The organism is Pseudomonas helvetica, from assembly GCF_039908645.1.
Taxonomy (GTDB): domain Bacteria; phylum Pseudomonadota; class Gammaproteobacteria; order Pseudomonadales; family Pseudomonadaceae; genus Aquipseudomonas; species Aquipseudomonas helvetica.
Map to the genome: position 1 here is coordinate 6,231,528 of NZ_CP150917.1, position 115,343 is coordinate 6,346,870.

Here is a 115,343-nt window from a genome sequence, read left to right on the forward strand (position 1 = left end):
AATTCTGGAGCAACTCCGGAATTACCTTCTCGCATCCACAGATACCACTCTGACGTTTTCAATAGCTCACCATCCGTTGAATAGACACGGTAAAAATACGGGCTGCTGAATATTTCGATGATACTCCCCACCCCACCTAACACTCTGTAATCAGCTGCATATCTGGCGATGTAGCACGTGCCTGAATCATTCCAGTATTTTTTTAATGGCTGCGCAACCCAAGAGTTCTGCACCTTCAGTCCAAGCAAAGCCAGCAGCAGTAAAACTACAACCAGCGATGAAATAAACACTGGCAGAGACAGACTTCGGTTCGACATCAGTTGGCCTCAATTTCGTAAGGCGTGTTGCTGATAAAAAAGTCCAGCCAATGCTCTCTCGGGTTGGACAACCCGAGCGTGAACTTCTTGCCCTGCTTATCAAAATCAATGAATACAACACCCACTGTTTGCGCGTCCTCAAATGCACCCATGTCCAAAGACACGTCAGAGAACAAGGGAGTGCGGTACACCTGATCGGGATGGTCACGATCGGTAAAGCGCAAGTACACGGCATCCCGAGGAGTCAGAAGGGAGCTGGCAGGAACCGACGCAATAAGATAACGGCCAGATGGACTCAGCTTCGAAACGTCGGGGACGCGAGTCAAAATCCCAATCACGATAATGGCAATTGCAATAACCAAACTGATCATTAGCGCAGCGGCATACACCAAACATTTGCTGGCACTGTTCATTTTCCAGGTATCTCAAGAGCACTCGGGACAGCCGCAACTTTCGGAAACAGCGCCAACGCCGGACTATGCTCAGCGAAACAGCGGCCCAACTGGCGAAGTGAGGTAAGTTCGCTCTGGTCGTAGTGATTAAAGGACATGGGTTGGCTGCCTGATCATGAATTAGAGTAAATTTTCCGCTGGGGCATTTGTCGATCCACTATTAAACGAGTGACCAGCGCCAAAATACTCATACTGAACGTAAGCCCGCTATAGGCCATTGCACGAACCGGATTTTCTGGAAGAAAATAGAAAAGTACGATAGCGACCATCAGCACTATCGGCACAATTTTCGCCACCAACGTCGGCATAACAAATACAACAATGTTTACGAAAATAAAAAAATAAAATGTCAGTTCCGCCGTACCACCTATTGCGACCCCTCTCGCTGTAAATCCGCCCATATGAGTCTTATAAAAAACAACCCCATAATCATGGACAACGAAATACAGAGCAATCACCAACAGATAAATAATCAAACCTAAAGTAACTCTTAAAATCATGGCGTCCACGTTGGATGTTTGCCAGTGGTCATCGCAGCGACTGCAATCGCCCACTCTGAAAAAAGCCTACATCGACAAATTCGGTATCTCCTATGGAAGTTGGTAAGGAGAGCAAATACGATGGCGGCGCATAGCGCCAAGGCGTAGCCCGTACAGATCGTTCCCACGCAAAGCGCAGGAACGATCAAAGACCTACAACAACTCAATCAAACATTCGGGCAAGGCACTGGTGCCCAGTCGCCCAGGTCCGGGCTTTTGCACATGCTGTTGACCTGAGTGGTGCCGGCACTGGCGACCTGCTTGCTTTCAGCCTGTTTGGCTTGGGCGGTCTGCAGGGTTTTCTCGGTGCTGACCGCTTCTTTCGGCACGGTTGGCAGCACTGGTTTTTTCGCCACTTTCACTACTTTTTTGCTCTTGGTCGGAGTCACGACCGGTGTGGTGTCGGCGGTCGCCACGGTGACCACGTCGGTGCGCTTCACGCCGACTTGTTGCAGGTCTTTTTCGTAAGCCTGGGTGTAGTTGTTCAGGTCTTCGCTGGCTTTGCCGTTAACCGCAACGATCAGGTCGTTGGACTCTTTGAGGCCTGCGACGATTTCTGCCAGGCGCTTGTGGCCTTCGGTGTCGCTGACGGTCTTGGCCTTGCGGTCGGCGACCAGTTTGGTGAACGCGCTCTGGTAGCACTGCTGCGAAGCCTTGGCGTAAGCGGTGCTGCGGTCGATGTCGGCGGCGCTTTTGTTGACGTCGGTGGCATAGGACGCGATGCGCTGGTTGTCATCGGCGATCTGCTTCTGACGCTCGGTGTAGTAACCGGCCGCGCCGCCCGCCAGGGCACCGCCCGCTGCACCGATGGCGGCGTTGCGGCCACGGTTCTCGGAATCGGTCAGGGCGCCCAGCAGTGCACCGCCGACAGCGCCGACGGCCGCGCCGGTGACGACCGACTTGGTCATGTTCGAATCGGTGGCACGCAGGTGCTGCACCGGCTCGTAGCAGTTGGGGTAGTACTCGACCTTGGTGCTCGAGGCGACCTTGGCGGTCGGCGACGTGGCGCAACCGGTCAGTACGGTGCTGAAGCCGACGGCAATCAGCACCAAATGACGCTTGGAAAGCGAAGCAAAAGGTTTACGGGAGGAAAGCATAGTTGTGTTCTCTTTTAGGTTTGACCAGCTCAGCACGGCCCATCGCCGCCTGAGTCCCTTCCAAGCTTGCTGTACAACGAACGATCAAGACCGCTGAGCGTTCGATGCGAGCAATTCCTTTAATATCGTCGCCGGGTCGGCTCGTCGTTGCTGACGATAATCACCGACATGGCGCACGAATAACGTCGCGCGCGTGACCAGGCTCTTACCCAGTACTGGCTTGCGATCCAACTCTTCCTTGATACGTTGAAGCTGCGCCTGGATCACGGCATCGGTGTAGCGCGTGCCGGTTGCCAGGTTGTCGATGTAGATCGCCACCGCGCCGTCCAGCGCGCTGCGGCCGTTGTCGATGGCCGTGGCGAACAGCTTGGCGCTGGCCTCGTCCTTGGCGTCCACGGCCTGCTGGCGACTCTTCTGCAAATTGGTCAGGCGAATGTTGTAGTTGTTGACGGTCTCGGCCACCAGGGCCGCCGACTGGATCAGGTTGCCGGCCGCTTCCTCGCGCTGCTGGGCGATCAGCGAGACGTTGCGCTTGAGCTCTTCGTTGACCAGCCCCAACTCGGCTTGCAGGCGCGGGTCGATACTGGCGGAGATGATGCTGTCCAGGCGTTTGGTCGGATCCTGGGCGTCGTCGATGGCATCGGTCAGCGAAGCCAGCCGACCTTCTTTCTGCCATTGGGTAAACAGTTCCTTGTAGCGCGAACGTGGCGCCGACAACGCGCCAATCGCAACCCGGAACCCGGTGGTTTCGTTGCTTTGCTCAGTGCCGTCGGCGGCGAACAGCGGGTACTCACGACGCATCCCGGTGAACAAGGTGCCCTCGCCTTCCAGGTAGTTACCACCCTTGACCACGAAGCCGCCGTAGGCGCCTTGGCGACGTCCGGCGTGCACGAGCTGGAAGGACTCCTGGACCATCTCGGCGGCGTTGCCGATCACGTCGAACAGGCCGATAGGGTTAGGCAGTTTGGTACCGATCGGCATCAGCCGCGCTGCCTGGCCAGTGCCACCGGCCACCTGGTTGAAGACCGCCCAGTCCGCCAGCGGCCCGTCGCCTTCGCTGCCTTCCAGACGACGGGGAAACAGGCGCCCTTCCAGTTCCTGGCGGCTAACGGCCTGCCCGCCACGGGCAGCAAATTCCCATTCGACCTCGGTCGGCAAGCGCACAAAACCCAGCCCGCCCTCTTCAGCCGAGGTGCCGCGACCACTCACCGGTAGCAGGTCCTTGTGGTATTTCGTCAGCCAGGCGCTGTACACCGCAGAGAAGCGTTCGGCCTCGAATCGCGACAATTTCACCTTGGGCAAACGCCCGGCCATGCCTTGCGGGACCTCGGCTTGCAAGGCCTCGCAGGCCGGTGCCGGCTCGCCGCTGGCCAACGATTGCGCCTGGGCCATGACTTCGGCGTATTGGCGGGCGGTGACCTCGTATTTGCCGATGAAATAGAGCATCGGTTTGAGCGGGGTCTTGCTGTCGGTCTTGGGCATCAACGGTGTGATGGTCTTGCCCCAATCCTTGGGCAGATCCTTGAGGGTGAACTGGCCGTTGATAAAGTCCCGGCGGTAACCGGAGATGAACGACTGTTGATAACCGGCCTCGTCCTCACTGAATGGATAGCCGAGGCTGATCTCGCGGTCGTCCAGAGTGCCCTGGGCCAGGATGTAGACGTAACGAAACACCATCTGCCCTTCGCACGGCAGCGGCAGGCTGACGTCATCGGCTAACGGCTTGGGGTTGTCCAGTTTGTCCGTGCTTTCATCGGCACTCACCAGACCAGCCATGCCCATGCTGGCCAGGCTCAGCGCCACGGCGGCGCCCAGTAACTTATACATCTCGGATTCCTTCAAACGCCTGGATACGCGCCACTCGCCAGCCACCACACGCCGCTGCCACAGCGCTGACGCCGAGCACGGCGACGATGGCAAACGCGTAGTGACGCGCCAGCAGATGGCTGGCGTACTCGCCTGGCATCTGCACAAATAAATGGTTCAGGCCCGATTGCGCCAGGCCATACAGCCCGACACTCAATAGGGCGGCAAGGCCGGCGCTGTACAGCGCCTGCAACACCACAAACAAAAGCAACGCCGCCGTGGAAAACCCCAGTAGGCGCAACACCGACAAGTCTCGGCGTTTGCGCTCGACCGCCGCCAACGCGCCGGCAAAAATCGCCGCGAACGCTCCCGCCAAGGCCAATCCGGCGATGATCCAGAACACGATCGACAGGTTGCGGCTCAGCGATTGCACTTGGGCGATGGTCTGGGCCTGGGTCGAGACCAGCAGGTTCTGCGCAGCAAAGTACTGGCGCAGCGGCTCGACATCCTTGAGGCTGCGGGCGTACAGGCGAAACGCCGGATATACCCGCTGCTCCGACACGCCCACCGCGTCGCCTGGCCAACCGAACGCCGGCACGGCGCGGCCGTCCCGGTAATCTTCAGCCGCTTCCAGTAACGTCAAGGGCGCGAACAATCCGTCCCGGGCGAAGGCTTCCAGCGGCAGAACCTGCAGCACCTGGACGCGAGTGCGTTGCGCTTCGCCACGACCGGCCACCTGCCGGCCGACACTGGCCACCAGCCAATCACCGGCCTTGGCCCCGAGCTTTTCGGCGGCGGTCTGGCTGAGCAGGATCTGATCCAGCCCTTGGGGCACCGGAAGACTGCCGAGCAAGGGGTCGTTGGCCGCGGTGGGGATCATTTCGACGGTCACCGTCGCGGCGCCAGCGGTCAGATCCGCCGTCGCGGCAATCTGTCGGGTGCGCGGCAAGGCGAAAGCCACGTCACTGCGCTGGCTCAACTGTGCGATAAACGTGGCACTGAACCGGCCGCCACCCAGGGGGATGATTTCCCGGGTGGCCGGGTCGTTTTCCAAGCGTTCGGTCAAACTGCTGACCAGGCCGAATTTCAAGCCGAACAGCACCAGCAGCGGTGCGACCACCGCCACCAACGCCAGTACCGAACAGGCCGACAGCCACACATCGTTGCGGTAATCCTGCCAGGCCAGGGAAGCCACTAGCGTATTGCGCATCAGCTGGCCTCCCCGAGGGTGGCGGTGACACCGCCATCGACGTCGCGACGACAACTGATGCGCCGCACCTGCAAGCCGCTGGCGCGTGCCAGCGACTCGTCGTGGGTGGCGACAACGCAGCACACGCCGTGTTCGCGGGCCTGGGTCACCAGCAATTGCATCACTCGCGCAGCATTCAGCGGATCAAGGGCGGCGGTCGGTTCATCGGCCAGCAGCAGACGCGGCCCATGGGCCAGGGCGCGGGCGCAACTCACCCGTTGCCGTTGGCCGACGGACAAATCACCCGGCTTTTTGCCCAGTTGATCGGCGATATCCAGCGCCCCGGCCAGACGATCCACGCTGCCGTCGTCTTTCAAGCCGAGCAGTTTGCGCGACAGGTCGATGTTGCCGCGCACGTCCAGAAAATCCAGCAGGCCACCGGTTTGCAGCACGTAGCCCAAGTGCCGGCTACGCAGGTCCGCCAAGGCGCTTTGCGCATCTGCGCGCCACAGCCCGCTAATGTCTGTCTTGGTGTGGCCGGGCGCAAAATCAAACTGCCCGGCCTGATCCGGAGCCAGCACCAGCGCCAGCAAATCCAGCAATGTGCTTTTGCCGCAACCGCTGGGACCAACCACCGCCAGTTGTTCACCGGCACGCAGTTGCAGCCGTGGAATTACCAGGCTGTAGCGCTGGCTGCCGGCGCCCCGGCTCTTGTGCACCGCGCTCATGTTCAGCATCACGGCAGCGTCGACAACGGAACGCGGTACAAGGCATCACCCGGCTCGGCATCGCCGAAACGCACCCAGTTGGCCAAGTCGTTATGGAAGGTTTCATAGAGGCGGATTTTCGAATCCAGCTCGTCGATAAAGTCTTCCTGCTCGGCCACGCTCAGGGAAAGCCACAAGTCCTGGGTCATGCTCAACGACTTGCTGCGGTAGGGCAGCCCTTCCAGGTACTCACCCAGAACCCCGCCATCGGCCAGGTTGCCGCCCTTGCGCAAGGCCGAAGGATCGCGGCTCATGTAGGCACTGGCACTGGCGATTTCCTGGAAGAAATTCTTCGGCGAGGTCTGGGTCTTGCGGGCGGCATCGACGATCAGTTTCAGCGATTGCTGCAAGTCGTTGAGCTGCAATTTGGTCAGCATCACGCACACCTGGAACGCCGGCAGTGCCGAGTTGGTCAGGTCGCGGTCGGCGGTCCAGGCGCTGACCAGTTGTGGCGCCTGACTGGCGGTTTTACGCCCCAGGAAGTCCATGTGCATCGCGTAGCCGACGGCTGCCGATTTGTCGGTCAGGCTCGGCGCCGCGCTCAGCAACGGCACGGTTTGCGGCTTGTTGCTGCGCACCTGATGCACCAGGTCGGCAAACACCGAACCGATCTCGTCCACCCGCTCACCCAACTTGCGCACATCGGCGCCCGGTACCGGAATGTACAGGTCGCCGATCTGCGGGTTGGCGTCGGCGGTCAGGGTGCGATATTGGCTTTGCGCACCGGCGTGGGTTTTCTTGCCAGCGTCGCTGAGCAAGTGCAAGGCGTAGATTTTGATTTGCTTGCCTAGCGCAGCCTGACGCACTTCGGCCTCGTTCATTTGTGTGGAGGCATACGGGTCGTTCTTGCGCAGGGCACCTGCATCGGTGACCAACAGAATCAAGCGCCCACCATAACCGGACCAATCCATGCCCTCGACCGCTTCCATCACACCGGCAAACGCATCTTCGTTGAACGAATGGCTCGAGACCGTAGTCGCCTTGACCTGCCGCGCCAAGTCCATGAAGCGCTGTGGGTCGCGCCCCTGTTCCAGGGTGATCAAGGTTTTAGCGACGTATTCCAGACCCGGTGTTTTCTTGATGCTGTTGCGAAACCCCACCAGGCCGAAGCTGACGCTGTCCTGCTCGCCGCGCTCGGCGATGCGGGTTTGCAGCTGGTGCACGACCTCGCGCACCTGATCGATGTAGGGCTGCATGGACACGGTGGTATCGACCACCAATACCACGGCGGTGCGGAATGCATCGGCGTTGGCGGTAGTGATTGGCGTGTTGCTGGCGGCGGCCTTCGGAGCGCTACCGGGGTCGATGGACGCCACATTCAGCAACTGCACCGGCTGGCCGTTCTCATCGAAGCTCTCGCGCGAATCGAAGATCGGCAACAGGTAAAACTGGTTCTGCGGCACCGCGCTCGCGGCCGGTTCCAGGGCCAACACCTGTTGATTGTCTTCGTGGTTCTGCTGGGTCTTGAGCAGCAGGTTTTTTGCCGCTGACGGGTCGGCCAGCAGCTTCTCCACGTCGCCGGCCTGACGTAGAAACATCACTGGCGCACGGCCGGAGCGTTCGGTGAACTTGAGCACCAGGCTTTGCTTCCAGTCGCTGACCTGCGCGGCCGGTAACCAGCCGTCACTGCGCCCGTCAGTCGCCGTGCCGACACGCAGCCAAGGGCTGCCATCAACCTCTTTGCGCTGATAGACGTAAAGCACGGAAAACGCCGGCAAGGCCTTGCCAGGCGCGCCCCCCGCTTCGCTGGCGAGCGTCGCACCCGGCTTGCTGAGCACCCGCTGGAACAAGGTTTTTTTGCCGGCCATCAGCAGCGGACGCTGACCGCCATCAACCTCCATCGTCGCCACGGCGGGCGGCGTATTGACCTGGGGTGTAGAGGTCGGCGGCGCGGAAACCAGCGGCGGCTTCACGTCGGCATCGACTTTAGCGTCACGGCCCAGCCACCAATAACCCACGCCGCCCAAGGCCAGCGCCACGGCCACCGCGACGGCAGCGAGTGCGAACATCGAGCCCTTTCGCGGCTCCGAGATCGAGGACTGCGGCGTCGGCTTCACGGTTGGCGGAGTTGGCGTGGGTCGGGGTTGCGGCTGCACAGGGCCGCTGGGTATGTCGATAGACACCGGCGTCAATCCCGCCAGGTCATCGCCGGTCGACTTCAGCGACGCCGGAATCGGCAACGGCCGGATCGTGGTTGCTTCAACCGATTCCCCGGGCAGATTATCCAGCGCCCGCAATAGCGCCGCCGCATCCGGGAAACGGTCGGCCGGGTCCTTGGCCAACAGCTGGCGCAGCACCTCTTGATAACGACCGTGGTGCACCGGCAGCTCCGGCAAGGGTTCGGTCAAATGTGCCAAGGCCGTGGAGAGCGCATCGTTGCCGGTGTAAGGCAGTTTGCCGACGAGGATTTCGTAGAGCACCACGCCCAGGGCATAAAGGTCGGCCCGGCCGTCAATGTCCTGGCCGCGCGCCTGTTCCGGGCTCATGTAGCTGGGCGTGCCGACGGCGAAACCGGCCTGGGTGAACTGAGTGCGGTCATCCAGGGACTTGGCGATGCCGAAGTCCGAGAGCACCGCCGTGCCATCGGCACGGAACAGAATGTTCGCCGGTTTGACGTCACGATGAACCAGCCCCAGCCCATGGGCATAGCCCAGGGCCGAGGCGATCTGGCGGATGTAGATCAGGCCCTGCTCCGGCGTCAGGCCGGCGGCGATACGCTCCTTGAGCGTGCCGTTGGGCAGGTATTCCATGGCCATGTAATACAGCTCACCGACATTGCCGATGTCATGGATGGTGACCGTATGCGGGTGAGACAGGCGCGCCAGGGTTTTGCCTTCTCGCAGGAAGCGCTCGCAGAAGCTCGGGTCGGCCGCCAGCGCGGCGGCCATGATTTTCAATGCCACCTTGCGCTCCAGCGAGCGCTGGGTCGCCAGGTAAACGCTGGCCATGGCGCCTTCGCCGATCTCACCGTCGATGTCGTAGCCCGGGATCAGAATGTTCACCGTGGGGTTCATGAAGGCACCTTCACGACGATGACGGTGATGTTGTCCGGAGCGCCGCGCATCAGGCCCAGGGACACCAGGCTGCTGGCGATTTCCCCGGGCTCGTCGTGGTTCAGTACCTCGGCGATCTCATGGTCCTCGACGGTCTTGTTCAGCCCGTCGCTGCACAACAGGTAACTGTCGCCGGGCATCAACAGCAGCTCAACCATCGCCAAGTCCAGTTGCGCATCGACCCCGATGGCGCGGGTGACGATATTGGCCCGTGGATGCACGCGGGCCTCGGCTTCGCTGAGCAAGCCGCTGTCCTGCAAATCCTGAACGTAACTGTGGTCCCGCGAGATGCCTTCGAGCAGGCCGTCACGCAGGCGATACAAGCGGCTATCGCCCGCCCACAGACACACCCCGCGCAAGTCACGCGTCGCCAGCAACACCACAGTGCTGCCCATCATGGTCACGCCACGGTTGGCGGTTTCTTCGCGCACAGCAGCGTTGACCCGCAGCAGGTCGTTTTTCAGCGCTGCGGAGTATTCGTCCAGCGATCGGCCCACGGCAATGCTGCGCACGCTGTCGACGATCAGACTGCTGACGTAGTCGCCCGCCGCGTGCCCGCCCATGCCATCGGCGACCACCCACAGGCCGTTTTCCGGCAGGTCCAGGCAAGCGTCTTCATTCACCTGGCGGACCATACCGACATGGCTCTTGCTTGCAGACTTGAACGTCTTTCCAGCGCTTGGACGCATCTACACAACACCTTCTTGGCCGAGCAAAAATTGCGCAAAATCGGCGGCGACAGGCAGTCCCTGACACCGCAATAAAGCGGGGGCGATACGCTCCGAACCCTGGCCCCACCACAGACTGGCGCCTTCGCAGGCTTGTTCGGCAAGCGCAGTCATTCGCGCCTTTGGGTCGGTGGCATCAAAGCGATGCAGGCCGGCAAAACGACTGCTTGGCGTGCGTGGCAGGCACGCCGGACTGCCCAGCGTCGTAAGGCCTGCACCGAAGGCTTCGAAGCTTGCCTCCACGCTCAACGTGCTCAACAGCAATTGCTCAACCTGTTCAAACCAGACATCCGAACTGCCCACCACCGACGCTGGGTCAGCGTCGTGATCCAGCAGCACCGCGACGGTCAGCGGAAAATACCGGCCCACTCGATCGATGCTCGGCATCACCACGCCAACGGCGGCCTGCGGCCCACAGACACCGGCCCCGACCATAAAGCGCCACAGCGGACTGACCAGATAGGCGTCCAGCCAACGGTCCCCGAGGCTGGTCTGGCTGGCGAGCAGACCCGCCGCCAGCCACGAATCCCAGGGGCCGATAAAACTCTGCGGCAAGCCACGGCTGACAAAGTCCCCGCGACTGGCCAACTTTCCATAGAAACCCGGAGTGCTCATAACCGCTCCGGCAGGCTGAAACCACTAAGCACACGGCTCTTGAACGGGTTGAAGGCGCTGTTGGCCCGCAGCTCGTAAGAGGCGCTGGCGCCGTCGACCCGCAGCCGCAGGTTGAAGCGATCCGGCGAGTTGCCGGCGGTCAAGTCTGATTGCTCCAACAGACGGAACCAGGCCCAGGGGCCATCCAGGGTGATGCCGGACCGACCACTGGCCGAGGGCGGCATGATCGAGATCCGCACCACGCCGATGCTGCCGGCGTTGGGCCATTGCATGGCGGTCGGACGGCTCGGGCCGTGGTCGTAGCTCAATTGCTGGCCATCGAGGTCAAGTAAAAACTGGGTGATGCTGGCGTCCATCGCCACGGGTTTGAGTTCGAAGCGCACCATCGGCTGGGTGCCGCCGGAACGGAAAAATGCATCCCGGATGGTCGCTGCCCGCTGGAAGGTTTGCAGCACGCCCGGGGCGATGCCGAGCTTCTGCGCGGCGCCCGGTTGCCAGCGCCAGGCCTGGGTCGAGGTATCCACATACGGCTGCAGGTACTTGCGGAAGTAGTTGTCCATCACCCCGCCCACGCCGAAGAACTGGCCGAAGTCGTCGAGAGTCGCGTCTCGCGCACTGCCTGGCGACATCGGATAACGCCCGGCCAGGGATTGGCGATAGACGTTCAGCACTTCGCTGGTCCAGGCCGCGTTCAGTTGATTGCGTACCCCGCCCATCATGGTGTTGGTGGTGGAGTTGACCACCGACTTGACCAGCCCTTGCACCAACGCCGGTTGACGCTCGGCGTTGAGGCTGACCCGTGTCGCGGCCGCTGCGGCCTGGTTCTTGGCTTCGCCAAGCAAGGCGTCGCCGCTGGCGCCGACCATGGCGCTGACCTGCACATACAACGCATTCATGTCGGCCAGCAGGCCGTCGATGACCGCCGGCTCGCCTTCGTTTTTGCTGACGATGCTGTTGAGTTCAGCAAAATGTGCGGTGATGGGATCTTCGCTGGACACCGGTGCGTTTTGCGTCGCCTGCTCATGGCCGAGCAAGGTGCCCAGGCGCTCCTTGAGCTTGTCGACCCCGCCGTCCACCGGCGCACCCTTGGCGGCCAGCAGGCGTTCTTCCTGTTGCAGGTCGGTTTCCTTCGCCACCGCCACCAGCAGTTTTTTCAACGGCGAGGTCGGGCCGGAAATCACCCTCAGCACATCGGCGGCCTGGGCTACGCTGGTGATCGGCACGAAGTCGATATCAGCCAGCAAGGCGTCCCATTGGCGCTGGTAATCCTGGAAATACAGGCGACGCACGTCGGCGGCCAGGCTGGCGACGTTCTGCTGTTCTGCCTGGTCGCGACCGAGCACCCACTGCTCCTCAGCCAGGGTGCCGGTCTGGTTCAGGCTGGTGAGCAAAAACCCTTGGCGATAACCCTTGGCGGTGAAGAAGCCGCTCAAGGGTTCGCCCAACGGCTTGCCGCTCTTGCGGCTGAACACCAGCGCCGCATCGCGCCCGGCCGCTTCGCTGATACGAAAGTCCGGGATGCCGTCCGGCAGTTTCTGCCGCTTGACCCGGTCGTAGACACGCTGGGCCACCGGCAGTTGTTGCAGTTGCCGACGCAGGTCGTCGATCAGGCGCGGGTCCAGACGTGCAGTGGGCGGATGGCGCTCGAACAGGGCCTGCAAGTGCTCCGCCAGGGCCATACGCTGCTCGGACGGCAAGTCGCGCGGCAGATTGCGGTCCCAGTCCAGGGCGATCCACGCTTTGATGAAGTCGGCATCGTAATGCTCGCTGTCGGCGAGCATCAGGTAGGCCTTCAAACCTTCATAAAGGAAGTCCGAATTGCCGCCGCCATGCAGTTGCTCTTCGATGCGCGTGAGCAAGCGTGGCGCAAAGACCGCGATCAACAGCTTGCGATAGACGCTGCCGGACTCGGCTTCAAGCATGTCGCCCTGATACAGGCCCAGGCCTTCGGCCCAGCTCGGTGCGTCGCCGGCCAGGTGCTTCACCGCGTTGAGCAACGGCAATACGGCGAGCACGTCCCGCTGGGCCGGGCTGAGGTTTTGCACGGTCTGGCCCAGGGGCACGACTTTCTGATCGACTTGCGCGATATACGCCTGGTTGGCGCGGTAGCTGACCACCCACAAGGTCCCGACCACCAGCACCAGGGCCACCGTCGAGGCCAGCACACCCCGAGTGATCCACTTGCGCCGACGTTCGACTTTCGGGTTCACCCCCACCAGCCCACGCTCGGCAAAAGCCACAGCGCTGAAGAGTTTTTCGATGAAGTAACTGCGCCCGGTGCCGTTCTGGCGCGCCAGATGTTGGCGGTCCAGGTTCATGCTCTGGGCCATGGAGCCGATCAGCCGGTCAATCGGGCTGCCTTCCTGGGTACCGCTGGTGAAATACACCCCGCGCAACAGCACCCGCTCTTCAAAGGCGTTGGGTTTGAATACGCCCTCAAGGAAGCTTTGCAGGCAATCCTTCAACGCGCCGAACTGTTGCGCGAAGCCGTAGATCAACTCGCGCCGCGCCGGGTCGCGTTCCTGTTGCAAACGCTCCACCAAACGATCGTTGAGGCGCTGTTCCAGGCCGGCGAATTCGCTTTGCAGATGGGCCAGCGGGCTGTCATTGCTTTTACCGTCATCCAGGGCAAAGGTCATGCCCCAGACCTGGGTCCGCTCTTCCTTGCTCAGGGTATCGAAATACTCCATGAACCCCGGCACCAGATCGAGTTTGGTCAGCATCAGGTAGATCGGAAAACGCACGCCCAGTTGGGTGTACAACTCCTGGATACGCAGGCGGATCGCGGCGGCATGAGCGGCGCGCTCGGCGTCGCTGCCCAGCAGCAGATCGGAAAGGCTGATGGCGATAAACGCGCCGTCGATCGGACGACGGGCCCGCTGCTTTTTCAACAGGCCGAGAAAGCCCAGCCACGCAGCTTTATCCACCGTCGCATCACTGTCCTGGGTGGTATAGCGCCCGGCGGTGTCGAGCAGTACGGCCTGATCGGTAAACCACCAATCGCAATTGCGCGTGCCACCGACGCCGCGTACCGCCCCGGCGCCCAACTGCGCCGCCAACGGGAAATGCAGTCCGGAATTGACCAGCGCAGTGGTCTTGCCCGAACCCGGCGGGCCGATGATCACGTACCAAGGGAGTTCGTAGAGATTGCGACGCTCATCACCGCCCAGCTTGGCTTTCTTCAACAGCGTCAAGGCTTCGTCCATGCGCTGACGCAGGGTTTCGAGCTCTTGCGCCGTGGCGACGCTGGTCGGGTCGGGTGGGGTTTGCGCCGCCAGGCTGCGCATGACTTCGGCGGCCTGACGGCGGGCCTGAATGATGCGAAACACCCGGTAGGCGATCCACACCGAGAACACCAGAATGATCAGCGCCCAGCGCCGGCCTTCGGGCACCAGGAATTCGAGCAGCGGCCCGATAAACCAGATGATCAGGCTCAGGGCTATCAGCCCCAGCAACGGAATGACCCAGCGGACGATAAAACTCAAAAACGCCTTCACTCGACCCCCTCCGCCAATACTGTGATTTCGACCCGACGATTGCGTGCGCGGCCCTCTGTCGTAGCGTTCGAGGCCAACGGTTCGGTGTCGCTGCGGCCTTCGGCGCTGAAGCGCTCGGGCTGGCCGGTCTTGGCCGAAAGGATTTGCAGCACCGAAGTCGCCCGTGCCTCGGACAAGGCCCAGTTCGATGGAAACCGCAGGGTGGCAATCGGGCGATTGTCACTGTGCCCGGTCACCCGGACCTGGCCCTTGACCATGCGAATGGCCTCGGCGATGCGCAGCATCAGCGGCTGGAAATTGTCGACGATGCTGGCGCTGCCCGAAGCGAACAGCTCATCGCCACGGATGGTCACCACGGAACGATCAACGGCATCTTCCACAGCCACCCGACCGGCCTTGATTTCATCGGCAAGGAAGCCCGCCAGACGGGGGCGCTCGATCAGTTTCGGTTGCACCACCGGGCGGTCGATCGCCTGCACCGGGATCTCGCCCAGGGCATGGATATTTTTAAACACCGGCTCGGCATCGGCGGCCAGTTTCAAGCGCAGGCCGAACAGCAGTGCCAGCAGCAATGCCACGCCGATGGCCACGGCGATCCATGGCGGCATGAATTGCGTCAGCCGGTCGCGGGCTACGGCGACGCCGCGCCAATGGGGCGACAGTTCACGCTCATAGTCGCCACGGGCGCTGCGGATGACCGCACTGGTGCGTTCACGCAAGGCCTCCAGTTGGCTGCGACCGTCGTTGATGACCCGATAACGCCCTTCGAAACCCAGACACATGCACAGGTACAACAGCTCCAGCAGATACAACCGTTCGCGGGGGCTTTGCAGGCAATGCTCCAAGAGCTGGAACACCTTCTCGCCACCCTTGGCTTCGTTGTGCACGGTGATCAGCAAACTTTGCTTGCCCCAGTCGCTGCTGCCGCCCCACGGCGTACTCAACACCGCTTCATCCAGCGCAGTGCACAGGGCGTAACGGGCCAGCAACACATCGTTGCGCACCACACCGGCGGCCTCGGCGCGTTCCTCGAACTGGCGCAGGTAGGCCAGTAATTGCGCCCGCAGGCTCGCCGGCGCCGGGTGGGCAATGGTGTTGCGCAAGCGGCTCATCAAAGCCAGCAGCGGGCCCGCGGCGCTCTCCAGAGGGTTGAGACCTTCAGCTTTACCGGTCAACACCGGCGCGGCCGGCATCGAAAGCGGCGTGGACTGGGCGCGACCAGTATCCGGGCGGCCCGGGTCGGCGCCACGGCCACCGGGTGTCGGCATGAACTGGGTACGATCGTCGTTGTTCATTGCGGTTTATCCTCGGATCGCCCAGAAAGCCAGGTTCAGCCCCGGGAATTGCCCCGCGATGTAGAACGCAAATCCTCCGGAGTTGGCCAGTTGCTGCCAATGCTCGCTGCCCCGGTCGAGTTCGTAATAGGTGGAGCCTGCGTGATACGGGATCTGCCGTGGCGCCACCGGCAGCGGCAGCAGGCCGATGCCCGGCAATTGCAGGTTGACCAGGTTGCGGATGTGCTCCACCGAGCCGACCTTGCTCTGTTGGCCGAAGTGGCTGCGCAGGGTCTCGGCAGGCACGTCGGCGCGCACCACCAGGATGAAACTGGCGCTGTCGAGCAGGGCCTTGTCAGCCAGCATTGCCACATGAATGCCGTAGGCTTTTTCGACGATCGGAATCGGCGTGGCCTTACTGTCGATCAGCATCGACAGCGCCTCGCGCAGGGCTTGCATCACCGGCGCAAAACTCAGCGCCAGGTTGTCGTGCTGGTACTGCGGGTTTTCCTGCGGTCGCCGCCCGGAAGCGGTGAAGGTCGAAAACTCACCGGCCAGGCTCACCAACTCGCTGTAGAACCGCTCGGGGTGCAACGGGCTCAACTGGCTCAAATGCTGGATCAACGGCTGAGCGCGGTTGACCAGTTGCAGCAGCATGAAGTCGGCAATTTCCGAGGCACCGCCGGCACCGGAAGCGACCACCCGCCCGGCGAGGGCTTCGCCGCGTTGATGAAGCAGGCCCAGCAGTTCGCTGCGAAACGCGGCCAGGGGTTTGGAGGCGGATACATCCATCAGCGGTGGGATGTAAGTGTCGTCGAGCACCAGGGCGCGGTCGGCGCGCTTCTCTTTGATTCGCACCAGGCCGATGGCGGCGTAGTCGCTGATGCCATCCTCGGCAATCAACAATCGCAGCGCCCTGGAAGCCACTGCCACCGGCGCACGGTTTTCAAACGGCGCGTTGTCGTCCCGTACTTCGCGCACCTGGCTCACGTAGCGCGCAGCGCCCGGGGGTTCGCCTTCATCAACGGTGTCACGCGCTCCGGCACGCTTGAGCGGCAAGGCCAGGTACACCAGGCCATCGCGCAGGTCGGCATCGACATTCAGCGGGCTCGGCGCCAGGTCATCCTGAGGAATGTTGAATGGCGTGCCGTCCGGCAACAGGCCCCGCGCCGAGATGATTGCCAGTTTGCCCTGGGCCAACAGACCCTGATCAATCAGCAATTCGGAAAAACCCCAGGCGCCGGCCGACAACGGGCGGCTTCGGGCGTCGATGAGGTTTTCCAGATAACGGTCATGCTGCTGGAAGTGCTGCGTTCCAATGAACATGCCTTCCGACCAGACCACGCGATTGTTCCAGGACATGGGGGCTCCGATTGCTTATTGGGCAGGGCTGGATGGGGGAACAACGACGGCGCTGCGCACGGCGCGCACATCGAGGCTGATCTGGTATTCGGTGTATTGGCGCGGCGGGACATTCAACACCGTGCGCCACTGCGCCTGATCCAGTTCGCGATACCCCACCAGCACACCGATGTGGCGGGTGGCTGGGTCGAGGTCGCGTTGCAAGCTCAATTGCTGGCCGGGCTCGACCAGCACTTCGTCCTGGTCGAGCAAATCAGCGCCGAGCGTCGCCTGGGCCCGTTCGGCCAGGGCGAAATAATCGGAACGGCCGAAGGTGGCGGCATTTTTCAATTCGAAAATGCGCACCCGGACCGGGGCCGGCTGGCCGGTGCTACCGGGGTTGAGCCCGGCGATGGCGTGGAAGTGCAACTCGACGGCGGCGGTGTCGGCCTCGGCCTCAGCCACTTCGGGCTGGGGTTTGGCCGTATCCTTCGCACACGCGGTCAGCAGAAGCGCGGTGGCAACTGCGAGTAAAAACCTGTGAATCATCCTGCGTCCTCAATGACGTTTCAGCTATCCATTGTTCCGTTCGTTGCTATGTATCGCGTTATGAGTCGGTGCTCAGCCGCGGCGCGGCCTTGTACTGTGCTCTTCGTAGGCGCGGCTGAATTCCCGACCGAACAGGTCCTGGAAATCCTCTTGGGCCTCGCGGGAAATCTTGCTGTAGAGCTCGGTGAACTGCTGCCAGTACTGGGCCTGTCGCGAGCCATTGAAAAGGCTCGACAGGCCACCGGGCTTGCCCATGCGCTCTTCCAGTTGCGCCGGCTCGAAGCGCGCCAGCAGATGCTTGATCGCTGCTTCCACACCGGCCATCACCGCCAATTGGTGGGCACGCAAGTCGTCGAAGCTATCGCGCACCGCCAGGTCCGGCGCCATGAACGCCTGACTGCTGTGGCGCAGCAGCAACAGCATGGCTTCATCGACGTTGGGAGCGAATTTCAGCGGGTTGTTTTCCACGGGTTGAATCATCGTCTGCTGAATGCGGAACTCGCCCTTGAGGCTACTGCGGGCGCGCAAGACATCGATCAGGCCTTCGACCATCAGCCGATAACTGCGGCCGATGCTTTCCATCTGCGCTTCGGCCTGGGCCTTGTCCAGGCGCAACTGATCCAGACCTGCGCCGCGCAGGAAGGCTTGCAACAGGTCGGGTTGAGCATTGTCGGCCGGGCTGACCGGATTGACCTCGCGTTCGACGATGGCCACGGGCGGTTCATGCAGGGGTGCCGGCGCGATCGGTGTGCTGATTTGAGGCGCGGGTGACGGCGTAACCTCTGCAACAGGCAAGGGGGCGACAGGCAGCGGGGCAACCGCAACCGGCGCAGACTTATCGCTGAACAGGTCCCAATCTTCCGGAATCACCGAGGCCGACGCCAACGGTACAGGCACTGCCACGGGCGTTGGGCTGGGAATCGGGGTCGGTGGGCGGAAGTCATGCTGCTCGGCCGGAACATGGTCGGGCTGGGTGGCAGGCGGGATGCTGGTCGGGGACAGGAAGTCGAAAAGGTCCGACACTGTGTCCATGGCCGACCCGCCCTGGAAATGTGCGGGCGGTGTTATGGGCAACGACGTCGGCGTATTCGCAGCAGCGCCCTGGTGCCCCATCAGGGCCTCGAAGCTGTTGGACGAATCGGCAAAGGGGTTGCTGTCAGTCACCGGCAGACTGAAATCAATGCGCACCTGGATGTCATAATCACCGATACGGATAACTTCGCCATCCTGCAACGGCTCGCTGTTTCCCTTGCGCAGACGAATGCCGGCCTTGACCAATTCCACACCATTAGTGCTGTTATCGGTTAAATAGTAGCGGCCATCTTTGTATTGAATAACGCAATGTTTGCCGGAAATAAGGCGCTGAGGGTCAGGCAATACCCAGTCATTATCAGAATTGCGGCCAATTGCCATCATGCCCCGGTCCATGGATTTTTCAGAGCACTGACCTGGGGTAATCTTGTGATAACTAGTGATAGTCAAACACAGCGACATCTTGCCTCCTTGCTGAACACTTTGCGCGCAGGCGAGTGAGGGCCTACGCCCGAGTGACTCTCGCCGACATACCTTGCAAACAACGTCGAAAACGCCTTTCAACCAGCATGATTGCTGATCTTAACCGGCTTGCGTGACAAAAAACCTGCATAAGTGCCCGCCTCGACCCACCGGTCGCGCGGGTTGTTAAGCACCTCACATCTGTCGCACAGGATAATAGCTTACCTTGACAAGGCATAAGTACTACACCAAAAATGCGCAAGTTCTTGAATATGAGCGACGGTACTTCAAGATCATTGCCCCTCAAAAGAGCAATTACCGTCAAGGAAACATGTGAAGTTCCATCGCGAACTCGCGTGTGAAATGCCCGACTCTGTCAGCGGGCGATAGGGAGATCAAATTCAGTGGAAGTACCTTCGCTGCTCGCCGCCGTTTCCGAGACTTCGCCTTGCGGTGAAGATCTGGAATATGACCAGGCATTTTTGCGCCTGGAACGCGACTCCCGCGGCCAGCCCGAGCGCAGCATGGGCGATTCGATATTGCCTGCCGAACCCCCTGAATGGAGCAGCATCCAGCAGCAAAGCCTGGAGTTGTTGCAACGCAGTAAAGACCTGCGTATCACCCATTTCCTTTTGCAAAGCTCCCTTGCCCTCGAAGGCGTCACGGGCCTGGCCCGCGTCCTGACGCTGATCGGCGAATTACTCAAGCAATACTGGGCCGATCTGCATCCGCGACTGGATGCCGATGACGACAACGATCCTACCGTGCGCATCAATGCCCTTGCCGGCCTGACGTCGGACACCACCATCCGCCTGCTGCGCGAAAGCATCCTGGCCCGCTCGCGTACCTTTGGCCCTGTCAGCCTGCGCGCCGCCGCCAATGCCAGCGGCCTGCAAAGCTTCCCTGACGAAAGCCTCGGCTCCGAGCAGCTCGCCGGGGCGTTCCTCGGCAGCGATCCCGAGCAACTGGAAATCACCCGCGCTGCCTTGCACGAGGCTCGCAATGCCGCCGAGACCATTGAGCAACAGGTTAGCGAATACGTCGGTTCCGCCCAGGGCGTTGACCTTGGCCCGCTGAAACAGCCGATCAAAATGGCCCTGCAGATCCTCAGTCAGTTCGCCCCCCAGAGCGGCGACGGCCCCCTGCCCGATGCCATTAGCGACGACAGCGCCGCGCCAGTTGAATACGCCACCGCACCGAGTGCACCGCGCAGTACCGGCACTGGCGAAATCAACAACCGCGACGACGTGCTGCGCAGCCTGGACCGGATTCTTGCGTACTACACGCGTCAAGAGCCTTCCAGCCCGCTGCCGGTGCTGCTGAACCGGGCAAAGAATCTGGTGCACGCCGACTTTGCGGCCATCGTGCGCAATTTGATTCCCGACGGCATGAGCCAATTTGAAAACCTGCGCGGACCAGACAGCGAATAAAAGCGAAAGGATCACGCAGTCACGTCACCGGTACCACCGATGACGCCAACACCGTCGCTTGAGCGACCAGGAGCAGCAACGTGGCGAAGCAAAGTTCTCAGAAATTCATCGCGCGCAACCGCGCGCCTCGAGTGCAGATCGAGTACGACGTCGAGCTCTACGGCGCCGAAAAAAAGGTCCAGTTGCCCTTCGTAATGGGCGTTATGGCTGACCTTGCCGGCAAGCCGGCCGAGCCCCTGGCCCCTGTTGCCGATCGCAAGTTCCTTGAAGTGGACGTCGACAACTTCGACTCGCGCCTCAAGGCCATGCAGCCACGCGTCGCGTTCCACGTGCCCAACGAGCTGACCGGCGAAGGCAACCTGAGCCTGGACATCACCTTTGAAAGCATGGACGACTTCAGCCCCGCCGCCGTGGCGCGCAAGGTCGACTCGCTGAACAAGCTACTCGAAGCGCGCACCCAACTGGCCAACCTGCTGACCTACATGGACGGCAAGACTGGCGCCGAAGAAATCATCATGAAGGCCATCAAGGACCCGGCGCTGCTCCAGGCACTTGCCAGTGCGCCGAAGCCAGCCGAGCCTCAGGCTTAATCAGGACGAATGATCATGACCGATTCAGTACGTGCAGACGCTCAGACACTGGGCACCACCGAAGAAGCCAGCGAGTTCGCCTCCCTGCTGCTGCAAGAATTCAAACCCAAGACCGACCGCGCTCGCGAAGCCGTCGAGACCGCCGTGCGCACCCTGGCCGAACAGGCCCTGGCGCAGACCGACCTGGTGTCCAACGACGCGATCAAGTCGATCGAGTCGATCATTGCCGCCATCGACGCCAAGCTCACCGCCCAGGTGAATCAGGTCATCCATCACCCGGACTTCCAACAGCTGGAAAGCGCCTGGCGTGGCCTGCACTACCTGGTCAACAACACCGAGAGCGACGAGCAGCTCAAGATCCGCGTGCTCAACATCTCCAAGACCGACCTGCACAAGACCCTGAAGAAATTCAAGGGCACTGCGTGGGACCAGAGCCCGATCTTCAAGAAGATGTACGAGGAAGAATACGGCCAGTTCGGTGGCGAACCCTACGGTTGCCTCGTGGGCGATTACTACTTCGACCAGTCGCCGCCGGATGTCGAGTTGCTGGGCGAATTGTCGAAAGTCTGCGCCGCCATGCACTCGCCGTTCATCGCAGCCGCCTCGCCGACCGTGATGGGCATGGGCTCGTGGCAAGAACTGTCAAACCCGCGCGACCTGACCAAGATCTTCACCACCCCGGAATACGCCGGCTGGCGCTCGCTGCGTGAATCGGAAGACTCGCGCTATATCGGCCTGACCATGCCGCGCTTCCTGGCGCGCCTGCCCTACGGCGCCAAGACCGACCCGGTGGAAGCCTTCGCCTTCGAAGAAAACACCGACGGCGCCGACAGCTCCAAGTACACCTGGGCCAACGCCGCTTACGCGATGGCGGTGAACATCAATCGCTCGTTCAAACACTTCGGCTGGTGCTCGCGCATTCGTGGCGTGGAATCTGGCGGCGAAGTGGAAAACCTGCCGGCCCACACCTTCCCGACCGATGACGGCGGCGTAGACATGAAGTGCCCGACCGAAATCGCCATTTCTGACCGCCGTGAAGCGGAACTGGCGAAGAACGGTTTCATGCCGCTGCTGCACAAGAAAAACACCGACTTCGCCGCGTTCATCGGCGCCCAGTCGTTGCAGAAACCGGCTGAATACGACGACCCGGATGCCACCGCCAACGCCAACCTGGCCGCGCGCCTGCCCTACCTGTTTGCCACCTGCCGTTTCGCCCATTACTTGAAGTGCATCGTGCGCGACAAGATTGGTTCCTTCAAAGAGAAGGACGAAATGCAGCGTTGGTTGCAGGACTGGATCCTCAACTACGTCGACGGTGACCCAGCGCACTCCACCGAAACCACCAAGGCCCAGCACCCATTGGCTGCGGCCGAAGTGATCGTCGAGGACGTGGAAGGCAACCCGGGGTACTACACCTCCAAGTTCTTCCTGCGTCCGCACTATCAGCTCGAAGGTCTGACCGTGTCGCTGCGCCTGGTATCCAAACTGCCTTCGGCCAAAGGTGCGTAACACCGCCCTTGATGTGATCGTTCCCACGCTCTGCGTGGGAATGCCGCCCAGGACGCAGAGCTTCACCCGATGCGTTACCACGCAGAGCGTGGGAACGATCAGCAAAAACACAATGTGGTAGAGACCACACAGGGAGAAAACATGGCTGTTGATATTTTCATCAAGATCGGCGACATCAAGGGCGAGTCCATGGACAAGGCCCACAAGGACGAAATCGACGTCTTGAACTGGAGCTGGGGCATGTCCCAGTCCGGCAATATGCACACGGGTGGTGGCGGCGGTGCGGGCAAGGTGAATGTCCAGGACCTGTCGCTGACCAAGTATGTCGACAAGGCCTCGCCGAACCTGATGATGCACTGCGCCGCCGGCAAGCACATCGACAAGGTCAAACTGACCGTGCGCAAGGCCGGCGGCGAAAGCCAGGTCGAGTACATGATCATCAACCTGGAAGAAGTGCTGATCACTTCCCTGAGCACCGGCGGCTCGGGTAGCGATGATCGCCTGACCGAAAACGTCACCCTGAACTTCGCCAAAGTGCTGGTGGACTACCAACCGCAGAAAGCCGACGGCACCAAAGACGGCGGCCCGATCAAGTTTGGCTGGAACATCCGTCAGAACGTCAAGGCGTAATCGAAGATGCCCCCGTCGCTATGCGTCGGGGGCAGTTTGGTGCTTGCTCGAATCCAATCCTTCCCCATCCGGTGTTTGAGTCATGGCCAAGCCTTCGTTTATTAATTTGTGGAAAGCGTATTCCGACCTTCTGGTTACGCATCCCGACGCAAAGCCTTGCGATGGTCCGTGGGCCAACCAGTGCGCTATCCGTATGAGCATGACGCTCAATGCGGAGCTGACCATCAAGGTCAACAAATCTACCTATACCGAACCCAAATGTGCGCATGAACATGCCAGGGGTGCCGAGTCGCTGGCGAACTGGTTGTGGAAGCACCATCTGGGGCGGCCACTGATTCTCGATGGAAGTGCCGAAGAACGTCGGAAGTTGCAAGACAAGACCGGGCTCATCTTCTTTAAGGATTGTTTTCAGCAGACAGGAGAGTCATCGGACAATCGCACCGGCGACCATATCGACCTGTGGAATCGCGGCCTGACCATCGGCCGGTATAGCGACCCTTCCTACCGATCCCGAGCCATCTGGTTCTGGGAGCTGACATGATCGGGTCTAACCGAAACGCAGTAGCCCTGTGTTGCGTAATGTCGAGTGTATCCGCGTGCGCCGACCAGCAAGCGCCATCTGCTGCCGCGGATCAGGTAGTCACCCTGGGCGCACAACAGCTGACACTGGAGAACGAGCAGCAGCGCTGCGTGTTGCGTAAACCGGATCAGAGCGTGCTGCCGCTCGAAATGCCATGGCCTTGCCAATTTGCGGTCGACCGCCAAGGCAAGCCGCACGTCGAGTCCTTCAACAATGTGCCGATTGCCATCGTGCTGCACATAAGCGTTGACCCTGCGAACAGCCGCGACTGTCGGTCCGAGTACCGCGCCGTACGCCAGATCAAAGGTCAGCTCGAACCTTCGGCGGTTTCTCGCAGTGCCAGTTGCCTGCGTGGCGCAGGGGACCAGAAAGACTACACAGCGCTTTTCACTTGGTAAGCGACTTCACATGCAATCACTCACGACTCTGCGCATCGCGCAAAACAGGTTGGGCTTTGGGGTTGAAATGATCAAACGAACCCTGTTGATGCTGCTGTCCGGCTGCCTGCCGTTGAGCCTCAATGCCTGGGCCGGACAGCAATCAATTGCTGCACCCAGCAATCAAGTCATTGTCGCCGGACAAACATTGACTTTGGAAAACCACGATCAGCAATGTGCGTTACGCAAACAGGACCAAAGCTTCTTGAAACTAGACATGCCATGGCCTTGTTTTCTGAGTGTCGACCGCAAGGGCCAGCCACGGGTCGAAATCTTCAACAATGCCCAAATCATCATCGTGGAGCACTCCACGCCCGAGCCCCCTCCGAGCCGTGATTGTGACGCTCGGTATCAGGCCATCCGCCAAATCAAAGGCCAGCCCATGGAAGTGTCGAAAGTCGCTCGTAGTGCTGGCTGCATGACCGGCGGCATGGACCAGAAAAATTTCGTGGCGCATTTCTCGTGGTAACCGAAATCGCCACCCGCGATCGCCTGCAACCGTCCCTGCTGGATCGGTTGACCGACGACGACCCGAGCAATCTCAAGGAAAGCGCCGACAAGCGCGTGCTGTCCCTGAGCCAACTGAAAGCTTCGGTGCTGCGTGATCTGGCGTGGCTGCTCAACACCACTTCATTGCTCGGCGCCGATGCGACGTTGCACACCCCGGCCGGTACTTCGGTGATCAATTTCGGGTTGCCAGCCCTGGCCGGCAACAGTGCGTCGAACGTCGATATCGCGGCGCTTGAAGCGCTGATCCACCAGGCCATCGCCACGTTCGAGCCGCGGATTCTGCGCCATACCCTGCGCGTGCGGGCCCGGGCGTCCGCCGAAATGAACCACAACGCCCTGAGCTTCGAGATTGAAGGCGATCTCTGGGCGCAGCCGGTGCCGCTGCGCCTGATGCTGCAAACCGACCTGGACCTGGAATCCGGCCATGTGCGGGTGGTCAACGCCGACCAGCGGAGACGCTCATGAACCCGCGCCTGTTGGAACTGTACAACCAGGAGTTGCTCCACGTGCGCGAAAGTGCGGCGGAGTTCGCCCAGGAATACCCGAAAATCGCCAGTCGGCTGACGTTGTCCGGTATGGACTGCGCCGACCCGTATGTTGAGCGCTTGCTGGAAGGGTTCGCCTACCTGACGGCGCGAGTACAGCTCAAGCTCGATGCCGAATACCCGACCTTCACCCACAACTTGCTGGAAATCGCTTACCCCCATTACCTGGCACCGACACCGTCGATGACCGTGGTGCAACTGCAGGCCGACCCCGATGAAGGCTCGCTGAGCAGCGGCTTCCCGCTGCCCCGCGACACGGTCCTGCGTGCCGCCCTGGGTCGCGAAACCCAAACCTGCTGCGAGTACCGCACCGCCCACGCGGTGACGTTGTGGCCGCTGCAGGTCAGCCGGGCCGAGTACTTCGGCAACCCGTCCGCCGTGCTCGGGCGCCTGGCCGCCAGTGAACCCAAGGCCAAGGCCGGCCTGCGCCTGACCCTGCGTACCGGGGCCGAACTGCCATTCAACAGCCTGACCCTGGACAACCTGCCGCTGTACCTCAGCGGCGCCGACGAGCAGCCCTTTCGCCTCTATGAACAGCTGCTGGGCAACGCCTGCGCCGTCTTCGCACGTCAGCCCGGCGGCGATTGGGTAGAACGCCTGCCGCAGGATGCACTGCGTTCCGTGGGATTCGACGATACCGACGCCGCGCTGCCAGTGGTCTCGCGAGCCTTCCAGGGCTATCGCCTGTTGCAGGAATACTTCGCCCTGCCCCACCGCTTTCTGTTTGTCGACTTCACCCAGTTGAGCCGTGCGGTCAAACGCTGCGACGGCCAGGAACTGGAATTGATCGTGCTGTTCGACCGTCACGATCCGAGCCTGGAAGGCAGTGTCGGTGCCGCGCAGTTCCTGCCGTTCTGCACCCCGGCAATCAACTTGTTTCCCAAGCGCCTGGATCGCATCCATTTGTCGGAGCGGGTCCATGAACACCATGTGATCGCCGACCGCACCCGGCCGATGGATTTCGAGATTCATTCCCTGACCACCCTCACCGGCCATGGGACCGGGTCAGAACAGCCTTTTTTGCCGTTCTATACGGTACGTGATCCGTCTCGTTACGGCCGCGATCAGGCCTGGTACACGGTGCGGCGCGAACCACGTGTGCTGTCCAGCGGCCAGCGGCGCAACGGCCCGCGCTCGACCTACATCGGCAGCGAAACCTTCGTCAGCCTGGTGGACAGCCAGCAGGCACCCTATCGCCACGACCTGCGCCAACTGGGCGTAACGGCGTTATGCACCAACCGCGACCTGCCGCTGTTCATGAGCGTGGGCAATGGCAAGACCGACTTCACCCTGGCAGACAGCGCACCTGTAGCGGCGGTGCGGTGCGTGGCAGGCCCGAGCCGCCCACGCGCCAGCCATGCCCATGACGCCAAGGCCTGGCGGTTGATCAGCCAGCTTTCGCTGAACTACCTGTCCCTCAGCGAGCAAGGCCAGGGCGCCGCCGCCCTGCGCGAACTGCTGCGCCTGTACGGCGACAGCAACGATACGGCGCTGCAATTGCAGATCGAAGGCCTGCGCGAAGTCAGCAGCAAGGCCTGCACCCGACGCTTGCCAATGCCGGGTCCGATCGTGTTTGGCCGTGGCCTGGAGATCACCCTGGAATTCGATGAAAACGCGTTTCGCGGCACCGGGGTTTTCTTGCTCGGCGCAGTGTTCGAACGCTTCCTGGCACGCTACGTGTCGATCAACAGTTTTACCGAGACGGTGATCCGTACCACCGAACGCGGCGAGATCATGCGATGGAAAGCCAAGCCCGGACGCCGTCCGACCCTGTGAGTACCCTGGAGGCGATGCACCAGGAGCCCTGGGAATATGACTTCTTCCAGGCATTGCGGCGCATCGAGTGCGAATCGCCTGAGCTGCCGCGCCTGGGCCATTCGTTGCGCCTGGCCGATGATCCGCTGCGCCTTGGGCAACAAGCCGATTGCACCTTCGCCCCGGCGACCCTGGCCTCGGTACAGCCGGGTATCGACGGCGCGCCGGCGCGGCTGGAGCAGTTCTTTTTCGGCCTCGGCGGCCCCAACGGCCCGTTGCCGCTGCACATCACTGAGTATGTGCGCGAACGCCAGCGCAACAACGCCGACAGCACCAGCAAACGCTTCCTGGATGTGTTCCACCATCGCCTGCTGAGCCTGTTTTATCGGGCCTGGGCCGAAGCGCGGCCGACGGTCAGCCATGATCGCCCGGACGATGACTATTGGTCGGCACGCCTGGCGGCACTGAGCGGCCGGGGTATGCCGAGCCTGCTCAAACAAGGGCTGATCCCCGACACCGCGAAGCTGCATTACAGCGGTCATCTGTCGGCACAAACCCGCTACCCGGACGGCCTGAAGGCCATTATCAGCGAATACTTCGGCCTGCCGGTAGAGATCGAGGAGTACGTCGGCCAATGGCTGGAGCTGCCGGAACGCAGCCGCGTGGGCGTCAGCGCCCATCAATTGGGCATGGATTTTTGCCTGGGTCGTTACGTCTGGGATCGCCAGCACAAATTCCGCATTCGCCTGGGGCCGCTCAAGCTCGATGACTACATGGGCATGCTGCCCGGCAGCCAACCTTTCAATGAGCTGGTGGCCTGGGTGGCCGAATACCTGGGCCATGAACTGGACTGGGACTTGAACCTGATCCTGGAACAGCCCGAAGTACCGGCACTGCAACTCAATGGCCGCTTCCGTCTGGGGTTCAATACCTGGCTGGGCCGGCCCGAAACAGATGCCAAGGATTTAATACTGGCCCGGCATTACGCCGAGCAAGCCAACACCTCACAGACCTCAAGGAGCCATGAGCATGGGTGAAATCAGTCGCGCCGCGTTGTTCGGCAAGTTAAACAGCGTGGCCTACAAAGCCATCGAAGCCGCCACCGTGTTTTGCAAGTTGCGTGGCAACCCTTATGTGGAACTGGCCCACTGGTTTCATCAGTTGCTGCAATTGCAGGACTCGGACCTGCACCGCATTATCCGCCAGTTCAATATCGAACCGGCACGCCTGGCCCGAGATCTGACCGAAGCCCTGGACCGTTTGCCACGGGGCTCGACATCAATCACCGACTTGTCCTCCCATGTGGAAGAAGCCGTGGAACGTGGCTGGGTCTACGGCAGCCTGATGTTCGGCGAAAGCCAGGTGCGTACCGGTTACCTGGTGCTGGGCATCCTCAAGACCCCGAGCCTGCGCCACGGGCTGCTCGGGCTGTCGGCAGAGTTTGACAAGATCAAGGTCGAGGCCCTGAGCGAGCGGTTCGACGAATACGTCGGCGACTCGCCGGAAAATGCGCTCAGCGCCAGCGATGGTTTCAACGCAGGCAGCGTGCCCGGTGAAGCCAGCGGCGCCATGGCCCCCAGCGCCATGGGCAAGCAGGAAGCACTCAAGCGTTTTACCGTCGACCTCACCGAGCAGGCCCGCAGCGGCAAGCTTGACCCGATTGTCGGCCGTGACGAAGAGATCCGCCAGTTGGTGGACATCCTCATGCGTCGTCGGCAGAACAACCCGATTCTGACCGGTGAAGCCGGTGTCGGTAAAACCGCGGTGGTCGAAGGCTTTGCCCTGCGCATCGTCGCCGGTGACGTGCCGCCGGCGCTCAAAGACGTGGAACTGCGCAGCCTCGATGTCGGCCTGTTGCAGGCCGGCGCGAGCATGAAAGGTGAATTCGAACAGCGCCTGCGCCAGGTCATCGAAGACGTCCAGGCGTCGCCGAAACCGATCATCCTGTTTATCGACGAAGCCCACACGCTGGTAGGTGCCGGTGGCGCCGCCGGTACCGGGGATGCGGCCAACCTGCTGAAACCGGCTCTGGCCCGGGGCACGTTGCGCACCGTGGCCGCCACGACGTGGGCCGAGTACAAGAAGCACATTGAAAAAGACCCGGCCCTGACCCGTCGTTTCCAGGTGGTGCAAGTGGCCGAGCCGTCGGAAGACAAGGCCTTGCTGATGATGCGCGGCGTGGCCTCGACGATGGAAAAACACCATCAGGTGCAGATCCTCGACGAAGCCCTGGAAGCGTCGGTCAAGCTGTCTCACCGCTACATCCCGGCGCGTCAGTTGCCGGACAAATCCGTGAGCCTGCTGGACACCGCCTGCGCCCGGGTCGCCATCAGCCTGCATGCCGTGCCGGCCGAAGTGGACGACAGCCGTCGCCGCATCGAGGCGCTGGAAACCGAGCTGCAGATCATCGCCCGCGAGCACGCCATCGGCATCGTCATCGGCGCCCGCCAGAGCAACAGCGAAAACCTGCTGGCCGCCGAGCGCGAACGCCTCGCCGAACTGGAAAGTCGCTGGGCCGAAGAGAAAACCCTGGTAGACGAATTGCTCGCCACCCGCGCCACCCTGCGCGAGCGCGTCGGTGTGGTGGACAGCGAGGATGGCAGCGAGACCAGCCACGCCTTGCGCGAAAAACTGGTGGACCTGCAACAGCGTCTCAGCGCCCTGCAAGGCGAAACCCCGTTGATCCTGCCGACTGTGGATTACCAGGCCGTAGCCTCGGTGGTCGCCGACTGGACCGGCATTCCGGTGGGCCGCATGGCCCGTAACGAACTGGAAACCGTGCTCAACCTCGACCAGCACTTGAAGAAACGCATCATCGGCCAGGACCACGCCTTGCAGATGATCGCCAAGCGCATCCAGACCTCCCGCGCCGGCCTCGACAACCCGAGCAAACCGATTGGCGTGTTCATGCTCGCCGGCACCTCCGGCGTGGGCAAGACCGAAACCGCCCTGGCCCTGGCCGAAGCCATGTACGGCGGCGAGCAGAACGTCATCACCATCAACATGAGCGAATTCCAGGAAGCCCACACGGTGTCCACGCTCAAGGGCGCGCCACCGGGCTACATCGGCTATGGCGAAGGCGGCGTACTGACCGAAGCCGTGCGGCGCAAACCCTACAGCGTGGTGCTGCTGGACGAGGTGGAAAAAGCCCACCCGGACGTGCATGAGATTTTCTTCCAGGTCTTCGACAAAGGCGTGATGGAGGACGGCGAAGGTCGCGTGATCGACTTCAAGAACACCTTGATTCTGCTGACCACCAACGCTGGCACCGAGCTGATTGCCCGGGTCTGCAAAGACCCGCAAAACGTGCCCGAGCCCGAAGAAATCGCCAAGGCCCTGCGCCAGCCGCTGCTGGAGATTTTCCCGCCGGCCTTGCTGGGCCGCCTGGTGACCATTCCGTACTACCCGCTCAGCGACGAGATGCTCAAGGCCATTACCCGCCTGCAACTAAACCGCATCAAGAAGCGCGTGGAGAACACCCACAAAGTGGCGTTCGATTACGACGATGAGGTGATCAACCTGATCGTCTCCCGTTGCACCGAAACCGAAAGTGGTGGGCGGATGATCGACACCATCCTGACCAACAGCCTGCTACCGGACATGAGCCGCGAGTTCCTCACCCGCATGCTCGAAGGCAAGGCGCTGGCAGGGGTGCGAATCAGCGCCCGGGACAACGAATTGCACTACGACTTCAGCGACGCCGCATAGCCCTGGAGGAATGCGCTCAGTCTGGGAGCTGGCAAGCCAGCTCCCACATTTGATCCGGTTTCTGCTGAGAAAAGCGCTGCGGCGATTACAACGTTTACGGGATTACTGATGCTATTCAAGCAACTCTCACGCCTGGCAAAAGTCACCAGCCCCCTGGGGCCAGAGGTGCTGTTGCTCAAAGACATGGGCGGCGGCGAAGAGCTGGGGCGGCTGTTCAACTATGAGTTGCAACTGCACTCGCTGGACAATGCCATCGACCTCAACCAGTTGCTCGGCAAACCCATGTCCCTGAGCCTGCAACTGGACGGCGGTGGTGAACGTCATTTCCATGGCATCGTTGCCCGCTGCAGCCAGAATGTCGACCAGGGCCAGTTCGCCAGCTACCAGGTCACGCTGCGGCCTTGGCTTTGGCTGCTGACCCGCACCTCCGATTGCCGGATTTTCCAGAACCTGACCATCCCGCAGATCATCAAGCAGGTGTTTCGCGACCTCGGCTTTTCCGATTTCGAAGACGCCCTGAGCCGGCCCTATCGCGAGTGGGAATACTGCGTGCAGTATCGCGAAACCAGTTTCGATTTCGTCAGCCGCCTGATGGAGCAGGAAGGGATCTACTACTTCTTCCGCCATGAACAGGGTCGTCATGTGTTGGTGTTGGCCGATGCCTACGGCGCTCACGCCAGTGCGCCCGGCTACGCCTCGGTGCCCTACTACCCCAGGAATGAGCAGCAGCGCGAACGCGATCACATCCACGATTGGCACCTGGCCCAGGAAGTCCAGCCGGGTTCGCTGGAGCTCAACGACTATGATTTCCAGCGCCCCAGCGCGCGTATCGACGTGCGCTCGGCCATGCCCCGTCCGCACACCGCCGGCGACTATCCGCTGTACGACTACCCCGGCACTTATGTGCAAAGCGAAGACGGCGAACATTACGCCCGCACCCGCATCGAAGCCTTGCAGACCCTGCACGAACAGGTCGAGCTGGCCGGCAACGCCCGAGGCCTGGGCTCGGGTCATTTGTTCAGCCTCACCGGCTTCAGCCGCCAGGACCAGAACCGTGAATACCTGATCGTCGGCACCCGCTATTACATTTCCCAGGAAAGCGGGGAAACCGGTGGTGGCGCGCCTTCGGCGCAGTTCGAAAGCAGCCTGACCTGCATCGACGCCCAACAAAGCTACCGCCCGCTGCCCAACACCCACCGCCCAATCGTCAAAGGCCCGCAGACCGCGTTGGTGGTGGGCCCCAAAGGCGAGGAAATCTGGACCGATCAGTTTGGTCGGGTGAAGGTGCATTTCTATTGGGACCGGCATGATCAGTCCAACGAAAACAGCTCGTGCTGGATTCGCGTGTCACAGTCCTGGGCCGGTAAAAACTGGGGCTCGATGCAGATCCCGCGGATCGGCCAGGAAGTCATCGTCAGCTTCCTCGAAGGCGACCCGGACCGGCCGATCATCACCGGACGCGTCTACAACGCCGAACAGACCGTGCCCTACGACCTGCCGGAAAACGCCACCCAGAGCGGCATGAAAAGCCGTTCGAGCAAGGGTGGCACGCCGGCGAACTTCAACGAAATCCGCATGGAAGACAAAAAAGGCGCCGAGCAGCTGTACATCCATGCCGAGCGCAATCAGGACATCGTGGTCGAGGTCGATGAAAGCCACTCGGTGGGCCACGACCGCAACAAGAGCATCGGGCATAACGAGACAGTGCGTATCGGTGAAGACCGCCTCCGGGCGGTACAGCGCAACGATGCCTTGCATGTCGGAGGAACCAAGAGCGACAGCGTCAGCACCCAATACCTCATGGAGGCGGGATCGCAAATTCGACTGGTCTGTGGCAAAAGCGTGTTGGAATTCAATGCCAGTGGCGAGATCAACATCTCGGGCACGGCGTTCAATATCTACGCCAGTGGCAATGGCAATATCGACACCGGCGGACGTTTGGACCTCAACTCCGGAGGCGCAAGCGAAGTGGACCCCAAAGGTAAAGGCATCAAGGGTGTGATTGATGCGGCGGTAAAAGCATTATTCCCGGCAAAAGCCAAACACTGAGTTCACGCAAGGAGCAACGCCGGCCTCAACGCCCTTGCCTTTCGACGCTCAGATGGCCGTGCCGCGGTTCGTTCCCGGCTGGACAATCAATAGCTCGTCCAGCTCGCGCTTTCTGCAACGCGCCACAAACAGCAGTGCGGCATCCGGATCACGCCTGAACAGCTCAAAGGTTGCACGGTCGATTTCATAGTATTCCTCGTAGTCGGCCATGCCATTGCTGACCGGTATGGAGACGTAGAATCGACCGGCGTCTTGTTCGATGCCCACGGAGAACATATGTTCGCGGTGGATCAGAGCATCTTGAAACTTCACGCGTTCGTCAGCAGGTATTGACCCGGCTGCGTCCACGCGACTCGCAAAAATTTACCGCTCAGCAGTTGCTCGTCACGAAGATATTCGAAAACTTCGGAGGGACACCATTCCTTACCCGCCGAAAAGGCCACCCCTAATGAACGTAGATCATCGAATACCTTAGCCTTCTGCTTGTCGTCCGCGACGTTCAAAACATAGATGTCTTTCTCTGTCGCATGCAAAAACCCGATAGCGCGCAGGGGCAAGTCCAGCGCGTTATCAATGATTTGAACACGGATCAAGTCACCGTCCGCTTTTTCCACGAATGCCTTCAGCAGATCATTAATCACTGACAATTACCTCGGTTGACGTGGTAATACCGTCCGCATCCTTGGTAGGAATCGACTCGACAACCATTTCTGGAGCTCCACCCGGCAAGTGTTTGCCTGGCCCCAGGAAATATTGGTTCCCCTCCATCGGACTTCTTGGCATGCGCCCTACGACATCATCGACCTGCCTGATCTTGAATCCATCTTTAAGCGCTCCTCAGAGATTGGCAGGCACGAAGTCCGGTCCTCCAAGCTTGTCCCTGACGTCCAGGGCGATACGCATCAACGGTTCCCATAAACCGTTCTCGCTGTTCCAAGTGCCACCCGCCCAACGTGTATCCAGGATAAGCGCTGCCTTATTGATCTCAAGCTGCCTCTGAAGGGCTAAAGCCACGGCCCCCATGTCGATTTCGAACAGCTCGGCATAGCGCCCCTCGGGCTTTTCGCGCTTTTGGCTAAGGCAATATCGGTAATACCAAACCCAGCCCGCTGCGGCATAGATCGCCCGATTACGATCGGGGTAGGTCGCGAGAATCTTGAGCAAAGCCGCCACGAAACGTGCGGGGAAGTTGGCGTCGCGGGTCTGCTGCCAGTAACGCAACACCAGCAAATCGAAGGCCACGACGATATTCTGCGGTTCATCGTAGTCGTTTTTGGCTTCTTGAAAGTAGAACGGCTCGCCTACAAGGAATTTATCCAATTCGTCATTGGCCAGGGCAAGCAGCAATACATTGTCTGGATGGGTACTCATTGAATACTCACTACATCAGGGTTCGCGAGCAGAAAGTTGATGTCGTTCTGATGTGGAATGCCCACCTTATCCAATACCGCCTCCGTGCAGGTTTCACGCAAGGAATAACGCCGGCCTCAGCGCCCTTGCCTTTCGACGCTCAGATGGCCGTGCCGCGGTTTGTTCCCGGCTGGATCATCAACAGTTCGTCCAGCTCGCGCTTTCTGCAACGCATGACAAACGGCAGTGCGGCACCCGGGTCACGCCTGAACAGCTCAAAGGTCGCACGATCGATTTCATAGTATTCCTCGTAGTCGGCCATGCCATTGCTGACCGGTATAGAAACGTAGAATCGACCCGAGTCTTGTTCAATGCCCACGGAGAACATGTCCTCGCGACTTACCAAAACATCGTGAAATTTCATGACTACCTCTACAGTCATAGTGCCGTCCAACTGAAGTCGTTGGGTGAAATGCCTCCGGCGTCGATTACCGCCTCGCTGCTACCGGTAGGCAGCTTACCGCCAGGGATCCAAAACTCGTTAGCGCCGGCCTCGTTACCTGAAGGAATACGCAGGTTCAAGTCTCTAGGCGCGGGTATATCGACCCGAACAAGGGTACTACTTTCCAGCGTATTTTCGGGAAGCCCAAGCGCCTTCTCCAATGCCCTCTTGTCGCCCTTGGCATTGGCAAGCAATTGATCAGCTTCATGCTTGGGCATGAGGAACGTCGTGCCGTCGCGCTGAGCGAGTCCGTACTTATCCAGGTTGTTCTTTGTCGTGAAGCGTGAGGCGCCTTTGTCGAACTGGGCCAGGTGCTCGGTCACATACTCGGGTGAGAGGTACGTGTCGGCATCGGGTCGAGACCCCTTCGGTGTGGCAAGGATATCGGCCTCGGTCACACCAGGCTTGTACTTGGGTGGCGCAATCTCGGCAGGCTTGGCCGACTTCGCCATTTTCGGGCTCAGCCCAAGCAGTGCCATGCCGGCCACACCTTGCAGCAGGTCCCGATAACCCGGCCCCAGACGATCGCCCAAATCGCCCAGAAGCTCCATGCCCCCCAAAACCAACCCGCCCACCACCACGAACTCGACGAGAACGGCGATACCCGCCATGGCGGCCATTACCAACGCCGCACCCGCCGCCAACAATCCCAGTGCTTCCAACCCGGTATGCATCCATCCCTCAATATCCAGGACAAACGCCACCGAAACCGTCGGCCCGCCGATAAACGTATTGGGGCTGCCGCTCTTGATATGAGCACCGCAAACCATTTTGCTGTGCAAGCGTGCTGCCGGTTTGCCGTTGATGAACACCGTGGCACTGCCTTCAGCGATCAATACCGGAAAGGGCCACATCGGATGATTCATCGGCAGCCCGGAGCAGCTGGAAGCGACGTCCTCTCCCGCTCTCATGGCATTGAAGCTGTTGATATAGACATTGAAACTGCCCATCTGCAACTTGCCCGTTGTGGGCTCGGGCAAATTGAAGATGGTGGAAAGCCCCTTGACGATCTGGAACATCGACAAGCCGCCGGCTGCAATCGAGCCGGCAAAAATCGCCACCGCCACACCGCCGGTGGCGACGGTCGCGGCGATGACCGCGGCACCGATCAAGGCGCCGGCTACGGCACCGGCGACCATCGCTGCGACCCCGAATCCATGGGCTATTTCGTCACCCAGACGTGCTGCAGCCTGTGCATCCATTGCGCGCATCTACCTTACTGATGTGTATGACTGCTCAGTGGGACGTATGGATGCTCAGATGATTGGAGGCTGTGGCTTGAACGAATGCATCGCCAGCTTCCAGGCCTGCTCGTGATAGGCGAAGTCATTCGGTGTCGTGGTCAAGGTGGTGATCAGCACGGACGGCTTACGCTCGATGAACACCTGGCGCAGCATCAGTTCGCGCCCCTCGCGTTGCCAGGTGTAATCCAGCAATGTGGCGGTATGCCCTTGCAGCACCGTGTCCCAGCGCTGAACCAGCTTGAAACCCGGCAGTTGCTGCTCCGCACTTTTGAGTTGGCGGTCCACGTATTCTGCAAATGGCGCGTCGCCCTGGGTAGCATCGCGACTGATGACGAAACTGGCTTCTTTAGCAGGGCCGACTGCTGGCAGCTTAAAAATATTGATGCTCTGGTCCTGCCAGGTATCGGGGATTTCGAGATCGGCTTCTTGCATGCGGTAAGAGGTCACAGTAATCGCTTTCCATAGACGTGAGGTGACGCGCAGGGGAGCAGATATTCAGGTAATGCCTGGCAACAATCAAGAGCCTGGTTCCTCTCCCCCAAGTAACGAACTACATTATGACTTCTGCGCCACCGCCCTTGGCGGTCGCGCGTCTCTGTACGAACTACCGAAGGTCGCAATCTCTTGATCTTTAAAGTCAAAAGGCTGCAATCTTCGGCAGCGTCAAAAGGATTGCGACAGCGAATAAGGACAGCCCATGTTATTCAACCAAGCCTCACGCCTGGCAAAAGTCACCAGCCCCCTGGGGCCAGAGGTGCTGTTGCTCAAAGACATGGGCGGCGGCGAAGAGCTGGGGCGGCTGTTCAACTATGAGTTGCAACTGCACTCGCTGGACAATGCCATCGACCTCAACCAGTTGCTCGGCAAACCCATGTCCCTGAGCCTGCAACTGGACGGCGGTGGTGAACGTCATTTCCATGGCATCGTTGCCCGCTGCAGCCAGAATGTCGACCAGGGCCAGTTCGCCAGCTACCAGGTCACGCTGCGGCCTTGGCTTTGGCTGCTGACCCGCACCTCCGATTGCCGGATTTTCCAGAACCTGACCATCCCGCAGATCATCAAGCAGGTGTTTCGCGACCTCGGCTTTTCCGATTTCGAAGACGCCCTGAGCCGGCCCTATCGCGAGTGGGAATACTGCGTGCAGTATCGCGAAACCAGTTTCGATTTCGTCAGCCGCCTGATGGAGCAGGAAGGGATCTACTACTTCTTCCGCCATGAACAGGGTCGTCATGTGTTGGTGTTGGCCGATGCCTACGGCGCTCACGCCAGTGCGCCCGGCTACGCCTCGGTGCCCTACTACCCCAGGAATGAGCAGCAGCGCGAACGCGATCACATCCACGATTGGCACCTGGCCCAGGAAGTCCAGCCGGGTTCGCTGGAGCTCAACGACTATGATTTCCAGCGCCCCAGCGCGCGTATCGACGTGCGCTCGGCCATGCCCCGTCCGCACACCGCCGGCGACTATCCGCTGTACGACTACCCCGGCACTTATGTGCAAAGCGAAGACGGCGAACATTACGCCCGCACCCGCATCGAAGCCTTGCAGACCCTGCACGAACAGGTCGAGCTGGCCGGCAACGCCCGAGGCCTGGGCTCGGGTCATTTGTTCAGCCTCACCGGCTTCAGCCGCCAGGACCAGAACCGTGAATACCTGATCGTCGGCACCCGCTATTACATTTCCCAGGAAAGCGGGGAAACCGGTGGTGGCGCGCCTTCGGCGCAGTTCGAAAGCAGCCTGACCTGCATCGACGCCCAACAAAGCTACCGCCCGCTGCCCAACACCCATCGCCCCATCGTCAAAGGCCCGCAGACCGCGTTGGTGGTGGGCCCCAAAGGCGAGGAAATCTGGACCGATCAGTTTGGTCGGGTGAAGGTGCATTTCTATTGGGACCGGCATGATCAGTCCAACGAAAACAGCTCGTGCTGGATTCGCGTGTCACAGTCCTGGGCCGGTAAAAACTGGGGCTCGATGCAGATCCCGCGGATCGGCCAGGAAGTCATCGTCAGCTTCCTCGAAGGCGACCCGGACCGGCCGATCATCACCGGACGCGTCTACAACGCCGAACAGACCGTGCCCTACGACCTGCCGGAAAACGCCACCCAGAGCGGCATGAAAAGCCGTTCGAGCAAGGGCGGCACACCGGCCAATTTCAACGAAATCCGCATGGAAGACAAAAAAGGCGCCGAGCAGTTGTACATCCATGCCGAGCGCAATCAGGACATCGTGGTCGAGGTCGATGAAAGCCACTCGGTGGGCCACGACCGCAACAAGAGCATCGGGCATAACGAGACGGTGACCATCGGCAACAACCGTCTGCGCATCGTCAAGCAGGAAGACATTCTGTCGGTGGGCCAGCGCAAGACCGACAGCATCAGCCAGAGCTACGTCATTGAAGTGGGCGAGAACCTGCGGCTGGTCTGTGGTGAAAGCATCCTGGAGCTCAATGCCAGCGGCCAGATCAACCTGACCGGCGTGCAAATCAGCTTCTATGCCAGCGGTGATGCCGAGTTCAACACCGGCGGCGTGCTGCACCTGAACAATGGCGGCGGCGCTGGCGCCACGCCTGATGGCCAGGGCGTCAAGGCGAGCATCGACGCCAACATCAATGCCGCGTTTCCCAAGTCCAAGAGCTAATCACGAGAGCTGTGTTCCATGACCTACCGAATCAATGAATTCCAGTTCCAGCTGCCGGAAAGCGAGTTACTGGACGCGTCGATCAACATCCTCAAGTTCGCCGAACTGGGCACTTCGCTGATCGTCAGCCGCAGCTTGCTGGCCGACGGCGAAACCCTGCAAAGCAACTTCGACGACCAGCTCAAACGCCTGGAAAAACAAGTGCAAGACTTGCGTTTTCAACCGGGCGTCGCCGTGCGCCTGGGTGCCAACCAGGACGTCGAAGGCATCGAGTTGCGCAGCCAGTTCAACAAGGGCAACGACAAAGTCTTCCAGTACCAATTGGCGCTGGTGTTGCCCGGCACCCGCAAAATGCTCGCCCTGAGCTACGTGAAGGCCGAAAAACTCGGCGATGCCGAAGCCGCGCATTGGGCGACCATCAAGAATTCGCTGTTGTTCGACGTTCCGGCCTGATGAGCACCCTGCATGTCTGACGCACTCTGGGTCAACCGGCCGTGCGCAGCGGTGACCGCACCTTGCTGCGGCTGATAAACATCTGACCAAAACACCAGCAGGTAAAGCCTTGGATAAACCTATAAAAGCCGCCAACAAAGCCAGAGTCAAAGCCGCCGCCAAAGGGGTCAGTAAAGGCAGAGGAGGCCGTTGCTCATGAGTGATTCGTTAATGATTACTAAAGTGGAGTGAGCCCCATGGCCAAGCGCATAACCTGGAAGGAAGGCGATTTAGTCAGCCTCAAACTGCGAGACGATTTATATACCGTAGGCCAGATGATCAAAAATTCCGTCATGCGCTTTTACGACGTGAGAAGCGTGAATGGAATCTGGAGCGATCTCGTGCTGGACGACAGTAAAATTCTGTTCAGCGGTTTTGTAGGGAAGGTCGTTACCCAACGACTTGCCGTCGAAAAACTACAGCCTGCGACTCCACTGGTCCTGTCAGACCACGAACGTTACTGGTTACGACCGCACGTTAACTTTGAGGGCGGTTTCCCCTTTCGCGGTGCCGACCTGATCGATACCGGCAAAGACTGCGCTATCGATTACAGCTTGGCACCCGTGCGTCAAAAAGAGCTGAAACTTTCAAAAAATCGCGACGCTATTGAACAGTATGAACTTACCAACATGTGGGGGGACGAAGACTTGAGCGACAGATTGTGCCGCTATTTCGATACTGGACTTAACCGTGACGATTTGAAATTTGAAGTATTTCCGGGGCTGTGGACGGATCGTGAGAATCTGCGACCTTTAACCCGACGCTTACCTGTACCACTAAGATAAAGAGCAGCGTTTAATTCACAGCTGGTGGTAACAGCTATGAAGGCGCTTGATCAACTGCCTTAAACGCCTGGCAAGCCTAAATGCGTCACTTGAGTTTTTATTCGGAATAACGAACATGAGCGCGTTAGAAAAGGCACTAATAGAGCTGCGCCGTATCCACAAGAAGTTCCAGTTAGAGGGCGGCTTCGAAAAGAATGGCCAAGTCAACGCCACATGGCCGCAAATGCTTGAACGCTCTGTCGAAACTGATTTTTTCTATGACAACTACGAGCCTGTGGGTGTAGAGATAGAGACAGGTTTGACTCCGATACGTTTTTTTGATCTGAACATCCTTGAAGAGGACCAAGTGGGCTACAAGTGGGATGGCAATTCAAACAAGTCGCAGCTCAACCCACACTGGCCAGCCAGTTTTGTAGTATTTATGGATGATATCGGAGGCGGTAAACCTGTCATCGCTGTTACCAACATTGAGGGCACACCTGTATTTGCCAGCGGTGACGTGACTTTGCCTTTCAAAATTGCCGATTCATTGGCTGATTTCTTTTTCGCTTTTGCCAAGTTGATTGAGGTTGTCCACGGAAAATTCGAAATCTTTGAGATCTATAACGATGATGACGAGCTTTCCAGCAAGTTCGTGAAATTAGTCACAAAGGAAGTCAGTCCCCTGCTTGGGAAAGAAAATTTCGAACTGTTTTTTGATTATTTTTATGGTTAATCTTCAGGTCATGAATCTGACCCGGCCAATGAGCGCAGAAGATGGAACAACTGGAAGACGATTACCCTGGCGATGCCGAATGGCAAGTGCTTGTGCAGTTATATGAAGAAGACTATCTCGACGACGACGCCCGCACCCTGGCGAAACGACTGGATGGCAACCTCGATATGGCGGTCATTCTCTACGGTAAAAGAGGGCTCAAGGAAGGATTGTGGTGGATCGAACAGCAAGTGCCCGCCCTGGATAACATACGGCCATCCGATTGCCTCAAAGATCCGAAGCTGATCAAACGCCTTAGAGCCGCGCTGATGCGCATGCCGTAACCAACAAGGAGAACGGTGCAATGGAAGGCATACAATTGCGCAACAAGCACAGCGATTGTGCGGCGGCCAGACGCTTGCGTCGGATGAACATCCCGTATGTCTGACGCACTCTGGGCCGCCCGGCTGGGCGATGCACTCGACCACACCTCGATGATGGCCGACATTCTTGGCGGTGTGCTGGAGGTGGCGGCGAACATTGCGATTACCGCGCTGGCCACCGCTGCCGTGGTCGCGGCCACCGGCATCACCGTCGTCACCGGCGGGCTCGGGTGCTTCCTGCTCGGCGCGGTGGTGGGCACCATCGTCGGTCTCGCCATGAGCAAGACCGGGGCCGACAAGGGTTTAAGCAACCTGTGCGAGAGTTTCAGCAATTCGCTGTTTCCGCCCACGGTGCAGGCGACGATTCTCACCGGTTCCACCAACACCCTCACCAACAACATTCCCGCCGCCCGCGCCGCCGGGGCGATTGCGTCCCATGTCGCGCCGGCCGGTACCGAGCTGGAGACACCCGAGCCCGAAGCCGAGCCCAGCTATCTGGACATGGCCGAGAGCTTCTTCTCCCAGATGTGGCGCCCCACCGTCGCCACCCCGGCGCCCGGCGCGGTGCCCAAGCCGCTGGACCTGGTCACCTGCATGAAGCATCCGCCGATGCCGCCGCAGTTTCTGGCCGAGGGCTCGGACAAAGTCACCATCAACGGCCAACCGGCCGTGCGCAGCGGCGACCGCACCACCTGCGACGCCAAGGTGGTGGGTTCCGGGCTGATCTCACCCAACGTCACCATTGGTGGCGGCTCGGTGGTAGTGCGCGAGATCCGCAGCGGCAAGACCCCGGGCGTAGGACTGGCGGTCACCGCGTTGCTGATGCTCAAGGGCGGCAAAGGCAAGTTCTTCAGCAAACTGCCATGCATGCTGATCGGCGGCGCGACGTCGATGGCCGTCAGCAGCGCCATGAGCGCGATGGCCAACGCGGCCATGGGTTCGTCGAACCCGGTGCACGCCGCGACCGGGGCCAAGGTGCTGGGGGGCGACGATGAGCTGGACTTCGTGCTGCCCGGTGTCTTGCCGATGGATTGGCAGCGCTTCTACAACAGCCGCGACGAGCGCCGCGACGGGGTGTTCGGCGCGGGCTGGAGTGTGTCCTACGAAGTGTGCGTGGAAATTCTGCCTCACCCGGAGGGCGGGGAAACGCTGGTCTACACCGATGAACAAGCCCGGCGCATCGACATGGGCTCGATTCCTCTGGGCGGCGCGGTGTTCAGTGCCGGTGAAGGGCTGAGCGTTCGACGGCACGTTAATGGGCAGTTGTTGATTGAAAGCGATGACGGCGTATACCGTTTGTTCAATCCAACGCCGGGCAATACAGCGCTGCTGCGCCTTGATCAATTGGGCGACCGCAACGACAACCGCATCTACCTCGACTATGACGAAACCGGACGATTGTCGCGCCTGCGGGATACTTTCGATCTGGTGCAGGTCGAGCTGATTCATGAAGGCGGTCGCGTGGCTCGGGTGGAACGCCTGTACCCCGACCAACGTCGCGAAGTGCTCGTCAGCTATGGCTACGATGCAATGGGCAATCTGGCCGAGGTGCGCGACGCCACCGGCCAGGTGCAACGGCGCTTCAGCTACGACGCCGGGCGGAGAATGGTCGAGCATCAATTGCCCACGGGGCTGCGATGCTTCTATGAATGGGCGTTAGTTGAAGACCTTGAATGGTGCGTGGTCCGCCACTGGACCGACGAGGGCGATACTTACCGGTTCGACTATGACCTAGTCGCCGGTGTCACGCGCATCACCGATGGCTCGCAGCGCATCAGTACACGGCGCTGGAACACCCAGCACCAGATCACCGAGTACACCGACAACCTCGGCCAGACCTGGCAGTTCGAGTGGAACGACGAACGCCAACTGCTCAGCGCCACCGACCCGCTGGGCGGGCGCTACGAATACAGCTACGACGACGCCGGCAACCTGATCGGTGAAACCGACCCGCTGGGCCGCAGTGACTCGACCCTATGGCTGGAACACTGGGCCTTGCCGCTGGTGGAAACCGATGCCGCCGGCAACAGCTGGCAATATCGCTACGATCAGCGCGGCAACTGCATCGCCGAGACTGATCCGCAGGGCCATGTCACCCGCTACCGCTACGACACCCACGGCCAGGTCGTCGAGATCATCGACGCCACCGGCAAAAGCAAAAAACTGCGCTGGAACCCGTTCGGCCAACTGATCGAACACATCGATTGCTCGAGTTATCCGACGCGATTCAGCTACGACAACCGGGGCTATCTGCAAACCATCACCGATGCCCTCGGCGAACGCACTCAGTTCAGCTACGACGCCCAGGGACGGTTGCTCAGCAGCCAGTTGCCGGACGGCCGCACCGAGCAATATCAGCGCGACGTCAGCGGCCAGCTGACCGGTTATACCGACCCGGCCGGGCACACCACGCTCTATCAACATAACCGTCGCGGCCAGGTACGCCAGCGCACCGACGCCCATGGCCGGCAGGTGCAGTTCGGGTACGACAGCTATGGGCGACTGCAAGCGCTGACCAATGAGAACGGTGAAAGTTATCGGTTCGCCTGGGATGCTGGAGACCGGCTGACCGAACAACAAGACCTCGACGGCAGCGCCAAGCGCTACACCTATGACCTGCTGGATAACGTCGCGGCGGTCACGGCGATTCCGGCGCCTTACGGCAACGGTCTGGCCGTCGTCCCCGAAGCACCGCCGGCCCCCATCGTTCATCGTCTGGAACGCGACGCCGTTGGCCGGCTGATCGCCAAAGTCACCGACGATGGCCGCACCGACTACAGCTACGACCCACTGGACCAGCTCACCGCCGTCACCTTCACCGACAACCACGGCAACGCACAAACCCTGAGCTTCGCCTACGACGCCCTCGGCCAGTTGCTCGCAGAACAAAGCACGGCCGGCAGCCTGCACCACCACTACGACGAACTCGGCAACCTGATCCAGACCCAACTGCCCGACGGCCGCTGGCTCAATCGCCTGTACTACGGCAGCGGCCACCTGCACCAGATCAACCTCGACGGCCAGGTCATCAGCGACTTCGAACGCGACCGCTTGCACCGCGAAGTGCTACGCACCCAGGGCCAGATCAGCACCCGCAGCGAATACGACCGCAGCGGCCGCTTGCGCTCACGCCAACGCCGCCACAGCAGCCAGCCTTCGCTGCTGCCGGCAGCGGTGCAAAAGCACTTCGAGTACGACCCCGCCGACAACCTGATCGGTAAACTCGACCAGCAACCCGCCGCGCAACACCGCCAACTGCTGCACTACGACGCCACCGGCCGCATCATCGCCAGCCAGGACAGCCCGCACGGCCAGCGCGAAACCTTCGCCTACGACGCCGCCGCCAACCTGCTGGACGGCCCGCAACCCGGTGCCGGGCTGGTGGTGCACAACAAACTGCTGACCTATCAGGACAAGCGTTATCGCTATGACGCGTTTGGCCGGCTGATCGAAAAACGCAGCGCTAAACGGGGCCTGCAACGCTTCGCCTACGATGCCGAAAGCCGGTTGATTGAAGTGCGCAACGAAAACGGCAGCGTGGTCAGGATGACCTACGACCCGCTGGGCCGACGCATTGAAAAAACCGAGCACGACACCCACGGCTACCCACTCGGCGAAACCCGCTTCACCTGGGACGGCTTGCGCCTGTTGCAGGAACATCGCCATCAGCAGACCAGCCTCTACCTCTACGAAGACGAAGGTTACGAACCCCTTGCCCGCGTCGACGGCACCGGCCCGCTGCAAAAAATCCGTTACTACCACAACGACCTCAACGGCCTGCCGGAACAGCTCACCGAAGCGGACGGCCACAACGTCTGGCAGGCGACTTATCGGGTGTGGGGCAACACGTTAGAAGAGGTGCGCGAGCCGTACTACATCGAAGAGCAGAACCTGCGGTTTCAGGGGCAGTACCTGGACCGGGAGACGGGGCTGCATTTCAATACGTTCCGGTTCTATGATCCGGATGTGGGGCGGTTTACTACGCCGGATCCGATTGGGTTGGCGGGGGGCATTAACACATATACCTATGCCGACAACCCGTTTGGCTGGGTGGACCCATTAGGGCTGGCCACATGTGGCGGCGGTCAAAAAGTCCACGGAAATAGTCACTCAAGTAAGAACCCTAATCACGTCTATGTCATCGTTGATACAAAAACCGGAAAGATGATGAAGCCGGGGATAAGCGGACGACCCATGAATAAAAACGGTACGTCCCCCCGCGCCAACAAACAAGTAAACGCGCTGAATATAAACCAACCTGGCCGCTACAAGGCGGTTGTAGTGGAGAAGAACAAGACCCGATTACAAGCCAAGGCTACCGAACAAAAAATCACCGACAAACATGCGGCCAGAAATGGGGGTGACATGCCTTCGCCTATACACAAAAATCCATTACCACAGGTTGACACAAGAGATGGCTACATTAAATTATACGGCACGCCTGATAACCGCTAATTTTTGAAAGCGAACACAGCAATGAATCTGAATATGCTCATCCTGCAAGAAAGCGACTCGGCCATTCTGCCAGAGAATGTCCGTATTCGTTGGTTAAGCCACCCCATTACGCAGATATTTATGGCGTTGCTGCCAAAGATAGAAATCAACGGAAGCAGTAAAATAGTCGTGGAATTGGGTCCGAGGGGCGAGGAGGATTTATTTGATAATGTGCTAGGCGTGACTAATATCTTTATTGAAGATTTCGATTTCAAAGCTTTTTTGTCACTAGACCGCTTCACCCAGAATACCAAGCTGTTAGAAGAGTTAAGTAACGCGCTCATTACCATCGCCACAAAAAAAGTCGAAAACAAAGAAGTCGTCAGTGTAATAAATGCCACTCGCAACGCGGTGAAAGAGACTCAATTCCAACTGACAACTCAAATTAAAAAACTCTCAAAAAGCAGCAAAGACAAAAAACAAAAAATCGATGTTTTTAGACTTTTAAGCCCTGAAGTTGGCGAGAGTTGGTATTGCGAAATAACCAACTCACAACATTCGACGGAAGAGAAAACCTGGATGAATGACATCCCAAGCTTTATTGACAGGAGTGATTATTTTAAAAGCGCAGAAATAAAAGACGATATTTATATTGTTAAAAACCGTTTAGGCAAGATTGTTTTCGAAATGCCGTTGTCGTGACCTAATGGACAGAAGAGTGAATTCTTCTGAAAATACGGACAAAACCATTCAGGCAGGGTCAATTCGCGCACGAAAGCTGCGTATTCCGTGAATAATGCGCACGCGGAGTGCGCAGCGCGAACGTCGTTATTAAAGTTTGAGACTCGATCTCCGACTGGAGGGTTCGCAACGTCATATCGACCTAGGCAGATATTCTGATGAGCAAATATTTATCGACACTTGAAATCGACTCCCCTACGGAGCGCCTCCAGACTCACAGCATTCGAGAGGCAGCCGTACTCTACGTTTATCTCCTTGCTACTAAGTGCAAGCTACCTGCTGGCGGCATTTCCAAAATAATTCTTCAGCAAGCTCCAGTCGAAGCGGAGAAAACGCTTCTGGATGTTTGCACCTACTCTCATCCATTCAAACACCTCGATAAGCTACCTGCGGACGCTACGGACAGCGCCATTCGCCAGTCGTTAATCGAGGACATTAACGAAGCGCTTTTGTCACTGGCGGCGCTCAAAGGGTGGGATACCGACCCGATACATAAGCTCCAAGCTGAAATCATCAAACGTGACTATCGGTTCTCAGGTACCTCGGGACGCTCACTAAAAAACCCGTCCAAAACGCTCACTGCAACGGCTGCTTGGCGCGCGGATCAATACATCAACATCGGCGTCCTGGTGCAGGGTTCAAAAAACACGCCTGAAGCATTTTTCACAGCCACGCGAATCAGCGTCGCGCTGGGTCTTTTTGAGTCGTTGCTAGGGCCTGCTGAATGGGTGAACGATCAAACTGTTCGGCTATTCCAGGTAAACAAACGCGATTATTGGGAGATTGATACCACATCCCAAACGGTGGAATTTCACTTTCCCCGAGCCGAATCCGGTGATGCCCACGGTCAATATGACTTGGCGAAAATGTACCTTGATGGATGGATAGTCGAGCAGGACTTTGAACGAGCCAGACAGTGGCTGGAACGCTCAGCCGCTCAAGGTTTTTCCCGCGCAGTAAAGCTTTTGCAGCGAATGAATGATGGCGATGAAAACCTTGCCGATCCGGTGATGAACAGCAAGAAATAAACCAGCGGGCGATACTTCAAGCGCCCTCTGCTGCTCCTGGTCGGATTGAAGTGCGCAACAAAAACGGCAGCGTGGTCAGGATGACCTACGACCCGCTGGGCCGACGCATTGAAAAAACCGAGCACGACACCCACGGCTACCCACTCGGCGAAACCCGCTTCACCTGGGACTGCCTGCGCCTGTTGCAGGAACATCGCCATCAGCAGACCAGCCTATACCTCTACGAAGACGAAGGTTACGAACCCCTGGCCCGCGTCGACGGCACCGGCCCGCTGCAAAAAATCCGTTACTACCACAACGACCTCAACGGTCTGCCGGAACAGCTCACCGAGGCAGACGGCCACAACATCTGGCAGGCAACTTATCGGGTGTGGGGCAACACGTTAGAAGAGATACGCGAGCCGTACTACATTGAAGAGCAGAACCTGCAATTTCAGGGGCAGTACCTGGATCGGGAGACGGGACTGCACTTCAATACGTTCAGGTTCTATGATCCGGATGTGGGGAGGTTTACGACGCCGGATCCGATTGGGTTGGCGGGGGGAATCAATCTTTATCAATATGGATATAACCCCGTAGGATGGGTGGACCCATGGGGTTGGAGTTGTGTCCAGTTCAAACGCTGGAAAAGAGGCGACGCTATTGATAAACCTCTGCCTAACGGCAAAGCTGCTGCATGGGACGTAGTGAGATCAAGGTATTGGAAGAATCGACACGAAGCCTCGAAAACTTCAGGTGAATTCAGTCCAGCCAATATGAGCCGAATGAAGCGTGGCTCGGCCCCCTTGGACGCAAACGGAAATTCGATGGAGTTGCACCATCACAACCCTCAACGCAATGGCGAAGTCGGCGTGAATAACCCGCGAAATTTACGTGAAGTCACACGGGAACAACATGCCGAACTTGATGAGTTCAGACATCTAGGAACCAAGTAATGACTGCAATAGAAATCGTGAAGCAATTTGTCGAAGCATCCATTTCGCCAAAAGAATTCGAAGAGAAAATTCATTCAAACTCATCAATTGAAGAGCTACTAAAAAGCGAGAAAAATTTACCAGCTTATGTGGCAGAACCGGACCTATACACATACGCCATTAGTCAAAATTATGAAAACCTTGAATCCATATATAACACCCAAATTCTTCTAGCTGACTTTTTAAACAAGAAAAATATACCCCACAAGATCGAAAAAAAATATGAAGAGCTATTTAACCTAACGCTAAAAGTTCAGCCAAAATGGTTGTCCCTACCATCAGACTATCTATCCAGCCTCATTAAAGACAAGAAATCACTTAGCACCAAAGAGTTGCAACTATGGTTAAAGAAACAGATAAAAAGTGATTTTCGCTCTCTGAAGACACCACCTAAATGGCTCCAAAACCCCGAATGGCCTATACAGGATGGAAAACCAATGATTTTTTTGGGGCAACTCGATATTAGTGATTTAAGCCATGACAACTCTCAGGCGTATTTATTCTTTGATGAAATCAAAAGAACGTTCCATACGATCACACAATCTTGCTGAACAGTATTGACATTGAAAAATGTAGAATTAGACCATCCTCGGCGCCGTGCTGGCGGCGGCCAACAGCGTGATTTCAAATTAAATAGTTCCATTGGGATGAGTGATGATCGAAAACAAATTCTCAGATGACGAAACTGCTATTATCTCAGCGGATCTGGATCATCTGGAATCCACTATCGGAAAGAAACTACCGCCCCACTTTCGAAACCATTACCTCAAGTACAACGGCGGCATGCCGGAACGAGCTTATTGGGTCAGCGAAGACTTTTTCGACCCCATCGAAGTCGCCTCTTTCAGGCCGATTACCTATGGTGAACCCACGCTGCTGTCCACCTATCAGTTGATGCTGAAGAAACAAGTTCTTCCTGCACATCTCCTTCCTTTCGCAGACGACCTGGGCGGCAATTTCTTTTGCTTGAACCTTGATTCGGGAGCCATCAGTTATTTCACGACTGACACGTTTGATAGTGACCTTAGCCCGGAAGAGAACCAGGCTGAATCCGAGAAGCCTATTTGCTCGAACTTCCTCCGTTTCGTTCAAGGACTGATCGATGAGGATGATGTGGACGAGGAATAAATGAGCGAACGCCACAGGGCTTGCTTCGAAACGCAAATCCTGTGGCGAGGGAGCTTGCTCCCGCTGGGCGGCGAAGCCGCCCCAAAACAGGCTGACGCATTCTCCAGATAAACCGCATCAGCCGGCTTACGACGGCTGCGCCCCCGAGCGGGAGCAAGCTCCCTCCCACGGATCGCCTACACCTCAAAAGCAGGCATGTAACCCGCCTTCACCGACCTGCAAGGCAACGCCCAGCCCCTGAGCTTCGCCTACGATGCCACCGGCCAGTTGCTCGCCGAAAACAGCGCCGCCGGCAGCCTGCACCACCACTACGACGAACTCGGCAACCTGATCCAGACCCAACTGCCCGACGGCCGCTGGCTCAATCGCCTGTACTACGGCAGCGGCCACCTGCACCAGATCAACCTCGACGGCCAGGTCATCAGCGACTTCGAGCGTGATCGCCCGCACCGCGAAGTGCTGCGCACCCAGGGCCAGATCAGCACCCGCAGCGAATACGACCGCAGCGGGCGCTTACGCTCACGCCAACGCCGACACAGCAGCCAGCCATCACTGATGCCGGCCCCCGTACAAAAACATTTCGAGTACGACCCCAATAACAACCTGATCGGTCGCCTGGATCAACAACCCACCGGCCAGCATCGGCAATTGCTGCACTACGACGCCACCGGCCGCATCATCGCCAGCCAGGACAGCCTGCACGGCCAGCGCGAAACCTTCGCCTACGACGCCGCCGCCAACCTGCTGGACGGCCCGCAACCCGGTGCCGGGCTGGTGGTGCACAACAAACTGCTGACCTTTCAGGACAAGCGTTACCGCTACGACGCCTTTGGCCGGCTGATCGAAAAGCGCAGCGCTAAACGGGGCCTGCAACGCTTCGCCTACGACGCCGAAAGCCGGTTGATTGAAGTGCGCAACGAAAACGGCAGCGTGGTCAGGATGACCTACGACCCGCTGGGCCGACGCATTGAAAAAACCGAGCACGACACCCACGGCTACCCACTCGGAGAAACCCGTTTCACCTGGGACGGCTTGCGCTTGTTGCAGGAACATCGCCATCAGCAGACCAGCCTCTACCTCTACGAAGACGAAGGTTACGAACCCCTGGCCCGCGTCGACGGCACCGGCCCGCTGCAAAAAATCCGCTACAGAGCAGGTGTTGATAAGGCCTTTTGATGCAAGTGGTAAGCCTGTGAACTATCGTGTAAGAGTCGATAATATGGTTAAGCAGACAAACTCACCACCGAGGTTAATTGATGCCAAAGCCTCCACAACGGCTGGTTATACTAAGAACCAGAAAAAGGGCTACCCGCTGATACTCAAACACGGTGGGACGATAGAAAGTGGTTCGTTCAAAGGCACCGCCATCAAGGCTTCTACCGTCGAACGTAACGACCCACAAACAATTTCCAACTTGTGAGCCCCAGCATGCAGAAACACGACGCGATAATTTTCGAATGCAACGATAACTACTATATTATCCAACGATCAAAGCAAGCCCCCGATGCAGCTATTAGCGCTAGCGAAAACGTCGCACTGACAAAAAAACTGAATAGGGCGACTACGGATGAAGAGATCGGTTCAGCTGTTATTGAAGCTATCAATAACTATGGGAAAATCGCACCAGAGTTCTCGCCTTGGCAGCTCAAGGAGCTACGTGCCCAGCTATGTAAATGGACAGAATCCAAAACTTACCCTTCCCTGATGAGAAACAGCCGCCTGATTTCCGTTGAAAAGGACTTCCAGCACGAATCAGTTTCTGTTATCCCCTTCGACAACTTCAATATTAATGCATGGGAAACGCTGCTGGAGGCCAAAGCTATAACACTGCCCATGACTCCTACAAATACTGAGGTCGGAGAAGCTGTCAGGAAGGCTTTTGAAATAGCGACCTATCACCCTCAAAAAAATAATTGATAATTTCCGCCCTGATAAATAAAAACCAACAACGATTGAACACGTATTCTCGAAAAGACGAAGCCGCGATTAGCCCAGTAGATATCGACAATCTTGAGTCGACGTTTGGAAAGAAGCTATCTCCCTCCTTTCGAGATCACTACCTCAAGTACAACGGTGGAATTCCAGGGCGAACCTATTGGCTTGGTGGAGCTTTTGACGAGCCTCTGGGGTTGCCGCCTTCAAGCCCTTGGGATTGACCTTTGGGGCCAGCTACCGGGTCTGGGGTAATATGCACGGCCGGTAGTCTGCAACACCACTACGACGAACTCGGCAACCTGATCCAGACCCAACTACCCGACGGCCGCTGGCTCAATCGCCTGTACTACGGCAGCGGCCACCTGCACCAGATCAACCTCGACGGCCAGGTCATCAGCGACTTCGAACGCGACCGCCTGCACCGCGAAGTGCTGCGCACCCAGGGCCAGATCAGCACTCGCAGCGAATATGACCGCAGCGGTCGCCTGCGCTCACGCCAACGCCGACACAGCAGCCAGCCCTCGCTGCTGCCGGCAGCGGTGCAAAAGCACTTCGAGTACGACGCCGCCGCCAATCTGCTGGACGCCCCGCAACCCGGTGCCGGGCTGGTGGTGCACAACAAACTGCTGACCTATCAGGACAAGCGTTATCGCTATGACGCGTTTGGCCGGCTGATCGAAAAACGCAGCGCTAAACGGGGCCTGCAACGCTTCGGTTACGACGCTGAGAGCCGGTTGATTGAAGTGCGCAACAAAAACGGCAGCGTGGTCAGGATGACCTACGACCCGCTGGGCCGACGCATTGAAAAAACCGAGCACGCCCCCCACGGCTACCCACTCGGCGAAACCCGCTTCACCTGGGACGGGCTGCGCCTGTTGCAGGAACATCGCCATCAGCAGACCAGCCTCTACCTCTACGAAGACGAAGGTTACGAACCCCTGGCCCGGGTCGACGGCACCGGCCCGCTGCAAAAAGTCCGCTACTACCACAACGACCTCAACGGTCTACCGGAACAGCTCACCGAAGCGGACGGCCACAACGTCTGGCAGGCGACTTATCGGGTGTGGGGCAACACGTTAGAAGAGGTGCGCGAGCCGTACTACATCGAAGAGCAGAACCTGAGGTTTCAGGGGCAGTACCTGGACCGGGAGACGGGGCTGCATTTCAATACGTTCAGGTTCTATGATCCGGATGTGGGGAGGTTCACCACTCCAGATCCGATTGGGTTGGCGGGGGGAATCAATCTTTATCAGTATTCGCTGAACCCGTTTACCTGGATAGACCCTTGGGGTCTGAAAACCTGTTACCACAAAATAACAAAAAGCGAGATTAAGAAGTTACGAGCAAATTTTGATAAAAAAGGCGGCGCTAAACAGAAATTTTTGAAAAAAAAGTCCAAAGATCCCAAGTCACTCCAGCGCTATGGTCAGGCTGGCGCGGACAGAATGAAGAAAGGCCTGGTTCCTGATGGCTTTGATGTACATCATAAAAGGCCAATTTTCAGGGGAGGCAACAATCGTCAAAGTAATCTTGTTCTCATTGACAAGGCCTACCATAAAGCCAATAGCAAGGCCCTACATTGATATCCTGAAGGGGGAAATCCATATGGACTCAATTAAAAGTACACAGCGTCAAGTCTGCAAGGAAATCTTTGAACTGAATGCGCAGCAGCAAAGCTTCGTCTTGCCACTAGTCGAAAAGGGTCAACGCTTCATAATGATAGAGTGCCCCTGCTGCGGCTCCTCTACGCAATACGTCAAGACTGCGGATAGTGCTCAGAATCAGAATCAAGACATAAATTATCGATGCCCTATTACTCAATGCGCAGGATGGGTAGATTTGATTGACACCCATTCGCCGCCACTCTTGGGATGCGGTGAATGCGGCAGCGTTTGGTATGAAGAGAGCAATTTCCAAAAAGAAATTACCGAAATTGTCGCCCGTCATCCTTACAGAGCAGGTAGCTATGAGAAAATTAATGGTAAATGGCTGCCTGCCACCTTAAGTTCAGAGCCTGCAAATTACGAAGAACTCGTCCAGAAAGAACCGCCTGATGAAAACGATGAATTGGTACGAGGCTGATTGACTAATCGATGGTCGTAAAAGAGTAGAACCCGCGGTTTCAGGGGCAGTACCTAGACCGGGAGACGGGACTGCATTTCAATACGTTCAGGTTCTATGATCCAGATGTGGGGCGGTTTACTACGCCGGATCCGATTGGGTTGGCGGGAGGGCTGAATTTTTACAGTTATGCTCCAAACCCACTGACCTGGATAGATCCGCTTAGACCATACAATGGTGAAGTATCTCGCGACCTAGGGAAATATCATGTGTTCCATGAGCACTCACTGAACGCGTCCGAATACAAAATGACTGACGCAGAGCACTTTAGCCGCGCAAATGAATCTGTTTACAAACGAATGCAAACAGATCCGGACTTTAAACGTCAAATGCAGACTAAATACCCTGGTGCTGTAGAGCATGTGCAGCCACGGCCGAATGGGACGTTTAGAGGAACATCCCCAGCCAATATGACTTGGCATCATGGAAACAAACCAGGTTCATTACAGCTAGCCGACTTCAATGATCATAAAACGCATCATAAAATCTACCACCCTGATGGTAAAGGCGGTCGAAATAAATGGGGTGGCGGTACGAAATGTTGAAAATAAGGAGCACTTATGATAACCATTAATGGCTTTGACGAACTTCTGCAAAAATGTAATGACCTACCCAATGTCGGCTGGTTATATGTGGATACTGATTTTGATTTGGAGTCAAAAAACGACATCCTAAATAAAAAATATTACCTTGCAGAAAATGACGACGAAGAAATGGAGTTTGATGACAAATACGGAACATTCCTTGAGTCTCCAATACTCAAAGCGATCATTGAAAATAAAATAGAACATCATCCGAACTCCAGCAAAGAAGAACTGCTGAAAGCAGTTACTTATTATTTGGAAAACGATGACTTTCTAGAATAGATTAGAAAAAGAGCCGGAAGAGCCAAACAACTTCCGGCTCTATTTTTTAGCGAAAACCATAACATGCATGTTTGGATAAAGAACGGGAATGAGCTTTTCTACCGAGAGACCGGGCTGCACTACAACACGTTCCCGCTTTATGATCCGGACAAGCGTTACCGCTATGACGCCTTTGGCCGGCTGATCGAAAAACGCAGCGCTAAACGGGGCCTGCAACGCTTCGGTTACGACGCTGAGAGCCGGTTGATTGAAGTGCGCAACAAAAACGACAGCGTGGTCAGGATGACCTACGACCCGCTGGGCCGACGCATTGAAAAAACCGAGCACGACACCCACGGCTACCCACTCGGCGAAACCCGCTTCACCTGGGACGGGCTGCGCCTGTTGCAGGAACATCGCTATCAGCAGACCAGCCTCTACCTCTACGAAGACGAAGGTTACGAACCCCTTGCCCGCGTCGACGGCACCGGCCCGCTGCAAAAAATCCGTTACTACCACAACGACCTCAACGGCCTGCCGGAACAGCTCACCGAGGCGGACGGCCACAACGTCTGGCAGGCTACTTATCGGGTGTGGGCAACACGCTAGAGGAGGTGCGCGAGCCGTACTACATTGAAGAGCAGAACCTGCGATTCCAGGGGCAGTATCTGGACCGGGAGACGGGGCTGCATTTCAATACGTTCCGGTTCTATGATCCGGATGTGGGGCGGTTTACGACGCCGGATCCGATTGGGTTGGCGGGGAGATTTAATCTCTATGTTTACGCACCTAACCCCTTTACTTGGATAGACCCGTTGGGGCTAGCCTGTGGTCCAGCCACCAGGCAGAACTCAAAAGGGAGATGGATCGATGCCAAGGGCAAATTTGCGAATAAACCTAATGTCTCCAAACTTCCGTCGCTGAAAGGGAAATCCGTGCAACAGGTGGAGAAAATCCTCCGGCAAAACGGCTATACCAGAACGAATCCAGCAAATACCCGGAACCAGCGTTGGGTACACTCTGATGGTTCAGAAGTCCAGATTCATGCCTATGGGAATACGACCCCCACACCGTTCAAAGGATCGAACAATGCTCACAGTCACAAATCATTAGGTAGACATGGAAACCCAGGCACCACTGAATTAGCTAATGACGGAAAAACAGCCGTCAGCACTCATTCCTCGGAAGCGCACATCGGAATGAAAAACCCGCCAGATTACCCAACGGTTTCGGGCAGACCTCACGGAAGTTAGAAGGTAACCATAATGTCGGCAGAGTTTATATTGTCTTTTAAGGATACAATCTGGTACACGACCAATCTCAAAGAGATAGTGCGAAAAATCACCAGCCTTAGAACTTTTTCCAAGAGCTTGCAGGAAAAAGAATTCCGACTGATGGGCACCGAGCCCAGAAGTCCGGGAGATTGGAACTACGACGTCCGTCTCTTCCTAGAAAAAGAACGTATTTTTTTGGAGATTAGCGCTCACCCTTCCAGCATCGAGAATGACCTGTCTGCTTTTTTCGAGTGGATCAGGTCTCATACCGAAATTGCTATTGATGATGAGGATGGAGTGCCCTCAAACTGGTAGTAGATTAGGAGGAATATCTCTACCGTTGACTACAAAAAACGGGGCTTAAAGATGGCGTTCTGTCCAAAGCGAATGAACCCAAGGCCAAAGGCATTGGCACCAGGTTATTAGGTCCAGTGGGTAACTCACTGCCAAGCGCGACGAGATAGATATTCTGATGAGCAAATATTTATCGACACTTGAAATCGACTCCGCTACGGTGCGCCTCCAGACTCACAGCATTCGAGAGGCAGCCGTACTCTACGTTTATCTCCTTGCTACTAAGTGCAAGCTACCTGCTGGCGGCATTTCCAAAATAATTCTTCAGCAAGCTCCAGTCGAAGCGGAGAAAACGCTTCTGGAAGTTTGCACCTACTCTCATCCATTCAAACACCTCGATAAGCTACCTGCGGACGCTACGGACAGCGCCATTCGCCAGTCGTTAATCGAGGACATTAACGAAGCGCTTTTGTCACTGGCGGCGCTCAAAGGGTGGGATACCGACCCGATACATAAGCTCCAAGCTGAAATCATCAAACGTGACTATCGGTTCTCAGGTACCTCGGGACGCTCACTAAAAAACCCGTCCAAAACGCTCACTGCAACGGCTGCTTGGTGCACGGATCAATACATCAACATCGGCGTCCTGGTGCAGGGTTCAAAAAATACGCCTGAAGCATTTTTCACAGCCACGCGAATCAACGTCGCGCGGGGTCTTTTTGAGTCGTTGCTAGGGCCTGCTGAATGGGTGAACGATCAAACTGTTCGGCTATTCCAGGTAAACAAACGCGATTATTGGGAGATTGATACCACATCCCAAACGGTGGAATTTCACTTTCCCCGAGCCGAATCCGGTGATGCCCACGGTCAATATGACTTGGCGAAAATGTACTTTGATGGATGGATAGTCGAGCAGGACTTTGAACGAGCCAGGCAGTGGCTGGAACGTTCAGCCGCTCAAGGTTTTTCCCGCGCAGTAAAGCTTTTGCAGCGAATGAATGATGGCGATGAAAACCTTGCCGATCCGGTGATGAACAGCAAGAAATAAACCAGCGGGCGATACTTCAAATCCCCCTCTGCCGCTCCTGATCGGTTTGAAGTGCGCAACGCAAACGGCAGCGTGATCGCCATCAGCAGACCAGCCTCTACCTCTACGAAGACGAAGGTTACGAACCCCTTGCCCGCGTCGACGGCTCCGGCCCGCTGCAAAAAATCCGTTACTACCACAACGACCTCAACGGCCTGCCGGAACAGCTCACCGAGGCGGACGGCCACAACGTCTGGCAGGCGACTTATCGGGTGTGGGGCAACACGTTAGAAGAGGTACGCGAGCCGTACTACATTGAAGAGCAGAACCTGCGATTCCAGGGGCAGTACCTGGACCGGGAGACGGAGCTGCATTTCAATACGTTCAGGTTTTATGATCCGGATGTGGGGCGGTTTACGACGCCGGATCCGATTGGGTTGGCGGGGGGGCTGAATCTCTATCAATATGGACCGAATCCCTCATCTTGGATTGACCCTGCTGGCCTGAGCACTTGCGGTAGCGGAAAAGGCTATAAATTCTCATTTGGTTCCCTCCGGCACATACTAAGAAGGCACTCGCCACACGTTAGACCGCCTAAGCAACTCCCTTATTCTGCGATGAAACCAAGCAGACAAAAGGGTTCTTTGTTTCCGGCAGGATGAAGTAATAGAGATATTGCCAAGGCCACCAAAGACGTTGCCAACACCCCATCAAACCAAGTAATTTCCAATAGAGAAGGGTTCTATGGAAAAGTATTTGAGGGCACGTCAACACAAAATGGAGTAACTCAAAAAATCCGCGTAATCACTGACCATGCAGACCCACACATAGGTGGAACAGGACCTGGGGTCATAACATCCAGCATCCCAATAGAATAGTTGAGGCCATCATGAAATACACAGTATGCGAGAATTGCTATGCAAATTACGACCCCAAACTTAATAGATGCCCTGATTGCAACACCTCACAAGGACGGCTCGACGACGGAACAATTGCTTTTAACGAAGCCACCCGAAAAGAAATATCAAATCTCGGCGGAATAATCTGGAATATAATATCTATCGACTCTAAACAGCATATCTTGCCCTGTGAGTGGGGGGTAATTTATTTTCACAGTGAAACTGGCAGACACTGGAGTTACCTATGCGGCATTGTTGACAAAGTTACGGTCAACCAATATATAGAAGTAGCCCATGGGAACATTAAAGATTTTCTGGAAATCACTAGCGGAAAACTTATAAAAAGAGAGTCAAGTTCATAAACATGACGCCCCCACGAATCCGATGATGCTAATGGCCGAATCATCACTAGCCAGGACAGCCTGCACGGCCAGAGCGAAACCTTCACCTACGACGCCGCCGCCAACCTGCTGGACGGCCCACCACCCGGCGCCGGCCGACTGCTCGAAAAGCGCAGCGCTAAACGGGGCCTGCAACGCTTCGCCTACGACGCCGAAAGCCGGTTGATTGAAGTGCGCAACGAAAACGACAGCGTGGTCAGGATGACCTACGACCCGCTGGGCCGACTCATTGAAAAAACCGAGCACGACACCCACGGCTACCCACTCGGAGAAACCCGCTTCACCTGGGACGGCCTGCGCCTGTTGCAGGAACATCGCCATCAGCAGACCAGCCTCTACCTCTACGAAGACGAAGGCTACGAACCCTTGGCCCGCGTCGACGGCACCGGCCCGCTGCAAAAAATCCGCTACTACCACAACGACCTCAACGGCCTGCCGGAACAGCTCACCGAAGCAGACGGCCACAACGTCTGGCAGGCGACTTATCGGGTGTGGGGCAACACGCTGGAGGAGGTGCGCGAGCCGTACTACATTGAAGAGCAAAACCTGCGGTTTCAGGGGCAGTACCTGGACCGGGAGACGGGGCTGCATTACAGCACCTTTCGTTTTTACGACCCTGATATTGGACGTTTCACCACGCCTGACCCCATTGGGCTGACCGGCGGCTTGAATCTGTATACATATTCTCCGAACCCCTTTGGCTGGATAGATCCATGGGGCTGGTCGTGCTGGAGTACAGCACGGAAAAAATTCTGGAAGGAAGAAGCAACAACCAATCCGTCGCGCTACTCAAAAAATAACCTGGCACGTATGAAGGGCGGTTCGGCTCCTCAGATGAAAGTGGAATTTATTAACCGCAAAACAGGCGCGGTTGAGGAGCGAGTTGTTTCAATGGAGCTACACCATCGTGACATACCGCAACGTACAGGCGGTACCGGCGTCCATGATTCGAAAAATCTTGATGCGCTAACACCGTGGGAACATGAAGCAGCAGATCCCTTCAGGCATACCGGATATGATCTATCCAAAATAATCACGGGAATCGACAAATGGTAAACCTTGAAGACGTTAAGTCATTCGTAGAGAGCAACCGCTATCAAACAACACTGCTTGATATTAAAGAACACTTGAATCTCGACATTAACGAAGGTCAACCTTCGGACAATCTTTTCCAATACGACGCCAATAAAATTAATGTTGCCAATGTAGAAATTGAAGCGCTAGAGCGCGTTATTGACCAAGGAAAAGTAAGCCTTGCAGCCTTTATGGAGGCAAAACTATCGAAGCTCAAACAAACCGCGCACGAGCAGGAAGGAAATCAGGGTGAGGACAAGATAATCAAGGTCCTGCCCTTCTATAAAAATTTCCTGATTATCTATTTACTTGAATTGTACTTCCTAGAATATAATCCGAGCGGCCTGGATGTTTACTTGAAAGGCATACGCATTCCTAACAGTAAAAAATATAAAGATCAGCTTATTGCGATCTACACTGCTTTGGATAATTAAAACAAGCCGATTAAATAATGTTGTTCAGTGCCTCGTGAGTCATGCCCGACGCCAAGGCTAACAAAAATGGGCACCCGACCCAGTCGGCGTGCCCATTTTTTTTACCGCCCCACCTCCCTTCGAGACGGTACCGCTCTTACGGGTTGACGCTGTCTTTGAGCGACTTGCCCGGCTTGAACGCAACGGTGTTGCTGGCCTTGATTTTCACTGGCTCACCAGTTTGCGGGTTCTTGCCGGTGCGCGCGCCACGGTGGCGTTGCAGGAAAGTACCGAAGCCCACCAGGGTGACGCTGTCTTTACGGTGCAGAGCGCCGGTGATTTCTTCGAGGACGGCGTTGAGTACGCGGTTAGCCTGTTCTTTGGTGAGGTCAGCCTTTTCAGCGATTGCTGCGGCGAGATCTGGTTTACGCATGAGTGAAGCCTCTTTGACGGTTTTTTGTTGTTATGTCCGTGCTGTTCTTCCGGAACAGCGCCCAAGGCGCCGCAGGCTCTACTCTGCGGCAGACGGAGTGAGGATGGCATGCGGTTACGAGCGGCGCCAGTCTCGGGGCGACCTTTGTAGAGGCAAAAGCGGGGTGATTCCGACAGAACGACCGGTATTTACGCCAAAAGCGCCGGAAGCTCCTTGTTTAGAGCCAGTTTCTCCATCACTGCCGCCCCGGTGAGCGCGTAACCCAACAATTTTCCGCTGGCATCACGGCACAGCGCCTTGATGTCGGCGCCCTGCCCTTCGACGGTCCAGGCACCTTCAAAACCCCGTGGTGGCGGGGAAACCACCAATGGGCAGACCGGTGTTTTCACGGTAATCGGCATCGCACCGTAGCTGACCGCTGTCGGGTTGCCGGCCAGGGTTTGCGCCAGCGCACGCGCACAACTCATCAGGGGCATCACGTACAGCAAATTCAGCCCATCGACCTCGGCGCAGTCGCCCAAGGCATAAATATTGGCGTGTGAGGTCTTCAGATGACGGTCAACGACCACACCGCGGTTGATCTGCAAGCCGGCAGCGGCCGCCAGATCGATGCGCGGGCGCAGGCCAATGGCGGAAACCACGACGTCGCAGGGGATCACCTGGCCATCGGACAAATGCCCTTCGAGCCCGTCATCGGTGCGTTGCAAGCTATTGAGTACCGGGCCGAGGTGGAACTGCGCGCCCAGGCTTTCCAGACCGGCCTGCACGGCTGCGGCGGCCGCCGGGTGAAGCAGCGTCGGCATGACTTGTTCGCACGGCGCGACCAGTTGCACCTCGTAACCACCGAGGATCAGGTCGTTGGCGAACTCACAGCCGATCAGGCCAGCGCCGAGCAACAACACCCGACGCTTGCCGGCCGCCGCTGCCCGAAAGCGCGCGTAGTCTTCGAGGTCGTTGATCGGGAAGATCGCCTCGGGCGCATCGCCCTGCACCGGCACACGCACGGTTTCCGCGCCCCAGGCGAGGATCAGGTCGCGATAGGCCACGGCTTCTTCGCCGATCCACAGGCGTTTGTGGCCCGGGTCGATGCCGCTGATGCGCGTATGGGTCCGCACCTCAGCCTTCAGCTGTTCGGCCATGGCGCCGGGCTCGGCCATGCTCAGGCCATCGGCGTCCTTGTTCTTGCCGAAACCGGTGGAGAGCATCGGTTTGGAGTAAGAGCGTCCGTCATCTGCGGTAATCAGCAGCAGCGGTGTTTCGCCATCGAGTTTGCGAAACTCCCGGGCCAGGTTGTAGCCAGCCAGCCCAGTGCCGACGATCACGACAGGTGCGTTCATTCCTTACTCCTCTTCAATTCATCAAAATCTGTGATCAGGCAGCGATTTCGATCATTTCGAAATCCATTTTGCCGACGCCACAGTCTGGACACAGCCAGTCTTCCGGTACGTCCTGCCACGGGGTTCCGGCCGCGATGCCGTCATCCGGCCAGCCGTCGGCTTCGTTGTAGATCAGCCCACAGACCACGCATTGCCACTTTTTCATTACTTGTTTCCTCAGGTTCTCAGGCTTTTACCGGCGCGAACGATCACCCGATAAGGGTTTGCCGTCCGGCTCAAGGCGTTTTGTACTGATCGGGCGCAGCAGATGCAAGCCTGTTCGCCGCCACTACCCGGTCTGATCAGTCAATATCACCGACCGACATGGTAAGCTCGCCGCCTCATTTGCTGCCAATACTGACTCACTGTGCCGCACTCAAAACCCCTCGCCCCTGCTCTGTTCTGGCTGCCACAAAGCCAGCTGACCCCGCTACCCGACGCGCAAACCCTCGACTGGCTGTTCGATGAGGGCTCGCTCACCCGCCGCCTGACCCGTTTGTCGGATGACGGCTTCAGCGTGACGCCGCTGCTCGAAGGCTGGCAGCCTTTGCGCGCTGACGAATGCGCCGCACTGGAATTGCCCGAAGGCAGTGAAGGCTGGGTTCGCGAGGTGTATTTGCGCGGTCATGGCGAAGCTTGGGTGTTTGCCCGCAGTGTGGCGGCACGCAGTTCGCTGCAGGACGGCGGGTTGAATATGGATGAGTTGGGCAGCCGCTCCCTGGGCGAGCTGTTGTTTTGCGATCAGGCGTTCCAGCGCCGCGCCATCGAGGTTTGTCACTATCCTGTCGAGTGGTTGCCCAGCGAATCTCAAGCGCCGCAACTGTGGGGTCGGCGCTCGCGTTTCGACCGGGGGGACCTGAGCGTACTGGTTGCGGAAATATTCCTGCCAGCCCTGTGGCGCGCTGCCGGCGCGAATACGGAGAACTGCTGATGTACCAAAGTCTGCTCAAGTCATTGAATCGCGTGAATCCGCGCGCCTGGGACTTCATTCAGTTAACCCGCATGGACAAGCCCATCGGCATTTACCTGCTGTTGTGGCCAACGTTGTGGGCGCTGTGGATTGCCGGCAAAGGCTCGCCGTCATTGGCCAATATCGTGATTTTCGTCCTTGGCGTGGTGCTGACCCGCGCAGGTGGCTGCGTGATCAATGACTGGGCCGACCGGAAAGTCGACGGTCACGTGAAACGTACCGAACAGCGACCCTTGGTCAGCGGCAAGATCAGCTCCAAAGAAGCACTGGTGTTCTTCGCATTGCTGATGGGCGTGAGCTTCCTGCTGGTGCTCTGTACCAACGCAGCCACGGTCTGGCTGTCGTTTGGCGGTCTGGCGCTGGCCGCCACTTACCCGTTCATGAAGCGCTACACCTATTACCCGCAAGTGGTACTGGGCGCGGCGTTCTCCTGGGGCATGCCGATGGCGTTCACCGCCGAAACCGGTGAACTGCCGGCCATCGCCTGGTTGCTGTGGATTGCCAACCTGCTGTGGACCGTAGGCTACGACACCTATTACGCCATGACCGATCGCGACGACGATTTGAGGATTGGTGTGAAATCCACGGCGATTCTGTTTGGCGATGCCGATCGGGTGATCATTCTCACCCTGCAAGGCCTGGCCTTGGGGTGCTTGCTGCTGGCCGGATCGAAATTCGAGCTGGGCGGCTGGTTCCATCTCGGGCTGCTGGCTGCGGCCGCGTGCTTTGCCTGGGAGTTCTGGTACACCCGCGACAGGGACCGACTGAAGTGTTTCCGGGCCTTCCTGCATAACCATTGGGCCGGGTTGGCGATTTTCGTCGGGATCGTGCTGGACTACGCAACTCGCTGATACCCACGTCCCTGTAGCAGCTGGCCAAGCCTGCTGCTACGGATCGCGTAAAGGCAAACCCGCCCTCAAAGGGGCGGGTCTGCCAGAGGTTCAGATCATTGTGTATGGGTCAGTGCTTTGCCATGTGCCACATATTTTTGAAACCATCACCGTTTTTGTCGCCGGGCTTCATGTCCATTTTGTAGGTGTACATCGGCTTGCCGTCGTAAGCCCACTGCATCATGCCGTCATCACGCTTGATGACCGTCCATTCACCTTCAGCCTTGGCGCCTGCCGGGGCCATCATCGGTGGCCAGGTCTTGGCGCAATCACCGTTACACATCGACTTGCCGCCTGTGTCCTTGTCGAACGTATACAAGGTCATGCCCTTTTGATCGACCATCATGCCGTTCTTCATCATTGCCGGCTCGGCAGCGAGCGCGAGTGTCGGTAATGCCAGGGCAGCGGCCAACACCAGGGCTTTGAACGATTGAGCGTAGTGAGTCATGGAAACCTTCCTTTGTGGTTGTCAGGATTCGAACTTAGAGCGTAGTTCAGGATTGCGCTGATCGCCGCACGGCTAAAATACTGTCACACGACTGCAATAATTCCGTTATCTAATGCGGCGCAAGACAGTTAAATGACAAGAGGATTAAGGCATGGTTGGCAGGAGCATTCTGATCGTCGACGACGAAGCGCCCATTCGCGAAATGATCGCCGTTGCGTTGGAAATGGCCGGCTATGACTGCCTGGAGGCCGAAAACTCCCAACAGGCCCACGCCATCATTGTCGACCGTAAACCGGACCTGATCCTGCTCGACTGGATGCTTCCCGGCACGTCAGGCATCGAGTTGGCCCGCCGTCTCAAGCGTGATGAGCTGACCGGGGACATCCCGATCATCATGCTGACCGCCAAGGGCGAAGAGGACAACAAGATCCAGGGCCTGGAAGTCGGCGCCGATGACTACATTACCAAGCCGTTTTCACCGCGCGAGTTGGTTGCGCGCCTGAAAGCCGTGCTGCGTCGTGCCGGCCCTACCGATGGCGAAGCACCGATCGAAGTCGGCGGCCTGCTGCTGGACCCGATCAGCCACCGCGTGACCATCGACGGCAAGCCCGCCGAGATGGGCCCGACCGAATACCGCTTGTTGCAGTTTTTCATGACCCATCAGGAACGCGCCTACACCCGCGGGCAATTGCTCGATCAGGTCTGGGGCGGCAATGTGTATGTCGAAGAGCGCACCGTCGACGTGCACATTCGTCGTTTGCGCAAAGCTCTCGGCGATGCCTACGAGAATCTGGTACAAACCGTGCGTGGCACCGGCTACCGGTTTTCTACCAAGGCCTGAGCCGGCCCTTACCTGCTCGACACGCTGACAAGGACGCAAGTTTAAGTGAACCAAAACTGGCATGGCACTCTGATCCGCCACATGCTGTTACTGGTCACCGGCTGCCTGGTGATCGGCCTGATTACTGGCTATTACGGCTGGAGCCTGGCCGCAGGCCTGGGCATTTACCTGGCCTGGACCCTCAAGCAATTGCTGCGCCTGCACGAGTGGCTGCGCCTGCAAAAGCCCGACGAACCACCACCCGATGGCTATGGCCTGTGGGGCGAAGTGTTCGACAGCATCTACCACCTGCAACGGCGCGATCAGCGCGTGCGCGGACGCCTGCAAGCGGTGATCGACCGGGTTCAGGAGTCCACCGCAGCGTTGAAAGACGCGGTGGTCATGCTCGACAGCGACGGCAACCTGGAATGGTGGAACCGCGCCGCCGAAACCCTGCTGGGCCTCAAGACCCCGCAAGACAGCGGTCAGCCGGTGACCAATCTGGTGCGTCATCCGCGCTTCAAGGAATATTTCGAGCAGGACAACTATGCCGAGCCGCTGGAAATCCCTTCGCCGACCAACGACCGGATGCGGATTCAGCTGTACATCACCCGTTACGGCAACAACGAACACTTGATGCTGGTGCGCGACGTCACCCGCATTCATCAGCTTGAGCAAATGCGCAAAGACTTCATCGCCAATGTCTCCCACGAACTGCGCACGCCGTTGACGGTGATCTGCGGCTACCTGGAAACCCTGCTCGATAACGTCGAAGAGGTGAATCCGCGCTGGAGCCGTGCGTTGCAGCAAATGCAGCAACAGGGCGGACGCATGCAGACGCTGCTCAATGACTTGCTGCTCTTGGCCAAGCTCGAAGCCACCGATTACCCGTCGGACAACCAGCCGGTGCCGATCGACAACCTGCTGCAATCGATCAAGAGTGATGCCCAGGCGCTGTCCGGGCAGCGCAACCAGCACATCACCCTGGAAGCCGATCCGTCGATTATGCTCAAGGGCAGTGAAGCCGAGTTACGCAGCGCGTTCTCGAACCTGGTGTTCAACGCCGTCAAATACACTCTGGACGGCGGCAATATCCGCATCCGCTGGTGGGGTGATGAACAAGGCGCGCACCTCAGCGTGCAGGACTCGGGAATCGGCATCGACAACAAACACCTGCCGCGCCTGACCGAGCGCTTCTACCGCGTCGACTCCAGCCGCAACTCCAATACCGGCGGCACCGGGCTGGGCCTGGCCATCGTCAAACACGTTTTGTTACGTCATCGTGCGCGAATGGAGATCAGCAGCGTGCTCGGCCATGGCAGCACGTTCACCTGCCATTTCGCGCCGGCACAGGTGACAAAATCGCGGGTCAACTCGCTGACCGACTAGCGCGAACGTTGACTGAACACTAGGCAATCGCCCTGTCAGCCGCTACATTGGCTGACTTGGGCCTGCCTTTCAGGCTCGGCAATCCCCTTTCTTTTCGAATATACGGAACCCGCAAAACTCCATCATGGACCCTTCCCCTGGCGTGACCCTCGCTTCACTCTTCGCCGATTTCGGCATGATTCTTTTTGCACTGATCCTGGTTTTGCTCAACGGCTTCTTCGTTGCGGCGGAATTTGCCATGGTCAAACTTCGCTCGACCAAGGTCGAGGCCATTGCCCATAAAAACGGCTGGCGCGGGCAGATCCTGCGCACCGTACACAGTCAGCTCGACGCTTACCTGTCGGCGTGTCAACTGGGTATCACCCTCGCCTCCCTGGGCCTTGGCTGGGTCGGTGAACCGGCGTTCGCGCACATTCTCGAACCGTTGCTGAGCGCAGTCGGCGTCAACTCGCCGGAAGTGGTCAAGGGCGTGTCGTTCTTCACCGCCTTCTTTATCATTTCGTACCTGCACATCGTGGTCGGCGAACTGGCCCCAAAATCCTGGGCCATCCGCAAACCCGAGCTGCTGTCGCTGTGGACGGCGGTGCCGCTGTACCTGTTCTACTGGGCGATGTACCCGGCCATTTACCTGCTTAATGCCAGCGCCAACACGATCCTGCGGATTGCTGGCCAAGGTGAACCCGGCCCTCATCACGAGCACCATTACAGCCGCGAAGAACTGAAACTGATCCTGCACTCCAGCCGCGGCCAGGACCCGAGCGACCAAGGCATGCGCGTACTTGCCTCGGCCGTGGAAATGGGCGAGCTGGAAGTGGTCGACTGGGCCAACTCCCGGGAAGACCTGGTGACGCTGGAGTTCAACGCGCCGCTCAAGGAAATCCTTGCGCTGTTCCGTCGTCACAAATTCAGCCGCTACCCGGTGTACGACAGCGAACGCCAGGAGTTCGTCGGCCTGCTGCACATCAAGGACCTGCTGCTGGAACTGGCGGCGCTGGACCACATTCCCGAGTCGTTCAACCTGGCCGAGCTGACCCGCCCGCTGGAACGCGTATCGCGGCACATGCCGTTGTCGCAGTTGCTGGAGCAGTTCCGCAAGGGCGGTTCGCACTTTGCCCTGGTTGAAGAAGCCGACGGCAACGTCATCGGCTACCTGACCATGGAAGACGTGCTGGAAGTGCTGGTCGGCGACATCCAGGACGAACACCGCAAGGCCGAACGCGGGATCCTCGCCTACCAGCCAGGCAAATTGCTGGTGCGCGGTGACACACCGCTGTTCAAGGTCGAACGCCTGCTGGGCATCGATCTGGACCACGTCGAAGCGGAAACTCTCGCCGGGCTGGTCTACGAAACCCTGAAACGGGTGCCGGAAGAGGAAGAAGTGCTGGAAGTCGAAGGTTTGCGGATCATCATCAAAAAGATGAAAGGCCCGAAGATCATTTTGGCCAAGGTGCTGATGCTCGATTGAACCCTGCGCGAGCCCGCTGTTGTGGCGAGGGAGCTTGCTCCCGCTGGGTCGCGTAGCGGCCCCAAACCCTGCAATCGCACTCGTCCTGACAGACCGAGCTGATCTGTTTGGGGACGGCTTCGCCGTCCAGCGGGAGCAAGCTCCCTCGCCACAATTGATCGCAGTGACCTGGATTATTGCTTGCCGAGCGCAAAGTTCGGCAAGCTGCCCACCGGTTGATTGAACTGGTACGGAATCGACACCAGCCCCAACCCGCTATTGCGCTGCACCACGAAGTGCAGGTGCGGCCCGCTGCTGTTGCCGGTATTGCCCGACAACCCCAGCGCACTGCCGACTGCCACCCGCTGACCTTCGCGCACACACACCGAACCGCGCTTAAGGTGCAGGTACACGCCCATGGTCCCGTCATCGTGCAGCACTCGCACGAAATTGCCCGACGGCTCGGTGCCGCGTCCGCTCTGGTGGTTTTCGGTCTTCACCACCACCCCGCCACGCGCCGCGATGATCGGCGTGCCTTCAGGCATCGCGATGTCCATGGCATAACGGTTCTTGACCCCAAAATGGCTGTATCGGCCATTAGGTCCCTGAGTCAGGTGAAACGGGCCGCCACGCCACGGCAGCGGATACCGATAGGCCAGCGTGGTATCTGTGGGGTTGCCCAGCGAATAGTTGAACGTCGGGGTATAGGCCAGCGGCTTGCCCGGCGTAATCGCCGTGAGCAACGCCAGACGCACGGTGCTGCGCGCCGGCAACACCCGGCGGATCGGCTGTGCCGGCGCACCGTTGACATTCTTCAGCCCGGTGAAGCTCAGCTCGACCTCTACCGGCGCATACAAATCGTTGCGCACAAACACACTGTGCGTGTCCCTCTGCTTCTTGATATCGAGAAGTACCTGGCGCTCAAGGTGCTCCTCCATGCGGTCGCGGAACACAAAGATCCGCGCACCATGGGATGGGCGGTCACTGTAGGAGACCACACCCGTCACGCTGGTGGATTTATAAATAGTGATGGCCACAGCCGAGGTGGAGGCCATGAACAGACCACAGAAAAACAGCAATCGCGCGAACATAGGCAAGGTTCTGTCGAGGAAGGCCTGAAAACAGCCTAGCAGCCAGAATCGACCTGCGTAGTCGGCAGATGTTTCAAATGATCGCTCCCAAACCTTTGATGATCGTTCCCACGCTCCCGCGTGGGAATGCATCCTGTGACGCTCTGCGTCACGCACCAAAGCGGACGCGGAGCGTCTGGGGCGGCATTCCCACGCAGAGCGTGGGAACGATCAACTAACGATCAGCTACATCTTGACCCGGTACTCCGTTGGGTTCGGTGGGTCGAGGTTGTCCATGGCGCGGTCGATCAGCAGTTGGGCGCCTTCGGCCATGCGGTAGATGGCGAGGGCGACGTTGCGGCGGGAGCCTTCGATTTCGAAGGCGAGGTCGCCGGCGATGGCTTTGATGGAGGCGATGTCTTCAGAGGCGTTGGCCAGGAGGCTGTCGGTGTCGACACCGGGGGCGACGATGAAGAGTTGGCCTTTGCGGGCATCGGCCAGGTGGATTTTGGGTGGGGGCGTGCCCAGATGGTGGTCGAGGGCGCGTTCGGCGGCTTCGTGGAGCTTTTTCGAATCGATGGATTCGTAGGGGGAAGTTGCTGGGTCTTCTGGTGGATTTGGTGTTGGCTTAAACATAGGTGAAACTCCGCAATATGGAGCTGACCCTGTTTCGCTTGCACTTCGAAAGAGGTGGCAGCTGTGCATAGGTGTGCAAGACCGGCGGAGTTACCCGGCAGACCCGAAGGTCTCCCATACACAGCAGCCATAACGATTCGCGAGCATAGAAAAACGCTCGATGAATTGCCATAACCCATTGTGTACCCCGCCGGACTTGCACGTCCGTGTCACCGTTTTTTGGTGACAAGGTGAGACTAGCCGCGAACCACTGGCCGGACTAGTTACCGAACACCGCTACAACTTGAAGGAAATGTCCGAGGAAGTGGGGCTGTGATGATCGTTCCCACGCTCTGTATGGGAACGATCAGAGAGGTGAGGTACTTACGCGCCCGGTACGAAATGCTTCTGCGCCGTGCCGCGGGCGATCAGGCGGGAGATGTAGTCGAGCTTTTGCGCGTCCTGGTCGACGAAGCGGAAGGTCAGTTGCAGCCAGTCGCTATCGGGTTTCGGCTCGTGAGCGACGATGGCGTGCAGGTAGCCGTTCAGGCGGGCGACTTCGGCGTTGTCGCCCTGCTCCAGGTCGAGCACGGCGCTGTCGAGCACTTGCGGCAGGGTGTCGGTGCGCTTAACCACCAACAAGGCTTCCTTGATGCTCAACGCTTTGATGACGCAGGGCTGAGTACCACTGGGCAGGCGCAGTTGACCTTGGCCACGACCACCGGCCGGGGCCGCGGACGCCGCTGGTGCCTTGACCGGCGGGCTGTTGAGCAGACCGCGAGAAGGCGCGGCAGCGGCAGCCGGTGTGGCGGCGGCGGGCTTGGCGAACGGATTGACCGCAGTCGCTGCAGGGGCGACGACAGCAGCCTTGCCGCCCGTGAGCGCGCTGAGGGAGTCGTTGCCGAACGCCGAATTCATCTTGGTGGGTGCGCTGTTCATCAAGGTGTCGAGTTTGCCGACCTTGTTCAACGCCTGCTTGACCTTGGTCAACAGCTGCTCGTTGGTGAACGGTTTGCTGACATAGCCAGAAACGCCGGCCTGAATCGCCTGAACCACGTTTTCCTTGTCGCCACGGCTGGTAACCATGACAAACGGCATGCTCTTGAGATTGTCCTGCTCACGGCACCAGGTGAGGAGTTCGAGGCCAGACATTTCCGGCATTTCCCAGTCGCACAGGACCAGGTCGAATGCTTCCTTGGCCAGCATGGCCTGGGCCTTTTTGCCGTTGACGGCATCTTCGGTCCGGATACCCGGGAAGTAGTTGCGCAGGCACTTCTTTACCAGGTCGCGAATAAACGACGCATCGTCCACGACCAACACACTGATCTTGCTCATCCAACACCCCTATAAAAATCCCGGCAAGCATAACGCTGGCTGATGGCACTTTGCCAAAACTCTTCAGTCACGCCGGGACTTTTCGTTCGCGGGTGCTGCTTTTTCATTCGGCGTTTCAATTCGAAAGCCACACAAACAAAAACGCCCGACCACAAGGCCGGGCGCTTTACTTGGGCAATCTTACTTATCGTCAGCTTTGCCCGGAACATTAGCGCTTTCGGCACTTGTGCCTTCAACTTCTTCCTTCATGCGCTTGAGGCCCAGGTGACGGACATCGGTACCGCGCACCAGGTAAATCACCAACTCGGAAATATTGCGCGCGTGGTCGCCAATCCGCTCCAGCGAACGCAGCACCCAAATGATGCTCAAGACCCGCGTGATCGAACGCGGATCTTCCATCATGTAGGTCGCCAGCTCGCGCAGCGCGGTCTTGTATTCACGGTCGATGACCTTGTCGTACTGGGCCACCGACAGCGCCAGCTCGGCGTCGAAGCGAGCGAAGGCATCCAGTGCGTCGCGAACCATGTTGCGCACCTGGTCGCCGATGTGCCGAACTTCGACATAACCGCGCGGGGCCTCGCCTTCTTCGCACAGCTGGATGGCACGGCGGGCGATTTTGGTCGCTTCATCGCCGATGCGTTCCAGGTCGATCACCGACTTGGAGATGCTGATGATCAACCGCAAGTCCGATGCAGCCGGCTGACGACGGGCCAGAATGCGCAGGCATTCTTCATCGATATTGCGTTCCATCTGATTGATCTGGTCGTCGATCTCACGCACTTGCTGGGCCAGGCCCGAGTCCGCTTCGATCAGTGCAGTGACCGCGTCATTGACCTGCTTCTCGACCAGCCCGCCCATGGCCAGGAGGTGGCTGCGCACTTCCTCGAGCTCAGCGTTGAACTGCTGGGAGATGTGGTGGGTAAGGCCTTCTTTACTAATCATGTTGGCGTCCTTGGAGCGTCCGGTAAGGTGCGGTCTACCGCAGCGATGGTTAAGCGAGCAACGCTATCGGCATCCTAGCCATAACGACCGGTGATGTAGTCTTCGGTCTGCTTCTTCGCCGGATTGGTGAACAGGGTATCGGTGTCGCCGAATTCCACCAGTTTGCCCATGTACATGAACGCCGTGTAGTCGGAAACCCGCGCGGCCTGTTGCATGTTGTGGGTCACGATGACAATGGTGAACTTGGATTTCAGTTCGTAGATCAGCTCTTCGACTTTCAGAGTCGAGATCGGGTCGAGTGCCGAACACGGTTCGTCGAGCAGCAGCACTTCCGGCTCGACCGCGATGGTACGAGCGATCACCAGACGTTGCTGCTGACCACCGGACAAGCCCAGGGCCGACTCGTGCAGACGGTCTTTCACTTCATCCCAGAGTGCCGCGCCTTTCAACGCCCACTCGACGGCTTCATCGAGCACGCGTTTTTTGTTGATGCCCTGAATACGCAGGCCGTAGACCACGTTTTCATAGATGGTTTTCGGGAACGGGTTCGGCTTCTGGAACACCATGCCGACGCGACGACGCAGTTCGGCCACGTCTTCGCCCTTGCGGTAGATGTTGTTGCCGTAGAGGTTGATCTCACCTTCGACACGGCAGCCATCGACCAGATCGTTCATCCGGTTGAAGGTGCGCAACAGCGTTGACTTGCCGCAACCGGACGGGCCGATGAATGCGGTCACGCGCTGCTTGGGAATGTTCATGCTGACGTCGAACAGCGCTTGTTTGTCGCCGTAGAACAGGCTCAGGCTCGGCACTTCGATGGCCACGGTTTCCTGTGCCAGGTTCAGGCTCTGTTTGTCGCGACCCAGGGCCGACATGTTGATGCCGTGGGTATGTGTTTCGTGCTGCATGGGAAACTCCCTGTGCTAACAAATTCGGTTCGGTTGACCGCAGGCCTGGCCTGCGATTACGCAATTCTTTGTAGGAGCAAGGCTTGCCTGCGATGGGGCCGGTGAGTGTTAACCGGTTCAACGCGGTGATGCCATCGCGAGCAAGCTTTGCTCCTACAGGGTCGGTGGTGATTAGCTATCCAAAGCTTTGTATTTCTCGCGCAGGTGGTTACGGATCCACACTGCCGACAGGTTGAGCGTGGCGATCACCAGCACCAGCAGCAGCGCTGTGGCGTACACCAGCGGTCGTGCGGCTTCGACGTTCGGGCTCTGGAAGCCGACGTCATAAATGTGGAAGCCCAGGTGCATGATTTTCTGGTCGAGGTGCAAGTACGGGTAGTTGCCGTCCACCGGCAGCGACGGCGCCAGTTTCACCACACCCACGAGCATCAGCGGCGCCACTTCACCGGCGGCGCGGGCCACGGCGAGGATCATCCCGGTCATCATCGCCGGGCTGGCCATCGGCAGCACGATCTTCCACAAGGTTTCAGCCTTGGTCGCGCCGAGGGCCAACGAGCCTTCACGCACGGTGCGAGGAATCCGCGCCAGGCCTTCTTCGGTGGCCACGATCACCACCGGCACCGCCAGCAGCGCCAGGGTCAGCGAGGCCCAGAGCAGGCCCGGCGTACCGAACGTCGGCGCCGGCAAGGCTTCAGGGAAGAACAAACGGTCAACCGAGCCGCCGAGTACGTAAACGAAGAAGCCTAGACCGAACACGCCGTAAACGATCGCCGGAACGCCCGCTAGGTTGTTCACCGCGATGCGGATCAAGCGGGTCATCGGCCCCTGGCGTGCATATTCACGCAGGTAGACCGCTGCCAGTACGCCGAATGGAGTAACGATCATCGCCATGATCAGGGTCATCATCACGGTGCCGAAGATCGCCGGGAAGATCCCGCCTTCGGTGTTGGCTTCACGCGGGTCGTCGCTGAGGAATTCCCAGACCTTGTTGAAGTAGAAACCCAGCTTGGTCAGGTAGCTCATGGCGTTCGGCTGGTAGGCATGAACCACTTTGCCGATGCCGATTTCAACTTCTTTGCCGTTGGCATCGCGAGCGGTCAGGCTGTCGCGGTTGAACTGCGCGTGCAGGTCGCTCAGGCGTGCCTCGACGTCTTTATAACGAGCGTTCAGCTCAGCGCGCTCAGTGTCCATGTCGGCTTGCGCGGTCGGATCGAGCTTGCCTTCAAGCTCCAGCTTGCGGCCGTGCAGGCGAATCCGCTCAAGGCCTGCGTTGATCGCGCCGATGTCGGTTTTTTCGAGGCTTTTGAGTTGTGCCGCGAGCTTGTTGACGCGGTCCACCCGCGCTTGCAGCTCCGGCCAGGCCGCTTCGCCTTCAGCGATGACCTTGCCGTCCTGTTTGACGTTGAGCAGGTAGCCGTAGAAGTTGCCCCACTCACGGCGCTCGATGGTCATCAATTCACGCGGTGTGCTCTGGTCGGTCAGCCACTCGCCGACGATCCAGGTGAAGTCATTGCCGTTGATGTCACGGTTGCCGACCTTGATCAGCTCGCGGGTCATGAATTCCGGACCTTGGCCCGGCACAGGCAAACCTGCGGTTTTCAGACGCTCACGCGGCACTTCTTCCTTCTGCACCACTTCGCCGATGACGACATGGTTGGCCTGGCCCGGCACGTTGTAACTGGCGTGCATCAGGTCTGCCGGCCAGAAGTGGCCCAGACCGCGCACGGCAATCACCGCCAGCAAACCAATGGTCATGATGACCGCGATGGACACCGCGCCACCGCTGATCCAGACGCCGGGGGCGCCGCTCTTGAACCATCCTTTCAGGGAGTTCTGTTTCACAGACTTCTACCTTTCTTAAAGCGACGAGTATTTCTTGCGCAGACGCTGACGGATCAGCTCCGCGAGGGTGTTCATGATGAAGGTGAACAACAGCAGCACCAGCGCCGAGAGGAACAACACGCGGTAGTGACTGCCGCCGACTTCCGATTCGGGCATCTCTACCGCGACGTTGGCGGCCAGGGTGCGCAGACCTTCGAACAGGTTCATTTCCATGACCGGGGTGTTACCGGTGGCCATCAACACGATCATGGTTTCCCCGACCGCACGGCCCATGCCGATCATCAGTGCCGAGAAAATGCCCGGGCTGGCGGTCAGGATCACCACGCGAGTCATGGTCTGCCATGGCGTGGCGCCGAGAGCCAGGGAGCCCAGCGTCAGGCCGCGCGGCACGCTGAACACGGCGTCTTCGGCGATCGAGTAGATGTTCGGGATCACCGCAAAGCCCATGGCCAACCCGACGACCAGAGCGTTGCGCTGGTCATAGGTGATGCCCAGGTCGTGGGAGATCCACATGCGCATGTCGCCGCCGAAGAACCACGCTTCCATGTACGGGCTCATGAACAGCGACAACCAGCCCACAAACAGAATCACCGGGATCAGGATCGCGCTTTCCCAGCCGTCCGGCACTTTCAGACGAATCGACTCGGGCAGGCGACTGAAGATGAAGCCGGCTACCAGAATGCCGATCGGCAAGAGCATCAACAGGCTGAAGATGCCCGGCAAGTGCCCTTCCACATACGGTGCGAGGAACAGGCCGGCGAAGAAGCCGAGGATCACCGTCGGCATCGCCTCCATCAATTCGATGACCGGTTTGACCTTGCGGCGCATGCCCGGCGCCATGAAGTAGGCGGTGTAGATCGCCGCAGCGACCGCCAGCGGTGCAGCCAGCAGCATCGCGTAGAACGCGGCTTTCAGCGTACCGAAGGTCAGTGGCGAAAGGCTCATCTTGGGTTCGAAGTCGGTGTTGGCCGCGGTCGATTGCCAGACGTATTTAGGCTCGTCGTAGTTTTCGTACCAGACCTTGCTCCACAGCGCGCTCCACGAAACTTCCGGGTGCGGGTTGTCGAGCAGCAGCGGTTGCAGCTTGCCGCCCTGCTCCACAATGATCCGGTTGGCACGCGGCGACAGACCGAAGAGGCCTGCGCCATCCACCACCTGATCCACCAGCAAGGTGCGGTGAGCGGTGCTGTGGAACACCCCGAGCTTGCCGGCAGTGTCGAGGGCGACGAAGCCTTTGCGACGCTCTTCGGCGGTGATTTCAACGATCGGCGTGGTGCCCATCTGGAAGGTGCGGATCTGTTTCAGCCGTTGCTCGCCATCGGTATCGCGAGCCATGAACCACTGGGCCAGACCACCCTTGGAGTCGCCGATGATCAGCGAGATGCCGCCCACCAGTTGAGTACTGGCGGTCACTTGCGCTTCGCCGTCATCCAGCAGTTTGTAGCGACCGTTGAGGCTCTTGTCGCTCAGGCTGAAGACATCGGCCTGGGCGCGACCGTTGACCACGTACAGCCACTGCTGACGCGGGTCGACGAAGATGTTCTTCACCGGTTCGGTCATTTGCGGCAGTTCAATGCGCTTCTGCTCGTTGGTGACCTCACCGGTCATCATGTTTTCTTCGCTACTCAGCGACAGCACATGCAATTGCGAACCGGTAGAGCCAGCGAGCAGCAGGGTCGAGTCGGTCGCATTGAGGCTGATGTGCTCCAGGGCACCGCCCTGCTCGTTCAATGCAATCGGCGTTTCGTCGTACGGGAATTCGATGGCCGGCGAGATGGTTTTCTTGCCTTCCGGGTAAGTGACTTTATAGGTGTGACGGAACACCAGTGCCTGACCGTTGGACAAGCCCACGACGACCAGCGGATGGCCGGGCTGGTCTTTACCAATGGCGGTTACGCTGGTGCCGGCCGGGATCGGCAGGTCAATGCGGCTTAGCTCGGCGCCACTGTCGACGTCGAAAAACAGCGCCTGGCCCTTGTCGGAAACCCGCATGGCGACCTGGTTCTGTTCTTCGAGGGAGATCATCAGCGGTTTGCCGGCGTCTTGCATCCAGGCCGGGGTGATCGCGTCTTTAGCGGTCAGGTTGGCGCCCTGAAACAGTGGCGCAACGACGTAGCCAAGAAAGAAGAAGATCAGCGTGATCGCGCCGAGTACGGCGAGGCCGCCGACGAGGACGTACCAGCGGGTCAGGCGGTCTTTGAGCGCGCGGATGCGGCGCTTGCGTTGGAGCTCAGGCGTATTGAAGTCAATTCGCTTGGGGGGATTGGTAGTCATGGTGGAATTGGCCAGATCATTCATGCGCACACCCTAGCGATCCTGTATGACAGAAAGATGACAATGCAGTGACGCAACAAATCCGCCGCCCGTGTGAACTGGCAGCGGACTGGAAAATTGGGAGGTAGGAGCAATCTGTGGCGAGGGGGCTTGCCCCCGTTGGGGAGCGAAGCTCCCCCTAAAATCAGTCACCGCATTCTAAGCATCGACCGATTTACGACTGCTTCGCAGTCGAGCGGGGGCAAGCCCCCTCGCCACACCAGCCTCACTCCTACAGATCCGGGGCTAGCCCCGAATCAGGGTTTTACTTTTTTGCGACTTCAGCGCCGCCCTCTTGCAGACCCAGGTCAGCCAGTGCCTTGGCGGCAACTTTGGCTGGCAGTGGGATGTAGCCGTCTTTCACGACAACTTCCTGACCCTGTTTGGACAGAACCAGCTTCACGAACTCGGCTTCCAGCGGGGCCAGAGGCTTGTTCGGGGCTTTGTTGACGTAAACGTAGAGGAAACGCGACAGCGGGTATTTGCCGTTCAGGGCGTTTTCTTCGCTGTCTGCGATGTAGTCAGTGCTGCCTTTCTTGGCCAGAGCCACAGTCTTCACGCTAGCGGTTTTGTAGCCGATGCCCGAGTAACCGATACCGTTCAGCGAAGAGCTGATCGATTGCACGACCGAAGCCGAGCCTGGTTGTTCGTTGACGTTTGGCTTGTAGTCGCCTTTGCACAGGGCTTCTTCTTTGAAGTAGCCGTACGTGCCGGATACCGAGTTACGGCCGAACAGTTGAACCGGCTTGTTGGCCAGGTCGCCGGTCACGCCCAGGTCGCCCCAGGTTTTGACTTCTGCTTTAGCGCCGCACAGACGAGTCGAGGAGAAGATTGCGTCGACTTGTTCCATGGTCAGGTGCTGGATCGGGTTGTCTTTGTGCACGAACACGGCCAAGGCATCCACGGCAACCGGGATAGCGGTTGGCTTGTAGCCGTACTTCTGCTCGAAGGCTGCCAGTTCGGTGTCCTTCATCTTGCGGCTCATCGGGCCCAGGTTGGAGGTGCCTTCAGTCAACGCAGGTGGCGCGGTGGCGGAGCCAGCGGCCTGAATCTGGATGTTTACGTTCGGGTATTCTTTTTTGTAGTTCTCAGCCCACAGGGTCATGAGGTTAGCCAGGGTATCGGAACCGACGCTGGACAGGTTGCCCGAAACACCAGTGGCTTTGGTATAAGCCGGGATGGCTGGGTCTACACCAGCGGCTACCGCGTTGGCAGTTGCAACGCCAGCAGCGACAAACGTCATTGCCGCCATCAAACGCTTCAGTTTCATGCCTTACTCCTAGCAAATAGGGTGTGTTAAGTCGGGGCCAAGTATCGGCAGGCCGTGTGAACACTCTATGACCTGAATATGACAATTAGATGAAAGGCCAGCATTCCCTGGGAATACCGGCCTTTGGGGTACACCCGCAAAGGGGTGTGAGGGGGGCTGCGATCTTTTGATTCAATGAATCAACGGTTGTTCTTCCAGAGGTAACCGCCCACCAGGATGCCAATGCTGCAGATGATTGCCACATAGTAGGCAGGCCCCATCGGGCTCTCCTTGAGCAGCAGGGTGACGACCATCGGGGTCAGGCCGCCAAAGATCGCGTAGGCCAGGTTGTAGGAGAACGACAGGCCGCTGAAGCGCACCACGGCCGGGAACGCCTTGACCATCACGAATGGCACCGCGCCGATGGTGCCGACGAACAGGCCGGTCAGCGCGTACAGCGGGAATAGCCAGTCGGGGTGATTGAACAGGCTGTGGTAGAAAGTCCAGGACGTCGCCAGCAGCGCTGCGCTGCCAAACACGAACACCCGGCCAGCGCCGAAGCGATCCGCCAACGCGCCGGAGATCACACAACCCAGGCTCAGGCACACGATGGCCACGCTATTGGCTTGCAGCGCGGTCGTGGCCGAGAAGTGATAAATGGTTTGCAGCACCGTCGGGGTCATCAGAATCACCACGATGATCCCGGCCGACAGCAGCCAGGTCAGCAGCATCGAGATGGCGATGGCGCCGCGATGGTCACGCAGTACCGCACGCAGCGGCACTTCTTCGGCCAGCGCCTTACGCAGTTGCAGCTCGGCGAACACCGGGGTTTCGTGCAGCCAGCGGCGCAGGTAGACCGAGAACAGACCAAACACACCGCCGAGCAGGAACGGGATCCGCCAGGCGTAATCAGCCACTTGTTCAGCGGAATAGAGGCTGTTGATTGCGGTGGCGACCAGCGAGCCGAGCAGGATGCCGGCAGTCAGGCCGCACGTCAGCGTGCCGCAAGCGTAGCCGATGTGTCGCTGCGGCACGTGTTCGGAAACGAATACCCAGGCCCCCGGCACTTCACCGCCAATCGCCGCGCCCTGGATCACTCGCATCAGCAGCAACAGGATCGGCGCCCACAGGCCGATCTGCGCGTATGTCGGCAGCAAGCCCATGATCAGCGTCGGTACGGCCATCATGAAAATGCTCAGGGTGAACATTTTCTTGCGCCCCAGCAGGTCGCCGAAGTGCGCCATGACGATGCCGCCCAGTGGTCGCGCCAGGTAACCGGCGGCAAAGATGCCGAAGGTCTGCATCAGCCGCAGCCACTCGGGCATGTCCGCCGGGAAGAACAACTTGCCAACCACCGTGGCGAAGAACACGAAGATGATGAAGTCGTAAAACTCCAGCGCGCCGCCCAAGGCGGAAAGCGACAGTGTCTTGTAGTCGTTACCGGTCAAGGGGCGCGCAGGTTGCGCGGGTGTCGCGATGCTCGATGGCGCTGTGGTCATGGCAAGGGCTTCTCTTATAGTCAGATCCGCAACCCCAACAACGCTGGCAGGGGCTTGGGCAGGTTCGGCACGATAGCAAATTGTTCGAAAAAGCACAGGAAAGCGCGTATTTGGCAGTCAAAATGAGAACCCGATGGTCGTCTCGGAGTCTACCGACCGATATACTCGCAACCGTGCAACACTTTGTAAGGGGTTGCTGTGCGAAAACGTCGTTGGCCTTTGTCAGCCGGTTTCGCAGAGTTTCCCTTTAGCGCGCCTTATGGAAAACGTGACGAACGTAGTATGTTCGGGGCTGAATCGTTTTTCCCAAGACGGCTATTCACCCGCTACATATTCCAAGAGTCACGGCTCAGAGGCACCCTCGGCATGATAGAGCTCGAACAAGAAGATCCTATTCCGCAAGGCGATCTGGCCCTGCAAATCACCGCGCTTCCCCGCGAAACCAACGGCTTTGGCGATATTTTCGGCGGCTGGCTGGTGTCTCAGATGGATTTGGCCGGTACGGCGATGGCCAGCAAGGTCGCGGGCGGACGCGTCGCCACCGTGGCGATCGATCGCATGGCCTTCCTGGTGCCGGTCGCCGTGGGCGCGCAGCTGTCCTTCTATACTCAGGCAACGGAAATCGGCCGCAGCTCGATCAAGATGATGGTCGAGGTCTGGAGCGACGATCCACTCTCCAGCGAATGGCGCAAAGTCACTGAGGCGGTGTTCGTGTTCGTCGCCATCGATGGCAGCGGCCGCACCCGCTCGGTTCCGCCCAGAGCTCGTTAAACCGGGCGAGCGTTAAACCCGGCGGCCGTTTTACGGTCCATTGACGTCATTGATCCTGAACGAGATGTGCAACATGCCGACTCCCAACGTTGAAGCCGTGAAACTGGATGAACTGAACTGCTGGCGCATCCGCCACGGTCAGGCTGAATTGCTGGTGGCCCAGCAAGGCGCGCACATCCTCAGTTATCAACTGGCCGGGCAACCGCCGCTGATCTGGCTCAACGATGAGGCGGTGTTCAAAACCGGCAAAAGCATCCGCGCCGGTGTTCCCGTGTGCTGGCCGTGGTTTGGCAACCTGGACCGCAATCCGCCGAGCGTTCAGGCAATGCGCGTCAGCAACGAACCGCCGACCGCCCACGGTTTAGTGCGAGCGATGGACTGGGAACTGGGCGCCATTGAAGCCGAAGGCGAGAGCCTGAAGGTCGAGTTCGTCCTGCCCTACCTCGAAGGCGGCTTGCCGGGTTGGCCGTATGCGGTGGACCTGAGACTGAGCATTCGCCTGGATGAGCAACTGCATATCAACCTGACCAGCCAAAACCAGGGCAGTACCCCCGTCACCATCAGCCAGGCGCTGCACAGCTATTACGCGGTCAGCGATGTACGCAATGTGCACGTCGAAGGCCTGGACGGGCTGAGCTACATCGAAACCCTGGATAACTGGAAAACCGTGACTCAGACCGGCGATTTGCGTTTTGCCGGGGAAACCGACCGGATCTACCTGAATACACCGGCGCAATTGAGCATCGTCGATCCTGCCTGGGAACGGCGCATCGAGCTGACCAGCAGCGGCTCGCGCTCGGCGGTGATCTGGAACCCGTGGATCGCACGGGCGGCGCAGTTCAGTGACATGGCCGACGACGGCTGGCAGCGCATGCTGTGCATCGAAACGGCGAATGTGATGGATGACATCGTGACCCTGGCGCCGGGGGCGAGTCATACGCTGGGCGTGAGCATCGCCAGCAAAACTCTTTAAGCAACACTGCGATCAACTGTGGCGAGGGAGCTTGCTCCCGCTCGGCCGCGAAGCGGTCGTAAAACCAGGCAATGGGTTCTGCCTGTCAGAACTCGATTGCTGGTGTTGGGACTGCTGCGCAGTCCAGCGGGAGCAAGCTCCCTCGCCACAGGTCTTGTGCAGAACTCCAGACCTTACAAATCCGACTCTTTGACCACTCGCACTTTCGCCGCATCCAGTGCATACGCCGCATCGGCCAGGTCGTTGTTGACCTTCTCGATCTTCAGCGTGCCGGTGACCCACAGCGGTGTGTAGATATCGTCCAGCTTCAAGCCCTTCGGATAGCGCACCAGCACCAACTGGTTAGGCGGCGGTGGCGGCACGTGGATGCAGGCGCCCGGGTACGGCACCAGGAAGAACAGCGTGCTGCGCCCCTTGGCATCGGTTTCCAAAGGCACGGGATACCCGCCGATGCGGATGTTCTTGTCGTTCATCGACGCCACGGTCTTGGTCGAATACATCACCGCCGGCAAGCCCTTGCTCTGCTTCAAGCCACCCTTGTCGGTAAAGGTGCCGTTGGCTTCGGGCGAGTTGTGGTCGATTTCAGGCATGGCCTCAAGGGCTTTTTGATCCGACTTGGGCATCAGTTCGAGCCAGTCGGTTTCCGGCAGTTCGCCGGCATGAGCCAGGCCAGTGCCCAGCAATAAGAGAGTCAGCAGAAGACGGCGCATGAAATGTGCTCGGCAGAGGGGATTCAGTAAATCGTCGAGCATTCTAGCCCTCTCTGCCCGTGCGGCAGAGAGGGCTTTGTCGCTTGAATCAGGTGTTTTTCTTGATCAGACCGTAGATCACCAGCAAGACAATCGCGCCCACCAGTGCACCGATGAAGCCCGCACCTTGGCCAGCCTGATAGATACCCAGCGCCTGGCCGCCGTACGTCGCCGCCAGCGAACCGCCGATGCCAAGCAGAATGGTCATGATCCAGCCCATGTTGTCGTCACCCGGTTTCAGGAAACGAGCCAGCAGGCCAACGATCAATCCGATGAAGATGGTTCCAATAATGTGCATGGCGTTTCCCTCTGAATGATGTGGGTATGCCAAAGCCTAGCCAGACTTTGGCATCCTGCCATCAGAGATCGGCGGCGACCGAAGGTTCCGTCACTGCCAGATGAAACTATTCGGCAATCAGCGCTTCGACCTTGAGGATCTGCTGCGCAAGCGTCTCCCTGTCGGCGCAACGCAGGTTGGCGTGACCGACCTTGCGGCCGACCTTGAACGCCTTGCCGTAGTGGTGCAGATGGCAATCGGCGATGGCGATGACCTTCTCCACCGGCGGTACCACACCGATGAAGTTGAGCATCGCGCTCTCGCCGACCTTGGCGGTCGAACCCAGCGGCAGGCCGGCAACGGCCCGCAGGTGGTTTTCGAACTGGCTGCACTCGGCGCCTTCAGTAGTCCAGTGCCCGGAGTTGTGTACGCGCGGGGCGATTTCGTTGGCCTTGAGGCCACCGTCGACTTCAAAGAACTCGAACGCCATCACGCCGACGTAATCCAGCTGCTTGAGCACGCGGCTGGAGTAATCCTCGGCCAGGGCTTGCAACGGGTGGTCGGTGCTGGCCACGGACAGTTTGAGAATGCCGCTGTCGTGGGTGTTGTGGACCAGCGGGTAGAACTTCGTTTCACCATCGCGAGCACGCACGGCGATCAGCGACACTTCACCGGTGAACGGCACGAAGCCTTCCAGCAAACAGGCCACGCTGCCCAGCTCGGCGAACGTACCGAGCACATCGGCCGGCGTGCGCAGGACTTTCTGGCCTTTGCCGTCGTAACCCAGGGTGCGGGTTTTCAACACGGCGGGCAGGCCGATGGTGGCTACCGCAGCCTCCAGGTCGGCTTGCGAGTGGATATCGGCGAAAGCCGGCGTCGGAATGCCCAGGTCCTTGAACAGGCTCTTTTCGAACCAGCGATCACGGGCAATGCGCAGCGCTTCGGCACTCGGGTAAACCGGAACGAATTGCGACAGGAAGGCCACGGTTTCGGCAGGGACACTTTCGAACTCGAAGGTCACCAGGTCGACTTCATCGGCCAACTGGCGCAGGTGATCCTGATCGCCGTAATCGGCCCGCAGGTGCTCACCCAGCGCAGCTGCGCAGGCATCCGGCGCGGGGTCCAGAAAAGCGAAGTTCATTCCCAGCGGCGTACCTGCCAGGGCCAACATGCGACCCAACTGGCCGCCACCGATTACACCGATCTTCATCGTCAACAACCTCAGGCGATGCGTGGGTCTGGATTGTCCAGGACGCTGTCTGTCTGCTCAGCGCGGAAGGTTTTCAGCACCGCGTGGAATTGCGGGTGCTTGGCGCCCAGGATACTCGCCGAGAGCAGGGCTGCGTTGATCGCGCCGGCCTTGCCGATGGCCAGGGTAGCGACCGGGATGCCCGCAGGCATCTGCACGATCGACAGCAGCGAATCGACGCCCGAAAGCATCGACGACTGCACCGGCACGCCCAGCACCGGCAGGTGGGTCTTGGCCGCACACATGCCAGGCAAGTGGGCCGCGCCGCCGGCACCGGCGATAATCACCTCGATGCCACGGGCCTCGGCCTCTTCGGCATACTGGAACAGCAGGTCCGGGGTGCGGTGGGCAGAGACCACTTTCACCTCGTAAGGGATGCCGAGCTTTTCCAGCATATCGGCGGTGTGGCTAAGGGTGGACCAATCGGACTTGGAGCCCATGATCACGCCAACCAGTGCGCTCATCGTCGTGCCTCTTCTCTCTGGGCGCCCGCAGGCGCGTCAAAAAACAACAAGCCACGCAAATGCGTGGCTTGTTGTACGAATTATGGCCAGACGAACCGGCCGAAGGCCGCGCAGTATACCTCAATGAAGCAGATAAACAGCCCCCCGCGCGACCATCTGTCATACGGCGCAAAGTACCGGTTTTATTGACTTGAAGGTCAATCCAATACAACACGAATCCCACACTGAATCTTCAGCGTCTCAAGGGGTTTGCGCGGCGCTGCCTTCCAGCTTGCGCCACAACAGCCTTACGTTGGCCTTGCGTACCAGCGCGCAGCGGTACAAACGAATCTCCAGCGGTACATGCCATTGCGGGCCACCGCAGACCACCAGCTCACCGCGCGCCAGTTCGGCACGCACGCTGAGCTGCGGCACCCAGGCAATGCCCAGCCCTTCCAGCGCCATGCTTTTCAGGCTGTCGGCCATGGCGGTTTCATAAATGGTGGTGAAACGCAGCGCGCGCTGGCGCAGCAGCATGTTCACCGAACGCCCGAGAAAAGCCCCGGCGCTGTAAGCCAACAGCGGCACGCTGGCCTCGCCTTCGAGGTCAAACAGCGGCTTGCCATCCGCATCGGCCGCACAGACCGGGAGCATTTCGGTGTCGCCCAGGTGCAGTGACGGGAAAATCTCCGGGTCCATTTGCATGGCCGCATCCGGGTCATAAAACGCCAGCATCAGATCGCAGCCGCCTTCGCGCAACGCGTGCACGGCGTCGCCGACGTTGGTCGCCACCAGCCGCGTCGCAATGTTCAGGCCTTCATTGCGCAATTGCGCGATCCAGCGCGGAAAGAAACCCAGGGCCAGGGAGTGAGCGGCAGCGACTTGCATCACTTCGCCCTGCCCGCCTTCGAGGTGATGCAAATGCCGCAGCACTTCGCCGAGTTGCTCGACCACCGTACGCGCCGTGACCAGAAACAACTGCCCCGCCGCCGTCAGTTCGATGGGCGTGCGCGAGCGATTGACCAGGGTCAGCCCCAGCGCGGCTTCGAGGCTGCGGATCCGCCGACTGAATGCCGGCTGAGTCACAAAGCGCCGTTCGGCGGCCTGCGAAAAGCTGCGGGTGGCGGCCAGGGCACTAAAGTCCTCGAGCCATTTGCTTTCCAGATTCATCACGCCCTCCCGGACACGCACCAATTTAGGTCACACGCTTGCCGTATACACGGCGTCACACGGGTATTATGCCGAATGTGCATAGGGCAGTGCTTAACAGCATTGGCCCAAAATTTTCCACAAGCCTAGCATTCGCAGCGTTCCGGCATAGACCGGGTCCATATCGAGATGATTTCTATCATGTCCTCCGCTGCATCTTTCCGCACAGAAAAAGACCTGCTTGGCGTACTCGAAGTACCAGCTCAAGCGTATTACGGCATCCAGACCCTGCGAGCGGTGAACAACTTCCGTCTCTCCGGCGTTCCGATTTCGCATTACCCGAAACTGGTTGTGGGTCTGGCAATGGTCAAGCAGGCTGCTGCTGACGCCAACCGCGAGCTGGGTCACCTGAGCGACGTCAAGCACGCTGCCATCAGCGAAGCGTGTGCCCGTCTGATCCGCGGCGATTTCCACGAAGAGTTCGTGGTGGACATGATTCAAGGCGGCGCTGGCACTTCAACCAACATGAATGCCAACGAAGTCATCGCCAACATCGCGCTGGAGGCTATGGGCCACAGCAAGGGCGAATACCAATACCTGCACCCGAACAACGACGTGAACATGGCCCAGTCGACCAACGACGCCTACCCGACGGCCATCCGTCTGGGTCTGCTGTTGGGTCACGACGCCCTGCTCGCCAGCCTCGACAGCCTGATCCAGTCGTTCGCTGCCAAAGGTGAAGAATTCAGCCACGTTCTGAAGATGGGTCGTACCCAGCTGCAAGACGCCGTGCCGATGACCCTTGGCCAGGAATTCCGCGCCTTCGCCACCACCCTGAGCGAAGACCTGGCACGCCTGAAGACACTGGCACCGGAACTGCTGACCGAAGTGAACCTGGGCGGCACCGCGATTGGTACCGGCATCAACGCCGACCCGCGTTACCAGCACCTGGCTGTTCAGCGCCTGGCACTGATCAGCGGTCAACCGCTGGTACCGGCCGCCGACCTGATCGAAGCGACTTCCGACATGGGCGCCTTCGTGCTGTTCTCCGGCATGCTCAAGCGCACCGCGGTCAAGCTGTCGAAGATCTGCAACGACTTGCGCCTGCTGTCCAGCGGCCCACGCACCGGCATCAACGAAATCAACCTGCCAGCGCGTCAGCCGGGCAGCTCGATCATGCCAGGCAAGGTCAACCCGGTTATTCCTGAAGCCGTTAACCAGGTGGCCTTCCAGATCATCGGTAACGACCTGGCACTGACCATCGCGGCCGAAGGCGGCCAGTTGCAACTGAACGTGATGGAGCCGTTGATCGCCTTCAAGATCTTCGACTCGATCCGCCTGCTGCAACGCGCCATGGACATGCTGCGCGAGCACTGCATCGTCGGCATCACTGCCAACGAAGCCCGCTGCCGTGAACTGGTCGAACACTCGATCGGTCTGGTCACCGCGCTGAACCCGTACATCGGCTATGAAAACGCCACCCGCATCGCCCGTATCGCCCTTGAAAGCGGCCGCGGCGTGCTGGAACTGGTGCGAGAAGAAGGCTTGCTGGATGAGGCCATGCTCGCCGACATCCTGCGCCCGGAAAACATGATTGCTCCGCGTCTGGTACCACTGAAAGCCTAACGCTGTAGTTACTGCTCACCAGGTCGAGGGACTAGACACCTCTCACCTTTTGAGGGCCTGGAGTTCATTCTCCAGGCCCTTTTTTTTAAATCTTTTGCGGATTTTCCAAACATGTCGTGTGTTTTCAATACCGCCAAGATCGCAGCCTTCGGCAGCTCCTACACAGGGATCAACGTACACCCGTAGGAGCTGTCGAAGGCTGCGATTTTTTGATCTTGCAGCCCCTTGTTTTATCGTTCGCACCACAACCGTGCAGACGGACGCCGCACTGATAGGTATAGTGCCGCCCCTCTTCGCGTGAGCGGTCGTCGGTAACGAGACCCAAACCCATGCGAAACCCGAACTAATAACAAACCCGCGATATGGATCCAGGACGAACATCGCCCCATCCGTTGTGCCGTGCACAGACCGGTGTAACGCAATGTTTCGACCACCCACAATCGCCTACACAAAAAACAGCGAGGAATACTCCATGCTCGAAGTCATCAACGACTTCCTCTCAGGGAAAGTACTGATCGTGCTCATTGTCGGGCTCGGTAGCTACTTCACGATCCGCTCGCGTTTCGTCCAATTGCGTCACTTCCTACACATGTTCTCGGTCTTCAAAGAGAGCCTGCGTAGCAGCAGCGAGCAACTCAGCTCGTTCCAGGCCCTGATGCTCAGCCTCGCCGGCCGCGTCGGCGCAGGCAATATCGCGGGTGTCGGCATCGCCGTGACCCTCGGTGGCCCAGGCGCAGTGTTCTGGATGTGGGTGACCGCACTGGTCGGCATGTCCAGCAGCTTCTTCGAATGCTCCCTCGGCCAGCTCTATAAGCGCTGCGACTCCGAAGGTCAGTACCGCGGCGGCCCGTCCTACTACATCCAGCACGGCCTGCAGAAGCGCTGGTTGGGCATGATCATGGCATTCCTGTTGCTGGTGACCTTCGGGTTCGCCTTCAACGGCCTGCAATCCCATGCCGTGACCCACTCGCTCAATAACGCCTTCGGCCTGAACACCACCTACACCGGCCTGGGCCTGGCGGTGCTGTTAGGCCTGGTGTTTATCGGCGGGATCAAGCGGATCGCCAAAGTGGCCGACCTGCTGGTACCGGTGAAGACCCTGGTCTACATCGGCGTGACCATCTACGTGATCGTGCTGCAATTCGACCATGTGCCGGGCATGCTGATGACCATCGTCAAGAGCGCATTCGGTCTGGACCAGGCCTTCGGCGGCCTGATCGGCAGCGCCATCGTCATGGGCGTGAAGCGCGGCGTGTTCGCCAACGAAGCCGGCCTGGGCAGTGCGCCTAACGTCGCAGCCGTGGCGTCGGTCGAGCACCCGGTCGCACAAGGCGTGGTTCAGGCGTTCAGCGTGTTCCTCGACACCTTCGTGATCTGCACCTGCACTGCATTGCTGATCTTGCTGTCGGGCTTCTACACACCAGGCTTCGAAGGCGACGGCATTGCCCTGACCCAGAACTCCCTGGCCGCCGTAGTCGGTGATTGGGGCCGGATGTTCATCAGCGTCGCGCTGGCGTTGTTCGTGTTCACCTCGATCCTCTACAACTACTACCTGGGCGAGAGCAACCTGCGCTTCCTGGTCGGTGAAAACCGCAAGGTGCTGATCGGCTACCGCGCCTTGGTACTGGCGTTGATCTTCTGGGGTGCGATCGAAAACCTGAGCACCGTGTTCGCCTTCGCCGACATCACCATGACAATGCTCGCGTTCGTGAACCTGATCGCCTTGTTCCTGCTGTTCAACGTTGGCATGCGCATCCTGAATGACTACGACGCTCAACGCCGCGCCGGGATCAAGACGCCAGTGTTCGACTCCAGCAAATTCCCGGACCTGGACCTGGACCTCAAAGCCTGGCCAGCCAACCCGCCAGCCGCCGCTCCAAAGGCCGAAGCCGAGCCGCAAGGCGTGACCGCAGCGCAACGCTGATCGGTTAAAACCGGGCGCATCCCCTGCGCCCGACGTGACACAGCGTGCGACCGGCGTCATGCTCGGTCGTACGCTGTCATCGTTCAGGAGACCCCACATGATTCCCGCAACTTATCCTGCTGCGCAGCACGTCATGGTGCTCTACACCGGTGGCACCATTGGCATGCAAGCCAGCGCCAACGGCCTGGCCCCGGCGTCCGGTTTCGAAGCCCGGATGCGCGACTACCTGCACAGCCAGCCCGATCTGGTGGTGCCAAACTGGCGCTTTCGCGAGATGACCCCGCTGATCGACAGCGCCAACATGACCCCGGCCTACTGGCAGCGCCTGCGCGATGCGGTCATCGAAGCGGTCGACGTCGACGGCTGCGACAGCGTGCTGATCCTGCACGGCACCGACACCCTGGCCTACAGCGCCGCCGCCATGAGTTTCCAATTGCTCGGCCTGCACGCACGGGTGCTGTTTACCGGTTCCATGCTGCCGGCCGGCGTGCCTGACAGCGATGCCTGGGAAAACCTCGGCGGTGCGCTTGTCTCCCTCGGCCAAGGCCTGGCACCGGGCGTGCAGCTGTACTTCCACGGCGAGCTGCTGGACCCGACCCGTTGCGCGAAGATTCGCAGCTTCGGTCGGCACCCGTTTGCTCGCCTGCAACGCCAGGGCGGCGGCGTCAAAGCACCTGCCCTGCCGACAGCGCTTGAGTACCGTCAGAGCAAGCAACTGGCCAAGGTCGGCGTGCTGCCACTGTTTCCCGGAATCGGCGCGGAACAGCTCGATGGCGTGCTGAACAGCGGCGTCCAGGGTCTGGTGCTGGAATGCTTCGGCAGCGGCACCGGGCCGAGTGATAACCCCGAGTTTCTCGCCAGCCTTGCGCGCGCGCGGGATCAGGGGGTCGTGGTGGTCGCGATCACCCAGTGCCATGAAGGCGGGGTTGAGCTGGATGTCTACGAGGCCGGCAGTCGCTTGCGTGGCGTGGGCGTGTTGTCCGGCGGCGGCATGACCCGTGAAGCCGCGTTTGGCAAATTGCATGCGCTGTTGGGTGCAGATCTGGACACGGCAGAGGTTCGACGGCTTGTAGAGCTCGACCTTTGCGGCGAACTTAGCTGACACCACACAGATCCTGTGGGAGCAAGGCTTGCCCGCGATGAACGATGACGCTGTGTGTCTGGTAGACCTCGTCGTCCCTATCGCGGGCAAGCCTTGCTCCTACAGGTTGATGACACCCGGCATACAACTTGCTCGCTTCCAGCCACCCAAAGGCTGGAATCGCCCATGCTCCACTCCCACCTCACCACCCTCAACGCCGTTTCCCTGGTGCTCAATGCCTTCAAGGCCGATGGGCTTTCAAGTGAGGCGCTGCTGGCCGGCAGCGGCATCAGCGCCGCGGATCTGAGCCGCGCCGACACGCGAATCACCACCAATCAGGAAATGCAGGTCTGCGCCAACGCGGTCGCGCTCAAGCGTGACATCGGCCTGGAACTGGGCCGGCGGATGCACGTTTCGTCCTACGGCATTCTCGGTTATGCCCTGCTCACCAGTGCCACCTTCGGTGACGCCTTGCGCCTGGCGCTGCGCTATCCGGCGCTGTTGGGAACACTTTTCGAGCTAAGCCTTGAGGACGATGGCGAGCGCATCTGGTTCGCCGCCGCCGATTACCGGGAAAGTCCGGCGCTGGCAGTGTTCAACGCCGAGTTCTGCCTGGTCTCGCTGAAAGTCATCTGCGACGACCTGCTCGGCCATCCACTGCCGCTGCTGGGTGCCCGTTTCGAACATTCGGCACCGGATTATCGGGCCAGCTACGCGACGCACTTTGATTGCCCCCTGCGCTTTGACGGCACCGATAACGCCTTCGCTTTCGACAAACACTGGCTGGACCAGCCCTTGCCTCTGGCCGACAGCATCACCCATCAGGCCATGGCCGAACGCTGTCGCAAGCAGAACACCGAATTCACCGGACGCCAGGCGTGGCTGGGGCGGATCCGCCAACTGCTCACCGCCCAACTCGACGCCGCGCCAGGCCTGGAAGGCCTGGCCGAACAGATGAACTGCTCGGCGCGGACTCTGCGTCGGCACCTGAAGGATCTGGGGTGCAGCTATCAGGAATTGCTCGACGAACTGCGCTTTGAGCGCGCCAAGCAGATGCTTTACGAAGATCAGCTGCCGATCTATCGCATCGCCGAGGCGCTGGGCTTCAGCGAAACCGCGAGTTTCCGCCATGCGTTTGTGCGCTGGAGCGGCGTGGCGCCGAGCCAGTTCAGGCCTTGACGCTCTCCTGTGGCGAGGGAGCTTGCTCCCGCTGGTCTGCGCAGCAGACCCGAACTGAACACTGCGTTCTCCATATCAATAACGGTTGCCGGTTTTACGACTGCTGTGCAGCCGAGCGGGAGCAAGCTCCCTCGCCACAAAGGGGCGAATTTCGGTCAGATCTTTTGGCCATATTGATCCCCTTTTGGCCTTTCCTGCCGTTCTCTGAATCGCCGCACGCCGCAAGACTGTGTTCAACCGAATCAGCCTGCGGAGAACAAGAAAATGCTGACGATCTACTCGGACGATCACCACCTGCACCACGGACGCTGCGAATTGATGGACGGGCAATTGATGCCCTGCTTCGAAATGCCCTCGCGAGCCGACCACGTTCTGGCACGCGTTCAATCCCGCAGCCTGGGGCCGGTGCAAGCGCCGCAGGATTTTGGTCTGGGGCCGATCCAGCGCATCCACAGCGACGACTACCTGACGTTCTTCAAAGGCGCATGGCAGCGCTGGACCGAGTTTGAACGCGACGGCGATTTGCTGCCGTACACCTGGCCGGCACGCACCCTGCGCACGGTCATCCCGAAAAGCCTGCACGGCCAACTCGGTTATTACAGCTTCGACGGCGGCGCACCGATCACCGCCGGCACCTGGCAAGCAGCGTATAGCGCGGCGCAAGTCGCGCTGACCGCCCAGGCCGCGATCCAACGCGGTGCGCGCAGTGCGTTTGCCCTGTGCCGTCCACCGGGGCATCACGCCGCCAGCGACTTGATGGGCGGTTATTGCTACCTCAACAACGCCGCCATCGCTGCCCAGGCATTCCTCGATCAAGGCAACAAGAAAGTCGCGATCCTCGACGTCGACTACCACCACGGCAACGGCACCCAATCGATTTTCTATCAGCGCAGCGATGTGCTGTTCACCTCGATCCACGGCCACCCGGAAGCTGAATTTCCATTCTTCCTCGGTTACGAAGACGAACGCGGCGAAGGCGCAGGAGAAGGTTTCAACTTCAACTACCCGCTGCCCGCAGGTTCCGGCTGGGACACCTGGAGCGCGGCGCTGGAGCAGGCCTGCAAAGAGATCGAACGCTACGGCGCCGACATTGTGGTCGTGTCCCTCGGGGTCGACACCTTCAAGGACGATCCGATCTCCCAGTTCAAGCTCGACAGCCCGGATTACCTGGCGATGGGCGAACGCATCGGCGCCCTCGGCAAGCCGACCCTGTTCGTGATGGAAGGCGGCTACGCGGTGGAAGAAATCGGCATCAATGCCGTGAACGTTCTCGAAGGTTTCAAAAGCGCCCAATGAGGAATTAGAACAATGAACCGACTCAAGCGTTTGATCGTCCCAGCACTCTTCACCACAGTGGCGAGCGCCACGCTCCTCAGCGGCGCCGTACACGCCGAAGAGCGCACCTTGCGGGTCTACAACTGGTTCGACTACATCACCCCCAAGGCACTGGAAGACTTCAAGGCCGAGAACACCAAGGTCAAACTGGTCTACGACATTTTCGATACCAACGAAGCGCTGGAAGCCAAACTGCTCACCGGCAACTCCGGTTACGACGTGGTGGTGCCGTCCAACGTGTTCCTCGCCAAGCAGATCGAAGCCGGGGTATTCCAGCCGCTGGACCGCAGCAAACTACCGAACTGGAACCACCTCGATCCCAAGCTGATGAAGCTGATCGAAGCCAACGACCCAGGCAACAAATTCGCCGTGCCATACATGTACGGCACCATCCTGATCGGCTTCAACCCGGACAAGGTCAAGGCCGCGCTGGGCACCAACGCACCAGTGGACAGCTGGGACCTGATCTTCAAGGAAGAGAACATCAGCAAACTCAAGCAGTGCGGCGTGGCCCTGCTCGACTCGCCGTCGGAGATCCTGCCGCTGGCCCTGCAGCACCTGGGTCTGGACCCGAACAGCAAAAAGCCGGATGACTACGTCAAGGCTGAAGCATTGCTGATGAAGATTCGCCCGTATATCACCTATTTCCACTCATCCAAGTACATGGCCGACATCGCCAACGGTGATATCTGTGTCGCCGTCGGTTACTCCGGCAGCTTCTCCCAGGCCGCCAACCGCGCCAAGGAAGCCAAGAACGGAGTGATCGTCGATATGCGCCTGCCGAAAGAAGGCGCGCCGATCTGGTTCGACATGCTAGCGATCCCGAAAGGGGCGAAAGATCCGGAAGACGCCTACACCTTCATGAACTACCTGTTGCAACCGAAAGTCATCGCGCCGGTCAGCGACTTTGTCGGCTATCCGAACCCGAACAAGGACGCCACGGAAATGGTCGACCCGGCGATCCGCAGCAACCCGAATCTGTACCCGACCGAAGCGGCCATGAGCACGCTCTACACCCTGCAACCGCTGCCGCGCGACGCGGAACGGGCGCGGACCCGGGCCTGGACCAAGATCAAGTCCGGTACCTGAAACGCTCACGCCGCTGAAACCGAAGACCCGCCTGTGTGCGGGTCATTTTTTTGCCAGCACATAATTAGTTACCACCCTGCATTGCCCACTGCCCACTACCTTCGGTGCCATGACCAGGACTTGTCTTTGCGTCCTGGAAACCACACGAAGGAAGCGAACATGACTGATAACGTTCCTCTAGAGACATCCGGCGACACCACGCGCCTTGTAGAGAAAAGCGATCTGGTCACCCTGACCAGCCACGGCCCAACCCTCAACCAGATTGCTTCGAACCTGATGACTCAGGCGCTGAAAGAGCTTTATCCGGACCTGGACATTAACCCGGACCACGCAATGATCGCAACACCACATTGGCTCCAGGTTGATAACCGGATCGAGGCCGGCCCCTTTCGATTCGAATCACTGACGCATGCACTGATCCGCCATAGCTTTAACACGACAAAGGCCAATTACATCGAAGGCGAACACTTTCTCACCCTGGAGCGACATGCCAAAGATCCGATTCATCTCGCCGTCAGCATCGAGGAAGTCGCCGGCGTGCTCAATGACTCAGCACCGTTATTGTTTGTCGAATTCCAGGCGCGGCAGTTGGATTTCTGGAACCAGAAGGGACACAGGATCGCGCGCTGGCAGGAACTCTCCGACACACTGCGCAAGGCGCTGAACGTACGACAGGTCAACGGTTGGAATGCCGATGAATGCGCCATGGCGCGGGAGATTTCCATGGCTCCCGACAAAGCCCTGCGCAGCCCCGTGAACAGCGACTTTTCAGCGATCCAGGCGTGCCTGATCGACATAGATACCATCGAGAATGAGGTTGCCAGCCACCTCCTGGTCGGTGGTGCTCTGGTGCTCAAGGCAACGTATCGCAAGCGCGAACTGATCGTGATGTACACCATCGAGCGCGCTTACGAGTCTTTCGACTCAATGGAACAACTGGGTAATTCGCTTCCAGCACGCCTGGAAGACCAACTGGCAGGGCGCGACCTGAAATGGCGGCTTTACGAGCCCGACGGGAATATCTTCGATCACATGGCCTGGGCACTGGTGTCGTCGCAGCTCGATGCCATCGATGCACTCCGATTCCTGGAGGCGCCAACAACCGATGTGCTTGCTTCCGAGGTCGAGATCGACACCACGGAACACGTACGGATCGAGCAATTGGCTGCGGCGATTCCCGACTGGCTGCGCAACGCATCGTTCAGCGATATACAAGACTACAGTCGTTACGTCACGGCGCTGGGAAAGGTGTATCGCCAGCCCGACTACAAGGCTGCCAAAGACGAGATCCCGTCTATCACCTCATACGCCCAGCGCCTGATGAGCGAAGCGATCATCGCCGACCCTCACGCCGTCGGTGCGGCGGACCTGGTGCTGGATGAGTTGCGGATCAAGATCACCGATAGTTTCACCGTCGACGATCTCACTCTCCCCGATCCCCGCAACCAGCACACCGAAACGCTCGCCGACTTCGCCCTGGAGAACGAAGCGCCTTACCTGGCGAGCATCTTCTTCAAAAATGCCCGGCAGGTTCCGGATTGGCTGACGCCAGAATTCCTCACAACGTTGTCGGCTCGAGTCAATATCGGTGAGGTCTATCCCGCACTGATCAAGCGCAAGCTGATTGATGACCTGGTTGAATCCCGACGCCAGGAAAATTTCTATATCGACCAGCTGCGTTTGCTATTGCCGCTCATGGCACTGGAAAGCAAGGTCAGGCAAGAAGCGGGCATTGATGAACACGGCTATCGATACATCCGTGAGCTGCTCAACCCCGACACGGAGACAGCGCAACCGATCGCTATCTACCCCCTCTCGATGACCCCGCAACATCGCTTGATCAGCACCAGCGACACGGTTGCCAACATGTACATCATCAGCCCTCGAAGCGCCGAGAGCGGCGCTTGCCTGCTTTATCGTCCGATGCTGGACCCACCACTGATGCAGTTCCCCTCCCGGCAAAACTTGCTGTATGCCTTGCACCAACCCGGTGAACTCCGAGATTCGGTGCTGGCATGGCTACCCGACAAGGCCCTGAGCTTTGAATACGCTCAATATGTTTTCCCTGTAGGTCTGCCGTCCCCCTGGTTGGTGGCCGAACAGGTTGTCGATCCATTGCTGAGGGTGGACAGGTTCGGACACGTGATATTCAAATACGAGGAGATAACCGGCAACATTCTTTCGACACTGTTCAAAAACAACGCACAGACGATCGTCGATTTGGCTGACCGTCAGTCGCAATCAAATGCCGAACGGCGCTGGCGCTTGTTGAAAGACAGCAGCTGGGCGCTGTTCAGCGTCACCTCAAACTTCCTCAGTGGTGCAGTCGGAACCGCTGTCTGGGTCTGGCAGACCATCAACGAAATCCAGCAGGCACTCGATGCCCGAGATCAGGGTGACAGCTTCATCGAATGGACTTCCGTAGCGGATATTCTGCTGGCACTCGGGATCATCCTCAGCCATCATGCCGTGATGCGGCGCAAAACGGCATCGGGCAAACTGCAACCTGCACTGCCGATAGAGGAGCAGATAAAACCACCTACCGCGCCGCTCACCATTGCATTGGACCCCACCCCGCTTGTCGCTGAACTGCCACAGAGCCATCGCTCCTCGGTTGAGGTCGCGGGATCCGTGCCGCGCCGCACCATTTCGACGCTGGGCACCTACCTGGACACCCTCAAAGTCTCCGCGCCAAACCTTGCCGACACAGAACTGACCACGGTCAATGAAGCACCTCCCCACCTCTACCAGCTCAACGACAAGATCTATGCACAGGTCGGCGAACGCTGGTTCAACGTCATGCTGGACGCCGACGCTCAGGTCATTCTCATCGACCCCAAAGACGTCACGCGAACCGGCCCCCTGCTAGTCCATAACCAGCAAGGTCAATGGTTCGTGGACACCCGACTGCGCTTGCGCGGCGGCGGCCCGAAAAATCGCCTCAAAAGCATGAAAGCGGCCAAAGAGCAGCGTAAACATGAACTGGAAAACGCACTGGACTCATTCAAGGCCCAGGAACCTGCGAAGGCAAGGGAGCTGGCAAGAGCGCAAACAGATTTGCTGACAGCCAACGGCGATGCCTACGACCGAATGCTCGGGGTTTACGCGGAAAAACTGGAAGTCTTGATCAATAGTTATGAGCAAGCACTCGAGCAACTGCGAGAGTGGCGCACGCTCGGCGGAACAACAGGCTATACCTACGACTTGCTACGCCTGAGCACTGAGTTGCAGAAGCATCTTTCGCTCTGGTTTACCGCAAAAAAACACCAGTATATCCAAGCCACCAGCGCATTTACGCAAGCCCCCCAGCCGGACACAGCGATCACACGGCAAACCTACATTGACAACATCCAGCGGGCGACAGACCTGAGCCACGCAATGGTCGAGAAACTTGAACTCTCGCAAACGGCACTTCAAGGAATGCATGCGGCGGGAAGGCCGGGCATAGCTGAAGCCATAAAAATCAGCAAGCTGCTGCCTTCATTCTCGGCACTGGAGCTCAAGGCAAACGAGATAGGCATGGCGCAAGAGCTGTGTATGCAAGAGCAGGCCAGCCCGACAATGTCCCAGGCCCGTAGCGCCGTCGGCAGCATTATCGTGAGCGCCGCCGAGGCCGCTCATCGGGTTGCGGACCTGATGAACATTGCAGGCGGTAACGCTGCCCCACAAGAACGTATTGAAGACTTCGGCGGACTTGTCGATACCTTTGCCGACACCGATCAAAGAATCCGGGAGTTACCAGACACCTACCCTCACCTGTTCAAACAGCCTCAACTCGATCATCTGCGAAAACTGATCGAAGAGTTTTCACGACTGGCACACACCCAACTGCATACGTTGCTGCCCGAAAGTGAAGTGTTGATAACGCAGGGCTCAACAGAACCCGCACGTCCCGGCCCATCACGCCTGCCGGTAAAAGTTAGCAAGACCCGCCCTCGCGATCCCGGTAATAGCGAAGTCACCAAAGCCAAGGAAGCTCCACTCAAGGCAGTCATGCCAGGTGTCAGCGTGCAGCCAACGCCGGTGCTGAGCGATACCGACATCATCGAGGCCGGTCTTGAGCAGAGCCTGGATGTTCAGCCATTTATCGAGCGCACCCGCAAAGACGCTTTGCGACCGCGACGCATCCCCGCCGACATGCAGGATCTGTTCGATCAGTACGCACTCAAACTGGAACAAAACGCCACGAGCGTTGATCTGGCCATGATCAGGAGCAAAAACGCCGAAGGTATCCTTCCGCCAGTGGCCACCCTGAGCCTGGAACTGCGTCAGGCGGCAATCAAGGTAAGAGAAGCGGGCATCAGCACCCGAGCGGGCCTGTACAAAGAGCGCAAGCCCACGCAAAGCAGCTTCAAATGGATGCACGAAAACGAGCAGGTTCGAATCACCCGAAACGAACAAGGCCGAATCCAGACCAAACAGCTCGGGGACTACTTTCAGGAGTACCGGATTATGGATAAGGCGAACAATGATCAGGCGTTGTGGGTGGCGCATTTCCACTACGAAACCCTCAGGAGTCCAGCAGACACACCCGCTACTGCTCACCTGAAAGTCGCGGACAAATACCTGGAGACGCTCCCCCCTGAACAGCGGCGACTGTTGACCTCCGTCGAACCCATTGATGGTGTGCTACGGAAAATAGTCGACCCGAGCCTGCGCAAACTGTTTCTGGATCTGGAACCCCAGGCAACGCCATGAAGGACGGACGCTGATCGCGACTCCATCCTCCGCCCCCAGCATCACCAGACCTTTTTCAACCGCCCGAGCGCTGCGCGGATCGCCTCCTCGGGCACCGCCGCGAAACCCAGCACCAGCCCGGCGCGCTGGTCTGGCGGGGTGCATGACTCCGGCAGCCAATAGTTACTCAGACCATTGATCTCGACATCAACACTCGCCGCGGCGTCGATCAATTCGCGCTCGCGGGCCTGAGTGTCGACCGCCACCGTCAAGTGCAGCCCCGCCGCGACACTTGGCAGGCTGCCAACACCCGGGATATCCACAGGCCAACCCGCCAACAGCGTGTTGCGCCGACTCAAGGCCGCGCGCCGCATACGGCGGATATGCCGCTGAAAATGCCCGGCAGCCATGAACTCGGCCATCACCGCCTGAGTGCTCACCTCGGAATGGCGCACATCCACTGCACGACGCTGGGAGAACGCGTCTACCAGGCCCATCGGTAACACCAGATACCCCAGACGCAATGCCGGAAACGCGACTTTGCCGAAGGTGCCGACGTAAAGCACCCGCCCCTGTCGATCCAGCGCCGCCAAGGGCGCCAGTGGGGCGCCGCTGTAGCGATACTCGCCGTCGTAGTCATCCTCGATGATCCAGCCGTCAGTGCGTTCAGCCCAGGCGAGCAATTCCAGACGCCGCGCCAGGCTCATGATCACCCCGGTCGGATATTGATGAGACGGCGTGACGTAGGCCAATCGACAGTCGCTCAATTCAGCCAGTTCAGCACAATTGATGCCTTCGTTGTCCACCGAGACCCCATGCAGCCGCGCCCCGGCTACGGCGAAGGCATGCCCAGCCGCGCGATAGCCGGGGTTTTCCACAGCCACTCCATCGCCGGGCTCCACCAGCAGCTGTGCACAAAGGCTAATCCCCTGCTGTGCGCCACTGGTGATCACAATTTGCTCAGCACTGCACTGCATGCCGCGCGAACTGCGCAAATAGGCCGCGATCAATCCGCGCAAGCGCTCGTAACCTTCGGGCGCGCCGTAACACAGTTGCTGTAAATCCGGCTTACGCCAGAAAGCCGCATTCAGCTTGGCCCAGACCTCAAACGGGAACAGGTCAAAGGCCGGTACACCCACCCGAAAAGCCCTCGGCGGACCACTTGGAGGCCTGGGCAAATGGTGCTTCTCGACCCGCTCCAAAGCACCGCTGTGGATAACTTTACTGGATGAAACCACAGGCAAATCCAGCCATTCTGTGGATAACCCTGTGGGTAAGCCTGTTGGTAACCCTGTGGATACTTTTGTGGATAGTTTTTTCGTCGGCAATGCCGTTTGCGGCAATTGCGCCACATACGTGCCGTCCCCCACCCGTCCCTCGATGAAACCTTCGGCGTAGAGCTGATCGTAGGCACGGACCACGCTATTGCGCGAAATCGACAACGCCGCAGCCAGATCGCGGCTGGCAGGCAAGCGTGTGCCACTCACCAGCCGACCGTCGAGCACACGCAGGCGCAAGGCCTGATAGAGCTGACGACTCAAGCCCTGACGGCGATCGAGTTCGATACCCGCCGGGTTGAACGACAGGGACAGCAGCGAGTTGTTCATGGCAATGGAGCCCCGCTAATGGACCTACGAAATTGGCTGTTAATGGCTCTTACAACAGACCAATAGCCTGCCTAGGATAAAGGCATTCGCCAAGGAAAATATCCATGTATACCCCCAGCGCATTTGCCATCGACGACCTCCCCGCACTGCATCAGCAGATCCTCGACACACGCCTGGCCGTGTTGGTTACCCACGGCGAGCAGGGTTTTCAGGCCAGCCATGTGCCGCTGCTGCTCAGCCCGGAACAAGGGCCGAATGGCACCCTTTACGGTCACCTGGCCCGAGCCAATCCACAGTGGCAGGAGCTGGAGGCCGGGGCCGAGGCGCTGGTGATTTTTGCCGGGGCCGATGCTTACGTCAGCCCGTCGTACTACCCCAGCAAAGCGGACCACGGCAAAGTCGTGCCGACCTGGAACTACGTGGCAGTGCATGCCTATGGCAACGCCGAAGTGTTCAGCGATGCTCATCGCCTGCGCAATCTGGTCAGCGCCCTGACCGATCGCCATGAACACGATCGCCCTCAGCCGTGGAAAGTCGACGATGCGCCGGCCCATTACATTGACGGCATGCTCAAGGCCATTGTCGGTTTCGCCCTGCCGATCCAGCGTCTGGAAGGCAAGCGCAAGCTCAACCAGAACCGCAGTACCGCAGACATCGCCGGCGTGCGCGAAGGGCTGATCGCCAGCGCCAACCCGCACGACCAGGCCCTCGCCCATTTGATGCCCAAGGAATGATCATGAGTCAGATCGAGATTCGCCGCGTTACCGCCGATGACCACGCCGCTTGGCTGCCGTTGTGGCAAGCCTACTTGCGCTTCTACAACACCGAGCTGCCAGAGGCTGTCAGTCACAGCACCTGGCAACGGTTCCTCGACCCGAGCGAGCCGACTCACGCAGCCCTCGCCTGGGCCGATGGCAAAGCGGTGGGCATGGTGCATTTCATCTATCACCGCTCGAACTGGAGCATTGAAAACTCCTGCTACCTGCAAGATTTGCTGGTGACGCCCGAAACCCGTGGCACCGGCGTCGGCCGCAAGCTGATCGAATTCGTCTACGCCACGGCCAAGGCCGACGGTTGCTGCAAGGTTCATTGGTTGACCCACGAAACCAACGCCACCGCGATCCAGCTCTATGAGCGCATTGCCGAACGTCCTGGTTTCATCCAGTTTCGCCAAGCCCTTTAAGGCTCAAGGAGAGCAACATGTCGACTTCACTCGCTGACTGGAAAGGCGCTCCAGCGCCCTCGGTTCAACTGATCGAAGGACGCTTCATTCGTCTGGAAAAACTCGACCCGGCACGCCACGCCGACGGCTTGTTCAAAGCCCTGCAAGGCCCCGGCGCCGACCCGAAGCTGTGGGATTACTTGCCTTACGGCCCGTTCCCGGAACGCAGCGCCTTCAATGATTGGCTGAATAACCACGCCGCCAACAGCGACCCGTATTTCTTCAGCGTCATCGACCGTGCCACCGGTGAAGTGCAAGGCCTTCTCAGCCTGATGTCGATCGTCCCGGCCCACGGCCGCATCGAAATCGGTCACGTCACCTTCGGCGCAGCGATGCAGCGCTCACCGAAAAGCACCGAAGCGGTGTTCCTGCTGGCCAAAGAATCGTTCGCCCTGGGCTACCGTCGCCTGGAATGGAAGTGCAACAACGGCAACGCCCGCTCCAAATACGCCGCCGAACGCCTGGGCTTCAGCTTCGAAGGCGTATTTCGCCAGCACATGGTGGTCAAGGGCCAGAACCGCGACACCGCGTGGTATTCGATTCTGGATTCGGAATGGCCGGCGATTGGGGCGGGGTTTGAGAAGTGGCTGTCGGATGAGAACCAGACAGATTCGGGGCAGTTGAAAACCCTGGCTGAGTGCCGCGCCTGATGTTCGTTCCCACGCTTTGCGTGGGAATGCCTCACTGGACGCTCTGCGTCCGCTTTTGAATATGACGCGGAGCGTCAGGGGCTGCATTCCCACGCGGACGGTTCGACGCCTCGACGCGGGAACGATCTTTACGCCAGCTTCTGCGCCAACACCGCAATATGCTCCGGGCCAATCCCACAGCAACCACCGAGATGGCTGGCGCCGCGTTTCTGCCAATCGGCCGCCCAATGCAGGTAACCGGGCGGATCGAGGTCCTCACGCAACGGGTCCAGACCATCATTGGCCGTGGCCTCTTTCGGTTGCGGCGGGAAGGCGTTGGCGTACGCACCGATGTGGACTTTCACACCCAAACGCTCGAAGGTTTCCCGCGCGGCATCAATCGCTGCACCGATTACTTCCGGCTGGCTGCAGTTGAACAGCAGCGTCTCGACCCCCAGCTCTGCGGCCACCGCAGCGGCATCGGCCACCGGTTCACCTGAACGCAAACGCGGTACTTCGTCCGTGTCTTCATCCTTCAAGGTAAACGACAACCAGAACGGCTTGCCGTCCTTTGGCAAGCCGGCATGAATAGCCCGCGCTTCGACAATCGAACTCTGGGTTTCAGCCAGCCACAGGTCGACATGAGGTGCCAGGCCCGTGACCAATGGCGTCAGCAATTCAGTCACCCGGGCAGCATCAAAAAGGTCCGGACGATAGGAGCCGAACAGCGGCGGCAATGAACCCGCCACACGCACGGGCTGTCTAGCCGCGTCGGCTGCACGCCGTGCCAGCTCCCCCGCCAATGCGGCGAGCGCCTGACCTTCAGCCGCAAAACGTTCTTCACCGATATGAAACGGCACCACCGCGTAGCTGTTGCTGGTGATCACGTTTGCACCGCTTTCGATATAAGCCGTATGGACGGCCTCAACCGCTTGCGGTGCTTCGCTCAACGCCAGCGCGGACCACTCAGGCTGCCTGAACGGCGCGCCTCGGCGTTGCAGTTCGCGACCCATACCGCCATCCAGAATTACCGTGCTGCCTGCGTCCATATATTTTTTACTCATATGCTTATGAAAATAACTCACTATCAGAGTCGTTCTTATAACTATTAAATACGCACCATTCCGTTAATAACAAACTCTTTTTTAGTCAGGAACTGCCCGTGAAACTTCAACCGCTACTGGCCCTGGGCCTGACGATTCTCGCTGCTTCTTCCCAAGCCTTTGCCGGTGCCACGCTGGATCGTATCGAGCAAAAGAAAGAGTTGGTGGGCGTGCTGATGGAAAGCTATCCGCCGTTCTCGTTCCTCAACGATCAGAACCAGCTCGACGGTTTCGACGTCGACGTGGCCAAAGCCGTGGCGGACAAACTTGGCGTCAAACTGCGTCTCGAAACGCCGTCCTGGGACGTGATCGCTGCCGGTCGCTGGAGCGGTCGCTATGACATCTGCATCTGCTCCATGACCCCGAGCAAGGCCCGCGCCGAAGTCTTCGATTTCCCGGTGGAGTACTACGCTTCGCCAGCCGTGATCGTGGTCAATGCCAAAGACGATCGCATCCATGGTGCCAAAGACCTGAGCGGCAAAAAAGTCGGCCTCACCAGCGCGTCCAGCTACGAAAGCTACCTGAACAAAAACCTGGTGATCGAAGGCGCTGAAGACACCCGATTGCAGTACCCGTTCGAGGACGTGCAGATCGCCCCGTATGACACCGACAACGTCGCCTTCCAGGACCTGAGTCTGGGCGCTGGCGTGCGACTGGATGCAGTCCTCACCAACCTTGTAACCGCACAACCGCGCCTGACTGAAGACAAACGCTTCAAGCTTGCCGGTGAGCCGCTGTACTCGGAACCCAACTCCGTGGCCATCGAAAAGGGTGATGCCCAGTGGGATGGCAAAGTGCGCGAAGTCTTTGCCCAGTTGAAACAGGACGGCACCTTGAGCAAGCTCTCGCAAAAATGGATCGGCGCCGATATCAGCAAATGACTTCTTTCCCCAAACCTCCTCAGCCGCCGCAACCGGTGGCTGAGTCATTGCTCAAACGTGTCTTTGGTTTTCGTACCCGCCTGTACCTGACCTGGGCGACGATGCTGGGCCTGTTCGCGAGTTTCTTCCTGAGCTTCGACCTGAAGTTTTCGATCATTCTCGACAAGCTGCCGAACCTGATCGGCCTGCATCTGGCGCCCAACGGCTTCTTGCAAGGCGCAGCACTGACACTGTTTTTGTGCCTGTGCTCGATTGTCGCCTCGTCGCTGCTGGGCTTCATCACCGCCCTGGCGCGGTTGTCGAAGAGTGCCGTGGCGTTCGGCATCGCCAGCTTCTACGCCTCGTTTTTTCGGGGCACGCCGTTGCTGATTCAGATCCTGCTGATCTACCTCGGCCTGCCACAGCTGGGCATTGTTCCTGGCGCCATTGCCGCCGGGATCATTGCGTTATCGCTGAATTACGGTGCGTACCTGAGCGAAATCTTCCGCGCCGGCATTGTCGGTGTACCGTATGGCCAGCGCGAAGCTTCCCTCGCGCTGGGGATGCGCGAGTCGGTGATTTTCTGGAGAGTCACCCTGCCACAGGCCATGCGCACCATCATCCCGCCCACCACCAACCAATTCATCTCGATGCTCAAAGACTCATCACTGATCTCGGTGATGGGCGTCTGGGAAGTGATGTTCCTGGCGCAGTCGTATGGCCGTTCCAGTTACCGCTACATCGAAATGCTGAGCACGGCGGCGATCATTTACTGGCTGTTGTCGATTGGTCTGGAGTTGATTCAGGCGCGGATGGAGCGGCATTACGGGAAGGCGTACAAGCAGCGGAGCTAAGGGTTCAGCTGATCGTACGCCGAATCTTCACTACGCCAACAATTGGCAATTGATCGAACCGGAGAAAGCGATTTGCAATCGACAGCAAATAAAGCTGCGTGGATAAACAGCTTTATTTGAATAGAACTACCTCTTCTGCTGAGTGGTTATCCCTTCGCGGGCTCGCCTGGAGCTGACTCCGTCGGCCCGCAATTGCGACTTAGCTTCCACCCCAACGCATCCAGTGCGTCACAACCGTCCTGAATCAACAAATGCGCGGCATTGGCGAAGTGCTCCAGGTCGTAGCCTTCGGCATCCTTCACGCTCAGGCAGCTCACGCTGTTAAGCAGATTTCGACCGATCTTGAGACGGTGAATGGCGGTTTCGAAAAGATCACAGGCGTCGGCGTCGAGGTTGATGAACAGCGTAGGGTCGAGACTGAGGTTGCTTTGGAGGGGGGAAAAGTTGGGCATGATCTAACTCCGGTAGTTTGCAAGGAATGGCTCCTGGTGTTTGACCGGCTAAGATCAGTCACGGCCTGAGCGGTGACACAAGGACTATAGGCGAGCAAAAAGCGATGCAAAACCCGGTTTCCGCATCTCGGAGTCGTCCTACGCGAATGAGAGAAATGACCTTTTGAAACAGGTTAGCTATGAGGTCGCCCTCGCGGGCAGCCCCAATGCCGGCAAGTTACGCCGTTACGCGAACCGTAGCAGCTGGCGAAGCCTGCGTTCGGCTGTGAAGCAGTCGCAAATAGGCGATATGCAGTGTTCCTGAAAGGATGAAGTTTGGCATTTTGCGAGCGCTACGCACTCGAACGCAGCCTCGCAAGCTCGACAGCTGCTACGGGGAATATATTGAAGCCGAAGCTCCTTAACTTACCGGAGGGTCGCCTCTAGTCTCGATTGATAAAACGACGAACCTTCACAACCCCCATTCGAAACCCAAACGGTCTGAACACTGCATTCAACGACTTCAGCGTCTGGTTCCCTTCCCCGTGCTCGATATGCACCAGCGTGCGCACCGAAATTTTGCACATCTTCGCAAACTGACTCTGATGCAACCCCGTAACCTCAACCCGCAAACGTCGGACCGCCTCACCAATCTCCAAGGTGCCGTCAGCCAATCCTTCCTGAATGCTTTCGAGTAGAGCCCCTCGCTCAAGTACCGACATTCCCATGTTCATCGACTCCGAACAAATCCAACCCACCCTCCGACTATGCAATTTAATGCAGATATTGAGACTAAACACAGATAAAACATGCATTAAATTGCATATCAAAGCGTTTTTCAGTGCGAAAGAGCGGTGGCAGACGAGTTTCCGAGCCTTCGCCAATCGACACATCCGAGAACGTCGTAAGGAAAAACGTCAGCATAGGGAGGCCAATAGTCATATGGCCTCCTGGACGTGCCCTTTGCTACAACCGAAGCTCCAGCGCCTTGCACAAGAGCAAGAAATACCCGGCATCGGGGCATGTGCCCGCCCTTTTAAAGTTCGACCTCCCCAAGGAAGAGGTCGCACTCAATGCCCATTTTGCACGCTCATCGTCCACACCATCTCGCCCTGGCAATCGCGCTCGCACTAAGCGGTGTCGACATTGCGATTGCCCAGCAGCTTTCCATCAATGCCGAACCCCATCAGATCGAGACGCCAGTCGACCCGTTCGCACGGCTTCAAGCATTCATCAAGGCGACCGATACCACCCCAACCAAGATCACCAAGGCTTACAAAAAAGGTCCCGACGGTATCGCCCTGCAGCTGGACGACGCCAATGATCTGGTGATCGTACTCAACCGCGGAAGCTTCAACGGGGTGGTTGACGGAGGTGGTGGTCAAAACGTATTGCAGCTCGACGCCAAGAACGGCGGCACATTGGATGAGAGCCGCAACTTTACCGTGCTGCATGCCAAACAGGGCGATTGGATACTGACCGGTTCCAAGGATTTCAAGGAAAGTACGCTGGTCGATAAAGGCTCCACGCTAACCAACAATGGAGGTGTTGCAGGCGGTGCAGAAACCCGAGGCACGCTCATCAACAACGGCTGGATCGGTGGCAGCGCAAACGTCCTCCACGGTGGCCATCTGAGCAACATGGGCGACATCAAAGGCCATGTGGTCGTTGGCGAAGGCGCAACATTCAGCGGCAAAGGCAACGTCGGTAGTCTGAATGTGCATGGCGGCTTCGTGGTCGACCGTTCGCAGGGCGCAGCGCAGATCAACGGTGATTTGAAACTGTTCGAAAGTGCCGAGTTGTCCTATGAGATCAACGCCGACGGTAGCGCCGAAACCATCATAGTCGACGGTACCGCAATACTCGAAAACGCGAGCCTGACAGTCAACGCGATGGACGGCGAATACCCGCTCACACAACGCTACACAGTGCTTGAAGCGAATAAGGTCGAAGGTGAGTTTGGTAAAGTCAGCAGCAACCTCGCCTATATGACGCCAACCTTGGCCTACACCGACACCCACGTGGGCCTGATCTATGCCCGCAACGACGTGCCACTGGAAACCTTTGCCACGACCGAGAACAGTCGGGCACTCGCCAATAGCCTCGAACCCGAGCAACAGAGCGCCCCGGTTGCCGCAGCGCCACACGATGAATCCCCGCCCACTCCAGCAACCGCCGATATCGCGCCAGCGCTTCTGCCAAGCCCACCGGATGAACATCAACCAGCACTTACTCCTGTGATGAATACCGCCATCAATGCCCTGCTCACCAGCAACACCGCAACGGCCGCCATAGCGCTGGAGCAACTGGCCGGCGTCAGCAACGCCAATCTCGCCAGTGCCACTTTGAGCAGTGTCCGGCCGGTCAGCGCGAGCATGCTTTCGACCCTGCGCGAGTTGAGCAACGATGCGAGCCTGCAAGATTTCTCGGCAACCGGTCACGATACCAACGGCAGGGTCTGGGTCCAGGCCCTGGGCAACTCCGCAACCCATGATGACAAACTGGACGACAGCGCCCTTCGGCAACGCACTCACGGCATCGTGGTGGGGGCCGACTGGTCACTCGATAATGAATGGCGCGCGGGCTTACTCGGTGGCAAATCACAGACTCGCCTGGACGGGGTGCTGCTGGACGGCGATCTCGACAGCTGGCACCTCGGGGCCTATGCGCTGCGTCAAAGCGGCCCGCTGACCTTGCGACTGGGGGCGACTTACAGCAGTCATGACGGAACCACCAAACGCAATATTGCCTTCGCTCGTTACAGCGACCAGCTCAAAGGCAGCTACGACGCCAGCAGCCAGCAGGTTTTCGCCGAAGTCGGTTACAACCTGAGCAGTGGCGCCCTGCAGGCCGAGCCTTTCGCAAGCCTGGGGTATGAACATTATCAACGCGACAGCTACCGGGAAAAAGGTGGAGATGCTGCGTTGAAAGTCGACAAGCAAACCCTACGCAACTTCAACAGCATCTTTGGCCTGCGCCTGGCACACCGCAGCGACCTGGAAAACGGCATGCGCCTGACCCCGCGTATGAGCGCTGGCTGGAAGCACACCTATGGCGATGTCAGCAGCCATGTACGTCAGACTTTTTTGGCGGGTAGCGAGACGTTCAACGTCGAAGGTATTCCACTGGATCGCAACAGCCTGACACTGGAAGCGGGGTTGGACTTGAGGGTCTCGAAGCATCACGCTCTGAGCGTTGCCTACAACGGTGAGATGAGCAGCAACAGCCACGAAAGCGGCGTGATGGGTCAGTGGCGGATGAGTTTTTGATAAGGACTGGATGGACAAACACCTGTCACTTCTGACAGTAGACGACCTTATAACCTGCAGCCTAGCCTATTTCCCTGAAGCAGGTGTCGACTACTTGCTCTGATTTCAGTTCTCCATCGTTAAGGAGTTTCCGTGATGAACAACGAGACATCATTAGTAAGTCTGCCTGCAACAGCAAAAGCGGGTGATTTCATCTCACTAACGCATGAAAAAGTCCAGAGTATGACTGGAGTTTATTCAATCCAATTTGTACCTCTAGCGGGAGGAGCGGTACACGTAGCAAACATCTGCCGTCAGTCTGAAAGCTATGCGTGGTTCACAGTCCCTTATGTACAGCCAGGCGAGTACAACATAAAAGGCACATACCCGGCGCAAAGCCCGATAAAAGATCCGCTAATCGGAACACTGAGGATCGTTGTCTAGCAGTTCCTTGCACATGGACAAAAAAAGGGGGGCACATGCCCCCCCGAGGTAAAGCGTTGCAGTCGAGGCTGTTAAATCAGCCTTCGATCTCGATCAGTATTTCGCCCGGATTGACCCGGTCGCCCTTGGCCACGTGGATGGCGGTGACTTTGCCGGCGATGGCCGCTTGTACTTCGGTTTCCATCTTCATCGCTTCGGTGATCAGCACTGCCTGGCCGGCTTTCACGGTGTCGCCTTCCTTGACCAGCACATCGACGATGTTGCCTGGCATGGTGGTGCTGACGTGGCCCGGTGCGCTGGCTTGCTTGCGCTTGCTGCTACCACCGCTGACGAACTCGTTGAGTGGCTCGAACACCACTTCTTCCGGCATGCCGTCGATGGACAGGTAGAAGTGACGCTTGCCTTCGGACTTGACGCCCACACCGGTGATGTCGACGCGATAGGTTTCACCGTGAACGTCAATGACGAACTCCGTCGGCACACCTTCGCCGCCCGCCGAGGTCACACCGCCTGCTTCCGGAATCGGCAACAACACTTCCGGAGTCAGGGTGCCGGCTTCGCGTTCTTCAAGGAACTTGCGCCCGATGTCCGGGAACATCGCATAGGTCAGTACGTCTTCTTCAGACTTGGCCAACGCACCGATTTCGCCGCGCAGCTTGGTCATTTCCGGCTTGATCAAATCCGCCGGGCGGACATCGATGACTTCTTCGCTGCCGATCGCCTGACGGCGCAGCTGCTCGTTAACAACACCCGGCGCTTTGCCGTAACCGCCTTGCAGGTAGAGCTTCACTTCGTTGGTGATGGTCTTGTAGCGCTCACCGGCCAACACGTTGAAGAACGCCTGAGTACCGACGATCTGCGACGTCGGGGTCACCAGCGGAGGAAAGCCGAGGTCTTCGCGAACCCGCGGGATTTCGGCCAATACTTCGCTCATGCGGTTCAGCGCGCCCTGCTCTTTCAACTGGTTGGCCAGGTTGGAAATCATCCCGCCCGGCACCTGGTTGACTTGCACGCGGGTGTCGACGGCGGTGAATTCACTTTCGAACTGGTGGTACTTCTTGCGCACGGCGTAGAAGTACAAACCGATTTCCTGCAGCAGCTCCAGACTCAGGCCGGTGTCGAACTCGCTGCCCTTAAGGGCGGCAACCATCGACTCGGTGCCCGGGTGGCTGGTGCCCCAGGCGAAACTGGAGATCGCGGTGTCGATATTGTCGGCACCATTTTCGATGCCCTTGAGTTGGCACATCGCGGCCAGGCCGGCGGTATCGTGAGAGTGGATGAACACGGGCAGCGATTGCTCGCTTTTCAGTGCTTTGACCAATTCGCCAGTGGCGTACGGGGTCAGCAGGCCGGCCATGTCCTTGATCGCCACGGAGTCGCAACCCATGGCTTCCATTTGCCTGGCTTGCTCCACGAACGCCTCGATCGTGTGCACCGGGCTGGTGGTGTAGGCGATGGTGCCCTGGGCGTGTTTGCCGGCCGCTTTTACCGCTTCGATGGCCACCCGCAGGTTACGCACGTCGTTCATCGCATCGAAGATGCGGAACACGTCAATGCCATTCACGGCCGCCTTGGCGACGAAGGCTTTGACCACGTCGTCGCTGTAGTGGCGATAGCCCAACAGGTTCTGACCGCGCAGGAGCATTTGCAGACGCGTGTTAGGCAGCGCCGCACGCAGTTTGCGCAGACGCTCCCACGGGTCTTCTTTGAGGAAGCGTACGCAGGCATCGAAGGTCGCGCCGCCCCAGACTTCCAGCGACCAGTAGCCGACTTTGTCGAGCTTGTCGCAGATCGGCAGCATGTCGTCAGTGCGCATGCGAGTCGCGAGCAGCGATTGGTGAGCGTCGCGCAGGATTGTGTCGGTTACGTGGATTTTTTTAGTCATTGGAATATTCCTCACAGGCCTGCGTGGGCGGCAATGGCGGCGGCGATGGCCAGGGCCAGCTCTTCGGGTTTGCGCTTGATCGAGTAGTTGGTCAGCTCAGGGTGGCTTTCAACGAAGCTGGTGTTGAACTGACCGCTACGGAATTCCGGATTACGCAGGATTTCCTGGTAATAGGCGGCAGTGGTCTTGACCCCTTGCAGACGCATGTCGTCGAGGGCGCGCAAGCCACGGTCCATCGCCTCTTCCCAAGTCAACGCCCAGACCACCAGTTTCAGGCACATCGAATCGTAGAACGGTGGAATGGTGTAACCGGTGTAGATCGCCGTGTCGGTACGGACGCCGGGACCGCCGGGTGCGTAGTAACGGGTGATCTTGCCGAAGCTCGGCAGGAAGTTGTTTTTCGGGTCTTCGGCGTTGATCCGGAATTGCAGCGCAAAACCGCGGTGCTGGATGTCTTCCTGCTTCACCGACAGCGGCAGGCCGGAGGCAATGCGGATCTGCTCACGGACGATGTCGATACCGGTGATTTCTTCGGTGATGGTGTGTTCCACCTGCACCCGAGTATTCATCTCCATGAAGTACACCTCGCCCTCGGCGAGCAGGAACTCCACGGTGCCGGCGTTCTCGTAACCCACGGCCTTGGCCGCACGCACCGACAAGTCGCCAATGTAGGCGCGCTGCTCTGGTGTCAGTTGCGGGCTCGGGGCGATCTCGATCAGCTTCTGGTTACGACGCTGGATCGAGCAGTCACGCTCGAACAGGTGCACCACGTTGCCAAAACTGTCGCCAAGGATCTGCGCTTCGATGTGCTTGGGATTGACGATGCATTTTTCGAGGAAGACTTCCGCTGAACCAAAGGCCTTGGTCGCTTCGGAAATCACCCGCGGGAAAGCTTGTTCCAGCTCATCGCGGCTGTTGCAGCGACGAATCCCGCGACCGCCACCACCGGAGGTGGCCTTGAGCATCACCGGGTAACCGATGCGATCACCTTCGGCCAGAGCTTCGGCGATGTCGGCGACGTTGCCTTCAGTGCCCGGAGTGACCGGTACGCCAGCCTTGATCATGCTACGGCGGGCTTCGGTCTTGTCGCCCATGCGGCGAATGACTTCTGCCGACGGACCAATGAATTTGATACCGCGCTCGGCGCAGATATCGGCCAGCTCGGCGTTTTCCGAAAGAAAGCCGTAACCTGGGTGCAACGCGTCGCAACCGGTTTCCACCGCGAGGTTCACCAGCTTGCGCGGGTTCAGGTAACCGGCCAGTGGCTCGGCACCAATGCTGTGGGCTTCATCGGCACGTTTGACATGCAACGCATGGCGATCGGCGTCGGAATAGATCGCGACCGAACGAATGCCCATCTCGGCGCAGGCACGTACGATTCGTACGGCAATCTCACCACGGTTGGCAATCAGGATCTTTTTTATCACTTGGAGGTTCCCTTGAGCCGGTTGCTACCCACGACCTTGGACTGGGTCGGCGCGTGACTAAATGTTTCAAGCCAGTCGCACAGTCACACTAGCCCGCTCAAGGGATTAACAAAAATCAATAATAATTGGGTCAGGCATAAGTAAAGACTTATAGTTGAAGAGCCAACCCGCGACCAGAGCGTTTAAATAATGCGTAAGTCCTTGATGCGTATGACATTACGCCAGCTTCAGATCTTCAACGAAGTCTGCGATTTGCGTTCCTACAGCCGTGCAGCTGACGAAATGTCGCTCACACAACCGGCCGTCAGCCTACAGATTCGTCAGCTTGAAGAGCTGATTGGTCAGCCTTTGTTCGATTACGTCGGCAAAAAGCTCTACATGACCGAAGCGGCTGAAGCGTTACAGCGCGCCAGCCGGGACATTTTCGGGCGCCTGGAAAACCTCGATATGCAGCTCTCGGACATGCAAGGTTCATTGCAAGGTCAGCTGAAACTGGCTGTGGAGTCCAGCGCCAAGTACTTCGTACCGCACTTGTTTGCCGCCTTCAAGCGCCAGCACCCGGAAGTGAACCTGCAACTGACGGTGGTCAACCGTGGACAGGTCATCCGACGGCTGTCCGACAACCGTGATGACCTGGTGATCATGTCCATGGTGCCGCAGGATATGGGCCTGGAGTTTTTGCCCTTCCTCAACAACCCGATCGTTGCCGTGGCGCCACCGGATCATCCGCTGTGCCACATGGGGCCCTTGCGCTTGCAGGATCTTGAGCCCTACACATTGCTGCTGCGCGAGCCCGGTTCCGGGACACGGCTGGCGTGCGAGGAGTATTTCAAAGAAAAGCGCGTGCACTTCAACCAGACCCAGGAAGTCTCGTCGGCCGAAGCCCAGCGCGAATGCGTAGTGGCGGGTCTGGGCGTGGCTTTGTTGACGCGCCACGCCCTGAACCTGGAGTTGGCGACCGGCGGACTCAAAGAGCTGCCGGTCGAAGAGCTGCCGTTGTACCGCAGCTGGTGCCTGGTGCAGGCCAAAGCCAAACGCCTGTCACCGGTAGCGCATGCGTTCCTGGGGTTTATCCGCAGTGAACGGGCGCAGATCAGCGCGCTGGTTGAGCGTTTCGACGCGAAGCTGCCGGTTTTGCCTGCCAGTAATTGAGTTCCAGATCCGGGTATTCACCGATCTCGGCGAGAAGCTGGCGGTGCTCGCAACGATCTTCAATCGCGCGGCGAAACGCCATGCGACGCTGGTCTTCTTGCTGACGGCGGGTTTTGACTGCGCTGCTGCGTTCTTCGTAGTGCTGGGCCATTTCGAGTCTCCCAAGGCGAGTACGGGAGTTTCAAGATAGGCGCGGGGGATGACGGTTTGGCGGCACGGGGATTACAGACAGATGAAAATTTGTTCGATTTCTGTGGCGAGGGGGCTTGCCCCCGTTGGGTCGCGAAGCGGCCCCAAAGCTTTTGCGACTGCTGCGCAGCCGAACGGGGGCAAGCCCCCTCGCCACAAAAGATCCTCGTCACACTATCGTCGGATCAATCGTCGAGGGCTTTGACCGACTTGGGCGACAGACGCAGGCTTCGAAGGCTGCGTTTGACGCTCTTGAGGTGGTTGACCAGGCTCGGCCCACGCGCCATGGCCACGCCCATGGCCAGCACGTCGATCACCACCAGGTGTGCGATACGCGAGGTCAGCGGTGTATAGATCTCGGTGTCTTCGTGCACATCGATCGCCAGGTTGACGGTCGACAGCTCGGCCAACGGCGTCTGGCTCGGGCACAACGTGATCAGCGAGGCACCGCTTTCACGCACCAGGTTGGCGGTGATCAACAGGTCCTTGGAGCGGCCGGACTGGGAAATGCAGATCGCCACGTCCGTCGGCTTCAGCGTGACCGCCGACATCGCCTGCATGTGCGGGTCGGAATAGGCCGCAGCCGTCAGCAGCAACCGAAAGAATTTATGCTGGGCATCCGCCGCAACGGCGCCGGACGCCCCAAAACCATAGAACTCGACGCGCTGAGCCTGGGACATGAGCGTCACCGCCCTCTGCAACTCCAACGGATCGAGCTTCTCGCGAACTTCCATCAGGGTGTGCAGGGTGGTGTCGAAAATTTTCAGGCTGTAGTCGGCGACGGAATCGTCTTCGTGAATCGCGAACTGCCCGAAACTCGCCCCTGCTGCCAGGCTTTGCGCCAGTTTCAGCTTCAAGTCCTGGAAACCCGAACAACCGATGGCCCGACAGAAGCGCACGATGGTCGGTTCGCTGATGCCGACGCTGTGGGCAAGATCGGCCATGGAACTGTGCATCACAGCCGCAGGATCAAGCAGCACATGATCGGCGACCTTGAGCTCCGACTTGCGTAACAGATGGCGTGACTGGGCGATGTGCTGCAACAGGTTCAAAGGGCAGGACTCATTGTTATTGGCTGACGCCGGGGATGTAGCAATTTTGTAGTTATACTACAAGAATTCGCTTTTTGCCTGTTCAATCCGTAACTCAATGCCTGTGCTGCCCACGGTTTTGGCCATGCATACCCGATGTAGCTGCCTTCGCACGTTACCCCATCCGCAAGCAGCCGCTGTCGTTTTCAAGCCCCTTGACACGCCTTCATCCCTTATCTCAACTTGAAACGACAACGTCCCCCCTCTGCACTCACTGCCGACACCTGCACTTCGCCCAACTAACAAAGCCAATCCACACCCAACTAACTCTCAACGCATGAACACGCTCACATCTTGAACAACTATGCCACTCCACAAATAAAATACTTCGCGCTAATAATGGCCGGGCAGGAAGCACTTTAATTCTAACTTATGGAATATTAAACATGACCATTAAAAATAGTGGCTGGGTAGCGCAGATCAACCGTATGCCGGGTGACCTTTTTCTCCGCACTTACGGAACCGTGACCGTGGCGCATCCCGGCATTATACCGACATTGGTGCCGAGCCCAATGCAAGACAAGTCCTTCGACCTGAGACTTGATCTGGAACTTAAAGATTCTGGCGACCTTACAACTCAGGTCGAAACAGAAAAAGCCGTCACCTATAAAAACCTGGGCGACTCACATGTCACCGGCGTCAGTATCTTCTTCGAAGGCAAACTTCTTCACCATATTAAAGACGTCATGATCACCCATTAAGATAAAAGACACTTATTACTCCCGGGTCTTTTCCTGCCAGGCTAATCACATTAACTGGCAGGCTTTTTTCGTACGTAAAAAAACTCACTCTGGGCGCTCCCCTCTTAACAAGCTTGCAAGCTTGAACGCCTCCACCGGACGGCTGATCAGGTAGCCCTGCACCTCATCGCAGGACTCAGCCTCAAGGAATGCCAACTGCTCTGCAGTTTCCACGCCTTCTGCTACCACTTTCAGCGAAAGCCCATGCGCCATGGCAATGATTGCCCGGGTGATCGCCGCATCTTCCCCGCCCTCGCCCAACCCACGGATAAACGCCTGATCGATCTTCACGTAGTCCACAGGAATGCGCTTGAGGTAGCTCAGCGACGAATACCCCGTGCCAAAGTCGTCGATCGCCAGTTTCACACCAAGATCACGCAATTGCTGGAAGGTCGCGATGATGTGTTCGACGCTGTCCAGCAATTGGCTTTCCGTCAGCTCCAGTTCGAGGTAGCGCGGCGCCAGGCCGGTTTCTTCAAGCACCTGGCGCACCAGGCTGACCAACTTGCCCTGACGCAGCTGGTGGACCGACAGATTGACCGAAACCCGAATCGGCTCCAGCCCCTGACGCTGCCACTCGCACGCTTGCCAGCAGGCCTGGCGTAGCACGAACTCGCCAATGGCGCCGATCAACCCGACTTCCTCTGCCAACCCGATAAAATCCCCGGGCGGCACCTGACCCATGGTCGGATGATCCCAGCGCACCAACGCTTCGGCGGCGTTCAGCCGGCCAGTCGCGAGGCAGAGTTTCGGTTGGTAAAAAACTTTCAGCTGCTTGTCTTCGATGGCCTTGCGCAGCTGGTTCTCCAGCTGCAAGCGCTCAAGGGTGCTGGCCTGCAGGCTGTCGGTGTAGAACTGGAAGTTGTTCCCGCCCAGATGCTTGGCATGTTGCATGGCCATGTTTGACTGGCTGACCAGCGCGGAAATTTCCCGCGCGTTATCCGGCAACATGCTGATGCCCATTGACGCACTGACCACCAACTCATGGCCTTCAACGGTCAGCGGCAAGCGCAGCTTGGTCGACAATCGGGTGGCGACCCGCGCCAGGCTCGACAGGTTGCCATAAGCGTCGAACAGCACCGCGAACTCGTCGCCGGACAAGCGCGCAATGGTGTCCGCCTCCGGCAGCGCATTGACCAGACGCCGAGCGATTTTCTGCAGCATCTGATCGGCAACTTCATGGCCGAGGCTGTCGTTGAGCAATTTGAAGCGGTCCAGGTTGATGTGCAGCAACGCCAGGCTCCGGCCGCCCTGGCGCACCC

At 58.7% G+C, this 115,343-nt stretch carries 102 protein-coding genes and 7 pseudogenes (2 of these 109 cut by a window edge); 61 read left to right on the top strand and 48 right to left on the bottom strand.

What is annotated here, in order from left to right; genetic code table 11:
* The 15 genes from AABM55_RS28875 to tagH form a co-directional block, all read right to left on the bottom strand.
* Positions 1-317: the 5' portion of a hypothetical protein gene (locus tag AABM55_RS28875; protein ID WP_347928367.1), read on the bottom strand. 70 nt of this gene lie to the left of the window's left edge; the window shows 317 of its 387 coding nt (coding positions 1-317); it begins with the start codon at positions 315-317; the stop codon falls past the left edge of the window.
* The gene (locus tag AABM55_RS28880; protein WP_347928368.1) at positions 317-730 is read right to left on the bottom strand and encodes a hypothetical protein; all 414 of its coding nucleotides are present in this window, start codon (positions 728-730) and stop codon (positions 317-319) included. Before AABM55_RS28880 ends, AABM55_RS28875 begins: the two co-directional genes overlap by 1 nt.
* A gap of 152 nt (positions 731-882) precedes the next feature.
* Positions 883-1,269, bottom strand: a complete 387-nt coding sequence (locus tag AABM55_RS28885; RefSeq protein WP_347930091.1) for a hypothetical protein — start codon at positions 1,267-1,269, stop codon at positions 883-885.
* Between the two features lie 206 nt (positions 1,270-1,475).
* Positions 1,476-2,405 (bottom strand): type VI secretion system-associated lipoprotein TagQ, encoded by a 930-nt coding sequence (tagQ, locus tag AABM55_RS28890; RefSeq protein WP_054594694.1) that lies wholly within the window; start codon positions 2,403-2,405, stop codon positions 1,476-1,478.
* An 84-nt stretch (positions 2,406-2,489) separates the two neighbouring features.
* Entirely contained in the window at positions 2,490-4,187 is a 1,698-nt protein-coding gene (locus AABM55_RS28895) for an SUMF1/EgtB/PvdO family nonheme iron enzyme (RefSeq protein WP_347930093.1), read from the bottom strand.
* Between the two features lie 37 nt (positions 4,188-4,224).
* On the bottom strand, positions 4,225-5,421 hold the full coding sequence (locus tag AABM55_RS28900) for an ABC transporter permease (RefSeq protein WP_347928369.1): 1,197 nt from the start codon (positions 5,419-5,421) through the stop codon (positions 4,225-4,227).
* Positions 5,421-6,137: an ABC transporter ATP-binding protein gene (locus tag AABM55_RS28905; RefSeq protein WP_054594697.1), complete on the bottom strand. Its 717-nt coding sequence runs from the start codon at positions 6,135-6,137 to the stop codon at positions 5,421-5,423. The genes AABM55_RS28900 and AABM55_RS28905 overlap by 1 nt, the downstream gene beginning before the upstream one ends.
* On the bottom strand, positions 6,137-9,181 hold the full coding sequence (locus AABM55_RS28910) for a serine/threonine-protein kinase (RefSeq protein ID WP_347928370.1): 3,045 nt from the start codon (positions 9,179-9,181) through the stop codon (positions 6,137-6,139). The genes AABM55_RS28905 and AABM55_RS28910 overlap by 1 nt, the downstream gene beginning before the upstream one ends.
* Positions 9,178-9,909: a PP2C family serine/threonine-protein phosphatase gene (locus AABM55_RS28915; RefSeq protein ID WP_054594699.1), complete on the bottom strand. Its 732-nt coding sequence runs from the start codon at positions 9,907-9,909 to the stop codon at positions 9,178-9,180. Before AABM55_RS28915 ends, AABM55_RS28910 begins: the two co-directional genes overlap by 4 nt.
* A complete protein-coding gene (gene tagF, locus AABM55_RS28920; RefSeq protein ID WP_347928371.1) occupies positions 9,910-10,563 on the bottom strand; it encodes a type VI secretion system-associated protein TagF in 654 nt (217 codons plus the stop codon).
* Positions 10,560-14,060 carry a type VI secretion system membrane subunit TssM gene (gene tssM / locus AABM55_RS28925; RefSeq protein WP_347928372.1) on the bottom strand — a complete coding sequence of 1,167 codons (3,501 nt, stop codon included), beginning with the start codon at positions 14,058-14,060 and terminating at the stop codon, positions 10,560-10,562. The genes tagF and tssM overlap by 4 nt, the downstream gene beginning before the upstream one ends.
* The gene (locus AABM55_RS28930) at positions 14,057-15,355 is read right to left on the bottom strand and encodes a DotU family type VI secretion system protein (RefSeq protein ID WP_347928374.1); all 1,299 of its coding nucleotides are present in this window, start codon (positions 15,353-15,355) and stop codon (positions 14,057-14,059) included. The genes tssM and AABM55_RS28930 overlap by 4 nt, the downstream gene beginning before the upstream one ends.
* A gap of 6 nt (positions 15,356-15,361) precedes the next feature.
* Positions 15,362-16,696 carry a type VI secretion system baseplate subunit TssK gene (tssK, locus tag AABM55_RS28935; RefSeq protein ID WP_347928375.1) on the bottom strand — a complete coding sequence of 445 codons (1,335 nt, stop codon included), beginning with the start codon at positions 16,694-16,696 and terminating at the stop codon, positions 15,362-15,364.
* Between the two features lie 15 nt (positions 16,697-16,711).
* Entirely contained in the window at positions 16,712-17,224 is a 513-nt protein-coding gene (gene tssJ, locus AABM55_RS28940; protein WP_054594704.1) for a type VI secretion system lipoprotein TssJ, read from the bottom strand.
* Between the two features lie 72 nt (positions 17,225-17,296).
* The gene (gene tagH, locus AABM55_RS28945) at positions 17,297-18,718 is read right to left on the bottom strand and encodes a type VI secretion system-associated FHA domain protein TagH (RefSeq protein WP_347928376.1); all 1,422 of its coding nucleotides are present in this window, start codon (positions 18,716-18,718) and stop codon (positions 17,297-17,299) included.
* Positions 18,719-19,122: 404 nt separating this feature from the next.
* Between tagH and tssA the strand changes: the two genes are divergently transcribed.
* The 12 genes from tssA (at position 19,123) to AABM55_RS29005 (ending at position 32,461) form a co-directional block, all read left to right on the top strand.
* A complete protein-coding gene (gene tssA / locus AABM55_RS28950) occupies positions 19,123-20,148 on the top strand; it encodes a type VI secretion system protein TssA (protein ID WP_054594706.1) in 1,026 nt (341 codons plus the stop codon).
* An 80-nt stretch (positions 20,149-20,228) separates the two neighbouring features.
* A complete protein-coding gene (gene tssB, locus AABM55_RS28955) occupies positions 20,229-20,738 on the top strand; it encodes a type VI secretion system contractile sheath small subunit (RefSeq protein WP_007894500.1) in 510 nt (169 codons plus the stop codon).
* Positions 20,739-20,753: 15 nt separating this feature from the next.
* Positions 20,754-22,247, top strand: a complete 1,494-nt coding sequence (gene tssC / locus AABM55_RS28960) for a type VI secretion system contractile sheath large subunit (protein ID WP_054598202.1) — start codon at positions 20,754-20,756, stop codon at positions 22,245-22,247.
* Positions 22,248-22,388: 141 nt separating this feature from the next.
* On the top strand, positions 22,389-22,877 hold the full coding sequence (locus AABM55_RS28965) for a type VI secretion system tube protein Hcp (RefSeq protein ID WP_054594707.1): 489 nt from the start codon (positions 22,389-22,391) through the stop codon (positions 22,875-22,877).
* A gap of 82 nt (positions 22,878-22,959) precedes the next feature.
* Positions 22,960-23,418 (top strand): type VI secretion system amidase effector protein Tae4, encoded by a 459-nt coding sequence (locus tag AABM55_RS28970; RefSeq protein WP_347928377.1) that lies wholly within the window; start codon positions 22,960-22,962, stop codon positions 23,416-23,418.
* A 38-nt stretch (positions 23,419-23,456) separates the two neighbouring features.
* Entirely contained in the window at positions 23,457-23,855 is a 399-nt protein-coding gene (locus tag AABM55_RS28975) for a hypothetical protein (RefSeq protein WP_237142970.1), read from the top strand.
* Between the two features lie 88 nt (positions 23,856-23,943).
* Positions 23,944-24,363: a hypothetical protein gene (locus AABM55_RS28980; RefSeq protein ID WP_237142971.1), complete on the top strand. Its 420-nt coding sequence runs from the start codon at positions 23,944-23,946 to the stop codon at positions 24,361-24,363.
* Positions 24,357-24,869, top strand: a complete 513-nt coding sequence (gene tssE, locus AABM55_RS28985; protein ID WP_054594710.1) for a type VI secretion system baseplate subunit TssE — start codon at positions 24,357-24,359, stop codon at positions 24,867-24,869. The genes AABM55_RS28980 and tssE overlap by 7 nt, the downstream gene beginning before the upstream one ends.
* On the top strand, positions 24,866-26,725 hold the full coding sequence (gene tssF, locus AABM55_RS28990) for a type VI secretion system baseplate subunit TssF (RefSeq protein ID WP_054594711.1): 1,860 nt from the start codon (positions 24,866-24,868) through the stop codon (positions 26,723-26,725). Before tssE ends, tssF begins: the two co-directional genes overlap by 4 nt.
* A complete protein-coding gene (gene tssG, locus AABM55_RS28995; RefSeq protein ID WP_054594712.1) occupies positions 26,689-27,741 on the top strand; it encodes a type VI secretion system baseplate subunit TssG in 1,053 nt (350 codons plus the stop codon). Before tssF ends, tssG begins: the two co-directional genes overlap by 37 nt.
* Positions 27,734-30,412 (top strand): type VI secretion system ATPase TssH, encoded by a 2,679-nt coding sequence (gene tssH / locus AABM55_RS29000; RefSeq protein ID WP_054594713.1) that lies wholly within the window; start codon positions 27,734-27,736, stop codon positions 30,410-30,412. The genes tssG and tssH overlap by 8 nt, the downstream gene beginning before the upstream one ends.
* Before the next feature lie 108 nt (positions 30,413-30,520).
* Positions 30,521-32,461, top strand: coding sequence for a type VI secretion system tip protein VgrG (locus AABM55_RS29005; RefSeq protein WP_347928379.1), 1,941 nt, complete (start codon positions 30,521-30,523; stop codon positions 32,459-32,461).
* A gap of 48 nt (positions 32,462-32,509) precedes the next feature.
* Here AABM55_RS29005 and AABM55_RS29010 read toward each other — a convergent pair whose 3' ends face one another.
* The 6 genes from AABM55_RS29010 to AABM55_RS29035 all read right to left on the bottom strand — a co-directional run bounded on the left by AABM55_RS29010 (position 32,510) and on the right by AABM55_RS29035 (position 36,004).
* The gene (locus AABM55_RS29010) at positions 32,510-32,773 is read right to left on the bottom strand and encodes a hypothetical protein (RefSeq protein WP_347928380.1); all 264 of its coding nucleotides are present in this window, start codon (positions 32,771-32,773) and stop codon (positions 32,510-32,512) included.
* On the bottom strand, positions 32,770-33,102 hold the full coding sequence (locus AABM55_RS29015; protein ID WP_347928381.1) for a hypothetical protein: 333 nt from the start codon (positions 33,100-33,102) through the stop codon (positions 32,770-32,772). Before AABM55_RS29015 ends, AABM55_RS29010 begins: the two co-directional genes overlap by 4 nt.
* Positions 33,103-33,298: 196 nt before the next feature.
* A complete protein-coding gene (locus tag AABM55_RS29020; protein ID WP_347928382.1) occupies positions 33,299-33,832 on the bottom strand; it encodes a hypothetical protein in 534 nt (177 codons plus the stop codon).
* Positions 33,833-33,971: 139 nt separating this feature from the next.
* Positions 33,972-34,235 carry a hypothetical protein gene (locus AABM55_RS29025; protein WP_347928383.1) on the bottom strand — a complete coding sequence of 88 codons (264 nt, stop codon included), beginning with the start codon at positions 34,233-34,235 and terminating at the stop codon, positions 33,972-33,974.
* A gap of 14 nt (positions 34,236-34,249) precedes the next feature.
* Positions 34,250-35,515, bottom strand: coding sequence for a PAAR domain-containing protein (locus AABM55_RS29030; RefSeq protein WP_347928384.1), 1,266 nt, complete (start codon positions 35,513-35,515; stop codon positions 34,250-34,252).
* Positions 35,516-35,569: 54 nt separating this feature from the next.
* A complete protein-coding gene (locus AABM55_RS29035) occupies positions 35,570-36,004 on the bottom strand; it encodes a DcrB-related protein (RefSeq protein WP_054594718.1) in 435 nt (144 codons plus the stop codon).
* A 250-nt stretch (positions 36,005-36,254) separates the two neighbouring features.
* Between AABM55_RS29035 and AABM55_RS29040 the strand changes: the two genes are divergently transcribed.
* The 26 genes and pseudogenes from AABM55_RS29040 to AABM55_RS29160 all read left to right on the top strand — a co-directional run bounded on the left by AABM55_RS29040 (position 36,255) and on the right by AABM55_RS29160 (position 59,155).
* Entirely contained in the window at positions 36,255-38,192 is a 1,938-nt protein-coding gene (locus AABM55_RS29040) for a type VI secretion system Vgr family protein (RefSeq protein WP_347928385.1), read from the top strand.
* Between the two features lie 18 nt (positions 38,193-38,210).
* Positions 38,211-38,645: a DcrB-related protein gene (locus AABM55_RS29045; RefSeq protein ID WP_103314782.1), complete on the top strand. Its 435-nt coding sequence runs from the start codon at positions 38,211-38,213 to the stop codon at positions 38,643-38,645.
* Positions 38,646-38,881: 236 nt separating this feature from the next.
* The gene (locus AABM55_RS29050) at positions 38,882-39,469 is read left to right on the top strand and encodes a hypothetical protein (protein WP_347928386.1); all 588 of its coding nucleotides are present in this window, start codon (positions 38,882-38,884) and stop codon (positions 39,467-39,469) included.
* A 115-nt stretch (positions 39,470-39,584) separates the two neighbouring features.
* On the top strand, positions 39,585-40,184 hold the full coding sequence (locus AABM55_RS29055) for a hypothetical protein (protein ID WP_347928388.1): 600 nt from the start codon (positions 39,585-39,587) through the stop codon (positions 40,182-40,184).
* Between the two features lie 41 nt (positions 40,185-40,225).
* Complete coding sequence (locus AABM55_RS29060) at positions 40,226-40,507, top strand: hypothetical protein (protein ID WP_347928389.1); 282 nt, start codon at positions 40,226-40,228, stop codon at positions 40,505-40,507.
* Between the two features lie 96 nt (positions 40,508-40,603).
* Positions 40,604-45,001 carry an RHS repeat-associated core domain-containing protein gene (locus AABM55_RS29065; protein ID WP_347928390.1) on the top strand — a complete coding sequence of 1,466 codons (4,398 nt, stop codon included), beginning with the start codon at positions 40,604-40,606 and terminating at the stop codon, positions 44,999-45,001.
* Positions 45,002-45,034: 33 nt separating this feature from the next.
* Positions 45,035-45,682 carry a hypothetical protein gene (locus AABM55_RS29070; RefSeq protein WP_347928391.1) on the top strand — a complete coding sequence of 216 codons (648 nt, stop codon included), beginning with the start codon at positions 45,035-45,037 and terminating at the stop codon, positions 45,680-45,682.
* A gap of 197 nt (positions 45,683-45,879) precedes the next feature.
* Positions 45,880-46,749, top strand: coding sequence for an SEL1-like repeat protein (locus AABM55_RS29075; protein ID WP_347928392.1), 870 nt, complete (start codon positions 45,880-45,882; stop codon positions 46,747-46,749).
* A gap of 44 nt (positions 46,750-46,793) precedes the next feature.
* A pseudogene (locus tag AABM55_RS29080) lies at positions 46,794-47,591 on the top strand (RHS repeat-associated core domain-containing protein); the annotation flags it as partial.
* A 92-nt stretch (positions 47,592-47,683) separates the two neighbouring features.
* On the top strand, positions 47,684-48,274 hold the full coding sequence (locus AABM55_RS29085) for a hypothetical protein (RefSeq protein WP_347928393.1): 591 nt from the start codon (positions 47,684-47,686) through the stop codon (positions 48,272-48,274).
* Positions 48,275-48,377: 103 nt separating this feature from the next.
* The gene (locus tag AABM55_RS29090; RefSeq protein ID WP_347928394.1) at positions 48,378-48,851 is read left to right on the top strand and encodes an SMI1/KNR4 family protein; all 474 of its coding nucleotides are present in this window, start codon (positions 48,378-48,380) and stop codon (positions 48,849-48,851) included.
* A gap of 207 nt (positions 48,852-49,058) precedes the next feature.
* Positions 49,059-50,000: pseudogene (locus AABM55_RS29095) on the top strand (type IV secretion protein Rhs); the annotation flags it as partial.
* Between the two features lie 43 nt (positions 50,001-50,043).
* On the top strand, positions 50,044-50,271 hold the full coding sequence (locus AABM55_RS29100) for a hypothetical protein (RefSeq protein ID WP_347928395.1): 228 nt from the start codon (positions 50,044-50,046) through the stop codon (positions 50,269-50,271).
* A gap of 8 nt (positions 50,272-50,279) precedes the next feature.
* Positions 50,280-50,768 (top strand): contact-dependent growth inhibition system immunity protein, encoded by a 489-nt coding sequence (locus AABM55_RS29105; RefSeq protein ID WP_347928396.1) that lies wholly within the window; start codon positions 50,280-50,282, stop codon positions 50,766-50,768.
* Between the two features lie 35 nt (positions 50,769-50,803).
* Entirely contained in the window at positions 50,804-51,007 is a 204-nt protein-coding gene (locus AABM55_RS29110) for an SMI1/KNR4 family protein (RefSeq protein ID WP_347930094.1), read from the top strand.
* Positions 51,008-51,046: 39 nt separating this feature from the next.
* Positions 51,047-52,081, top strand: a pseudogene (locus AABM55_RS29115) (RHS repeat-associated core domain-containing protein); the annotation flags it as partial.
* A 310-nt stretch (positions 52,082-52,391) separates the two neighbouring features.
* Positions 52,392-52,868, top strand: a complete 477-nt coding sequence (locus AABM55_RS29120; RefSeq protein ID WP_347928397.1) for a hypothetical protein — start codon at positions 52,392-52,394, stop codon at positions 52,866-52,868.
* 44 nt (positions 52,869-52,912) lie between these two features.
* Positions 52,913-53,056 (top strand): annotated as a pseudogene (locus AABM55_RS29875) (RHS repeat-associated core domain-containing protein); the annotation flags it as partial.
* A 60-nt stretch (positions 53,057-53,116) separates the two neighbouring features.
* Positions 53,117-53,452, top strand: a complete 336-nt coding sequence (locus AABM55_RS29880) for an HNH endonuclease (RefSeq protein WP_367576142.1) — start codon at positions 53,117-53,119, stop codon at positions 53,450-53,452.
* A 15-nt stretch (positions 53,453-53,467) separates the two neighbouring features.
* The gene (locus AABM55_RS29130) at positions 53,468-53,773 is read left to right on the top strand and encodes a hypothetical protein (protein ID WP_347928399.1); all 306 of its coding nucleotides are present in this window, start codon (positions 53,468-53,470) and stop codon (positions 53,771-53,773) included.
* 147 nt (positions 53,774-53,920) lie between these two features.
* Positions 53,921-54,579, top strand: a pseudogene (locus AABM55_RS29135) (RHS repeat-associated core domain-containing protein); the annotation flags it as partial.
* A 438-nt stretch (positions 54,580-55,017) separates the two neighbouring features.
* Entirely contained in the window at positions 55,018-55,341 is a 324-nt protein-coding gene (locus AABM55_RS29140) for a 3-hydroxydecyl-ACP dehydratase (protein ID WP_347928400.1), read from the top strand.
* Positions 55,342-55,498: 157 nt separating this feature from the next.
* Complete coding sequence (locus AABM55_RS29145) at positions 55,499-56,368, top strand: SEL1-like repeat protein (protein ID WP_347928402.1); 870 nt, start codon at positions 55,499-55,501, stop codon at positions 56,366-56,368.
* Between the two features lie 77 nt (positions 56,369-56,445).
* A pseudogene (locus AABM55_RS29150) lies at positions 56,446-56,856 on the top strand (RHS repeat-associated core domain-containing protein); the annotation flags it as partial.
* Positions 56,857-57,632: 776 nt separating this feature from the next.
* Positions 57,633-58,703, top strand: a pseudogene (locus AABM55_RS29155) (RHS repeat-associated core domain-containing protein); the annotation flags it as partial.
* Complete coding sequence (locus AABM55_RS29160; RefSeq protein ID WP_347928403.1) at positions 58,697-59,155, top strand: hypothetical protein; 459 nt, start codon at positions 58,697-58,699, stop codon at positions 59,153-59,155. The pseudogene AABM55_RS29155 and the gene AABM55_RS29160, both read left to right, overlap by 7 nt.
* A gap of 136 nt (positions 59,156-59,291) precedes the next feature.
* Here AABM55_RS29160 and AABM55_RS29165 read toward each other — a convergent pair whose 3' ends face one another.
* From AABM55_RS29165 to AABM55_RS29175, 3 genes are all read right to left on the bottom strand, one after another.
* Positions 59,292-59,567: an HU family DNA-binding protein gene (locus AABM55_RS29165; RefSeq protein ID WP_003195589.1), complete on the bottom strand. Its 276-nt coding sequence runs from the start codon at positions 59,565-59,567 to the stop codon at positions 59,292-59,294.
* A 188-nt stretch (positions 59,568-59,755) separates the two neighbouring features.
* A complete protein-coding gene (locus AABM55_RS29170; RefSeq protein WP_054594750.1) occupies positions 59,756-60,904 on the bottom strand; it encodes an NAD(P)/FAD-dependent oxidoreductase in 1,149 nt (382 codons plus the stop codon).
* Between the two features lie 34 nt (positions 60,905-60,938).
* A complete protein-coding gene (locus tag AABM55_RS29175) occupies positions 60,939-61,109 on the bottom strand; it encodes a rubredoxin (protein WP_054594751.1) in 171 nt (56 codons plus the stop codon).
* Between the two features lie 201 nt (positions 61,110-61,310).
* On the opposite strand from AABM55_RS29175, the gene AABM55_RS29180 reads away from it, so the two are divergent.
* Positions 61,311-61,874 carry a chorismate lyase gene (locus AABM55_RS29180; RefSeq protein ID WP_347928405.1) on the top strand — a complete coding sequence of 188 codons (564 nt, stop codon included), beginning with the start codon at positions 61,311-61,313 and terminating at the stop codon, positions 61,872-61,874.
* Positions 61,874-62,764: a 4-hydroxybenzoate octaprenyltransferase gene (ubiA, locus tag AABM55_RS29185; protein WP_054594753.1), complete on the top strand. Its 891-nt coding sequence runs from the start codon at positions 61,874-61,876 to the stop codon at positions 62,762-62,764. The genes AABM55_RS29180 and ubiA overlap by 1 nt, the downstream gene beginning before the upstream one ends.
* Before the next feature lie 109 nt (positions 62,765-62,873).
* Here the strand turns inward: ubiA and AABM55_RS29190 are convergent, their stop codons facing one another.
* Complete coding sequence (locus tag AABM55_RS29190; RefSeq protein WP_347928406.1) at positions 62,874-63,251, bottom strand: hypothetical protein; 378 nt, start codon at positions 63,249-63,251, stop codon at positions 62,874-62,876.
* 151 nt (positions 63,252-63,402) lie between these two features.
* Between AABM55_RS29190 and phoB the strand changes: the two genes are divergently transcribed.
* The 3 genes from phoB (at position 63,403) to AABM55_RS29205 (ending at position 66,925) form a co-directional block, all read left to right on the top strand.
* On the top strand, positions 63,403-64,092 hold the full coding sequence (gene phoB / locus AABM55_RS29195) for a phosphate regulon transcriptional regulator PhoB (RefSeq protein WP_007896474.1): 690 nt from the start codon (positions 63,403-63,405) through the stop codon (positions 64,090-64,092).
* A gap of 81 nt (positions 64,093-64,173) precedes the next feature.
* Positions 64,174-65,460, top strand: coding sequence for a phosphate regulon sensor histidine kinase PhoR (gene phoR, locus AABM55_RS29200; protein WP_347930096.1), 1,287 nt, complete (start codon positions 64,174-64,176; stop codon positions 65,458-65,460).
* Positions 65,461-65,584: 124 nt separating this feature from the next.
* The gene (locus tag AABM55_RS29205) at positions 65,585-66,925 is read left to right on the top strand and encodes a hemolysin family protein (protein WP_054594756.1); all 1,341 of its coding nucleotides are present in this window, start codon (positions 65,585-65,587) and stop codon (positions 66,923-66,925) included.
* A 173-nt stretch (positions 66,926-67,098) separates the two neighbouring features.
* Here the strand turns inward: AABM55_RS29205 and AABM55_RS29210 are convergent, their stop codons facing one another.
* The 9 genes from AABM55_RS29210 to AABM55_RS29250 form a co-directional block, all read right to left on the bottom strand.
* A complete protein-coding gene (locus tag AABM55_RS29210; RefSeq protein ID WP_347928407.1) occupies positions 67,099-67,995 on the bottom strand; it encodes a M23 family metallopeptidase in 897 nt (298 codons plus the stop codon).
* A gap of 225 nt (positions 67,996-68,220) precedes the next feature.
* Positions 68,221-68,610 carry a DUF6124 family protein gene (locus AABM55_RS29215; RefSeq protein WP_347928408.1) on the bottom strand — a complete coding sequence of 130 codons (390 nt, stop codon included), beginning with the start codon at positions 68,608-68,610 and terminating at the stop codon, positions 68,221-68,223.
* 363 nt (positions 68,611-68,973) lie between these two features.
* Positions 68,974-69,924 carry a response regulator gene (locus tag AABM55_RS29220; RefSeq protein ID WP_347928409.1) on the bottom strand — a complete coding sequence of 317 codons (951 nt, stop codon included), beginning with the start codon at positions 69,922-69,924 and terminating at the stop codon, positions 68,974-68,976.
* A 180-nt stretch (positions 69,925-70,104) separates the two neighbouring features.
* Positions 70,105-70,866 carry a phosphate signaling complex protein PhoU gene (gene phoU, locus AABM55_RS29225; protein WP_054594760.1) on the bottom strand — a complete coding sequence of 254 codons (762 nt, stop codon included), beginning with the start codon at positions 70,864-70,866 and terminating at the stop codon, positions 70,105-70,107.
* A 74-nt stretch (positions 70,867-70,940) separates the two neighbouring features.
* Positions 70,941-71,774: a phosphate ABC transporter ATP-binding protein PstB gene (gene pstB, locus AABM55_RS29230; RefSeq protein WP_054594761.1), complete on the bottom strand. Its 834-nt coding sequence runs from the start codon at positions 71,772-71,774 to the stop codon at positions 70,941-70,943.
* 171 nt (positions 71,775-71,945) lie between these two features.
* On the bottom strand, positions 71,946-73,616 hold the full coding sequence (gene pstA / locus AABM55_RS29235; protein ID WP_347928410.1) for a phosphate ABC transporter permease PstA: 1,671 nt from the start codon (positions 73,614-73,616) through the stop codon (positions 71,946-71,948).
* A gap of 15 nt (positions 73,617-73,631) precedes the next feature.
* On the bottom strand, positions 73,632-75,914 hold the full coding sequence (locus tag AABM55_RS29240) for a phosphate ABC transporter permease (RefSeq protein WP_347928412.1): 2,283 nt from the start codon (positions 75,912-75,914) through the stop codon (positions 73,632-73,634).
* 280 nt (positions 75,915-76,194) lie between these two features.
* The gene (locus AABM55_RS29245; RefSeq protein WP_054594764.1) at positions 76,195-77,199 is read right to left on the bottom strand and encodes a phosphate ABC transporter substrate-binding protein PstS; all 1,005 of its coding nucleotides are present in this window, start codon (positions 77,197-77,199) and stop codon (positions 76,195-76,197) included.
* A 179-nt stretch (positions 77,200-77,378) separates the two neighbouring features.
* Positions 77,379-78,677 (bottom strand): MFS transporter, encoded by a 1,299-nt coding sequence (locus AABM55_RS29250; RefSeq protein WP_103314794.1) that lies wholly within the window; start codon positions 78,675-78,677, stop codon positions 77,379-77,381.
* A gap of 366 nt (positions 78,678-79,043) precedes the next feature.
* On the opposite strand from AABM55_RS29250, the gene AABM55_RS29255 reads away from it, so the two are divergent.
* Together AABM55_RS29255 and AABM55_RS29260 are read left to right on the top strand one after the other, a co-directional pair.
* Complete coding sequence (locus AABM55_RS29255) at positions 79,044-79,448, top strand: acyl-CoA thioesterase (protein WP_019694314.1); 405 nt, start codon at positions 79,044-79,046, stop codon at positions 79,446-79,448.
* Between the two features lie 73 nt (positions 79,449-79,521).
* Positions 79,522-80,421: a D-hexose-6-phosphate mutarotase gene (locus tag AABM55_RS29260; RefSeq protein WP_347928414.1), complete on the top strand. Its 900-nt coding sequence runs from the start codon at positions 79,522-79,524 to the stop codon at positions 80,419-80,421.
* Between the two features lie 173 nt (positions 80,422-80,594).
* On the opposite strand, the gene AABM55_RS29265 is transcribed toward AABM55_RS29260, so the two are convergent.
* The 5 genes from AABM55_RS29265 to AABM55_RS29285 all read right to left on the bottom strand — a co-directional run bounded on the left by AABM55_RS29265 (position 80,595) and on the right by AABM55_RS29285 (position 84,309).
* Positions 80,595-81,131, bottom strand: coding sequence for a DUF3299 domain-containing protein (locus tag AABM55_RS29265; RefSeq protein ID WP_216740919.1), 537 nt, complete (start codon positions 81,129-81,131; stop codon positions 80,595-80,597).
* A gap of 88 nt (positions 81,132-81,219) precedes the next feature.
* Complete coding sequence (locus AABM55_RS29270) at positions 81,220-81,468, bottom strand: GlsB/YeaQ/YmgE family stress response membrane protein (protein WP_054594766.1); 249 nt, start codon at positions 81,466-81,468, stop codon at positions 81,220-81,222.
* A gap of 106 nt (positions 81,469-81,574) precedes the next feature.
* Positions 81,575-82,657: a 5-(carboxyamino)imidazole ribonucleotide synthase gene (locus AABM55_RS29275; protein ID WP_054594767.1), complete on the bottom strand. Its 1,083-nt coding sequence runs from the start codon at positions 82,655-82,657 to the stop codon at positions 81,575-81,577.
* An 11-nt stretch (positions 82,658-82,668) separates the two neighbouring features.
* On the bottom strand, positions 82,669-83,160 hold the full coding sequence (gene purE / locus AABM55_RS29280) for a 5-(carboxyamino)imidazole ribonucleotide mutase (RefSeq protein WP_019694319.1): 492 nt from the start codon (positions 83,158-83,160) through the stop codon (positions 82,669-82,671).
* Positions 83,161-83,400: 240 nt separating this feature from the next.
* Positions 83,401-84,309 carry a LysR substrate-binding domain-containing protein gene (locus tag AABM55_RS29285; protein ID WP_054594768.1) on the bottom strand — a complete coding sequence of 303 codons (909 nt, stop codon included), beginning with the start codon at positions 84,307-84,309 and terminating at the stop codon, positions 83,401-83,403.
* Between the two features lie 180 nt (positions 84,310-84,489).
* On the opposite strand from AABM55_RS29285, the gene AABM55_RS29290 reads away from it, so the two are divergent.
* The 7 genes from AABM55_RS29290 (at position 84,490) to AABM55_RS29320 (ending at position 97,220) form a co-directional block, all read left to right on the top strand.
* Entirely contained in the window at positions 84,490-85,914 is a 1,425-nt protein-coding gene (locus AABM55_RS29290) for an aspartate ammonia-lyase (RefSeq protein WP_054594769.1), read from the top strand.
* Positions 85,915-86,386: 472 nt separating this feature from the next.
* A complete protein-coding gene (locus AABM55_RS29295) occupies positions 86,387-87,838 on the top strand; it encodes an alanine/glycine:cation symporter family protein (protein WP_347928416.1) in 1,452 nt (483 codons plus the stop codon).
* Between the two features lie 97 nt (positions 87,839-87,935).
* Positions 87,936-88,940 (top strand): asparaginase, encoded by a 1,005-nt coding sequence (locus tag AABM55_RS29300; RefSeq protein ID WP_347928418.1) that lies wholly within the window; start codon positions 87,936-87,938, stop codon positions 88,938-88,940.
* A 165-nt stretch (positions 88,941-89,105) separates the two neighbouring features.
* The gene (locus tag AABM55_RS29305) at positions 89,106-90,098 is read left to right on the top strand and encodes an AraC family transcriptional regulator (RefSeq protein ID WP_347928419.1); all 993 of its coding nucleotides are present in this window, start codon (positions 89,106-89,108) and stop codon (positions 90,096-90,098) included.
* A gap of 264 nt (positions 90,099-90,362) precedes the next feature.
* The gene (locus AABM55_RS29310) at positions 90,363-91,394 is read left to right on the top strand and encodes a histone deacetylase family protein (RefSeq protein WP_347928421.1); all 1,032 of its coding nucleotides are present in this window, start codon (positions 90,363-90,365) and stop codon (positions 91,392-91,394) included.
* Between the two features lie 12 nt (positions 91,395-91,406).
* A complete protein-coding gene (locus AABM55_RS29315; protein ID WP_347928422.1) occupies positions 91,407-92,522 on the top strand; it encodes a polyamine ABC transporter substrate-binding protein in 1,116 nt (371 codons plus the stop codon).
* A gap of 120 nt (positions 92,523-92,642) precedes the next feature.
* Entirely contained in the window at positions 92,643-97,220 is a 4,578-nt protein-coding gene (locus tag AABM55_RS29320) for a DUF6543 domain-containing protein (RefSeq protein ID WP_347928424.1), read from the top strand.
* Positions 97,221-97,261: 41 nt separating this feature from the next.
* Here AABM55_RS29320 and AABM55_RS29325 read toward each other — a convergent pair whose 3' ends face one another.
* Positions 97,262-98,806 carry a PLP-dependent aminotransferase family protein gene (locus tag AABM55_RS29325; RefSeq protein ID WP_347928425.1) on the bottom strand — a complete coding sequence of 515 codons (1,545 nt, stop codon included), beginning with the start codon at positions 98,804-98,806 and terminating at the stop codon, positions 97,262-97,264.
* 104 nt (positions 98,807-98,910) lie between these two features.
* Between AABM55_RS29325 and AABM55_RS29330 the strand changes: the two genes are divergently transcribed.
* Genes AABM55_RS29330 through AABM55_RS29340 form a run of 3 tightly spaced genes read left to right on the top strand, consistent with a single transcriptional unit; the run spans position 98,911 to position 100,678 of the window.
* Complete coding sequence (locus AABM55_RS29330; protein ID WP_347928426.1) at positions 98,911-99,540, top strand: FMN-binding negative transcriptional regulator; 630 nt, start codon at positions 98,911-98,913, stop codon at positions 99,538-99,540.
* Between the two features lie 2 nt (positions 99,541-99,542).
* Positions 99,543-99,989 (top strand): GNAT family N-acetyltransferase, encoded by a 447-nt coding sequence (locus tag AABM55_RS29335; RefSeq protein ID WP_347928428.1) that lies wholly within the window; start codon positions 99,543-99,545, stop codon positions 99,987-99,989.
* 17 nt (positions 99,990-100,006) lie between these two features.
* The gene (locus tag AABM55_RS29340; protein WP_347928429.1) at positions 100,007-100,678 is read left to right on the top strand and encodes a GNAT family protein; all 672 of its coding nucleotides are present in this window, start codon (positions 100,007-100,009) and stop codon (positions 100,676-100,678) included.
* A gap of 128 nt (positions 100,679-100,806) precedes the next feature.
* Here AABM55_RS29340 and AABM55_RS29345 read toward each other — a convergent pair whose 3' ends face one another.
* On the bottom strand, positions 100,807-101,706 hold the full coding sequence (locus AABM55_RS29345; protein ID WP_347928430.1) for a homocysteine S-methyltransferase family protein: 900 nt from the start codon (positions 101,704-101,706) through the stop codon (positions 100,807-100,809).
* Positions 101,707-101,819: 113 nt separating this feature from the next.
* Here AABM55_RS29345 and AABM55_RS29350 point away from each other — a divergent pair, with 113 nt between their 5' ends.
* Together AABM55_RS29350 and AABM55_RS29355 are read left to right on the top strand one after the other, a co-directional pair.
* Positions 101,820-102,641: an ABC transporter substrate-binding protein gene (locus AABM55_RS29350; RefSeq protein ID WP_347928432.1), complete on the top strand. Its 822-nt coding sequence runs from the start codon at positions 101,820-101,822 to the stop codon at positions 102,639-102,641.
* A complete protein-coding gene (locus AABM55_RS29355) occupies positions 102,638-103,474 on the top strand; it encodes an amino acid ABC transporter permease (RefSeq protein ID WP_347928434.1) in 837 nt (278 codons plus the stop codon). Before AABM55_RS29350 ends, AABM55_RS29355 begins: the two co-directional genes overlap by 4 nt.
* 146 nt (positions 103,475-103,620) lie before the next feature.
* Here the strand turns inward: AABM55_RS29355 and AABM55_RS29360 are convergent, their stop codons facing one another.
* Positions 103,621-103,926, bottom strand: coding sequence for a hypothetical protein (locus AABM55_RS29360; RefSeq protein WP_103314809.1), 306 nt, complete (start codon positions 103,924-103,926; stop codon positions 103,621-103,623).
* Positions 103,927-104,348: 422 nt separating this feature from the next.
* Positions 104,349-104,633: a helix-turn-helix transcriptional regulator gene (locus AABM55_RS29365; RefSeq protein ID WP_103314810.1), complete on the bottom strand. Its 285-nt coding sequence runs from the start codon at positions 104,631-104,633 to the stop codon at positions 104,349-104,351.
* A 345-nt stretch (positions 104,634-104,978) separates the two neighbouring features.
* Here AABM55_RS29365 and AABM55_RS29370 point away from each other — a divergent pair, with 345 nt between their 5' ends.
* Together AABM55_RS29370 and AABM55_RS29375 are read left to right on the top strand one after the other, a co-directional pair.
* Positions 104,979-107,174 (top strand): autotransporter domain-containing protein, encoded by a 2,196-nt coding sequence (locus AABM55_RS29370; RefSeq protein WP_347928436.1) that lies wholly within the window; start codon positions 104,979-104,981, stop codon positions 107,172-107,174.
* Between the two features lie 135 nt (positions 107,175-107,309).
* Positions 107,310-107,597 (top strand): hypothetical protein, encoded by a 288-nt coding sequence (locus tag AABM55_RS29375; RefSeq protein ID WP_146039794.1) that lies wholly within the window; start codon positions 107,310-107,312, stop codon positions 107,595-107,597.
* Positions 107,598-107,673: 76 nt separating this feature from the next.
* On the opposite strand, the gene oadA is transcribed toward AABM55_RS29375, so the two are convergent.
* Complete coding sequence (oadA, locus tag AABM55_RS29380) at positions 107,674-109,482, bottom strand: sodium-extruding oxaloacetate decarboxylase subunit alpha (RefSeq protein WP_103314812.1); 1,809 nt, start codon at positions 109,480-109,482, stop codon at positions 107,674-107,676.
* Positions 109,483-109,493: 11 nt separating this feature from the next.
* On the bottom strand, positions 109,494-110,909 hold the full coding sequence (locus tag AABM55_RS29385) for an acetyl-CoA carboxylase biotin carboxylase subunit (RefSeq protein ID WP_019694334.1): 1,416 nt from the start codon (positions 110,907-110,909) through the stop codon (positions 109,494-109,496).
* 189 nt (positions 110,910-111,098) lie between these two features.
* Here AABM55_RS29385 and AABM55_RS29390 point away from each other — a divergent pair, with 189 nt between their 5' ends.
* A complete protein-coding gene (locus AABM55_RS29390; protein WP_347928439.1) occupies positions 111,099-112,061 on the top strand; it encodes a LysR family transcriptional regulator in 963 nt (320 codons plus the stop codon).
* On the opposite strand, the gene AABM55_RS29395 is transcribed toward AABM55_RS29390, so the two are convergent.
* Positions 112,003-112,212 carry a PA3496 family putative envelope integrity protein gene (locus AABM55_RS29395; RefSeq protein WP_347928440.1) on the bottom strand — a complete coding sequence of 70 codons (210 nt, stop codon included), beginning with the start codon at positions 112,210-112,212 and terminating at the stop codon, positions 112,003-112,005. The two genes, AABM55_RS29390 and AABM55_RS29395, sit on opposite strands and share 59 nt — an antisense overlap.
* Positions 112,213-112,435: 223 nt before the next feature.
* Positions 112,436-113,302 (bottom strand): transcriptional regulator HexR, encoded by an 867-nt coding sequence (hexR, locus tag AABM55_RS29400; RefSeq protein ID WP_007954250.1) that lies wholly within the window; start codon positions 113,300-113,302, stop codon positions 112,436-112,438.
* A 425-nt stretch (positions 113,303-113,727) separates the two neighbouring features.
* Here hexR and AABM55_RS29405 point away from each other — a divergent pair, with 425 nt between their 5' ends.
* Positions 113,728-114,042: a hypothetical protein gene (locus tag AABM55_RS29405; protein WP_347928442.1), complete on the top strand. Its 315-nt coding sequence runs from the start codon at positions 113,728-113,730 to the stop codon at positions 114,040-114,042.
* A gap of 84 nt (positions 114,043-114,126) precedes the next feature.
* On the opposite strand, the gene AABM55_RS29410 is transcribed toward AABM55_RS29405, so the two are convergent.
* Positions 114,127-115,343, bottom strand: the 3' portion of a protein-coding gene (locus AABM55_RS29410; protein ID WP_347928444.1) for an EAL domain-containing protein. It continues 1,651 nt past the right edge of the window; 1,217 of the gene's 2,868 nt are visible here — the last part of the coding sequence; the start codon falls outside the window, past its right edge; the stop codon is at positions 114,127-114,129.

Coding starts and splice junctions, on each gene's coding strand:
- AABM55_RS29260 (WP_347928414.1), top strand. CDS start 79,522: ATGCCGACTCCCAACGTTGAAGCCGTGAAACTGGATGAACTGAACTGC.
- AABM55_RS28965 (WP_054594707.1), top strand. CDS start 22,389: ATGGCTGTTGATATTTTCATCAAGATCGGCGACATCAAGGGCGAGTCC.
- tagQ (WP_054594694.1), bottom strand. CDS start 2,405: ATGCTTTCCTCCCGTAAACCTTTTGCTTCGCTTTCCAAGCGTCATTTG.
- AABM55_RS29340 (WP_347928429.1), top strand. CDS start 100,007: ATGTCGACTTCACTCGCTGACTGGAAAGGCGCTCCAGCGCCCTCGGTT.
- AABM55_RS29170 (WP_054594750.1), bottom strand. CDS start 60,904: ATGAACGCACCTGTCGTGATCGTCGGCACTGGGCTGGCTGGCTACAAC.
- AABM55_RS29290 (WP_054594769.1), top strand. CDS start 84,490: ATGTCCTCCGCTGCATCTTTCCGCACAGAAAAAGACCTGCTTGGCGTA.
- AABM55_RS28885 (WP_347930091.1), bottom strand. CDS start 1,269: ATGATTTTAAGAGTTACTTTAGGTTTGATTATTTATCTGTTGGTGATT.
- AABM55_RS29370 (WP_347928436.1), top strand. CDS start 104,979: ATGCCCATTTTGCACGCTCATCGTCCACACCATCTCGCCCTGGCAATC.
- AABM55_RS29325 (WP_347928425.1), bottom strand. CDS start 98,806: ATGAACAACTCGCTGCTGTCCCTGTCGTTCAACCCGGCGGGTATCGAA.
- AABM55_RS29405 (WP_347928442.1), top strand. CDS start 113,728: ATGACCATTAAAAATAGTGGCTGGGTAGCGCAGATCAACCGTATGCCG.
- AABM55_RS29075 (WP_347928392.1), top strand. CDS start 45,880: ATGAGCAAATATTTATCGACACTTGAAATCGACTCCCCTACGGAGCGC.
- AABM55_RS29295 (WP_347928416.1), top strand. CDS start 86,387: ATGCTCGAAGTCATCAACGACTTCCTCTCAGGGAAAGTACTGATCGTG.
- AABM55_RS29105 (WP_347928396.1), top strand. CDS start 50,280: ATGCAGAAACACGACGCGATAATTTTCGAATGCAACGATAACTACTAT.
- AABM55_RS29330 (WP_347928426.1), top strand. CDS start 98,911: ATGTATACCCCCAGCGCATTTGCCATCGACGACCTCCCCGCACTGCAT.
- tssC (WP_054598202.1), top strand. CDS start 20,754: ATGACCGATTCAGTACGTGCAGACGCTCAGACACTGGGCACCACCGAA.
- AABM55_RS28880 (WP_347928368.1), bottom strand. CDS start 730: ATGAACAGTGCCAGCAAATGTTTGGTGTATGCCGCTGCGCTAATGATC.
- AABM55_RS29085 (WP_347928393.1), top strand. CDS start 47,684: ATGACTGCAATAGAAATCGTGAAGCAATTTGTCGAAGCATCCATTTCG.
- AABM55_RS29005 (WP_347928379.1), top strand. CDS start 30,521: ATGCTATTCAAGCAACTCTCACGCCTGGCAAAAGTCACCAGCCCCCTG.
- pstB (WP_054594761.1), bottom strand. CDS start 71,774: ATGCAGCACGAAACACATACCCACGGCATCAACATGTCGGCCCTGGGT.
- AABM55_RS29205 (WP_054594756.1), top strand. CDS start 65,585: ATGGACCCTTCCCCTGGCGTGACCCTCGCTTCACTCTTCGCCGATTTC.
- tssF (WP_054594711.1), top strand. CDS start 24,866: ATGAACCCGCGCCTGTTGGAACTGTACAACCAGGAGTTGCTCCACGTG.
- AABM55_RS29070 (WP_347928391.1), top strand. CDS start 45,035: ATGCTCATCCTGCAAGAAAGCGACTCGGCCATTCTGCCAGAGAATGTC.
- AABM55_RS29120 (WP_347928397.1), top strand. CDS start 52,392: ATGGACTCAATTAAAAGTACACAGCGTCAAGTCTGCAAGGAAATCTTT.
- AABM55_RS29285 (WP_054594768.1), bottom strand. CDS start 84,309: ATGAATCTGGAAAGCAAATGGCTCGAGGACTTTAGTGCCCTGGCCGCC.
- AABM55_RS29300 (WP_347928418.1), top strand. CDS start 87,936: ATGATTCCCGCAACTTATCCTGCTGCGCAGCACGTCATGGTGCTCTAC.
- AABM55_RS29090 (WP_347928394.1), top strand. CDS start 48,378: ATGATCGAAAACAAATTCTCAGATGACGAAACTGCTATTATCTCAGCG.
- AABM55_RS29375 (WP_146039794.1), top strand. CDS start 107,310: ATGAACAACGAGACATCATTAGTAAGTCTGCCTGCAACAGCAAAAGCG.
- AABM55_RS29165 (WP_003195589.1), bottom strand. CDS start 59,567: ATGCGTAAACCAGATCTCGCCGCAGCAATCGCTGAAAAGGCTGACCTC.
- AABM55_RS28895 (WP_347930093.1), bottom strand. CDS start 4,187: ATGGGCATGGCTGGTCTGGTGAGTGCCGATGAAAGCACGGACAAACTG.
- AABM55_RS28930 (WP_347928374.1), bottom strand. CDS start 15,355: ATGAACAACGACGATCGTACCCAGTTCATGCCGACACCCGGTGGCCGT.
- AABM55_RS29310 (WP_347928421.1), top strand. CDS start 90,363: ATGCTGACGATCTACTCGGACGATCACCACCTGCACCACGGACGCTGC.
- AABM55_RS29365 (WP_103314810.1), bottom strand. CDS start 104,633: ATGGGAATGTCGGTACTTGAGCGAGGGGCTCTACTCGAAAGCATTCAG.
- AABM55_RS29065 (WP_347928390.1), top strand. CDS start 40,604: ATGTCTGACGCACTCTGGGCCGCCCGGCTGGGCGATGCACTCGACCAC.
- AABM55_RS29060 (WP_347928389.1), top strand. CDS start 40,226: ATGGAACAACTGGAAGACGATTACCCTGGCGATGCCGAATGGCAAGTG.
- AABM55_RS29265 (WP_216740919.1), bottom strand. CDS start 81,131: ATGCGCCGTCTTCTGCTGACTCTCTTATTGCTGGGCACTGGCCTGGCT.
- AABM55_RS29030 (WP_347928384.1), bottom strand. CDS start 35,515: ATGGATGCACAGGCTGCAGCACGTCTGGGTGACGAAATAGCCCATGGA.
- AABM55_RS29335 (WP_347928428.1), top strand. CDS start 99,543: ATGAGTCAGATCGAGATTCGCCGCGTTACCGCCGATGACCACGCCGCT.
- AABM55_RS29305 (WP_347928419.1), top strand. CDS start 89,106: ATGCTCCACTCCCACCTCACCACCCTCAACGCCGTTTCCCTGGTGCTC.
- purE (WP_019694319.1), bottom strand. CDS start 83,160: ATGAGCGCACTGGTTGGCGTGATCATGGGCTCCAAGTCCGATTGGTCC.
- tssJ (WP_054594704.1), bottom strand. CDS start 17,224: ATGATTCACAGGTTTTTACTCGCAGTTGCCACCGCGCTTCTGCTGACC.
- AABM55_RS29145 (WP_347928402.1), top strand. CDS start 55,499: ATGAGCAAATATTTATCGACACTTGAAATCGACTCCGCTACGGTGCGC.
- tssK (WP_347928375.1), bottom strand. CDS start 16,696: ATGTCCTGGAACAATCGCGTGGTCTGGTCGGAAGGCATGTTCATTGGA.
- oadA (WP_103314812.1), bottom strand. CDS start 109,482: ATGACTAAAAAAATCCACGTAACCGACACAATCCTGCGCGACGCTCAC.
- AABM55_RS28905 (WP_054594697.1), bottom strand. CDS start 6,137: ATGCTGAACATGAGCGCGGTGCACAAGAGCCGGGGCGCCGGCAGCCAG.
- AABM55_RS29175 (WP_054594751.1), bottom strand. CDS start 61,109: ATGAAAAAGTGGCAATGCGTGGTCTGTGGGCTGATCTACAACGAAGCC.
- phoU (WP_054594760.1), bottom strand. CDS start 70,866: ATGATTAGTAAAGAAGGCCTTACCCACCACATCTCCCAGCAGTTCAAC.
- AABM55_RS28900 (WP_347928369.1), bottom strand. CDS start 5,421: ATGCGCAATACGCTAGTGGCTTCCCTGGCCTGGCAGGATTACCGCAAC.
- AABM55_RS29045 (WP_103314782.1), top strand. CDS start 38,211: ATGACCTACCGAATCAATGAATTCCAGTTCCAGCTGCCGGAAAGCGAG.
- AABM55_RS29220 (WP_347928409.1), bottom strand. CDS start 69,924: ATGAGCAAGATCAGTGTGTTGGTCGTGGACGATGCGTCGTTTATTCGC.
- tagF (WP_347928371.1), bottom strand. CDS start 10,563: ATGAGCACTCCGGGTTTCTATGGAAAGTTGGCCAGTCGCGGGGACTTT.
- phoB (WP_007896474.1), top strand. CDS start 63,403: ATGGTTGGCAGGAGCATTCTGATCGTCGACGACGAAGCGCCCATTCGC.
- phoR (WP_347930096.1), top strand. CDS start 64,174: ATGCTGTTACTGGTCACCGGCTGCCTGGTGATCGGCCTGATTACTGGC.
- AABM55_RS29275 (WP_054594767.1), bottom strand. CDS start 82,657: ATGAAGATCGGTGTAATCGGTGGCGGCCAGTTGGGTCGCATGTTGGCC.
- tssG (WP_054594712.1), top strand. CDS start 26,689: ATGGAAAGCCAAGCCCGGACGCCGTCCGACCCTGTGAGTACCCTGGAG.
- AABM55_RS29215 (WP_347928408.1), bottom strand. CDS start 68,610: ATGTTTAAGCCAACACCAAATCCACCAGAAGACCCAGCAACTTCCCCC.
- AABM55_RS29315 (WP_347928422.1), top strand. CDS start 91,407: ATGAACCGACTCAAGCGTTTGATCGTCCCAGCACTCTTCACCACAGTG.
- AABM55_RS28975 (WP_237142970.1), top strand. CDS start 23,457: ATGTCGAGTGTATCCGCGTGCGCCGACCAGCAAGCGCCATCTGCTGCC.
- AABM55_RS28970 (WP_347928377.1), top strand. CDS start 22,960: ATGGCCAAGCCTTCGTTTATTAATTTGTGGAAAGCGTATTCCGACCTT.
- tagH (WP_347928376.1), bottom strand. CDS start 18,718: ATGTCGCTGTGTTTGACTATCACTAGTTATCACAAGATTACCCCAGGT.
- AABM55_RS29020 (WP_347928382.1), bottom strand. CDS start 33,832: ATGAGTACCCATCCAGACAATGTATTGCTGCTTGCCCTGGCCAATGAC.
- AABM55_RS29345 (WP_347928430.1), bottom strand. CDS start 101,706: ATGGACGCAGGCAGCACGGTAATTCTGGATGGCGGTATGGGTCGCGAA.
- AABM55_RS29140 (WP_347928400.1), top strand. CDS start 55,018: ATGTCGGCAGAGTTTATATTGTCTTTTAAGGATACAATCTGGTACACG.
- AABM55_RS28980 (WP_237142971.1), top strand. CDS start 23,944: ATGCTGCTGTCCGGCTGCCTGCCGTTGAGCCTCAATGCCTGGGCCGGA.
- tssH (WP_054594713.1), top strand. CDS start 27,734: ATGGGTGAAATCAGTCGCGCCGCGTTGTTCGGCAAGTTAAACAGCGTG.
- AABM55_RS28910 (WP_347928370.1), bottom strand. CDS start 9,181: ATGAACCCCACGGTGAACATTCTGATCCCGGGCTACGACATCGACGGT.
- AABM55_RS29055 (WP_347928388.1), top strand. CDS start 39,585: ATGAGCGCGTTAGAAAAGGCACTAATAGAGCTGCGCCGTATCCACAAG.
- AABM55_RS29395 (WP_347928440.1), bottom strand. CDS start 112,212: ATGGCCCAGCACTACGAAGAACGCAGCAGCGCAGTCAAAACCCGCCGT.
- AABM55_RS29160 (WP_347928403.1), top strand. CDS start 58,697: ATGGTAAACCTTGAAGACGTTAAGTCATTCGTAGAGAGCAACCGCTAT.
- AABM55_RS29245 (WP_054594764.1), bottom strand. CDS start 77,199: ATGAAACTGAAGCGTTTGATGGCGGCAATGACGTTTGTCGCTGCTGGC.
- AABM55_RS28915 (WP_054594699.1), bottom strand. CDS start 9,909: ATGCGTCCAAGCGCTGGAAAGACGTTCAAGTCTGCAAGCAAGAGCCAT.
- AABM55_RS29270 (WP_054594766.1), bottom strand. CDS start 81,468: ATGCACATTATTGGAACCATCTTCATCGGATTGATCGTTGGCCTGCTG.
- AABM55_RS29190 (WP_347928406.1), bottom strand. CDS start 63,251: ATGACTCACTACGCTCAATCGTTCAAAGCCCTGGTGTTGGCCGCTGCC.
- AABM55_RS29390 (WP_347928439.1), top strand. CDS start 111,099: ATGCGTAAGTCCTTGATGCGTATGACATTACGCCAGCTTCAGATCTTC.
- ubiA (WP_054594753.1), top strand. CDS start 61,874: ATGTACCAAAGTCTGCTCAAGTCATTGAATCGCGTGAATCCGCGCGCC.
- AABM55_RS29355 (WP_347928434.1), top strand. CDS start 102,638: ATGACTTCTTTCCCCAAACCTCCTCAGCCGCCGCAACCGGTGGCTGAG.
- AABM55_RS29360 (WP_103314809.1), bottom strand. CDS start 103,926: ATGCCCAACTTTTCCCCCCTCCAAAGCAACCTCAGTCTCGACCCTACG.
- AABM55_RS29050 (WP_347928386.1), top strand. CDS start 38,882: ATGGCCAAGCGCATAACCTGGAAGGAAGGCGATTTAGTCAGCCTCAAA.
- AABM55_RS29130 (WP_347928399.1), top strand. CDS start 53,468: ATGATAACCATTAATGGCTTTGACGAACTTCTGCAAAAATGTAATGAC.
- AABM55_RS29250 (WP_103314794.1), bottom strand. CDS start 78,677: ATGACCACAGCGCCATCGAGCATCGCGACACCCGCGCAACCTGCGCGC.
- AABM55_RS29025 (WP_347928383.1), bottom strand. CDS start 34,235: ATGAAATTTCACGATGTTTTGGTAAGTCGCGAGGACATGTTCTCCGTG.
- AABM55_RS29210 (WP_347928407.1), bottom strand. CDS start 67,995: ATGTTCGCGCGATTGCTGTTTTTCTGTGGTCTGTTCATGGCCTCCACC.
- AABM55_RS29040 (WP_347928385.1), top strand. CDS start 36,255: ATGTTATTCAACCAAGCCTCACGCCTGGCAAAAGTCACCAGCCCCCTG.
- AABM55_RS29255 (WP_019694314.1), top strand. CDS start 79,044: ATGATAGAGCTCGAACAAGAAGATCCTATTCCGCAAGGCGATCTGGCC.
- AABM55_RS29240 (WP_347928412.1), bottom strand. CDS start 75,914: ATGAATGATCTGGCCAATTCCACCATGACTACCAATCCCCCCAAGCGA.